Below are 115,047 nucleotides of genomic sequence, written 5' to 3'. Positions count from 1 at the left end.
GGAAGGTTTGCAGCGGATAGAAGCGCGCCAGCAACAGGGTATACAACGTCAGGGCGATACCCGACAGCACCACCGAGTAACGCCACGGCAAGGTCACCGCCGCAATGGTCAGCGGCACCAGGTAATACGAAACGAACGGATTGGTGGAACCACCGGAGAAGTACAGCAACACACTGTGGATAAACAGGTCGCAGGCCAATTGCAGCGCGTATTCCAGCTCGGTCACCGGCCAGGTGGTGCGCAGCCGAATGGCGGTGAACACACACAGCACGATGGAAAACCCGAGGGTCACGCCCAATTGCAGCCAGGGCAGCGGCAGCAGGTCGAACCAATAGGCGAGCCCAACGGAGCCAGCCTGTGCGGCCAGGACCAGGGTGCGGATAAACGTCAGGCGCCAGAGGTTCTGGCGGGTGGCGGAAGTCAGTTTTACGGCGGCGAGCATGAGCTCTCCCGATGAGCGCTGCAGGCGGATCGGCAGGAGTATAAACGATGCAAGCAGGCTGGCACGGCGTGTGTGGCTCTTTGCCGCAGGCCGGACGAATGACCGTTCGTCGGCACCGCCACAACTTGTAGGTAATGTGTAAACCCGAAGAACCCAATACCACCGTCTACAGTCTTACCGAACACGAACACCTTAAGGAGCTTACATGTCTCGTTTCACTCGCAGTGCAGCTGTTATCACCCTCGGCGTCGCCACCCTTGCCAGCCTCCCGGCCCTGGCTGCCGAAGGACTGAACTACAACCAGATTTCCCTGCGCGCCGAGGTCAGCCAGGAGGTGGCCCGCGACAAGATGATCGTGACCCTCTACACCGAATCGCAAAACAGCGACCCGGCCAAGCTCGCCGCCGAAATCACCACCACCATGAACAAAGCCCTCGGCCAGGCCCGCGAAGTCAAAGGCGTGACCCTGCGCCAGGGCAGCCGCAACAGCTACCCGATCTACGACAGCAAGAACCAGAAGATCACCGGCTGGCGTGAGCGCGCCGAGTTGCGCCTTGAAAGCGCGGACTTCCCGGCGCTGTCCAAGCTTACCGGTGAACTGCTGAACACCCTGAAAATGGAAAATATGGACTTCGCCATCGCCGACGCCACGCGCAAGGCCAGCGAAGACTCGCTCCTCAAGGACGCCGTCGCGGCCTTCAAGGCGCGCGCACAACTGGCCACCGACGCACTGGGTGGCAAGGGCTACAAGATCGTCAACCTGAACTTCAACACCAACGGTTACCCAATGCCCTACGCGCGTAATGGCGGGATGATGATGAAAGCCGCCATGGCCGATTCGGCGCCCACGCCGGAAGTGGAGGCTGGCACAAGCCAAGTGAACATGAGCGCCGATGGTGTAATCGAAGTATTGCAGTAGGTTTTTATACGGCAGAAGACGGCGCAGCCTTAAAAGGCTTGCGCCGTTTTTTTGTGTGCCGTTCTACGAACTGATCTGATTCAGCAGCATGTCCGGAACAATCCAAACATCCAGCGCTCATCACCCTTCAAAAGAACAAAGCGCGCATGCTATGCCTAAACTCTGTAGGCTTTTCTTCAAACTCTTTTCTTACCTGGCGCTAACCGACCTCAAAGTGGAACTGTCCCTCCCCACATGACCACAAATAATCGCAATTAAACTTTCTTGAACTGACAACTCATGCGCTTAACCTGCCCTGAGTGCTGCCTTTAATTCTTGAAACTTAATTACAACCAAAGCAACTGATTGAGGATGACCTCCCACACCTATAGTCCAGTGACGACTGGCACATAGTCAGACGTGGGCCAGCAGGACGCACAGGGAATGGCGCGACCACGTTATTCGCACATCTGATGCCACTGCCATTACGCGAATAGCGACTATGAAACCCATGAATTCAGTGAGTCGATTATGAGTATACATTCGTACATCCCGCCAAGCCATTTAGCGCCGAATTCCCCACTCGCACATGGTCATTACACTACGGCGACTAACGAGTCGCATCCCCCCCAACATACAACGTCGGGAGCAGCGGGTGCCCAAGAAAACAACGCATTCAGTCTTGGACAAAAAACGCCTTCTGCCACGTCACCTGATACTGTGGCGGATAGTTACAAAACAATAATTTTTGGGTCAAACACCGCCTCCGGCCCCACCTCGAGCTACACCAAAGAGGAGCGGGTGCAGCATGTCGATGACTACGCCAAACGCGTTAAATCTCAAATAGCAAATATAGAAAATGGTCGAGAAAGTGAACGGAATGTCAAGTTCCAAAGCGCTCGCCAATTCATGGAGCCCGCAGGGTATTTCAGTGGCGGGTTGCTGGCAGCAGGCTATGATCCACATGAAAAAGTCAAGGTTACATTCAACACCTACGTAGGCATGGGAGTCGGTAAAACGCTGACACGTTCCGACGTGCAAATTTACTACGCGTGGGAAATTGCAGCAGGAGCTTTGGCTCACGATAAAGTACCGCGAGGGGGGGTGGTCAACTTCCACTCGATGGTTATAGACAAAGAGTGCAAGGCATTGATCAACGCACTCGAACCCCTTGGTCAGAAACTTCAGAATCACTGGGAAAGAGAGATAGCCGCGCCAATGCGCGATGCCTCAGGAGAACTGGAGCGGCGCTCGGGGAAGGCAGACACCTACGTTATTCGTGGCACCTTGCAAAGCCTGGCCAGCAATAAGGATAGCTTTGAACAGTTAAGCCCGGACGCTAAAGAAGCCATCAATCGCACACTGAAACATAACGGCCAAGTTATCATCCCCAACGTCTATGGTTACCCATTATCCGGGTACACTTTCATTCCCTACACCCCGTATGATGGTAATTATGAAAATCGCCCCAACCAGGGATTGATGATCGACCTGAAACACGGAGCCGTCCATGAAATCAAAGGTGACAAGGCGTTCGCCGGCTGGGCAAAAAACAATCGAGAGAACCTGAAGGTCAGTTTCAACGCTGGTGATCGGCAAGGCGGAAAAGATGCACACTGGCCAAAGACTGGCGATGTTCTCGACACATTGATTAGAGGCAACAACGCGACTTATCCGGGTTATCAAAACCTCCTAAAAGATAAAGCAATACCGGTTCAGGAATTATTCAATTATACGCGCGCACGGGATGAAGACTATCAGTTGAAGTATGGCAGCTTGGATAACATTTCCTCGACGTACCAGGAGCAAAACGCAAAAAATTCAATATGGACCGACCAAACCGAAGTGTTCGGCTCTTCTCAAAAAAGTTGGAAGTCTGCCAAAGATTTTTGGGGTAATACGTTCGGTTATGTACCCATTGTGGGCAACGCCGGCAACATTGTCTTCGGCGTCCATGACGGTATCTATGGCAAGACAGCAGATGATCGCGTTGGCGGCAACGCAGGAGCCGTTATATCAGGCCTGCAACTGGCACATGAACTTGCCACCAGTGGGTTATCGGCGGGGCTGGAGGAGCCAACTGCCAATTTCAACTCAACCGCTACTGGAAACTACAGCTGGAGATACAACTCGCCAACCAACGAATTTGAGCTGGTACGTACACCAAAGGCTTCGAACGCCAGTGACTCAATCCCCGCTATCAAAGAGGGAACGGCTGAAATAACACCGACTACCGAGCAACACGTAGCCTTCCCTGGCATGCGAGAAATCGAATTCAAGGGTAGAAAATACTTCGTCGCCGATAAACCAGATACCGGGGACGGGCAACATTATCTGTTGCGTGTTAGACATCCGGAAGACCCCTCCAAGCTGGCAAGTGCCGGCATCATTGCCAAGCCTGACGACACGGGAGTTTGGCAAAGAAGGGGGGTAGAGGGCGGTGCGAAGTGGCCATGGCAACGCAACCCATCTCCCACGCCTAGCGACGACGCCAAGACCCCACCAAAAATCTCAGACGGTTTCGAAATCTTGGGTGACCCAAAAACCAGCGGCGCTGAAAGACTTGATGAGGTCTTGAATTACAACAGCAAGACGCACTACCAAGAGTCAGTGAGCAACTTCGAGGAAGGCGGTACCGCTAAGCAGAAGCTCACTGTCACCTGGAGCGTTGAAGAGAACAACTTCAATGTTTCCCCCACAGAGGCGGCGGGGCCCAATGAGTACGGGACAACCCCTTATTCGCAAAACTTCCTGAAGGACCTGAATCGTGACCGCTTTACCGTCGTTACAAAGGGAAATGCCGGCGATACCAGAGTCGAACTCGACGCCACGGGAACTGCTTCGGGTGAAACGCTACAAAAGCGGCTGCAACAATTTGAGAACGCCATCCCCAATTCAGCAATGCGTGCCCGTACTTCTGAAATCGCGCATCAAGGCAGTGTTGCGCCCGCTTCGGTCGAGCTGGCAATGAATCAATTGAAAGATCACGTCGGCTTCAGGGGCGCAGACACTCACTACACCATCATCTACGACCCCGCCAACAACACGGCTGAAGTCAGAGTCACCGCGCAAATTAAACTGCTCGACCTGGACAAAGATGCCGCTGTTATCCCCGATATGGAGGTCACGGCGCAGCGAACGTTGAAGATCCGTGAAAGCAACGAACTTGTCGATGACGGCAACCCCTATGTCGTCGAAAAAGAAGCACCGTTTACCTTGAGCGTATCCAGTATCTCCGATCTGGGATAACGCAGCGGCAAGCATTGGCCAACGCCGGTGCCAGCCCCCCCCCCTACCTAGCAAACCAGAACGGCGGTAACCTCGGTTCCGCCGTTTCGTTTGGGCGGCTTTTATATGCCTGCCACTTCAGGGGTCTCCATGGATAGAATCGCCTTCAAACCGCTCCTCCTGGCTGCAGGCCTGCTGGCTTTTATGCCGATGGCCCACGCGGCCACTACCCTGGTCTACTGCTCCGAAGCCAGCCCCGCCGGTTTCGACCCCAGCCAGTACACCAGTGGCACCGATTTCGATGCGTCCGCCGAAACCGTGTTCAACCGCCTGACCCAGTTCAAGCGCGGCGGCACCGAAGTCGAACCCGGCCTGGCGACAAGCTGGGACGTATCCAAAGACGGCCTGACCTACACTTTCCACCTGCGCGATGGCGTCAAGTTCCACACCACCGATTTCTTTACCCCTACCCGCGACTTCAACGCGGATGACGTGCTGTTCACCTTCAATCGCCTCCTGGATGCCGACAGTCCGTTCCGCAAGGCCTACCCTTCCGAGTCGCCGTACTTCACCGACATGGGCTTGAACACCACGATCAAGAGCGTCGACAAACTCGACGACCACACCGTGCAATTCAACCTCAATAACGTTGACGCCTCGTTCGTGCAGAACCTGGCCATGAGCTTTGCCTCGGTACAGTCCGCCGAGTACGCCGCTCAACTGTTGAAGCAGGGCAAGGCGGAAGACATCAACCAGAAGCCGGTAGGCACCGGGCCGTTTGTGTTCAAGCGTTACCAGAAGGATTCGCAGATTCGCTACGTGGCCAACAAGCAGTATTGGAAGCCCGAGGATGTGAAGCTCGACAACCTGGTGTTCGCGATCACCCCGGACGCGGCGTCGCGACTGCAGAAACTCAAGGCCGGCGAATGCCAGGTCAGCGGTTACCCACGCCCCGCCGATATCGAAGTGATGAAGCAGGATCCGAATCTGCGCGTGCTGCAACAGGCAGGTTTCAACCTGGGTTTCCTGGCCTACAACGTGACCCATCCTCCGCTGGACCAACTCAAGGTCCGCCAGGCCCTGGACATGGCCATCGACAAACCGGCGATTATCAAGGCGGTGTACCAGGGCGCCGGGCAATTGGCGCAGAACGCCTTGCCGCCAGCGCAGTGGTCTTATGACCCCAACATCAAGGATGCGCCCTACGATCCCACCAAGGCCAAGGCGCTACTAAAAGAAGCAGGCGTTGCACCAGGCACCACCATCAACCTGTGGGCAATGACCGTCCAGCGTGCATCCAATCCGAATGCGCGAATGTCGGCACAAATGATCCAGCAGGATTGGGAAAAAGTTGGCATCAAGGCCAACATCGTCAGCTATGAGTGGGGCGAATACATCAAGCGCGCCAAAAATGGCGAGCACGACGCGATGATTTACGGCTGGACCGGCGACAACGGCGACCCGGATAACTGGCTGGGTGTGCTCTACAGTTGTGCTGCAGTGAAGGGCAGCAACTACGCCAAATGGTGTAACCCGGGCTACGACAAACTGGTGCAGCAGGCCAAACTCAGCAGCGACCGTGAGCAGCGCATCAAGTGGTATCAACAGGCGCAAAAAATCCTTAAGGAACAGGTACCTATAACGCCTATTGCGAACTCGACGGTTTTCCAGCCGCTGCGCAAGGAAGTCAAAGATTTCAAGATCAGCCCGTTTGGGCTAACGCCCTTCTACGGCGTGAGTCTAGATAAGTAACAGCACCGCCCCAACCGGGTGCGCTAGACGCCTCGGTTGGTCTTTTTTGGTGCGCCACATGCACCGAAAAAACCCTCCAAATGTACGCAATTGTGTAGAAACTTTCATAATTGCGACATTCCTGTACGTTCGTACCACTGTTTCAGCCTCCTAACGGTTCTGCATCTTGCATTGGGTATGGCCCCTGCATAAGTATCCGCAGGCCGACTCACGAGGTCGCCCTCACCACCAAAAATGACAACAAATCATGAGGCCAACATGCTTAAACACGCAGTCATTCCGTTAATTGTTAGCGCTGGCCTTATGGCCGCAGCCCCTTTCGCCCAAGCGGCGACTAACCTGGTGTTCTGCTCCGAAGGGAGCCCGGCCGGTTTTGACCCAGGCCAGTACACCACCGGAACAGACTTCGATGCTTCGGCCGAAACCATGTTCAACCGTCTGACCCAGTTCGAGCGCGGCGGCACCGCTGTGATTCCTGGGCTGGCCACCAACTGGGACGTTTCCCCGGATGGCCTGACGTACACCTTTCATTTGCGCGACGGCGTGAAGTTCCACACCACCGCGTACTTCAAACCGACCCGTACCTTCAATGCCGATGACGTGCTGTTCACGTTCAATCGCATGATCAACAAGGACGATCCGTTCCGCAAAGCCTACCCCACCGAGTTCCCGTACTTCACGGACATGGGGATGGACACCAACATCAAGAACATCGAGAAAGTCGATGACCACACCGTCAAGTTCACCCTTGGCACCGTGGACGCGGCTTTCATCCAGAACCTGGCCATGAGCTTCGCCTCGATCCAGTCTGCCGAATACGCAGCCCAACTGTTGAAAGAAGGCAAGCCTGCGGACATCAACCAGAAGCCGATCGGCACTGGTCCGTTCGTGTTCAAGAGCTACCAGAAAGACTCGAACATTCGCTACACCGGCAACAAGGACTACTGGAAACCTGAAGACGTGAAGATCGACAACCTGATCTTCGCCATCACTACCGACCCGTCGGTACGCATCCAGAAGCTCAAGAAAAACGAATGCCAGGTCACCCTGTTCCCACGTCCGGCCGACCTCAAGGCACTGGGCGACGACAAAGACCTGAAACTGCCGCACCAGGCCGGTTTCAACCTGGGCTACATCGCCTACAACGTCATGCCGGTGCTCAAGGGCCAGACCGCGGCTAACCCGCTGTCCGACCTGCGTGTACGTGAAGCGCTGGACATGTCGGTGAACAAGCAGCAGATCATCGACTCCGTGTACCAAGGCGCCGGTCAACTGGCGGTCAACGCCATGCCGCCGACCCAATGGTCCTACGACACCACCATCAAGGATGCGCCGTACGACGTCACCAAAGCCAAGGCTTTGCTGAAGGAAGCAGGCGTCAAGGAAGGCACCGAGATCACCCTGTGGGCGATGCCGGTCCAGCGTCCGTACAACCCGAATGCCAAGCTGATGGCCGAGATGCTGCAGAACGACTGGAAACAGATCGGCCTGAAGGTCAACATCGTCAGCTACGAGTGGGGCGAGTACATCAAGCGTTCCAAAGGTGGCGAGAACCAGGCCATGATCATTGGTTGGAGCGGTGACAATGGTGACCCGGACAACTGGCTGAACGTGCTGTTCGGCTGCGACTCGCTGGCCGGTAACAACTTCTCCAAATGGTGCGACAAGAAATTCGACGGCATCGTAAAAGAAGCCAAGGCCACCTCGGATGTCGCCAAACGCACCGAGCTGTACAAGCAGGCGCAACATATCCTCAAAGATGCAGTCCCGATGACACCTATCGCGCACTCGACGGTGTATCAACCCATGCGCAACACCGTGCAGGACTTCAAGATCAGCCCGTTCGGCTTGAACTCCTTCTACGGCGTGAGCGTCAGCGGCAAGTAAGGATCATTGACGGCGACGTTTCATAACGTCGCCGTTATTGCATCCGCCCGGACCGTAGGACACAGACCACATTCGAAATCGTTGCTTCCTACAGCAATGAGCTGCGATGTGCGCCTCCGTTGCCTACAAGGTCAATCCGATTTTGCGCATTTACTGCGAAGCCCGCGGCCCATAACGTCGTAGGACTGCAGAGCCGCCAATCTAGGAAGGGCAGTTGCTGTATGTGGGATCAGTGATGTCTCCCTGTCCGAAAGACAGGGCGATTGCTCGCTGATGACAACTACAAACAAGGATCGGGATCGTCATGCGCCATACCACCGTTCTATCCGCTATTTTTGCCACCAGCCTGCTGGCTGTGGCTACGACGAGCCAAGCCGCCGACAAGAAGAGCCTGGTGTTCTGCTCTGAAGGCAGCCCGGCAGGCTTTGATACCGCGCAGTACACCACCGCCACCGACAACGATGCGGCTGAACCGCTGTACAACCGCCTGGTTGAGTTTGAAAAAGGCGAGACCAACGTGGTACCTGCACTGGCGACCAAGTGGGATATTTCGCCAGACGGCCTGACCTACACCTTTCACTTGCGTGAAGGGGTGAAATTCCACAGCAGCAAGGAGTTCAAGCCGACGCGGGACTTCAACGCCGACGACGTGCTGTTCACTTTCAACCGCATGCTTGACCCCGAGCACCCGTTTCGCAAGGCCTACCCCACCGAGTTTCCGTACTTCAACGGGATGAGCCTGAACAAGAATATCGCCAAGGTCGAGAAGACCGGCCCGCACACCGTGGTGATGACCCTGAACTCGGTCGACGCCGCGTTCGTGCAGAACATTGCCATGAGCTTCGCCGCGATCCTGTCGGCTGAATACGCTGAGCAGTTGCTCAAGACGGGCAAGCCCAGCGACATCAACCAGAAGCCGATCGGCACTGGCCCGTTCGTGTTCCAGCGGTACCAGAAGGACTCGCAGGTCCGCTACGTGGCCAACAAACAGTACTGGGACCCGAGCAAGGTCAAGCTGGACCAACTGATCTTCGCCATCAACACCGACGCATCGGTGCGGGTGCAGAAACTCAAGGCCGGCGAATGCCAGGTGACCCTGCATCCACGTCCGGCGGATGTCGATGCCCTCAAGGCCGACCCGAACCTGCAACTGCTGACCAAGCCAGGCTTCAACCTCGGCTACATCGCCTACAACGTGCGCCACAAGCCGTTCGACCAACTCGAAGTGCGCCAGGCGCTGGACATGGCGGTGAACAAGCAGAGCATCTTGAACGCCGTGTACCAGGGCGCCGGCCAACTGGCGGTCAACGCCATGCCGCCGACCCAATGGTCCTACGACGACACCATCAAGGACGCCGCCTACAACCCGGAAAAAGCCAAGGAATTGCTCAAGGCTGCCGGCGTGAAGGAAGGCACCGAGATCACCCTGTGGGCGATGCCGGTGCAACGGCCGTACAACCCCAACGCCAAGCTGATGGCCGAGATGCTGCAAAGCGACTGGGCCAAGATCGGCCTCAAGGTCAAGATCGTCAGTTACGAGTGGGGCGAATACATCAAGCGCACCAAGAACGGTGAGCACGATGTCAGCCTGATCGGCTGGACCGGTGACAACGGTGACCCGGACAACTGGCTGGGCACCCTGTACAGCTGCGATGCCATCGGCGGGAACAACTACTCCATGTGGTGTGACCCGGCGTACGACAAGCTGATCAAGCAAGCCAAGGTCGTCACCGACCACGAACAAAGGACTGTTCTGTACAAACAGGCGCAGCAACTGCTTAAAGCGCAGGTGCCGATCACGCCAGTCGCCCACTCGACGGTCAACCAGCCGTTAAGCGCCAAAGTCGAAGGTTTCAAAGTGAGCCCCTTCGGCCGCAACGTGTTCTCGGGCGTCAGTATCAACCCATAAAAAAATAACCGGATGACGCAGAGCGTGAACAACTCTGCGGCAAACGTGCGGCCTTCTATTAGGAATTTTCCTACGGCAAACGTTTGCAACAGCTTGAACGAGTTACACACCCAATAGCCGGCTCATCTAATAAGGCCGGCATAAAAAAGAGAACCAAAGGAGCTTCACCCATGAAACTGAGCAGCAAAGCGCTTCTGGCCCTGGCCATCAGCACCATCACGGCAACCGCCTACGCTGAAACCCAGAGCCAGGACTTCGTTCCAACCACATTGGCCGGCTCCAGCGCCCAAAGCGAGGCCAAAGGCTTTATCGAAGGGTCGAGCCTGGGCGGTACCACGCGTAACTGGTACTCCAACGAAATGAAGTTTCGTGGCGACCGTTTCGGCTACTACAAAAACGCCGCCGACAAGGCTGCCGACGTAAAAACCAACGTTTCCCGCCGCTATAACTGGGCCCAGGGCACCATCGTCAACTACTCCTCGGGCTTCACCCAAGGCACCGTTGGCGTAGCGACTGAAGTAGCAGCCTACAACGCGATCGCGCTGATCCGTGACCAGAAAGACATCGCCGGCGGCTCCAACCGCACCCTGGCCCACACCTACGGCGACGCCGTGGACCAGTGGAGCAAATTGGGCCTGGCCAACGTCAAGTTCCGTGTTTCGAACACCACCTTGACCGCCGGTCGCCAAAACTTCAGCAGCGGCATTATCGACACCATCGGTAACCGTGCACTGCCTTCGAGCTTCGAAGGTTTTGCCATCAACAGCGAAGAATTCAACAACCTGTCGTTCCAAGGCGCGTACTTCGATCGCGTATCGCCACGTACCGAACAGAGCCTGTCGAAATTCCGTACCGAATACGGCAATGGCGCAGAAACCGACCACGTCTACACCGCCGGTGTGAACTGGCAGCCGTTCAAGAGCCTGAAAACCAGCTTCTTCGGCGCACAGGTCAAGGACTTCTGGAACCAGTACTACTTCGGCGCTACCCATGAGCTGGGCGACAGCCAAGTACTGGCCCTGACCACTGGCCTGAACTACTACAAGACCGTCGACGAAGGCAAAAAGTTGATGGGCAAGATCGACAACGACACCTACTCGCTGTCGCTTGGCCTGACCCACCAGGCTCACAGCCTGACCTTCTCGTACCAGGAAGTGAACGGTAACGAGTACTTCGACTACCTGCACGAAACCAACGGCATCTACCTGGCCAACTCCCTGACTTCCGACTTCAACGGTCCGAACGAGAAGTCCTTCCAGGTTGCCTACGGTATCAACATGGCTGAATACGGCGTGCCAGGCCTGAAATTCAACATCTACTCGGCACGCGGCTGGGGTATCGACGGTACTCACTACCGTGGCGACAACGGCGTAAAAGACTTCGCCTACAACGGCATCCAGAAACAAAACGGCGAACACCACCAGGAATACGGTATCGGTACTTCCTATGCCATCCAGAGCGGCCCTCTGAAAGCCTCCACCGTTCGCGCCACCTACGTGACACACCGCGCCAGCGAGAACCAGGCTGACGGCAACCTGCGCGAATTCCGCCTGGTTACCACCATCCCGTTCAACATTCTTTAATTAGCACCAGGTAAACGGCGGGCTCAGGACGAGCCTGCCGTCTACGCTTGTCTGGTCCCACCGATTGCAGAGGGCTCCGAATGAAAATGCTCCCACTACAAGCCGCCATGGCAGCCGCGCTGTTGAGCGTGGCCGTCGGCATTTCGGCCAAACCGTTGGTAGTCTGCACCGAAGCCAGCCCGGAAGGCTTCGATCCTGTCCTGTACACCACGGCCGTCACCGCTGACGCCGCCGCGGAAACCATGTTCAACCGCCTGGTTGACTTCAAGCCAGGGACTACCGAAGTGGTTCCGGCATTGGCCAAGGCCCTGCCTGAAATCAGCGCCGACGGCCTGACCTACACCTTCCACCTGCGTGACGACATCAAGTTCCACACCACCGACTACTTCAAACCCACGCGCAACCTGAATGCCGACGACGTACTTTGGAGCTTCCAGCGCCAGCTGGACCCGAACCACCCGTGGCACAAGAAGTCCAGCGTGGGCTACCCGTACTTTGAGAGCATGGGCTTCAAGGAACTGCTCAAGAGCGTAGAGAAGACCGATGATCACACTGTCGTCTTTACCCTGACCCGTCCTGAAGCACCGTTCCTGGCCGACCTGGCCATGGCGTTCTCTTCGATTCATTCCGCCGAATACGCTGACCAGTTGCTCAAGTCCGGCAAGACCGACGACCTGAACGCCAAGCCCATCGGCACCGGGCCGTTTGTTTTCACCCGCTACCAGAAAGACGCCCAGGTTCGCTTCAAGGCCAACCCGGAGTATTTCCGTGGCAAGCCGCCAGCCGACCCGCTGATCCTGGCCATCACGGTGGACAACAACGTGCGCCTGCAGAAGCTCAAGGCCAACGAGTGCCAGGTCGCGCTGTATCCCAAGCCCGATGACATCCCGAGCATCAAGGCCGATCCAAACCTGAAAGTGGACGAACTGGCAGCGATGACTACTGCCTACACCGCCATGAACACCACCCACAAGTACATGAGCGACGCACGGGTGCGTCACGCGATCAACATCGCGTTCGACAAAAAAGGCTACAACGAGTCCCTGTATGGCAAAGGCAATGCAGTCGATGCCACCGGCCCGTACCCACCGACCTTGCTGGGTTTCAACGACAAGCTGAAAAACCCGTCGCGCGACCTCGACAAAGCCCGCGCCCTGCTCAAGGAAGCCGGCGTACCGGAAGGCACCGAGCTCACCCTGTTCACCCGAAATGGCGGTGGCCCGACCAACCCTAACCCGTTGCTCGGCGCCCAGCGCATGCAGGCGGATCTCGCCCAGATTGGCTTGAAGGTCAACATCAAAGTCATGGAATGGGGCGAGATGCTCAAGCGTGCTAAAAACGGCGAGCACGACATGGTTTCCGCCGGCTGGGCCGGTGATAACGGTGACCCGGATAACTTCCTCACCCCGAACCTGAGTTGCGATGCTGCAAAAAACGGCGAAAACTACGCGCGCTGGTGTAACAAAGAGTTTCAAGACTTGATCGACAAGGCACGCGCGGATGCTGAACCCACCCGACGCGCTGCACTCTATGAACAAGCACTGGACGTTTTCGACAAGGACCAACCGTGGATCCCCATGGCTTATCCGAAGATGTTCACCGCACTGCGCAAGAACGTCGAGGGTTATACCCAAAGCCCGCTGACGACCAATAACTTCGCCACAACCCAGGTGAAGTAAATAAGAGAAACGCTCGGCACCGCCCACCAGGGCGGTGCCGGACTTGCCTAACCGGCTGATTGAGGTACACAACAAGATGTTTAGTTTTATTGCCCGCCGATTGGGACTATTGATCCCGACGTTTTTCGGCATCACTTTGTTGACGTTTGCGTTAATTCGCATGATCCCTGGCGACCCCGTCGAAGTCATGATGGGCGAAAGGCGCGTCGACCCCGAGATGCACGCACAGGCAATGGAACGCCTTGGCCTTAACAAGCCGCTGTATGCGCAATACCTGGACTACGTCGGCAAGCTCGCCCAGGGCGACCTTGGCGAATCACTGCGTACCCGTACCAGCGTGTGGACCGAATTCACCGCCCTTTTCCCCGCGACCCTGGAACTGTCCATGGCCGCCCTGTTGTTCGCCGGTATCCTGGGCCTGTTGGCCGGGGTGATCGCTGCCTTGAAGCGAGGGTCCCTGTTCGACCATGGGGTGATGGGCATCTCCCTCGCGGGATACTCGATGCCGATCTTCTGGTGGGGCCTGATCCTGATCATGTTCTTCTCGGTAAGCCTGGGCTGGACCCCGGTTTCCGGGCGGATCGACCTGCTCTACGACATCGAGCCGCGCACCGGCTTCATGCTGATCGACACCCTGCTGGCTGACGAGCCGGATGCGTTCTTCGACGCCCTGCACCACCTGATCCTGCCGGCCATCGTGCTCGGCACCATTCCGCTGGCGGTGATCGCGCGGATGACCCGTTCGTCGATGCTCGAAGTGCTGCGCGAAGACTACATCCGCACCGCCAAGGCCAAAGGCCTGTCGCCAGCACGCGTGGTATTCGTCCACGGCCTGCGTAACGCGCTGATCCCGGTACTGACCGTGGTCGGCCTGCAAGTCGGCACCCTGCTGGCCGGTGCGGTCCTGACCGAAACCATCTTCTCGTGGCCCGGCATCGGCAAATGGCTGATCGAAGCCATTGGCGCGCGGGACTACCCGGTGGTGCAAAACGGCATTTTGCTGATCGCCTGCCTGGTGATCCTGGTGAACTTCGTGGTGGATATCCTCTACGGCTTCGCCAACCCACGCATCCGTCACCAGCGCTGAGATCAAGACCATGACCACACCTACTCAAGTGTCAGCAGTCGATCAAAGCCTGCTGTACCCGTCCCCGTACAAAGAATTCTGGCAAGCCTTCTCCAAGAACAAAGGCGCGGTTGCCGGCCTGGCGTTCATGTTGCTGATCGTGTTCTGCGCGCTCTTTGCCCCCTGGGTGGCACCGCATAACCCCAGCGAACAATACCGCGACTTCCTGCTGACCCCGCCAGCCTGGCTGGAAGGTGGGCAGATGCAGTTCCTGCTGGGCACCGACGAACTGGGCCGTGACTTGCTCTCGCGCCTGATCCAGGGCTCGCGCCTGTCGCTGCTGATCGGTTTGTCGTCGGTGGTGATGTCGCTGATTCCGGGCATCCTGTTGGGCCTGTTCGCCGGGTTTTTCCCGCGTATGCTCGGCCCGACCATCATGCGCTTGATGGACATCATGCTGGCCCTGCCGTCGCTGCTGCTGGCGGTTGCCATCGTCGCCATCCTCGGCCCTGGCCTGATCAACACCGTGATCGCCATCGCTATCGTTTCGCTGCCGTCCTACGTCCGTCTGACCCGCGCTGCGGTAATGGGCGAACTGAACCGCGACTACGTGACCGCCGCTCGCCTCGCCGGCGCCGGCCTGCCACGCCTGATGTTCATCACCGTGTTGCCTAACTGCATGGCGCCGCTGATCGTTCAGGCGACCTTGAGCTTCTCTTCGGCGATTCTCGATGCCGCGGCCCTGGGCTTCCTTGGCCTTGGCGTACAACCGCCAACCCCTGAGTGGGGCACCATGCTGGCTTCGGCCCGTGACTACATCGAACGCGCCTGGTGGGTGGTGAGCCTGCCCGGTTTGACCATTTTGCTCAGCGTGCTGGCAATCAACTTGATGGGCGACGGCCTGCGCGATGCGCTGGACCCGAAACTCAAGAACGCCGCCTGAGGAGATTCCCATGTCACTGTTAGAAATCAAGAATCTCAACGTCCGCTTCGGCGACAAGACCGCCGTGCCGGTGGTCGATGGCCTGGACCTGTCGGTCGACAAAGGCGAAGTACTTGCAATCGTTGGCGAGTCGGGCTCGGGTAAATCCGTGACCATGATGGCGCTGATGGGCCTGATCGAGCACCCCGGCATCGTCACCGCCGACTCGCTGACCTTCGACGGCAAGGACATGCTCAAGCTGAGCAACCGTCAACGCCGCCAGATCGTCGGCAAAGATCTGGCGATGGTGTTCCAAGACCCGATGACCGCGCTAAACCCCAGCTATACCGTGGGTTTCCAGATTGAAGAAGTGCTGCGCCTGCACCTGAAAATGTCCGGCAAACAAGCACGCAAGCGTGCCATCGAACTGTTGGAAAAAGTGGAAATCCCGGGCGCTGCCAGCCGTATGGATGCCTACCCGCACCAACTGTCCGGCGGTATGAGCCAGCGCGTGGCGATCGCGATGGCGATTGCTGGCGAGCCTAAACTGCTGATCGCGGACGAGCCAACCACGGCGCTGGACGTAACGATCCAGGCGCAAATCATGGAACTGCTGCTGGCCCTGCAAAAAGAGCAGAACATGGGCCTGGTGTTGATCACCCACGACTTGGCCGTGGTGGCCGAAACCGCCCAGCGCGTGTGCGTGATGTATGCCGGCCAAGCGGTGGAAGTTGGCCAAGTGCCGCAATTGTTTGATATTCCGGCGCACCCCTACAGCGAGGCGCTGCTCAAGGCGATTCCCGAGCACAGCCTGGGCGCCTCGCGCCTGGCCACGCTGCCGGGTATCGTTCCAGGCCGTTATGACCGGCCGCAAGGTTGCCTGCTGTCACCGCGCTGCCCGTACGTACAGGAAAGCTGCCGCGCCCAACGCCCAGGCCTTGATCCGAAAACCAACAGCCTTGCGCGCTGCTTCTACCCCTTGAACCAGGAGGTGGCGTAATGGCCGTCGTTCTTACCGCCCGCGACCTCACCCGTCACTACGAAGTGTCCCGTGGCCTGTTCAAAGGCCACGCGTTGGTACGTGCGCTTAATGGCGTGTCGTTCGAGTTGGAAGCCGGCAAGACCCTCGCCGTGGTGGGCGAATCGGGTTGCGGCAAGTCCACCCTGGCCCGTGCGCTCACGCTGATTGAAGAGCCGTCGTCGGGCTCTCTGAAAATCGCCGGCCAGGAAGTCGCCGGCGCCGACAAAGCCCAGCGCAAGCAACTGCGCAAAGACGTGCAGATGGTGTTCCAAAGCCCGTACGCATCGTTGAACCCACGACAGAAAGTTGGTGATCAACTCGGCGAGCCGCTGCTGATCAACACAGACCTGTCTGCCGCCGAACGCCGCGAGAAAGTGCAGGCAATGATGAAGCAGGTGGGCCTGCGCCCTGAGCATTATCAGCGCTACCCGCACATGTTCTCCGGTGGCCAGCGCCAGCGTATCGCGCTGGCACGCGCCATGATGCTGCAACCCAAAGTGCTGGTGGCGGACGAACCGACCTCAGCGCTGGACGTGTCGATCCAGGCCCAGGTGCTCAACCTGTTCATGGACCTGCAGCAGGAATTCAACACGGCCTACGTGTTCATTTCCCACAACCTGGCGGTGGTGCAACACGTTGCCGATGACGTGATGGTGATGTACCTCGGTCGCCCGGTGGAAGTGGGCCCCAAGGAAGACATTTACGCGCGTCCCTTGCACCCCTACACCCAGGCGCTGCTGTCGGCCACCCCGACCATTCACCCGGACCCGAACAAGCCGAAGATCAAGATCGTCGGCGAACTGCCCAACCCGCTGAACCCGCCGCCTGGCTGCGCGTTCCACAAGCGCTGCCCTTACGCGACAGCACGCTGCAGCACCGAGGAGCCGCAACTGCGGGCCTTGGATAACCGCCAAGTGGCCTGCCACTACGCGGAGCAGTTCGTGGCGTAACCCGCAACAAAAATGCCCTGGGTGATTAAGCCCAGGGCATTGCACGCGTTCTACCGCCCCATTCGTCGGATTGCGCATCAGTCCTGCAGATGGGGCGTTTTTTTACCGAAAATCAGGTATCGCTGTCGCCATCACTGTCATCGTCATCCGGTGGTGCCTGTTGGTCGTCATCATCCTTGGAGCCGCCCTGGTCTTCATCTCCGGGCTCTGACTCGCTCTTGGCCAACTGCAAACCGCCCACCTGCGCCGTCTTCGCCGCCACAAACCCCGGCGCCTGGCTCTGCACAGCGGTATTGGCCCATGCAGATGAAATTCCCAGCGATAACATCACCAGCACTTTTAGCATCAGCACCAAACGTTGAAAGATAGTCATGGTCGATTTCCGTCCAGTCAGTGGATCACATGCGCCGGCGTTCGACCGTCGCTGTCAATCAAGCTAGTTCCAATCCAGGGTTTGCGCCACTCGCCGATCAGGTATCGCCGTCGTCATAGGTTTCGCTGTCTTCGCCTTCGTTGTAGGGGTTTTCGGCGTCTTCCTTGGGCGCGGGCTGGGCCTGGGGCTTCCAACTGCCGGAGTTGACCTCGTTCTGCTTGCGCTTGGTGACGGGGCCGGTGTCTTTCCACTGGGGCGTCCCGGCGTCGGCCAGTACCGGTGTGGCGGACAGGGCCAGGCTGGCGAGCAGTATCAGGTGGATAAAGCGTTTAAGCACAACGGTCTCCTTCTCAGTCGTTGGGTAAAAACTAGACCCGACGCGCGCTTCTCGCCAATCCCAAGCCGAGTGGAGATCAAATTGTGGGAGCGGGCTTGCTCGCGAATGCGGTGGGTCAGTCACATCTGCATTGACTGGCACACGGTATTCGCGAGCAAGCCCGCTCCCACATTTAGTTTTGCTGCGCCCATGAAAAAGGGTGAAGCCATCACAGCTTCACCCTTCTCTTTACCGCTCAGACCTTAATGGTGCTCGCGGGTCGCGCGGAATTTCACATCCGGCCAACGCTCTTCCATCAGCGCCAGGTTCACCCGCGTCGGGGCCAGGTAGGTCAGGTGACCGCCGCCGTCCACCGCGAGGTTTTCCACGGCCTTGTTGGAGAACTCTTCCAGCTTCTTCTTATCGCTGCAATCGATCCAGCGCGCGGAGTACACGGTGATCGGCTCGTAGGAGCATTCAACCTTGTATTCCTCTTTCAAGCGGCTGGCCACCACATCGAACTGCAGCACACCCACGGCGCCGAGGATGATGTCGTTGCTGCGCTCCGGGAAGAACACCTGGGTGGCGCCCTCTTCCGCCAGTTGCTGCAAACCTTGGCGCAGTTGCTTGGATTTCAGCGGGTCGCGCAGGCGTACGCGGCGGAACAGTTCCGGGGCGAAGTGCGGGATGCCGGTAAAGCCCAGCGCTTCACCCTCGGTGAAGGTGTCACCGATCTGGATGGTGCCGTGGTTGTGCAGGCCGATGATGTCGCCGGCGTAGGCTTCTTCGAGCTGTTCACGCTCGGAGGAGAAGAACGTCAGGGCGTCGCCGATGCGCACGTCCTTGCCGGTGCGCACGTGGCGCATCTTCATGCCTTTTTCGTATTTGCCGGAGCAGATACGCATGAAGGCGATACGGTCGCGGTGTTTGGGGTCCATGTTCGCCTGGATCTTGAACACGAAGCCGGTGAACTTCTCTTCCACCGGTTCAACGGTACGTTCGTTGGCCACACGTGGCAGTGGGCGCGGGGCCCAATCAACGACGGCGTCCAACACGTGGTCCACGCCGAAGTTGCCCAGGGCCGTACCGAAGAACACCGGGGTCAGTTGACCGTCGAGGAATTCCTGCTGGTTGAACTCGTGGCAGGCGCCCTGCACCAGTTCCAACTGGTCGACAAAACGGTCGTACTCGTCACCCAGGTGGGCGCGGGCTTCGTCGGAGTCGAGTTTTTCGATGATCTTGGTTTCGGTGCGCTCGTGACCGTGGCCGGCGGTGTAGACAATGATGTAGTCGTCGGCCAGGTGGTACACGCCCTTGAAGTCGCGGTAGCAACCAATCGGCCAGGTGATCGGCGCGGCCTTGATCTTCAGGACGGCTTCGATTTCATCCAACAGTTCGATCGGGTCGCGGATGTCGCGGTCGAGTTTGTTGATGAAGCTGACAATCGGCGTATCACGCAGACGGCACACGTCCATCAGCGCGATGGTACGTGGCTCGACGCCCTTACCGCCGTCAAGGACCATCAGCGCCGAGTCCACTGCCGTCAGGGTGCGGTAGGTGTCTTCGGAGAAGTCTTCGTGGCCCGGAGTGTCGAGCAGGTTGACCATGTGGTCGCGATACGGGAACTGCATGACCGACGTGGTAATGGAAATACCCCGTTGTTTTTCCATTTCCATCCAGTCGGAGGTGGCATGGCGGTCGGATTTGCGGGATTTCACCGTGCCGGCCACCGCGATTGCCTTGCCCATCAGCAAGAGTTTCTCGGTGATGGTGGTTTTACCGGCATCGGGGTGGGAAATAATGGCGAAAGTGCGGCGTTTCGCGACTTCGGCGGCCTGGTGGGTCATGGGAAATCGCCTGGCAGGTGAGTCAAAAAAGGGCGGCGAGTATAGCGTAATCCCAGGCCCCCAGACCACCGTTCACCCGATTAGGGGTGGCTAAATGCTGCCAAGTATGGAACCTTTTAAAAGGTCGAGACGTCCACTCCCCTGCTATCGCACTCGGAACAGGGGCTGATAAATCAGCAAGTTAGCCTGACGAGGCTGCGCTCATGGCTCGGACTTTTACCGCGTTGCCGGTAGAGGCGAGCTGCTTTTCGCGAACACATTCAGAGACAGCCAGGAATGGCATGCCACGAAGGAATGTGCTCGCCGACAGAAGAAAAAAGGAGTCCGCCTGTGGCTATTCGCTATGGCAAAGGGCTGATAGGAGGCGCGGTTGTCGTCGCGCTCCTGGCCCTGCTGGTCCACTGGATCGGCATCAACACGATCGAACTGTACCGCGACGATTTGTTGTTTTACCTGCAAGCACATCTGATCCTCGTTCTAGTCTCCATGCTGGCGGCCCTCGTTGTGGGCATCCCCGCCGGTATCCTGCTCAGCCGACCGCACATGGTCGGGCGCGCAGAACGCTTCATGCAGATCTTCAACATCGGCAACACCGTCCCTCCCCTGGCCGTATTGGCCATCGCCCTTGGCGTCCTCGGCATCGGCAGTGGCCCGGCCATCTTCGCGCTGTTCCTCGCCTCCCTCCTGCCTATCGTGCGCAACACCTACGAAGGCCTTAAAAACGTTCAGGGCTCCCTGAAAGAAGCCGCCACCGGCATCGGCATGACGCCGCGCCAGGTGCTGTTTCGCGTGGAGTTGCCCAACGCCGTGCCGATCATCATCGGCGGTGTGCGTGTTGCCTTGGCGATCAACGTGGGTACCGCCCCGCTGGCGTTCCTGATTGGTGCCAACAGCCTGGGCAGCCTGATCTTCCCCGGCATCGCTCTGAACAACCAGCCGCAATTGCTGCTGGGCGCCGCGTGTACCGCGTTGCTGGCCTTGCTGCTTGACGGCCTGGTGACCATGGCCAGCCGCCTCTGGCTGGAACGCGGGTTGCGTCCGTCTTAAGGCTTGGCAAAGGAATCGACATGAAAAAGTTAAGCTTGATACTAGGCTGCGTCCTGCTGTTTGCAGGCATTGCGCAAGCCGCCGAAAAACCAGTGATCCGCATCGGCGCCCGGGTGTTTACCGAACAGACCCTGCTCGCCGAAATCACCTCCCAATACTTGCGCACCAAGGGCTATGACACCCGCGTAACCGGCGGCCTGGGCAGCAACCTGGCGCGCAGTGCCCAGGAAAGCGGGCAGCTGGATTTGATCTGGGAATACACCGGCGTGTCGCTGGTGGCCTACAACCACGTGGACGAGAAGCTCGACAGCGAACAGTCCTACGCCCGAGTGAAAGAGCTCGACGCGAAAAAAGGCCTGGTCTGGCTCTCGCCATCGCGCTTCAGCAACACCTATGCGCTGGCGCTGCCTGAGAAGGTCGCCCAGGAACATCCTGAGATCAATCGCATCAGCGACCTGACTCAAGCCGTCGCGTCCAAGGCCGACCCCCACCGCCTGGTGGCCCTGGACACCGAGTTCGCCAACCGGTCCGACGGTCTGGCCGGCATGGTCAAGCTGTACGACATGAACCTGACCCGCAAAAACACCCGGCAGATGGACGCCGGCCTGGTCTACACCGCCCTGCGTAACGGCCAAGTGTTTGCCGGTTTGGTCTACACCACTGACGGTCGTCTGAATGCCTTCAAGTTAAAGCTGCTGGAAGACGACAAGCACTACTTCCCGGACTACACCGCAGCGCCCGTAGTGCGTCAGGTTTATCTCGACGCCCACCCGCAATTGGCCGACGACCTCAAGCCGCTCGCCGCCCTGTTCGACGACGAAACCATGCGCCAGCTGAACGCGCGGGTCGACGTCGACCATGAAAGCCCTTCCGCTGTTGCCGCCGACTTCCTGCGCCAACATCCGATCAACCAATAAGAGGAGAAGACATGGAATTTTTGAACGCCTTTTCCCATCTTGATTGGGCCCAAGTCCTGCACCTGACCGGGCAGCACATCACCCTGGTCGGCATCGCCGTGATCCTTGCGATCCTGATTGGCGTGCCCCTGGGCATCCTGATGACCCGCTTCCCAACGTTGGCCGGCCCGCTACAAGCCAGCGCCACGGTGCTGCTGACCGTGCCGTCCATCGCCTTGTTCGGCCTGCTGCTGCCGTTCTACTCCAAATTCGGCCAGGGCCTAGGGCCAATGCCGGCGATTACCGCCGTGTTCCTCTACTCCCTCTTGCCGATCATGCGTAACACCTACCTGGCCCTGACCGGCGTAGAACCCGGTATTCGCGAGGCCGCACGCGGCATCGGCATGACCTTCGGCCAGCGCCTGCGCATGGTCGAGTTGCCCATCGCCGTGCCGGTGATCCTCGCCGGTGTACGCACCGCCGTGGTGATGAATATTGGTGTGATGACCATCGCCGCCACCATCGGCGCCGGTGGCCTGGGTGTACTTATTCTGGCTTCCATCAGCCGCAGCGACATGTCGATGCTGATCGTCGGCGCCGTGTTGGTCAGTCTCCTGGCCATCTTCGCCGACCTGCTTTTGCAATGGCTGCAACGCTCGCTGACTCCAAAAGGATTGCTCAAATGATCGAACTTCAAAACCTGTCCAAGACCTTCCAAAGCAACGGCAAGACTGTCACCGCCGTGAACGATGTAAGCCTGACCGTCAACGAAGGCGAAATTTGCGTATTCCTCGGCCCATCGGGTTGCGGCAAGAGCACCACGCTGAAAATGATCAACCGCCTGATCAAACCGACCTCGGGCAAGATTTTGATCAACGGCGAAGACACCACCGACCTGGATGAAGTGACCCTGCGTCGCAACATCGGCTATGTGATCCAGCAGATCGGCCTGTTCCCCAACATGACCATCGAGGAAAACATCGTGGTCGTGCCGAAACTGCTCGGCTGGGACAAACAGAAATGCCACGACCGCGCCCGCGAGTTGATGAGCATGATCAAGCTGGAACCCAAGCAGTACCTGCATCGCTACCCGCGTGAACTGTCGGGCGGCCAGCAACAGCGTATCGGTGTGATCCGTGCGTTGGCGGCCGACGCGCCGTTGCTGTTGATGGATGAGCCGTTCGGCGCGGTCGACCCGATCAACCGCGAAATGATCCAGAACGAGTTCTTCGAGATGCAACGCGCGCTGAACAAGACCGTGATCATGGTCAGCCACGACATCGACGAAGCCATCAAGTTGGGCGACAAGATCGCCATCTTCCGTGCTGGCAAGCTGCTGCAGATCGACCACCCAGACACGCTACTGGCGCACCCAGCCGACGAATTCGTCAGCAACTTCGTGGGCCAGGACAGCACCCTCAAGCGCCTGCTGCTGGTGAAGGCCGAGGATGCGGCGGACAACGCGCCGTCGGTGAGCCCGGAAACCCCGGTGGCCGATGCGCTGGAACTGATGGACGAACATGACCGCCGCTATGTGGTGGTGACCTGCGCCGAGAATAAGGCGCTGGGTTACGTACGACGTCGCGACTTGCACCGTCAGACCGGCACCTGCGGCCAGTACCTGCGTGAGTTCAACGCCACGGCGGCGTATGACGAGCATTTGCGCATCCTGCTGTCGCGCATGTACGAGTTCAACCGTTCGTGGTTGCCGGTGATGGACGCGGAGCGGGTGTTCCTCGGGGAAGTCACTCAGGAGTCGATTGCGGAGTATCTGAGTTCTGGCAAGTCTCGTGGAGGCAAGACCAGTATCGTGTCGCCAGCCGAGACGGCGTTGGCGTGAATCACGGGGCGTTCCAAGGCATTGTGCTGCGGGACGCTCACGCTCTATCGAAACGGCTTCATATAGCCATCGAATCTTGAAGACTGTTAACGTTCACAGGTTCCACGACCGTTCGAATGCCTTTAACTGACTGCGGTAGCTATTTACCTCACCCTCTTTAAAGGAGCATTCCATGAGCCTTCCCTATCCAGAACCTCCCCGCGAAAACGCACCGGACCTGGAGTCGACCGACCAAGCCGTGAAAATATGGATCAGTGCAATCACTAACCCGATCACGCCGGTTAGAGGTGCGACAGTCGAAAGATTTCCGATCGCAGATTTGCTGGATGCGCAAAACAATGTGGTTAAAAGCGGTGGTACCTTCACCCTCGTCAGCCCGCTGCCAAAACCGCCAAATGTCACCGTCCAGACTCAACCGGGAACGGCGATGAATGGGTACGTCAAAGTGGAAAATGTGCAGGCCAATATCACCGTCGTCTGCCGGTTTACGCCCCACTCTCCCTACTCCCACCTGACGGGAACCTACACGCTGAACATTCAGCCTCGTTGAGTACGCGTCATCTGTCGTGGTGACCTGCCTGGCCCCTCAATCGGACCTTCGAGTGGGCCAACTTTTCCAGCCAATTCTCCCCATCCGGGGAACATCAATCCGTCACACCTGTCGGTTACATAAGTAACTGCACGGGTCCTCGCGACGAACGCGTGCAAAAACGCGACATTTTTAGTTGATCTCAAGCCCCTCACGCCCTAAAGTTCGCGCCGAACGTCCATGCTGGAAACGATCCATCCGGCTCAAGTACTGACGACGAGACAGCAAGGCCAAGGGAAGCGGTAGATCCCATGGCCTTTTTGCTTTCGGCGACATGCCTTGGGAAGTAGGCGAACCAAAGTGGGGATACGGAGGACGTTCATTTGCACCCATTGACTAAAACAGTTTGCCCTTAGGAGTTCCCAGCATGTCGATCCAGGTCGAAGATTATTTCGCGCGCGCCACTTTTGACAAAATGAAGGCGTTCGCCGACAAGCAAGAAACCCCGTTCGTGGTGATCGACACCGCAATGATCAGCCAGGCCTACGATGACCTGCGCGCCGGTTTCGAATTCGCCAAGGTCTATTACGCGGTCAAGGCCAACCCGGCGGTCGAGATCATCGACCTGCTCAAAGAGAAAGGTTCGAGCTTCGACATCGCCTCGATCTACGAGCTGGACAAGGTGATGGACCGTGGTGTCAGCGCCGACCGCATCAGCTACGGCAACACCATCAAGAAATCCAAGGACATCCGTTACTTCTACGAGAAAGGCGTGCGCCTGTTCTCCACCGACTCCGAAGCCGACCTGCGCAACATCGCCAAGGCCGCGCCGGGTTCGAAAGTGTATGTACGTATCCTCACCGAAGGCTCGACCACGGCTGACTGGCCTCTGTCGCGCAAATTCGGCTGCCAGACCGACATGGCCATGGACCTGCTGATCCTGGCCCGTGACCTGGGCCTGGTGCCGTACGGCATCTCGTTCCACGTTGGCTCGCAACAGCGCGACATCAGCGTATGGGACGCAGCGATCGCCAAGGTCAAAGTGATCTTCGAGCGCTTGAAAGAAGAAGACGGCATCCACCTCAAGCTGATCAACATGGGCGGCGGCTTCCCGGCCAACTACATCACCCGTACCAACAGCCTGGAAACCTACGCCGAAGAAATCATCCGCTTCCTCAAGGAAGACTTCGGCGACGACCTGCCGGAAATCATCCTGGAACCGGGCCGTTCGCTGATCGCCAACGCCGGTATCCTGGTCAGCGAAGTGGTATTGGTAGCACGTAAATCCCGCACCGCCGTCGAGCGTTGGGTATACACGGATGTGGGCAAATTCTCCGGTCTGATCGAAACCATGGACGAAGCCATCAAGTTCCCGATCTGGACCGAGAAGAAAGGCGAGATGGAAGAAGTGGTTATCGCCGGTCCTACCTGCGACAGCGCCGACATCATGTACGAAAACTACAAGTACGGCCTGCCGCTGAACCTGGCGATCGGTGATCGTTTGTACTGGTTGTCGACGGGTGCGTACACCACCAGCTACAGCGCGGTTGAGTTCAATGGATTTCCGCCGTTGAAGTCGTTTTACGTGTAAGAGCAGCGGTTAGTTTTTAGCTGCAAGGTGCAAGAAGAAGCCCATGACGTGTCATGGGCTTCTTTGTTTTTGCATTACGCAGATAGCTCGCGCAATGCCGCAGTCGCCAAAAAGCCTGACCGCGATGTGTAGCGATGATCCTTTTGTACGCGCTCATCGATGCGCTGCAACAAGTGTTCCGGCAAAGAGGCGTTGAAGCGCACTGACTTACCTAAGTAGGGTGTGAGATCAAAGTCCACGATCGCCCATACCCCCCCCGAAAAATCAGGGTTATCCAGATGAGCATCGACTTCCTGCGCTTGGGGAAGCTGCTCCTGATCGGCAACCAATCCTTCCAGATGCAACGAAAGCGCCTCACGGATGTTGTCCAATGCCTCGGAAAAGGTCCCACCTGCCGAGAAGCAGCCCGGCACATCGGGGACAGTCACGCTGTAATCCGAGTCAGCGTCTTTGTGTACCACCACTGGAAATTTCATTGTTCCTCCTTTGGACGTGCCACTGGGACCCCATCCAATTCATCAAGCGGGGTCGTCACTTGATACCTGCTGATTTGAAAATGCTATGCAGCGTGCCCTTGGCGATCTCTGACTTTGGATGAGGAACGGTAACTCGCCCCTGCTTCACCGGATGCTTGAATTGATGATGACTGCCCTTCACCGCCACTTCAAACCACCCATCCGCTACCAACCGCTCTATCACCTCTCGACTTCTCATCGCTCCACCCTCTAGTGTGTATATTACACACCGCCGAATGGCAATGGTTTTTACACACAAGACACACCCATAAAAAAGCCCGCTTAACCTTCAAGCGGGCTTGTGTGGCGCGATAATGACTAAGCACGAATTGCTTTCGCCAGAGAACTAATGTCAGTTTTTGTGCCCAATCCTGTCAGAGGGTAATGGCTTCAGAAAGGCTTATGGCGCGCTGTTGATAGGCATCGGCCATCGCCCGAACCTGCGGATCATTCGCCGCGGCCAACGCCTTATACGCCGTACGCAGGAACTTCAAATTCCCTCCCACCAACGCCTTGCGCAACCACCCAAGCGCCACGTCGACCCGGCCTTTGTCCGCCAGTACTGCGGCATAGCTGAACTGCCCGCGAAAATCCCCGCCTTCGGCTGAACGTCGATACCAATCTACGGCCGCCTCCAAGTCCCGTTGGCAGAACCGGCCGTCTTCCAGATAACGCCCCACCAGGTTCATCGACTTGGCGTGGCCTTGTTCAGCGGCCAAGCGATAAAAGGTCAAGGCTTGCGGTTGGTCTTCTGCAACACCGCGCCCAGTGGCAAGCAGATTGGCGTAGTTGTACTGCGACCAATCCAACCCCGCCTCAGCCGCCACGCGGTATTCCCGTGCAGCCGCCGCCTCATCGGTGGCGCAACCCCAGCCATGCTCCAGGCACCGCCCCGCCATATTGCGTGCCATCAGGTGCCCGCTTTGAGCCGCGATCTGGAACCAGCGCAGTGCCAAGGCTTCATCCCGTGCAATGCCACGGCCTTCCAGCAGGATTTGCCCGAGCAGCGCCTGGGCGTCGACCACGCCCTCCTTCGCCGCCATCAAGATCGCCTGGGCAGCGCGCACCGGGGACTCATCCAGCATGCTTTGCAACTGCTCGACGTTGAGCACTTCTTCACGACGCAGCAAAAAGCCCATGTCAGACCTCAGCCCAGCGGCGCAGCAGGTTGTGGTAAGTGCCGGTGAGCTGGATCAACGCCGGGTGGTCGGGCACGTCGGCGGTCAATTGCTGGATCGCACCGTCCATTTCGAACAGCAGGGTACGCTGGCTGTCTTCGCGTACCAGGCTTTGGGTCCAGAAAAATGAGGCATAGCGTGCGCCACGGGTCACGGCGTTGACTTTGTGCAGGCTGGAGCCGGGGTACAGCACCATGTCGCCGGCGGGCAACTTGACCCGCTGCAGGCCGAAAGTGTCCTGGATCTCCAGTTCGCCGCCGTCGTATTCATCGGGGTCGCTGAAGAACAGGGTGGACGACAGGTCGGTACGCACCCGCTCAAAGCTGCCCCGTGCCTGGCGCACGGCGTTGTCGATGTGGAAATCGAAACTGCCACCGGCGGTGTAGCAATTGAACAGCGGCGGGAAGACCTTGTTCGGTAACGCCGCTGACATAAACAGCGGATTTTTCCACAACCGTTCGAGCATCGCTGCGCCGATTTCCTTGGCCAGTGGGTGGCCTTCGGGCAATTGCAGGTTGTGCTTGGCTTTCGCGGATTGGTGCCCGGCGGTGATTTTGCCGTCGGCCCATTCGGTGGTTTCCAGCGCTTGGCGAATGCGCTGCACTTCCTCACGAGAGAACAGGCCGGGAATATGCAGCAGCATGGGGCGATACCACCTGAATTCAGAGAGGTGCCAATGGTATTGATTCTTATCAAGCCTGTAAAACATCGTGGACGGATGAGATCGTAAAAACCGTAAGCTGAAAGTGTAAAGAATGTAAATTCAATGCAATTAGCAATGTATCGCAATTGATATGAATACTTGTTCACCCTATATTCCGCGGCCTCACATCCTTGGGGAAAGGACACGTCATGTCGCGCACTTCAATAAAAACACCTGCCAGTTCACCACGCATGCTGGCTTCGGCCATCGGCGTTGCTCTCACTGCAAGCTCTGCTGCCCAACTGGCGCAAGCGGCTGAAGACACCGAACAAAAAGGCGAGCGCAACAGCATTTCTCTGGGCGCCACCAGCATCACCGGCCAGGAACAGGACAACACGTCCTACCAGGTGGAAAAAGCCTCGTCGCAGAAGTACACCGCGCCGCTGGTCGACACGCCGCGCTCGGTCACTGTGGTGCCGCAGCAGGTTCTCAAGGACACCGCCGCCACCTCGTTGCAAGATGCCTTGCGCACCGTACCGGGGATCACGTTCGGCGCCGGCGAAGGCGGCAACCCACAGGGCGACCGTCCGTTCATCCGTGGTTTTGACGCTCAGGGCGACACGTACCTGGACGGCGTGCGCGACACCGGCGGCCAGAGCCGCGAGATCTTCGACATCGAGTCCATCGAAGTCAGCAAAGGCCCGAACTCTTCTTTCGGCGGCCGTGGTTCAGCCGGTGGCAGCATCAACCTGGTGAGCAAGACTCCACAAGCGCGGGACTTCACCAACGGCGGCTTTACCTATGGCTCCGACCAGACCCGCCGCTACGTGCTCGACGTGAACCGTCAGTTCCTCGACGACAGCGCTGCGTTCCGCTTGAACCTGATGAGCCACGAACAGAACGTCGCCGGCCGTGACGCAGTCAACTACGACCGTTGGGGCGTGGCCCCGTCGCTGACCTTTGGCCTGGGCACCCCGACCCGCGTCAACCTCAGCTACTACCACATGGAAAGTAACGATCTGCCGGATTCGGGGATTCCTTACGGCTATGGCTCGTCGACCGCGACTGCACACGTGCATGACAAACCCAACGATGGCGGTGACAGCAACAACTTCTACGGCCTCAAGAGCCGCGACTTCCGCAAGACCCGCGCCGACATCAGCACCCTTTCCGTCGAGCACGACTTGAACGACAACATGACGCTGAAAAACACCCTGCGTCATGGCAGCACCGGCCAGGACTACATCCTCACTCAGCCGGATGACAGCAAGCTCAACGTCAACAAATACGGCACGGTGTGGCGTCGTGCCAACTCCCGCGTATCGACCACCACCACGACCACCAACCAGACCGATCTGTTTGGCAGTTTCCAGGCGCTGGGTTTCAAGCACAGCTATTCCACTGGACTGGAATTTACCGGTGAAGAGACTCGCGCCAGCAGCTATAACGTCAGCCCGAATGCCAACCCAAACTGCACCGTGGTCAAAGGCAGCCTTGGCGGCCAGTGCACATCCCTGAGCAACCCGAACCCGGATGATGCCTGGACGGGCAGCATCGCCCGGAACTACTACGGCACCACCACCAAGGCCACCAGCCGCGGCGCGTATGTGTTCGACACCATTGAGCTGGACCCGAAATGGCTGCTCAACGTCGGCCTGCGCTATGACACCTTCGACACGGTTGCCAACACTGATTCCGCCACCAGCCGCACCAAAATCAAAGAGGACAGCCAGTTCTTCAACTGGCAGGCCGGCCTCGTCTGGAAACCGCTGGAAAACGGTAGCATCTACGCGTCCTACGCAACCTCCGCAACGCCACCCGGCGGCTTGGTCGGTGAAGGCTCGGACGGTAACCCACTGTCAGCGGGCTCGGCCACCAGCGACCTGCAGCCAGAAGAAACCGTCAACTACGAGCTCGGCACGAAGTGGGACCTGTTCCACGACCGCTTGTCCCTGACCGCTGCTGTGTTCCGTACCGAAAAGAAAAACACCCGCATCCTGGTAAGCGACATGACCTACCAAAACGCCGGTGAATCCCGAGTCGACGGAGTGGAGTTGTCCGCCAGCGGCAAGATCACCGATCAATGGCAGGTATTTGCGGGCTACAGCCACCTCAACAGTGAGCTCGTCAACGCGGGGCTCAATGGCCGTAACGGCAATGTCGGCGTGGGTTCAAGCAAGGGCAATCAGATGCCGAATACGCCGAAGAACACCTTCAGCCTGTGGACCACCTACGACATCACCTCCAAGCTCACCGTCGGTGGCGGCGCGTTCTACGTCGATGAAGTCTATGGTGATGCTGGCAATCTCGTGTATGTGCCGTCCTACACACGTTACGACGCCATGGCTAGCTACAAGTTGACCAAGAACGTCGACCTGCAATTGAACGTACAAAACCTGACTGACAAGGTTTATTACGACAAGGCCTTCTCGACGCACTTCGCCAACCAGGCGGCCGGTCGTACGGCCCTGCTGTCCACCAACTTCCACTTCTAAAAGCGGACAGCAAACAGCAAAAGCCCCACGCATCGGATGCGTGGGGCTTTTGCGTGTAAAACAGAATATTTCTCGATAACTCACGGCATAATGCGCGCCGTGGCATTCACATCCAGATAGACGAGGCGGTCAGACGTGTTGAAGAAAACCCTGTTCCAGTTGCACTGGTTCTTCGGCATTACCGCCGGGCTGGTGCTGGCCTTGATGGGGATCACCGGGGCTGCGGTCTCGTTTCAGGATGAGATTCTGCGGGCACTCAACCCCACGGTACTCAGCGTCGAAAAACGCGAAGCCGGCGTGCTGCCACCCGCCGAACTGGTGCGCAAACTGGAAGCCACCGAAGGCAAGACCGTGTCCATGCTCTGGGTAGAAAGCGAAAGCGGCAACGCCGCGCGCGTGTTCTTCACCCCGCCGCCCGGCGAGCGCCGTGGCCAGATGCGCTACTTCGACCCCTACACGGGCGACTACATGGGCGACGCCGTCGGCCAGGATGTGTTCGGTTTTATCCTGCAACTGCACCGCTTCCTCGCCATGGGCGAAACCGGGCGCAACATCACCGGCGCTTGCACGCTGATCCTGGTGTTCTTCTGCCTCTCCGGCTTGTACCTGCGCTGGCCGCGCCAGGTGGCGAGCTGGCGCGCCTGGTTGGCAGTGGACTGGCGCAAAAAGGGCCGCAGCTTCAACTGGGATTTGCACTCCGTATTCGGCACCTGGTGCTTGCTGGCCTACCTGTTGGCGGCGCTCACCGGCTTGACCTGGTCCTATGACTGGTACAGCCAGGGCGTGACCAAACTGCTCTCCGACGCCCCGCAAAATGAACGCATGCGCAAACGCGGCCCGCCACCGGCCGGTCCGGCGCCCGTGGCCAACTACGACGCTATGTGGAGCAGCATCTACAGCAACGCTGGCCCCGGCTTGAGCGCCTACAACATCCGCATGCCAGCCGTCGCCGGCCAACCGGCCACCGTCTATTACCTGTTGAAAGATTCGCCCCACGACCGTGCGCTGAACCAAATCAACCTGGACCCGGCCACCGGCGAGGTGAAATCCCACGCCCAGTACGCCAGCAAAAGCTTCAAGGCGCAGTTGCTGACCAGCATCTACGCACTGCACACCGGCAGTTATTTTGGTTTGGCGGGACGCATCATCCTCACCGTCAGCTCCCTGCTGATGCCACTGTTCTTCATCACCGGCTGGCTGCTGTACCTGGACCGACGCCGCAAAAAACGTCAGGTCCGCGATGCGCGTAAAGGTCTTGGCGCCAACCACAGCGATGCTCCGGCGTGGCTGATCGGTTTTGCCAGCCAGAGCGGTTTTGCCGAGCAACTGGCCTGGCAGACCGCCGGCCAATTACAGGCCGCCGGGTTGCCGGTGAAGGTGCAGGCACTGGGCAGCGTCAGCCAGGACGACCTGCGCCAATCGCACAATGCGCTGTTTGTGGTCAGCACCTTCGGCGACGGTGAAGCCCCCGACAGCGCACGTGGTTTCGAGCGCAGCGTGCTTGGCCAGGACCTGTCCCTCAAGGGTCTGAACTACTCGGTGCTGGCGTTGGGTGATCGTCAATACGAACACTTCTGCGGCTTTGCCCGCCGCCTGCATTTCTGGTTGACCAACCAGGGCGGCAACCCGCTGTTCGCCCCGATTGAAGTGGACAGCGGCGACAGCGCCGCCCTGCTGCACTGGCAACAACAACTCGGCCAGCTCACCGGTCACGCCCCTACGGCTGCATGGCCGACGGCCCAGTACGAAAACTGGACGCTGACCCAGCGTACCCTGCTCAACCGCGACAGCAGCGGCTCCGACGTCTACTTGCTGGGCCTGACAGCGACCTCGCCCCAGACCTGGCAAGCCGGCGACCTGGTGGAAGTGCTGCCACGCAATTGCCCCTGGGCCATCGAGCACTTCCTCGAAGGGTTGGGTTTGGCCAACAGCGAGGGTGTGCTGATCGACGGCATGGCGCACACCCTTGACCAGGCCCTGGCTACCCGCCAGTTGCCGACTCATCGTGCACACCTGGTCGGCCTGCATGCCCAGGCGCTGGTGGACGCACTCGTACCCTTGGGCATGCGCGAATACTCCATTGCCTCGATTGCCAGCGACGGCGTGCTGGAGTTGATCGTGCGCCAGGAACGCCACCCCGACGGCAGCCTGGGCTTGGGCTCAGGCTGGCTCACCGAATACGCCGCCATCGGCTCCGCTATCAGCCTGCGCTTGCGCCGCAACAGTGGTTTCCATCTGCCGGAGGCACCCGTGCCGCTGATCCTGCTGGGCAACGGCACGGGACTCGCCGGCCTGCGCAGCCTGCTCAAAGCCCGCGTCGCCGATGGCCAGCAACGCAACTGGCTGCTGTTCGGCGAGCGCAATATCGCCCACGACTTCCTCTGCCAGGACGAACTGCAAGGCTGGTTGGCCAGCGGGGATCTGGCACTGTTGGACCTGGCGTTCTCCCGCGACCAGGACGAAAAAATCTACGTGCAGGACCGCCTGCGCGAGTCGGCGGATGTGCTGCGTAAGTGGCTGGCTGACGGCGCTGCGATTTATGTGTGCGGCAGCTTGCAGGGGATGGCCGCTGGGGTGGACAAGGCGTTGGTGGATATTTTGGGCAGTGAGGCGGTGGAGCGACTTATCGAACAAGGCCGCTACCGCCGGGATGTGTACTGATCCTCCATAGCCAATGGATATCAAAATGTGGGAGCTGGCTTGCCAGCTCCCACAGGTTTTAACTGCATTCCAAATCAGGTGGGTTGGAGTTTTTGCTGGAACACTGACACCCCATCCAGGTCCCGCAGAATCACGGTCAACTCCGCCGTTTGCCCATCAATCTGCACCTCGCCAAAAAACTGAAAGCCGGCAAGCGGCGAGGTGTTTTGTGCAGGCGGAGCCTTCTCGAACACCACCTCTGGCCCAAACGTCTTATCCAGCGCATTCGGGCCAAAGCTCCCCGCGTTCAAAGGCCCGGCCACAAACTCCCAGAACGGCTCAAAGTCCTGAAACGCCGCCCGATCCGGGTGATAGTGATGCGCTGCGCAGTAATGCACATCCGCCGTCAGCCACACGTGGTTGCGTACCTTATGCGCTCGCAGGAAGCCCAACAGTTCGGCAACTTCCAACTCACGGCCTTGCGGTGCCCCCGGATCATTATTGGCGATGGCCTCCCAGCGCGGCACACCAGGGCTCACCTCGCCATCGGGCACGCCAAGGCCGATTGGCATATCAGCGGCAATCACTTTCCACTGTGCCTGGGAGCCCTTGAGTTCACGCTTGAGCCACTCCAGTTGCTCACGCCCGAGGAAGGGTTTTTCGCCGCCCAGGTTGTCATCGTTGGGCCCGCGATAGCTGCGCATATCCAGCACAAATACATCCAGCAGCGGGCCGTAGCTGAGTTTGCGGTAAATGCGTCCACCACCGTCGGCGGCCTGGCGACGCATCGGTGAATATTCCAGCCAGGCCTGACGTGCACGGCCCACCAAGGTGTTGATGTCCTTGGTCTGGTAACGCTCATCGAGCTGCTTGCTCGGCGACCAGTTATTCACCACTTCGTGGTCGTCCCACTGCCAGATCTGCGGCACCTCGGCATTGAAGCGGCGCACGTTTTCATCCAGCAAGTTGTAGCGGTAATTGCCGCGATATTCGTCGAGGGTTTCAGCGACTTTGCTCTTGGCTTCGGTGGTGATGTTGCGCCAGATGCGACCGTCCTCAACCGTGAGTTGCGCGGGCACCGGGCCGTCGGCGTAGATGGTGTCGCCGCTGTGGATAAAGAAGTCTGGCAAGCGCAGGCGCATGGCTTCGTAGATGCGCATGCCGCCGATGTCCGGGTTGATGCCGAAGCCTTGGCCGACGGTGTCGCCGCTCCACACAAAACGGATATCGCGACGCTGTTGCGGCACGCTGCGTAGGTGGCCAAACCAGGGCTCGCTGGCGACGCCGGTCTGCGCGTCTTCAAAATGCACGCGGTAGAAGATCGCCTGGTCGGCGGGCAAGCCGGTGAGTTCGACGCGGGCAGTGAAGTCGCTGCGGTTGTCGGCCAGAGGCGAGACGAATTTGCGCGGGTTACTGAACACGCTGCGGGTGTCCCACTCCACCACCATCCGTGCCGGGCGGTCGCTGCGGCTCCAGATCATGGCGCGGTCGCCGAGCAGGTCACCGGACTGCACACCGTCGGTGAGTTGCGGGCGGTCCTTGACCGAGGCGATGACCGCCGGGGCCAGGCCTGGCAGCAATAGCCCGGCGCCAACGGCTTGCATCACACGGCGACGGCCGAGATCGAAGTGGCTCATGCGGGTGCCCTCTTGAGAATCAAAAGGGAGACTTAAGCACGCGGGGATGAATCAGAGATGACACCGCCCCGCATCCAATGAAGTTCGAATGTGGGAGCTGGCTTGCCTGCGATAGCGGTGCATCAGTAACAAATATGCAAGCTGACAGCCCGCTATCGCAGGCAAGCCAGCTCCCACATTTTCAGACCGTGTCAGGCTTTGGCGGGTGCGACCGACAGCTCGACCACCTCAGGCCGCTTGATCAGCGCATACACCAACCCCGTCAACACACTCCCCGCCACAATCGCCAGCAAATACAACAGCGCATGGTTCATCGCATTCGGGATGACCAGCACAAACAACCCACCATGGGGCGCCGCCAGCACGCAGCCGAAATACATCGACAACGCACCGGTCAATGCGCCACCGGCGATGCTCGCCGGGATCACCCGCAGCGGGTCCTTGGCGGCAAACGGGATCGCGCCTTCGGAAATAAAGCACATGCCCAGGATCATCGCCGCCTTGCCCGCCTCACGCTCGGTTTGGGCAAACTTGCGGCGCGCCAGGAACGTGGCGATGCCCATGCCAATCGGCGGCACCATGCCGGCGGCCATGGTCGCGGCCATGGGTGCGCCGCTGTGGGCAGCCAGCAGGCCAACGGAAAACGCATACGCCGCCTTGTTGATCGGCCCGCCCAGGTCCACACACATCATGCCGCCCAGCAGGATGCCCAGCAGCACCGCGTTGGTAGTACCCATGGTGCTCAGGAAGTCGGTAAGGCCCACCAGCATGCGCGCCACCGGCGGGCCGACCAGATAGATCATCGCCAGGCCGGTGAACAAACTGGCCAACAACGGGATGATCAGGATCGGCTTGAGTGCCTCCAGGCTCTGGGGCAATTTCACCGCGCGGGTGATCAGCTTGACGCAGTAACCGGCCAGGAAACCGGCGAATATGCCGCCGATAAACCCCGCCCCCAAGGTGCCTGCCAACAAGCCGCCGATCATGCCCGGCGCAATGCCCGGACGGTCGGCAATCGAGTAGGCGATGTACCCCGCCAGCAGCGGCACCATCAACATGAAGGCGCGATCGCCGACGGTTTTCAGTGCGGCGGCCAGGGTGCCTTCCTGTTCGAATGCGTGGATACCGAACACAAAGGACAAGGCGATAAGCAAACCGCCCGCCACCACCATCGGCAACATGAACGACACACCGGTGAGCAGGTGTTTGTACACGCCGGTTTTTTCCGACTTGGTCACCGCACCGGTCGCAGCGCTTTCCACCGTGCCTTCGGCCAGGGCCTTGTTGAGGGTCGCTTCGGATTGCTTGAGGGCAATGCCGGTGCCGCAGCGATAAATCTTCTTGCCAGCGAAACGCTCGGTGGCGACCTCGATATCAGCGGCCAACAACACCACGTCGGCATCGGCAATCGCTTGCGGGCTCAACGGCGTGCGTGCACCCACTGAGCCCTGGGTCTCGACCTGCAAGTCGTAGCCCAGGCGCTTGGCGGTTTGCTGCAGGGCTTCGGCCGCCATGAAGGTATGGGCGACGCCCGTCGGGCAAGCGGTGACGGCGACGATACGCGGTGCGCTCTTGGCAGCACTCTCAGTGGCGGCATACTCCAGTGCTTCCTCGGCACCTCGACGCAACACCGCTTCCACATCCGCCAGCGCCTGGGCGGGCGTGCTCTGGAACACACGTTTGCCAACAAACCGCGTCATATCCACCGGCGTGCTGCTGACCAGTAATACCCATTCGGCGGCATCGATGGTGGTTTGGGACAACTGGCGTTCAGGGCGCTGCACATCCACCACTTCGACACTGGTGCTCCATCCCTGGCGCTGCGCAGCGGCGTCCAACAAGCGAGCGCACAGCACACTGGTGACCATGCCGTTCGGGCAGGCAGTAACAATGGCTAACTTCATCACAAACCCTCTTATTGTTCTGTCAGCGTGCGCACATCGACGCCGCTTTGCAGATGCGCCAACTGCGCATCGTCGCTGATGCCGAAACCGATTTGCGTCACCGCCATGGCGGCAATTGCCGTGGCCCGGCGCAAGGTTTGCTCCGGCGTATCGCCACTGAGCAACCCGTGGAGCATCCCGGCCAGCAATGAGTCGCCAGCACCTACCGTGCTTGCCACACTGACCTTAGGCGGCGTGGCGTGCAGCGCCCTACCCGGGCTGAACCAGCTCACACCTGCGGCGCCATCGGACACCACCACATGCTCCACACCCTGTTGATGCAATTGGCTGACAGCATCCGCGCTATGCCCCAGGGCTTCGGCCAGCTCTTCGGTGTTGGGTTTGACCAACCAAGGGCCGGCCTTCAACCCGGCACGCAGCGCTTCGCCGCTGGTGTCCAGGGCGACTTTCAAACCGAGGTTTTTCAACGTTTCCAACAACCCCTGAAACCACTGTGGGCTGACGCCGTTTGGCAGGCTGCCGGCGACCACCACCGCATCGAACTCAGGGCCGATTGCCTCAACGCTCTTGAGCAGTACTTTTTGCGCCTGCTCCCCCACCCAAGGCCCCGGCGCATTGATGTCGGTGACCCGGCCATCGTATTCGGCAATCTTGATATTGCTGCGGGTTTCGCCCGGAACGCGAACGAACGCATCGCCGAATCCACGGCTGGCAATCAGCGCCTCGAAGGCCTGCGGGTTGTCTTCACCCAGGAAGCCGCCCACGGTCACGTGATGGCCCAGGTCCGCCAACACCTGGGCCACATTCACGCCTTTGCCGGCGGCATGGGTGAGCATGGTTTCACTGCGATTGACTTCACCCGGTTCCAGGCGCGGCAGGCGCACCGTCAGGTCCAACGCCGGGTTCAGCGTCAGGGTCAGAATCCTTGCCATTTACACGGCCTCCACAAGGGCACGCACGTCGGCGGGCGAGCCCACTGCCAGTGCTTTTTGCGCCAGGCTCTGGGCCTCGCTCAAGCTGAATTCACGCACCCGCGCTTTCACTTCGGGGATGCTGCGGGCCGACACACTCAACTCATCCACACCCAGGCCGATCAACACCGGCACCGCCAGCGGGTCGGCGGCCAACTCGCCGCACACGCCAACCCACTTGCCATGGGCATGGGCGGCACGCACGGTGATGTCGATCAGTTGCAGCACCGCCGGGTGCAGGCCATCGGCCTGGGCCGACAGGGTTGGATGGCCACGGTCGATGGCCAGGGTGTATTGGGTCAGGTCGTTGGTGCCGACGCTGAAAAAGTCGACTTCCTTGGCCAGCACCGGCGCGAGCAAAGCCGCCGATGGGACTTCGATCATGATGCCCAGTTGCAGGTCGGCCACCGGGATTTCCTGGCGCAAGCGTTCAGTCATGTCACGGGCGGCACGCCATTCATCGACGCTGCCGACCATGGGAAACATGATGCGCAGCGGACGGTTGTCTGCCGAGCGCAGAAGCGCGCGCAGTTGCGCTTCCATGATCTGTGGGCGTTGCAGGGTCAGGCGAATGCCGCGCACGCCGAGGAAGGGGTTTTCTTCCTGAGCAATCGGCCAATACGGCAGCGGCTTGTCACCGCCCACATCCAGGGTGCGCACCACCAGCGGGCGACCGCCAAGGCCGTCGAGTACACGGCGGTATTCGGCTTCCTGGGTTGCTTCATCCGGGGCTTGCGGGTGAGCCATGAAGATCAGTTCGGTGCGCAACAAGCCGATGCCTTCGGCGCCCTGCTCTACTGCGCTGGCGACGCCGGCGCTTTCGCCGATGTTGGCGAACACTTCTACCGAGTGGCCGTCGCGGGTCAATGCCGGCTCATGACGCTGGGCCGAAGCGGCTTGCAGGCGCTGCTCGCGGGTGTCGCGCTCGACGGTGGCGCGGTGCAGGGTCGCGGCATCGGCGTCCACGTGCAGGCGGCCGCGCTGGCCATCGAGCAACAATGGCGTACCAGAGGCCAACAGCAACACACCAGGCCCCGCGCCGACCAACGCAGGAATGCCGAGGGCACGGGCGACGATGGCGCTGTGGGCCGTGGCGCCACCACGCGCCGTGAGAATGCCGGCGACACGCGCCGGGTCCAGGCGTGCGACGTCGGATGGACCGACTTCGTCCATCACCAGGATGTAGGGTTCACTGGGTTCCTGAGCCGTTTCGACACCGCACAGTTGCGCCAATACACGACGACCAATGTCACGCAGGTCGGCGGCGCGCTCGGCGAGCAAGGCGTCCTGCAACGACTCTTGCTGTTTGGCGGCGGCTTCGATCACGCTCATCCACGCGGCTTCGGCGCTTTCGCCTTGCTTGAGGCGGGTGTCGACTTCGTCGGTCAATTCCGGGTCGTCGAGCATTTCCTGGTGGGTGATGAAAATCTCGCGGATGGCCTTGGACGGATTGCGCTCGATCAAACCCTGAATGTCACCGCGCACGTCGGTCAAGGCGGTTTGCAGGCGTTGACGTTCGATCACGGCGGACTCGCCGCGCAGTGGGTATTCGAACACCTGTTGAACCTGGATATGCGCAGGGCCAATGGCAATGCCCGGCGCAGCGGCGATGGCCTGGATCTGGCTGCCGGCCAAGGGCGCGTTGATCACCGGCTCGATATCGAGGACTGCGGGCTGGGCACTCGCGGTCGGCAGCGGCTCGACTTCTTCGCCAAGGCCTTCTTCCACTGCGGCCAACAAGGCGGGCAGCGCGTCGCCGGCAATCGTCGGTTCGGCGACAAATTCCAACACCTGGCCGCGCCGTGCCCCCAGGCTCAGCAGCTTGCTCAGGCTTTTCACCGACACGGCGCCCACCGGGCCATCGACGATGCGCACGCGGAGGTCGCCATCAAAGTTCTTTGCCAATTGCGCAAGGATCTTTGCCGGGCGCGCGTGCAGGCCATGGGCGTTGGCCAGCGTGATGCGGGCGCTGGGCCAATCGGGCGGCAACTCGCCACCGAGTACTTCCAACACGGCACGGCTGCTCGTAGCGCGGCCCAGTTCCTGACCACGCCCTTCGATCAGCAAGGCGCACAGGCGCTCCAGCAGAGCTTGATGGGCTTCGCCGAGGCTGGCCAGGCAGAACAGACCGTTGAGCGGCTGGCCGAGATAACGCATGGGCTTGTCCGGCGTGACAAATGCCAGGCCCGGTCGCTTGACGGTCTGCTCACTGTGCAGCCACCACAGGCCATCGCCCAGGGGCAGCGCATCGACTTGTTGCAAGACGGCGGCAAAACCATTACTGACGCAATCGGCCTGACGTAGCAGGCGTGCACCGCGCCAGACCAGCTCTTCAAAGTCATCGGCAGACACGCCGAGGCTGATCATCTGCGCGTCCAGCGCCAGTTCCTGCGGCGCACCTTGCAGCAGTTTCAGCAACGCCTCTGCGGACCCGGCTCGGCGCAACGCCTGGCCCAGGTCGGTTTCGCCGAGGGCACGGGTGAGCAGTTGCAACAGGCGCAGGTGTTCATCGGATTTGGCGGCGATGCCGATGGCCAGGTAGACGATCTGGCCATCGCCCCAGTCCACCCCTTCGGGGAACTGCAGCAGACGCACGCCGGTGGAAAACACCTGGTCACGGGTTTCGGGGGTGCCGTGGGGGATGGCAATGCCCTGGCCAAGAAAGGTCGAGCCTTGGGCTTCACGGGCTTGCAAGCCGCTGAGGTAACCCTCGGCGACCAGGCCATCGGCCACCAGTTTTTCAGCGAGCAGGTGCAAGGCAGCAGATTTATCCACAGCCACCTGGCCCATGGAAATCTGCTCTACAGTGAGCTCAAGCATGCCGTTCTCCTAGTTAGTGCGGTGGGCGCACTAGGTATTGTTTTGAATTAACAGTGTATGGCGTTGCGAAATAACTGACTGAGTAGTCAATTGGCAGTAGCCACTCAGTAGCGAATATCGTAAAAATACGCTTGCTGAAACGTTTAATCTAGAATTTATGACAGATTACGCGTCAATTGCGCAACCTTGAAGAACCACTCGGCGTTTGAGCTTGGACCTTGGTCGTGTGCTGGAATCGGTTACGATTGGACAAAATGTCGGGGCAAGCTCAAAAAAACAAGGAAATCCCGGTTTGAAACTCAGTGATATCGCACGTCTCGCCGGTGTGTCCGTGACCACCGCCAGCTACGTCATCAATGGCAAGGCCGAACAACAACGGATCAGTAGCGCAACCGTCGAACGGGTGCGTGCCGTGGTTGAAGCCCATGGCTTTACCCCCAACCCCCAGGCCGCCGGGCTGCGCAGTCGGCACACGCGCACCTTGGGCTTTATCCTGCCCGACCTGGAAAACCCCAGTTACGCACGCATCGCCAAGCTCTTGGAGCAAGGTGCGCGGGCACGCGGCTATCAATTGCTGATCGCCAGTTCCGACGATGAAGCAGACAGCGAGCGCCAGTTGCTGCAACTGTTCCGCGCCCGGCGCTGTGATGCGTTGTTTGTGGCCAGTTGCCTGCCGCCCAGCGACGACAGTTACCGCGAGCTGCAAGCCAAGGGCCTGCCGGTGATTGCCATCGACCGGGAAATGGACCCGACGCAATTTTGCTCGGTGGTCAGCGATGACCGCCAGGCCAGCCAGCAATTGACCGCCAGCCTGCTGCAACTCAAACCCAAGCAAATCGTGCTGCTGGGCGCACGTGCCGAGTTGAGCATCAGCCAGGAGCGTACAAAGGGATTCTCGTTGGCCCTGCGCGACGCCGACGTGGAGAACAGCATCGAGCACGGCCTGGCCTTCAGCCGCGAGTGCGGCAAAAAGATGATGGAAGAACTCCTGCAACGCCTGGGGCATTTGCCTGATGCGCTGATCACTACGTCCTACGTGCTGCTGCAAGGCGTGTTTGACGCACTGCATGAGGTGCCGCTCAAGCAACGGCAAATGCATCTGGGTACCTTTGGTGACACCCAGTTGCTGGATTTCTTGCCACTCCCCGTCAATGCCATGGCCCAGCAGCATCAACTGATTGCCGATACCGCCCTGAAACTGGCGTTAGCGGCGATTGAAGAACAGCACTACCAGCCTGGCGTGCACGCCATCGGCCGCACGTTCAAGCAGCGTATCCACGAGGCCTGAGCGTGGAACTGATCGACACCCACACCCACCTCGACTTCCCCGACTTCGACAGCGATCGACGGGAAGTCCTCGCCCACAGCCGCGAACTCGGCGTGCGGCGCATGGTGCTGCTGGGGGTTTATCAACAGAATTGGCAGCGGCTGTGGGACCTGGTGCAAGCCGATGCAGGCTTGTTCGCCGCCTTTGGCCTGCACCCGGTGTATCTGGACGGCCACCGGCCCGCCGACCTGACGGAGCTGGGCGACTGGCTGACGCGCCTGCACGGCAATCGGCAACTCTGCGCGGTGGGTGAGATCGGCCTGGACTACTTTCTTGAAGATCTGGACCGCGAACGCCAACAACGCCTGTTTGAAGCCCAGCTCAAGCTGGCGGTGGACTTCCAACTGCCGGCGCTGCTGCACGTACGCCGCAGTCACGCGGCGGTGATCGCCACCCTCAAACGCATACGCGTGCCACGGGGCGGCATCATCCACGCCTTCGCCGGCAGCCGCGAAGAAGCCCGCGAGTACATCAAGCTCGGCTTCAAACTGGGACTGGGCGGCGCTGCCACCTGGCCTCAGGCCCTGCGCATGCACAAGGTGCTGGCACAGTTGCCGTTGGACGCCGTGGTGTTGGAAACCGACTCACCGGATATGGCACCCGCCATGTACCCCGGCCAGCGCAATAGCCCGCAACACTTGCCGGACATCTGCAACGCCCTTGCCGAACGCATGGGCATCAGCCCCCTATTGCTGGCCGAGGCGAGCACACGCAATGCGTGCGAGCTGTTCAATTGGTAATGTCGGCGTAGCCACTTGCAGGTCCAGCGTTATCCGCTGGCGGTAGCGGACATATCGCAGTACCAAAAAGTGCACCAGCAGCACGACCAGCGATACGTTGAACTGCCCGATCACACTGATCAACCCCACCCACTCCGCCACCAAGGCCACGAGGAGCACCACGCAGGTCAGCACCAGCATGCTGGGGCGTACCATCGCCCAATGATCCAGTGCCTTGAACTCGCGCAATTGCCGTGGGCAATTCAGTTGCAGGACCCGTTGGCAGTAAGGGCAATCGAACGGTTCCTCAATGGCGATAGCATTCAGTTGCCAAGGTTTGAGTTCGAAGGTGATATCGCAGTGGGCGCAGTGCCCTTTGATGCCGATTGCAGTGGTCATCGCTGTGCTCCCTTGGAAGTCGACTTGAGTGAAACAAATTCTGACTTATTCAGGTGAACAGAAAAGGTCCGTAGAGAAATCAGGACATACACCACATCCGCCACAGGCAATTCCTACACCCTTGACCTACACACGAAACGCGCCAATCAATTGCTTCAGCTCGATGACCTGCATCGACAGCTGTCGACTTGCTGCTTCGGTCTGATGAGCGCCGTCGGCTGCGTGCTCGCCTGCACGGTTGATTTCGACGATGTTCTGGTCGATATCGTGGGCGACCGCCGTCTGTTGTTCCACGGCTGCGGCGATCTGTTGGTTCTGATCGACGATCATGCCTACCGCTCCGAGGATATTTTCCAAGGCCTGCTGGACCTTTTCCGACTGCCCCACCGTGCCGTTGGCCATTTCATGGCTGGTGCCCATGGCCTTCACAGCGGCAGCTACGCCGCTGTGTAGCCGACTGATCATCTGATCGATTTCCTCGGTTGAGCGCTGGGTGCGCCGCGCCAGGGTGCGCACTTCATCGGCCACCACCGCAAAACCACGCCCTTGTTCACCGGCTCGGGCGGCTTCGATGGCGGCATTGAGCGCCAGCAGGTTGGTTTGTTCGGCAATGCTTTTGATCACTTCCAATACGCTGCTGATGGACTGGCTGTCGGTAGCCAACTGGTTGATCACGTGCACCGACTGCTCAATCTCCAGGGCCAGCCGGGCAATACTGCCCTGCTGGGATTGCACCAACCCACGACCGCTGACGGTTTCGTCGTTGACGCTGTGGGCGCTGCTGACCGCCGCCGCCGCGCTGCGCGCCACTTCCTGGGCGGTGGACGACATCTGGTTCATGGCGGTAGCCACTTGTTCGATCTGGGTGCGCTGGCCGGAAACGGCCTGATTACTGTGGGCCGACACCGTTTCCACTTGGCTGGCCTGCCATTCAACTTGGCCTACGGTATGACCGACGCGCTCGATCAAGTCATGGATCTTCGCCACGGTGCCGTTGAACACCTGGCCCAAATCGCCCAGCTCATCGCGGCTGTGGGAAACAAAGGTGACGGTCATATCCCCAGCCGCCACCTTGTCCATCATCAAGCCCAGGCGCCGCAACGTGGTTCGCGTGGAGGCGTAGAAGCCGCCATACAAATAAAAGATCAGCAAAAATACCGCCGTCAGGGCCGAGACCAACACCACCATGTGTGTACGGTTTTGCGCCAGGCGCTGCTCCAACTGTTGCCCGATGAACGCCAGGGTCGCCTCATTGAGCTGGTAGGTCTGGGCCATCAATTGGCTGACGTTGTCATAAAAACCCTGCCATGGGGTGTCGAGGGTTTCGGCCATCACCACCTGTTCTTCAAACAAATCGCTGCCTTTTTTGAGGCTGGCGTTGCTGGCCGTGGCCAGGCTGTCGAGCGCAGTGTGTGCGGCTTTGCTGGCGCCGAGGGCATCCTGCAGTTTCAAGCCATATTCGGCCTGGAGTTTTTCCAGCTGCTGCAGCAATTCGTCAAAGCGCGTGCTGGAAGACGAGTTGAGAAAGCCCTGGCCCAGGGAATAGGCTCCCATCGCCCGGCCTTCACCCAGGGTCTGGGTAATGTGCGGGGTGACGCTGGTGATCAGTTCACTGAGTTGGCGCAGGTCGCTTTGAGGATCGCGGCTCAGGCCGGATTGGCTGGCGATGATCTGGCTGAGCATTTGCGCCTTGTTCAGTAACTTGCCGATCAACGCGCTTTTGCTCAGTAGAGAGGTTTCCTGTTGCTGGGCTTTGAAGGCCGCGATCAACTCATCGCGCTTGCCGTCAAAAGCAGCAATCTGCTCAGGCTCGGTGGCCATGGCGGTGAGGCTTTGCAGGCGGCTCAGAACACTCTGTTCCAGGGCGCTGATCTTGTTCTCAAGGTCGCCAGCCTTGCCGGATTGGCCGAGGGTTGCGTTGATCTGCACCTGGTTGTTGAGGGTTTCCAGGTCGCGCCGCAGGGCCAGGCTGCTGCCGAGCAAATCGAGGCTTTGCAATTCGATACGGGTGCCCTGGAATTCGCGCCAGGAGTCGCGCACCAGGTAATAGTTGGTCGCCAGCATCGGCAGCAGGAACAGCACGCTGATCAGGCTGAACTTCATGCCGAAACTCAGACGGTTCATCAGCGCGACGGCGGGATAGAGCAAGCTCTTCACAGGTGAACTCCCTTTCTTTTATTTTTATTGAGGCGCAGGGCGGCAGTTAGCCATCACCTGTATAGCTCAATTTCAAAGGGAGTTTTGTAACTTAAGGTTAACAACACGTACGCGGCGAGGGGGCAAGCCCCCCACTGCATTGAGCTAAGGCAATACCGTCCAGATCGCAAACCCGGCATACCACAACACCGCCGCGCGCAGCAGCAGTTCCCACAAGCGGTCCAGGCTGTTGATGCCATCGGCGCCCACTACCGGCGGCGGGATTTCAGCGGCCACCAGGCCGACTTTTTCCACCAGTTGAGCGGCGCTGATGTCCCAGCTCAACAGCTCGTGAAGCATCACACGACTGACCGCGACGAAATTGCCCACCAGCGCAAAACTCGCCGCCAGCAAGCGTACTGGCAACCAGTCGAAAGCATGGCGCAGTTGCCCGGCGCGCTCGGCCACCAGCGGGTTCTGGCTGTGTTCACTGGCCAATGCCAGCAGGCGATAGGCAAGCGCTGCAACCGGCCCCAACAGGAAGTACCAGAAGATCACCGCGAAAAAGCTCTGGTATGCCTGCCACAGCAGATGAGCCTGGACACGTTCGAGCAGTTGCTCGCCGCTGTCGGCGCTCAGGCTCAGGTCACGTTCAGCCACATGCTCGGCGGCTTGCAGATCACCCCGCCGCCAGGCATCCCGAAAGGGGCCGAGCCCGGCCAACAGGTCGCCCCGGCCCAAGCTGTAGATCACCACCAGCAGGTGCACCGGCAGTGCCAGCAGGCCATAGGCCACGGGTTCCAGCACCAGCAGCAACAACGCCAGCAAGGCCACTGGCAACAACACCAACAGCGCCAAAATCAGCCAGGGTTGTTTGCCCGTACGTGGGCTCGACTCCAACTTCGCCAGCTCGCGCAACCATCCACCGTCACGTTGCAACCGCTGACGCAGGGCCGAGAACTTCTCGATCCACACGGCCAGCACCAACACCAAAAAACTCATCGTGCGTGTCCTCCATCCTGCAGGGCGCTGAGAAAGCGCGTCCAATCAAAAGCCGGGCCTGGATCGGTCTTGCGTCCCGGCGCGATATCACTGTGACCACAAATGCGCTGGGGGGTGATGCCTGGGTAGGCCGCCAGCAACTGACGAGTCAGGTCGGTCAACGACGCGTATTGGGCGTCAGTGAACGGCAGGTCATCGGTGCCCTCCAGTTCTATCCCCAAGGAAAAATCGTTGCAGGTTTCGCGACCTTCGAAACGCGAGACGCCGGCGTGCCAGGCTCGGTCGATACAGGAAACAAACTGCGTCACAATGCCGTCACGTTCAATCAGAAAATGCGCGGACACGCGTAGGTCAGCGATCCCTTCAAAGTAGGGATGCTCCGTGACATCCAGACGATTCTGGAAAAACTCCTGCACTTTACCGGTGGCGAACTGCGCCGGCGGCAAGCTGATGTTGTGCACCACCAACAGCGAGATCTCGCCTGCGGGGCGCTCGTTGAAGTTGGGAGAAGGGCAATGACGAATGCCCTGGCACCAACCGCTGGCGGGATCCAACTGCATACCGGTTCCTTGAACGAGACAAAGTGTTACCAGTATGCCGCGTTCGGCCCTGCGGTTGCGATCACTTGCCGCGATTGAGTTGACGCAGCCTGCCAACCACCGCCGCCAGCGCCCGCTCGAACAATGGCCCGTCGTCCAAGCTATGCAGCGCGCCTCGCTTGAACGCCAGCGCCAGTTGGCCGGCACTCCGTTCCAAGACCTTGAGCCCCATGCGGCTGACGAAAATATAAGTGTTGGCCGGTGTCATGATCGCGGTGAGCTTGCAGCGCTGGGTGCTGGCTTCGTGGTCGTCGAACTCCACCCAACCACCGAGCCGCAATTGATGAACCTTGAGCAGGTCCGGATCACTGTCTGGCAGGTCTACGGCGAGTTCGGGCGACATGGCGCTGAGCAAAAAAGGCTCGCGTATTTCGACCAACTCGTCGACACCCTCTGGCGCCTGGATGTGCAGGGCCTGCAAACGCAGAAAAAACTCACGGGTGCTGAAAGGGTCGAACGCGGCGCTGGTCAGGCCGTCACGCAGCGCCTTGAGTAACTTCGGTACCTGCGCAATCAGCTCGGTGTTGCCCTGCTGGCTGACACTCCAGACCAACTCATCCATGGTGCGCAACCCCGTTTGCCATTGCACCGACTGCTCACCGTACTTGAGGTTGGCGAGCAAGAGCACCTGGCTCCAGGCCTGCTGCAAGAACTGCAAGACCGAGCGCGGCAAGACCTTCCCCAACAAACGTCGATTGAGCACATCGGCTACTCGCTGGCGCACCGCCTCAGTACGCAAGCGCGCTTCCTCAGTGTCGCGGGTGTGCTGTTCAAGCAACTCGCTACGCCGCCACTCTTCAGCGGTGAACACGCGGAACTCCGCCAACAGTTGGGCAAATATCGCTGGATCGTCGACAAACTCGTTGAGCAAACGCTGGACTGCCTGCTCGATGCGCAGGTACAGGGTGTCGCGCTGATAGTCATCGCGCGGGCTCCACGTCATGGCGGCAGCCGCGACCTCGTTGAGCAGACGCCGCGCCGGGTGGCTGGCGCAGCTGAGAATACTCTTGTCCAACACCGCGACTTTCAACACCGGGATCTGCAGGCGGGCGATCAACGCCTTGAAGGCGTTCGGCACCGTGCGGTCGTTACGGATAAATTCGAACAGCATCGCGATCAGGTTGATCACGTCTTCGTCCGCAGCCTCTACAACCCGTGACTTACCGCTCTTGACGCTGACTCGGGTGAGCAACTGCTCAAGTTGGTTGCGCAGGTCAAAATCGTCTTCGGCGTCCGGCTCCGGCACATATTGCTGCAAATGCGAGAGCAGACGTAAAAGGTCGCGAGATGAAATCGGCAGGGTTTCGGCGCCAGGCTCAAGGGTCGGCGCAACACTACCGCGTACTGCAGTGAGCAACCCTTGCAGGGCAGCAAACGCTTGCTGGCCGCTCTCACCGACAGCCTGATCAGCGTTCGACGCTGCCTCTTCACGCGGAAGTTCACGGGCCGCACGCCCACCCGGGCGTCGCGACGGCACAGCCTTGAGCCCAGGCAACACGCCAGTCGCAACCAGCAATTGATTGGCTTCGCCGTACAGTTGGTCGGCGTCGCTGAGCACGTATCTCTCAAAGAGCTTGAGCATGATCAGCTTGACGCGGATTTCTACGCCTAGACTGCGCCCTGCCCGCAGGAAGCATTCGCACAGCAACGCGGGCCCAAGGGGATTCTCACGGTCATCCAGGCGATTACCTAGCAGGGTACTCAAGCGCGTGGTGAGTTGCCCCAGGGCCAGACCGTCGCGGTGGCGCACACGGCCCAGCATGGCCTCAAGGGCTACGGCTTTTTCCAACTCGTCCTTCGAGGTGCCCGGCGCCGTTTCGTACGACACCACCGGCACCAGTTGCCGCTCGCCACGCCCGGCCAGGCTAAGGCTGGCGAAGGCTTCGAAAAGCCGTTCCATGAACACGCGCTCGAAATTCTTGCGCTTGAGGCGCAAGTCACGCATGGCTTCGAAGAAAATATGATGGTCAACGTTGCTGCGGGCTTTATCCGCCATTTCGAACAACGTGTCGTCGGCGTTATCGAACAGCTCCTGCAAACCTTGCTGCAACTGTTGCGCCGCTTTGTCGCGAACCTGCAGCAACACCACCGGCAGTCGGGCGAGCGGCGATGGCGTGGCGTGTGCCTTGTTGATCGGCACCACCTTTCCGTCATTGTGCATCCTGGCCTCCTGAAACGGCGGTATTGGCGGACGTCAAAGCTATGACGCCAATTGCAAGGCGCGGGATTATCTTGCAAACGGGGGTCGTTACGCCAGTGCACTCTGCCATTTGGTCGTAAATGAGCAGGCCGCTGGGTTCAAACGCGCACTGCCCCTATAATCGGGGCACTTTGTTTGTGGAGCCTGTTATGCCGAATCTCCGTCTTGCCGACCTCACCGCCGAAATTGAAGCCAACGTGCGCCGTGCACTGCTGGAAGACATCGGCAGCGGCGACATCACCGCGCAATTGATCCCGGCCGAACGGCTGGCCACAGCCACGATCATCACCCGTGATGCGGCTGTTATCAGCGGTACGGCCTGGGTGGATGCCGTGTTCCGCCAACTGGACCCGCGGGTTGCCGTGCATTGGCAGGTGGCCGACGGCGAACGCGTCAGCCCCAACCAGGCGTTGTTCCAACTCGAAGGCCCGGCGCGATCGCTGCTGAGTGGCGAACGTTGCGCGCTGAATTTTCTGCAACTACTGTCCGGCGTTGCGACTCGCGCCCAGTACTTGGCGGATTTCGTCGGCAGCACTCAAGTCAAGCTGCTGGATACCCGCAAAACCCTGCCCGGCCTGCGCCTGGCGCAGAAGTACGCCGTAACCTGCGGCGGTTGCCACAACCATCGCATCGGGTTGTATGACGCGTTCCTGATCAAGGAAAACCATATTGCTGCTTGCGGTGGCATCGCCCAAGCCATCAGCGCCGCCCACAAGATCGCACCAGGCAAGCCGGTTGAAATTGAAGTGGAAAGCCTGGAAGAACTGCGCGAAGCACTGGCGGCGGGCGCCGACATCATCATGCTCGATGAGCTGAGCCTGGAAGACATGCGTGAAGCCGTGCGTCTGAACGGTGGCAAGGCCAAGCTGGAAGCCAGCGGCGGAATCAATGAAAGCACCCTGCTGCCCATTGCTGAAACCGGGGTGGACTACATCTCCATCGGTGCAATGACCAAGGACGTGAAGGCAGTGGATTTGTCGATGCGCCTAAGCATCTAAAGCCTTGTAGTGAGCGGGCTTGCCCCGCGCTGGGCAAACCCGCTCACTCATTCAGACGACGAGATCATTCATCTCGCAATACTCGTCCCATTCAACCCCCAGCACCTCCGCTGCCTCTTTGTGCAAGGCCAGCCGTGCCGCTTCGAACTCTTCCGGTGTCGAGGTGTACTTGAGGGTCAGTTCCCAAGGCTGATAGCCCTGGCTTTCGGCCTCGTCCTCGAATGCCCACTGGATCTGGTCACGCTGATCATCAGCGCTTAGATCCTTGATCTCTTCTTTAAGCTGCGGCGATTCCTCGAGGTATTTTTCGAGGGCTGCTTGATGCCGAACTTCCTGGGTCATTTCAGTCGTGGTCATGTTGTTCTCTTTGGATCGAGGAATGGGGATGCATCTGGGTCATCAAGGTTGCGCAGATACAAAAGAGCAGGCACGAATGCCGGCACGTCTGGCCTTCAGAACCATTCTGGGATCATCTGAAAACATTGCCTTTGGAACAGTGTTGCCTCTTTGCCCGAGACAGGAATCGAACCTGCGACCTTCGCGTTACGAGTGCGCTGCTCTACCGGCTGAGCTACACGGGCGGTGGGCTAAAGCTAGCACCGCATTGGGCGTCCGGCAACTTGCGGCCTTCAGCGGGCAATCACGCCCTGGGCCCAGAAACGCGGCTGCAGTAAGTTGTCATGGGTGTTGAGGTACTGCTGCTGGGCTTGATTGATCTGAGGCAGGTCGCGAACGACAATAAAGACCAGCAGACCAACGGACACTACCGTCAGCGCTTTCCACACGCCCCAAGCCAACGGCGACGCCGTCGGTGCCGGGGTTCGCCATACATGCAGCGCCATCAGCCAGCCCACCACCAACGCCAGCCATACCTGGGAATTGGGCATCACGATCACGCCATCGACCATCGACTGCACCAACGCCGCGATCAACGCGGCAAGCAGGCATAGCCGCAACAGGTCTGCACGCTCGGTAGACAACATCCGTTTACGCACCTGAGCCACCGTGCCCCAACCGCCCCGCCACGCCAAAACCGCAACGCACAACGCCGATGGCACACCCCATTCGCTGGCCCATTGCAGAATGGCCTGATGTGGATGAGCGGCAATCTTGTTGGCAATATCGGCAAAGTGCATCGGTCCGAAGCCCAGCCAAGGACGCTCCACGAGCATATGCCACGCCTGCCACCAGATCGGACCACGACCCGACAGCGAGGTGGTAAGGCGGTCACTGGCAGCGCTGGCGATCTCGACTCCCAAGTAGTCCGCCAGCACCGTGAATACCGCCGCGTACAACAACACCCCGCCGACCACCGCAGCCAGTTGCCACCCCAACCAGCGTCGCCCCCAAGGCCCCAGCGCCGCCAAGACCACACCCGCGACGACCATGCCAAGCCAGGTGCCACGCGTACCACCACTGATAGCGATCAACCACCAGACGCACAGCAACGCAAACACCGCGCCTCGCCAGGCGCGTGAGACATTGGGGATCAGCAAGGGCAGCGCCAGCAGTGGCAAGGTGAATGTCTGGAACTGGCCGTAGAAGCGCTTGTTGGAAAAGCCGGACAGCAGCGAGTCAGGGTCGAGCGTCGACGCGCCACTGGTGAATGCGAGCCCGCCTGCGTGCAGGTATTGAATCGACTTGATCAGGCACAACCCCGTTACCACCAGGATCAGGGTCCGGTCCAACGCTTCGCCGCCGTGGCGACGAAGCAGGGCAAACGCCACCGCGATCGCCCCACAACTGATTAACACCGCCACCTCGGTGAACGCCCAAAGGGGTTGGTGGGCCAGCACCGAGGACAGCAACCCCAGCACGATAATCAGCGCCAGGCCCAGGGCGGTCGGGCGGTCCACCAACCGCTCGCTGGGGGCGACCGACAGTCCATACAGCACTGCGCAAAACCCGATGGCAATCTGCATCACCCGCTGCAGGTCGTGCCCACTGAACGGAACACACACCCCAACGACTAACAGGCACACCGTTACTACCAGGAAAACTTTGCCACGTTGCTGTACGGATAACGCCATCGGCCACCTCTACGTCCATGCAGATGGTTTAGCAGTTATGCGCCGTTGGTGCCGCACCCCTTGGCCACATATTTTTCTTCAGCGGTCGTGGTGCAGGCCCAGCCGGTGGTGGCGCTGCGCGTGAGGGTGATGGTTTTGTTCAGCACCGGCGCCGGGGCGTCGATAATTTCGCAACTGATCGCGCCGGCGCCGGTGGCCACGTCGCCTGTCACGGCGATCTTGCAGTTGGCGGTGGTGTCGCTGGTGCCACCGATCAACGCCAGGGTCGGCACGGTGCCTTGATTGATAGTGGATTCGTACCCGGCTTTAAGCGCGGTAATTTCTGCCAGGCCGGCGGTGAACTTGGCCTTGGCCTGATGGGTGGTGTACATCGGCAGGCCAATGGTGGCCAAAATGCCGATGATTGCAACGACGATCAACAACTCGATCAGGGTAAAACCTTTTTGACGTATCACATTCACTCTCCAGGATAGATCTCATGACGAGGCGCGTCCTGCGCCCCGCGTTGTGCAGCGGCGCCAGTGTACTCATCCACAAGCGCCCCAGCGCCTGCAAGACGCACATTCTGACATTTTATCCTCCGTTACCGGCCAGCCCAAAGTCGTCACCTGACTAAGCTATAAATCTTCGACGACCTCTGTGCGGAACCATGAGATGGATAACGCTTCGACGCTGTACGCCTGGGAAGGCACCAACCGCAAAGGCCGCCGGGTATCCGGGCAAACCCGCGGGCACAACCCCGCCCTGATCAAGGCCCAACTGCGCCAACAAGGCATCAACCCCGGGCGTGTGCGCAGGCAGCTGGCGGCGCTACCGAGCCTTGCCCCAGCAATCAAAGCCGCGGACATTACCCTGCTCACTCGCCAATTGGCCACCTTGCTCCGGGCAGGGATCCCTCTGCTGCAAGCGTTCGACATCATCAGCGAAGGCTTCGACAACCGCCTCGTACGCGCACTGGTGCTGGGCCTGAAACAGGAAATCGCCAGCGGCAGCAGCCTTGCCGGCGCCTTACGTAAACAACCGCGCCATTTCGATCCGTTGTATTGCAACCTGGTGGCCGCTGGCGAACAGTCCGGAGCACTTGAAACGCTGTTGGAGCGTGTGGCGGTCCACCGGGAGAAGGGTGAGCAGCTCAGGGCCAAAATCAAAAAAGCCATGACCTACCCGGTGGCGGTACTGGTGGTTGCAAGCGTGGTTACTGGCGTGTTGTTGATCCATGTGGTGCCGCAGTTCCAGCATCTTTTCGCCGGGGTGGACAGCAAGTTGCCCAGTTTCACCTTGCAGGTCATCGCGCTCTCCGAGTTCATGCAGCACGCCTGGTGGATGATGGCGCTTGGGCTGGTCGGAGCGGGCATGGGGTTGCGCAAGACTTATCAAACCTGTCCAGATTTCCGCCACTGGACGGACGCCGGTTTGTTGAAAATGCCCCTGACAGGCAAACTGCTGAAAAATTCGGCCGTGGCCCGCTATGCCCGCACGCTGTCCACCACCTTTGCGGCTGGCGTGCCGCTGGTGCAGGCGCTGGATTCAGTGGCGGGGGCAGCGGGAAATGAGCCGTTCAAACAGGCAATCGAGCATATGCGTCACGATGTATCCACTGGCATGCAGTTAAATCAATCCATGGCCAGCAGCGGCCTGTTTCCCGGCATGGCGATCCAGATGACGGCAATCGGCGAAGAGTCAGGCACCCTGGACCACATGCTGGATAAAGTCGCCAGTCATTACGAGACTGAGGTAGACAATCAGGTCGACACCCTCACCAGCCTGATGGAGCCTCTGATCATGGTGGTATTGGGCGGGATTGTCGGGGCACTTGTCATCGCCATGTACCTGCCGGTGTTTCAGTTGGGGAGCGCATTTTGAGTGCGCTGCTGAGTGAACACCCGCTGGCCTTCGTGCTGCTCGCGTTGGCATTGGGATTGATCGTCGGCAGTTTTCTCAACGTGCTGGTGTGGCGCCTGCCAAAGATGCTTGAGCGCGAATGGCGCGCCCAGGCCCACGAAGTACTCGGCCTACCTGCAGAGCCTGCCGGGCCGACCTACAACCTCATGCATCCCAACTCTTGCTGCCCGCACTGCAATCACCCCATTCGACCCTGGGAAAACATCCCGCTGCTCAGTTATCTGATACTTCGGGGTCGTTGCGCCCATTGCCGGGCGGCGATCAGCCCGCGCTACCCACTCACGGAACTGGCGTGCGGGCTGATCTCGGCATTCGTGGCCTGGCATTTCGGCTTCGGCTGGCAGGCAGGTGCGGTCATGCTGCTGAGCTGGGGGTTGCTGGCGATGAGCCTGATCGATGCCGACCATCAATTGCTGCCCGATGTACTGGTGCTGCCGCTGCTGTGGCTGGGCCTGATCGTCAATGGGTTCGGCTTGCTGACCACGCTGCCCGACGCCTTGTGGGGCGCCGTGATCGGATACATGAGCCTGTGGAGCGTGTTCTGGCTATTCAAGCTGGCCACCGGCAAGGACGGCATGGGCCACGGTGACTTCAAGTTGATGGCGTTGCTGGGGGCCTGGGGCGGTTGGCAGATCCTCCCAATGACGCTGTTGATGTCGTCGTTGGTTGGGGTGTTTGTCGGGTTGATACTGATGCGGATACGCAAGACGCAGGCGTCGACTCCGATGCCATTTGGTCCGTATCTGGCGATTGCCGGCTGGATTGCATTGCTCTGGGGTGGTCAAATAACCGACTTCTATTTGCAGTCTGTCGGTTTCAGATGACCACTTCTGTTGCAACACCCTGGATTCTTGGCCTCACCGGCGGCATTGGCAGCGGTAAAAGCGCGGCGGCCCAGCACTTTATCGACCTGGGCATCGACCTGGTGGATGCCGACCATGCCGCCCGCTGGGTCGTCGAGCCTGGCCGCCCGGCGCTGGCCAACATTGCCGAACATTTTGGTGCCGGCGTGCTGCAGCCTGACGGCCAGTTGGACCGTGCTGCGCTGCGCAAACTGATCTTTGAAGTACCCGAAGAGCGCCGCTGGCTGGAAGCCCTGTTGCATCCGTTGATTGGCGAGGAGATTCGCAGCCACCTGGCGCGCGCTCGTTCGCCTTACGCCATCCTGGTGTCGCCATTGCTGGTCGAGTCCGGCCAGCACAGCATGACCCAGCGCATCCTGGTGATCGACGTGCCGCAATCACTGCAGATTCAGCGTACCCTGCAGCGCGACGGCATCAGCGAACAGCAGGTGCAGGCGATTCTCAAGGCCCAGTCCAGCCGCGAAGAACGCCTGAAACATGCCGATGATGTGCTGGTCAATGACCAGGACCTTGCCTGGCTGCACAGCGAGGTCGAACGACTGCACCACTTTTACCTTACTTTGCGTGGAGGCCGATCATGAGCCAACCCTTGACCGTCGAATGCCCAACCTGCGGTGCACCCGTGGAATGGAAAGCGACCAATCTCAACCGGCCGTTCTGCTCGGACCGTTGCAAACTCATCGACCTGGGCGCCTGGGCGGCTGAAGAACACAAGATTCCGGTGGCTCCCGATGCCGAAGACGAGCTGTTTTCCGAAGACCTGCCGCCACGCCACTAAGGGCGCATAAAGGCATATTCCTGCTGGTCGTCGAGGTTCTCTGCAAGGTATTGCAGCTCGTCGGCCAGGTCTTCGAAACTTCGCACACCCTTGCTCTGCTGCACCACCGCACTGAGCATCGCGCGCAGGGTCAAGCCTGGGTCAAAACCGATTTCCTGTGCTGCATCCTGGCTTCTGCGCAACTCCTGCCGTGCCCACTCGTACACACTCATGATCCGTGCTCCTGGAAGAATGTTGCAGAGCATGGGCTTGCCGGGGGGCGCGGGATTTGATCTGGATCAACGCTGCGATTCGTCATCCTTCCAGGTTGCCGAGAGGTAGCGAGTGCGGTTGAACGTCTCCAGCCATTCAGGGCAAAACACCACCAGGGCACTGATCACCATGCCGTTGATGAAGGCCTCTGGAAATATGATCAGCCACAGGTAGCCGACGAAATCTTCTAGCCACTCCGGCATCGCAAAAATACCGTCAAACCACAGCAACCCCAGCCCGGCCAATAGGCAGAGCAACGCCGACAGCGCAGCAGCAAAAAAGCCGGAGCAGAAGATATACACAAAGGGATTGCGCGGCTGTGCACGCTCTACCAACAGTGCGCAGCCTTCGGTAACCAGCACCGGCAGCCCGATCAGCAACAAGCCGTTGACGCCGAGCGCTGCCAGATCCTGGCGTCCCAGCAACATCAAGCCCAGTTGGGCAGCAAAGCCTCCAACAATCGCCAGGGGCCAATCAAGCAGCAGGGTGACGGCAGTCATGCCAATGAAGTGATAGGACACACCCGTATCGAAATCCCGTCGCACCAACCACAGCATGAACAACGCGAATACTGTGCCGAACAACAGGTGCTGGCGTCGGCGGTCGGCGAACAGCTCCACCCACGGCGAACGCAGAATCGCCCACACCAATACCGGCGCATACAACACCCAGCCGATGCCGAGGCTTTGCGGCGCCAGCACCGCGGCACTGATCACGGCTTCACCTGCTCCAGGGCTTGGCGCAGATCAGCGGCGGAGCTGTACTCACGTTGTGCAACCAGCTTGCCGTTATCCAATTGCAGCCATAGCACTTTATCCACAGGCCCCGGATAACGCGGTGCGATACGCGCGTCACGGTCCAGCATTACCCGATAGTTGTAGGACTGCATGGCAGGCACCGCGAACAGCTTGGCGATCAACCGGGGCATGCGCTGGATGTCGGCAACAAATACACCGTGCTTCGATTCCAGGTACCCCTTGGGTTGACCTTGCAAGGCAGCATCCACTTGTTTGGCCGCATCCATGCTGCGCGCAACCAACAGAACCCGAGCCTGATCATCCAGGGTGTAAGCCTGGTCGAATTGATCCAGCAAGGTCCAGGGCACAACCCGCTCACCTACCTCTATCGCCTGGGCCCACAAGGGCAAAAGGCTGAGCACTGCCACCGCTAGAAACTTCACTGCACACTCCTTAATGCCGGTTCGCTATCGAGTGGCCAGTCTACACCGCAGCTTTACCACAGGTAGCGATAACCCAGGTTCACGCCCCATGGCTGTTCGATGGAGTTGCCTTTCGCGTACTCGGCATCCAGGGATATCTTGCTCTTTTCGCTGACCTGCAACACACCGCCAAAGCCCAGCTCTACGCGATTACCCGGCAACTCTGCATCGAGCTTGTTGCCATTGACGCTGACCTTAGTGCTACCAGCATGCTCAGTGATGTAGGACGCTTTGACGTAGGGTTGGGCCTTCATGCCATTGCTCAACGCCAAGCTGCGGCCAAACAGCGAGCCCACACGACTTTGCAGTGAGTCCATATCGTCGGCGTTGACTTTCAGGCCGTTGCTTGCAGTGTAGTTGGCGCCTTGAGTACGGGTCGCCGTGAGTTCGAGTTGAGGCTCGACGAACCAGCCATCACCAAGCTTGATGTGTTTACCCACTTCGATATCTGCGCCCACACCGTTAGTTGTGTAGGAACCTTTTACCGACTGCCCCAGATTGGTCGGCATCTTGATGTCGTTGTCAAAGCGGCTGTACTTCAACACGCTGTCGACATAAATACCGTTGTCATTGAGGTAGGTGGCGTAGACGCCAAACATTTTGCTGTCAGTGGTGCCGGAGGCGCCTTCACCAAAATCCTGGTCCGACCGTGCCGCACCGACCATTGCACCGACGTATACCTTGCCAGCGTTCACAGCGAAGGCTTTATCGGCGCCGACCTCAACGCCGGAAATATCTTGGGTGTAAGCGCGGCTGGAGTGCTCACTCACGTCGAATCGCTTGCTGATGGCGCGGGTCCACACCCCGCCCTCATCCTTGCCCATGCGCAACTCGCCCAGGCGCTTGACCAGCGCATTCATCTGCGCACTCCACAGCGTCGCGCTGGCGGTCTGTGCCGCGATAGCCGCATTGGCCCCCGAAGAAAGACGCTCTGCCGCCGAGCTTTTGCCGGTACTTGCCAACACCCAATCGTCGCCTTCCTGCTGCAAGCCATAGCGAAATGCACCGGCATCCACATGCCCGCCATACAGGTCGAATTTTGCGCTGCCCCCGTTGGTGTCCACCAGCAGCAAGCGACCGTCCGCCGCGCTCGGCTCATGCCCGGAGTCCGCCACGATCAAGGTGTGATTACCGCTCGCCAACCCAGCCCCCTCCACCACCAACACGTCGTTTTGCGCGCTGGCGATATCGGTGTTCATCAGGATGCTACCGCTGCCGGACAGGGCGTTGACGGTGAACGTCTTGAAGCTGCCATCGGTGCTTGGCACAAAGGCTAGGCGGCCGCCGTTGAGCGTCAGGGAATCTACGGTTTTAACACCGTTTTCCATGATATTGACGGTACCGCCCGCGTCGGCGACCAAGCCATTGGCCTGGGCACCCTCGAAAAGATTGACCTGGCCACCGTTGCTAACCGTACTGTTGTTGGCAGTGCCGTAGCTGGAAACGTTTTGAACCCCACCGTCGATCCGCGTATTGGTCGCAACCACCCCGCCCAACGCATTGCGTTCGAGAGTCTGCACACCGCCGGCCAGGACCAGGGTATTCAGTGCCGACCCCATATTGTTCAAGCTTTGCGTTCCACCGCTATTGATGACGGTATCGACCGCCGCGCCGCCAAATGTGACGGTTTGCAGGCTGCCCGCATTGATCTCTGTACCAATCGCGCGGCTATTGGAGTTTTGCACGGTCTGTGTTCCGCCATTGAGGATGGTGCCGTTGGACGTGCCGACGGCGCTCACGACTTGTGAGCCGCCCGCGTTGACGACAGTGCGATTGGACACACCGCTTTGCACCAATTGGCTGCCATTGACCGTCGCATCATTTGAGATGCCATTCTGAAACACCACCTGGGTTCCCGTTTCCTCGATTAACGTAGTGTTGGCCGTACCGTTGGCCCTGATGGTTTGCTGTCCAGCCGTCACCGTCTCGCCATCCACCACTGCACCGGCGTTGACAATCGACGTAAACGCTTGCGCGTGCATGGGTTGCAACATGAGAACCGCCAGCGCCAGGGGCGACAGGGCAAATATCGACGCTCGTTTCGGGTGAAGGGTGTGCATGTTCTGTACCTCAGACTAACCGCCAACTCGGCGATGAAGATGCCAATGGCATCCTGGTCGAGCTGTGGCTGACCTCAGGTCAGTGGCTCGGTGAGGTCGTAAATCTAGGGATCTGGGAGGAACAAAAGAGTAGGAAATTTCCTTGTGCTTGTAGGAAATTTCCCAGGCGTTCATTCGATAGCGCACTCTTTAGAGGAGAAATGCGCCCGACTTTGTTTTTTTTCATCACATTTGAGCGCTAAGCTGCTAGCTATGGATGACTCAGATTACTTGCGCCTGCTCACCGTAGCGGCCGAACAAGCCAATGCATTCCTGTCCAATGCCCGCAAATGGGAGCGTGAGCGTTGGGTGTGCCAGCGCCTGCTACAAGGCTTGAATGTGCCTTACCGTGCCGAAGAGTTTCACGCCGCCGGGCAAGAGCCGCCGGACGTGTTGTTTCGCGATGCCAGCTTCGAGGTTTTTTTCGTCCTGGACGAAGGTCGGCGCCTGAACGACGAATGGCGCGACGAACTGCTGCGCCGGCGCAGCGCATTCTCTCTGAGCCAACTGGTGCGGCGCGAGGCCAAGCCCCGGCGCATTCCGGCCCATGAGTTCCTGCTGCGCCTGGCGCCAACACTGCGCAAAAAGGCGCACAACTATAAAGAGCGCGGGATGGACCTGGGAGAGTTGGATCTCATCGCCTTCACCAGCCTCAAGCGTGAAGTGCTCGACCTTAACAGCCATTTCCCGCCGCCAACCGAATACCTGCGCCAGGGCTGGCGCTCGCTGTCGCTGGTGGGGCCGACGTTTGCACGGGTGCTGTTCGCGCATCCGGATGCGCCGGATTTCTTGCGCAACAACCTGGGCCGCAGCATAGTATTCGACGTGGGCATCAGCCTCTGATCCCCCCGGACTGTAACGTGGCGCCCTTTTGCAACGTCTACCTGACGAGGCTTTATATGACCAGCCGCCTGAACCCCGATGACCAGCAGCATGTCGAAGAGTACCTGCAACTCTCCCAAAACCGAGTCGAGCGCAAGCCTTTCCGGCCCTGGCTGCTCCTCGGTGTGGTGCTGGTGGCAGTGGTCGGGCTCGGCTTGCTGAGCCGCCTTTTGAGTTACCTGACGCTATGAGCTGCCTGGCGCTCGCGGGGGTAACTGCTCCGATTTCTTTTAGCCTTGCGAGATATCCCCATGACCCATCGTATTATTATCGTCGGCGGCGGCGCCGGCGGCCTGGAGTTGGCTACCCGCCTGGGTAAGACTCTGGGCAAGCGCGGTACCGCCAGCATCACGCTGGTGGATGCCAACCTGACCCATATCTGGAAGCCCCTGCTGCACGAAGTGGCCGCCGGTTCGCTGAATTCTTCGGAAGACGAGCTCAATTACGTTGCCCAGGCCAAATGGAACCACTTCGAGTTCCAACTGGGGCGCATGAGCGGGCTCGACCGCGAACAGAAGAAAATCCAGTTGGCTGCCACCCTTGATGAAGAAGGCCGTGAGCTGGTGCCCGCACGCGTACTGGGCTACGACAGCCTGGTGATCGCAGTCGGCAGCACCACCAACGACTTCGGCACCGAAGGCGCGGCACAACACTGCTTGTTCCTCGACACCCGCAAACAGGCCGAGCGTTTCCACCAACAGTTGCTCAACCACTACCTGCGCGCGCATGCCGGTCAGACCGATGTGGAAGAGAAAATCAGCGTCGCTATCGTTGGTGCCGGTGCCACCGGTGTCGAACTGGCCGCCGAGTTGCACAACGCAGCCCATGAACTCGCAGCCTATGGCCTGGACCGCATCAAGCCGGAAAACATGCACATCACCCTGATCGAAGCCGGCCCACGGGTGCTCCCTGCCCTGCCAGAACGTATCGGCGGGCCTGTGCATAAAACCCTGGAGAAACTCGGGGTGACGGTATTGACCAACTCGGCAGTGAGCGAAGTGACGGCCGACGCGCTGATCACCAGCAGCGGCCAGGTAATCCCCGCCAGCCTCAAGGTTTGGGCAGCAGGGATTCGCGCACCGGGGTTCCTCAAGGACATCGATGGCCTGGAAACCAACCGCATCAACCAACTGCAAGTGCTGCCGACGCTGCAAACCACCCGCGATGAAAACATCTTCGCTTTTGGCGACTGCGCCGCCTGCCCGCAACCGGGCACTGACCGCAACGTACCGCCACGGGCTCAGGCGGCTCACCAGCAGGCTTCGTTGTTAGCCAAGTCGTTGAAGCTGCGCATCGAAGGCAAGGACCTGCCGAGCTACAAGTACACCGACTACGGTTCGCTGATCTCGCTGTCGCGTTTTTCCGCTGTGGGTAACTTGATGGGTAACCTCACTGGCAGCGTGATGCTGGAGGGTTGGCTGGCGCGGATGTTCTACGTGTCGCTGTACCGTATGCACCAGATGGCGCTGTATGGGTTCTTCCGTACGGCGATGCTGATGTTGGGTAGCAAGATCGGGCGCGGGACCGAGCCACGCCTCAAGCTGCACTAACAGCACAAAACCTTGTGGGAGCGGGCTTGCCCGCGATAGCGGTGGATCAGCAGCGAATAGGCTAGCTACCAGACCGCTATCGCAGGCAAGCCAGCTCCCACATTTTTTGCGTCATATTTGAGATCTTCACAGGCAAAAAAAAATCCCCGTATCTTTCGATACGAGGATTTTTAATATGGTCGGGGTAGGGGGATTCGAACTCCCGACATCCTGCTCCCAAAGCAGGCGCGCTACCGGACTGCGCTATACCCCGGTAATAAAAAGGCGACCTTTCAGTCGCCTTCTTCGATCAGCGCTTTTGGCCTCTGATCTTAAGATTCGATTCCAGCCTGAACTGGTCTCAAAAATGGTGGGTCGTGTGGGATTCGAACCTACGACCAATTGGTTAAAAGCCAACTGCTCTACCAACTGAGCTAACGACCCAAATATGGTCGGGGTAGGGGGATTCGAACTCCCGACATCCTGCTCCCAAAGCAGGCGCGCTACCGGACTGCGCTATACCCCGGTTTGAAATTGGCTCCGTGACCAGGACTCGAACCTGGGACCCAATGATTAACAGTCATTTGCTCTACCGACTGAGCTATCACGGAACTACATATTTCAAAGTACAACTTCTACTGCGGTGTAACCTTCTCTTCGAGTCTTCCGTATCGCTACGTTGTCATGTCTGAGGCGCGCTATTCTACAATCTTAAAAACCCCTGTCAACCCTTTAAATTGCTTTTAAGACAATGATTTGCGCTTGTTTCTGATTTCTTCTTGGGGAGAAGAAACCCGTGGGCTGACGTTGTTGCGGGGCGCACTTTACAAGCCTTTTCCTTACAGTTCAACGCCCTATCGAAAAAAAAAGGCCCCGCAGTGCGGGGCCTTCTTTTATTGCGCCAGTTTCAAGTCTCAGTGAAAGACGATTTCGTCGTTCTCCACGGTCGCCTCGACGCTGGTGCCAGGCATAAAGCTGCCCGACAGGATCAGCTGTGCCAGCGGGTTCTCGATCCAGCGCTGAATCGCACGTTTCAGAGGCCGTGCGCCATACACTGGGTCGTAACCGACCGCGATCAGCTTGTCCAACGCCTCGCTGCTCAACACCAGGTCCAGCTCACGCTCGGCCAGGCGACTACGCAGGCGACCCAACTGGATCTCGGTGATGCCCGCGATCTGATCCCGTGCCAGAGGCTCGAAGATCACCACTTCATCGACCCGGTTGATGAATTCCGGGCGGAAGTGACTGGTCAGCGCATCCATTACAGCAGCTCGCTGGCCTTCACGGTCCCCTACCAGTTCCTGGATCTGCGCCGAGCCCAGGTTGGAGGTCATCACGATCACCGTGTTACGGAAGTCCACCGTACGTCCGTGGCTGTCCGTCAGGCGGCCGTCTTCAAGCACTTGCAGCAGGATGTTGAACACATCCGGGTGCGCCTTCTCGACCTCATCCAACAGGATGACCGAGTAAGGCTTACGCCGCACGGCTTCGGTCAGGTAACCGCCCTCTTCGTAACCCACATAGCCTGGTGGTGCACCGATCAAGCGCGCCACCGAGTGTTTCTCCATGAACTCGGACATATCGATCCGCACCATGGCCTCTTCAGTATCAAAGAGGAACTCGGCCAAGGCCTTGCACAGCTCGGTCTTACCCACACCGGTCGGGCCGAGGAACATGAACGAGCCGCTCGGGCGATTCGGGTCGGACAAACCGGCCCGCGAACGCCGCACCGCGTTAGACACCGCCACCACGGCCTCTTCCTGACCGATCACACGTTCGTGCAACAGGCTTTCCATTTTCAACAGTTTGTCGCGCTCACCTTCGAGCATTTTCGACACCGGAATGCCGGTCCACTTCGAGACGACTTCGGCAATTTCTTCCTCGGTCACCTTGCTGCGCAGCAACTGGTTCTCAGGCTTGCCATGCTGATCGACCATCTGCAGGCTGCGCTCCAGGTCCGGGATCACCCCGTACTGCAACTCGGCCATGCGGTTCAGGTCGCCTTTACGGCGCGCTGCTTCCAGTTCCTGGCGGGACTGCTCGATTTTCTGCTGGATCTGGGCAGAGCCCTGCACTTCGGCTTTTTCCGAAGTCCAGATTTCTTCCAGGTCCGAATACTCGCGTTCCAGGCGGACGATTTCTTCCTGGAGTTTTTCCAGGCGTTTCTTCGCCGCGTCGTCTTCTTCTTTCTTCAGGGCCTGGGACTCAACTTTAAGCTGAATCAGGCGCCGATCCAGACGGTCGAGCACTTCCGGCTTGGAGTCGATCTCCATGCGAATGCGGCTGGCCGCTTCGTCGATCAGGTCGATGGCCTTGTCGGGCAACTGCCGGTCAGTGATGTAGCGATGGCTCAATTTGGCCGCCGCAATGATCGCACCGTCAGTAATCGCCACCTTATGGTGGACCTCATAACGCTCTTTCAGGCCACGCAGGATCGCGATGGTGTCCTCTTCGCTCGGTTCTTCCACCAGCACTTTCTGGAAGCGACGCTCAAGGGCCGCGTCCTTTTCAATGTACTGGCGATACTCATTGAGCGTAGTGGCACCGACGCAGTGCAACTCACCCCGCGCCAAGGCCGGCTTGAGCATATTGCCCGCATCCATCGAACCTTCGCCTTTACCGGCGCCGACCATGGTGTGCAGTTCATCGATAAACAGAATGATCTGCCCTTCCTGCTTCGACAGTTCATTAAGCAGGGATTTCAGGCGCTCTTCGAACTCACCACGGAATTTGGCACCCGCGATCAATGCCCCCATGTCCAGGGACAACAGACGCTTGCCTTTAAGGCCGTCCGGCACTTCACCATTGATGATGCGCTGGGCCAAACCTTCGGCAATCGCGGTTTTACCCACGCCCGGCTCACCGATCAGCACCGGGTTGTTCTTGGTGCGACGTTGCAGCACCTGGATGGTGCGACGAATTTCGTCGTCACGGCCGATCACCGGGTCGAGCTTGCCGTCTTCGGCGCGCTTGGTCAGGTCGACGGTGTATTTATCCAGGGCCTGGCGCGACTCCTCATGGTTGGGGTCGTTGACCGCGTCGCCGCCGCGCAGGTTGTTGATGGCATTTTCCAGGGCTTTCTTGCTCACGCCCTGGCCCAGCAACAATTTGCCGAGCTTGCTGTTTTCGTCCATGGCGGCGAGCAGTACCAGCTCGCTGGAGATGAACTGGTCACCTTTCTGCTGGGCCAGGCGATCCGCCTGGTTGAGCAGACGCGCCAAGTCCTGCGACATATTCACGTCGCCAGTTGGATTTTGGATTTTCGGCAGTTGGTCGAGCTCTTTGCTCAACTCCTTGCGCAGGCTGTTGACGTCGAAGCCCACCTGCATCAGCAAGGGTTTGATAGAACCACCTTGCTGTTCCAGGAGCGCCTGCATCAAGTGCGCAGGCTCGATGGCCGGGTGGTCGAGACCCACCGCCAAGGATTGAGAATCAGACAATGCCAACTGCAATTTGCTGGTTAAACGATCAATACGCATTAGTCACCTTCCTTTTGAGCAGGCCGGAGCTATAAAACATCCTGAATGAAGAAACCTGCCAGATACCCTTATAGATGGGGTGGATTCTGGGAGTTTCAAGCGTCGGACAGTTGACGCAAGTCAGAAGAGTCTAGCGTTCGAGCCAGATAAGGGAGGCAAACCGACCAGTGCGAGGGCTGCGACGGTAAGAAAAGAAGCGGGCATCGGTCACGGTGCAGAAACCGCCACCATAAACGGCGGTGACACCGCGTGCGGCGAGGCGCAAGCGGGCCAGCTTATAGATGTCAGCCATGAACTTGCCGGGATTGCGGCTGGGCACAAAGGCTTCGGCGGTGATCGGCAGTTGCTGCATGAAGGCTTCACGCACTTCCGGGCCGACTTCAAAGGCTTGTGGGCCAATGGCCGGACCCAGCCAGACCAGTACATCGGCAGGCTCGGCGTCCAGGCTTTCGTACGCAGCTTCCAGCACGCCAGCCGCCAGCCCCCGCCAACCGGCATGCGCCGCAGCCACACGAGTGCCGGCACGGTTACAAAACAATGCTGGCAGGCAATCGGCGGTCATTGACGTGCAGGCGACGCCAGGGGTACTTGTCCAACTGCCGTCGGCTTCAACCGTGCGGCCAGGGTCGGCCTCAACCACGGCCACGCCGTGGACCTGACGCAGCCAGGCAGGTTGAATATCGAAGGCATCGCGGAGACGGCGGCGATTTTCGAGAACGGCTTCCAGGCTGTCTTCGACATGATCGCCCAAATTGAGGCTGTCGAACGGCGCCAGACTGACGCCGCCCGCACGGGTGGTAACGCAGGCTTTCACCTGAGCCGGCGCAGGCCAGTCAGGAATCAGCCAGTCACTCATCCGACAAATGCCTCGCGATCCTGCTTGAGCAGCGTCAGCAACCAGACCAGATCGTCCGGCAACGGCGATTCCCAGCTCATCCGCTTACCGCTCGTCGGATGATCCAGTTCCAGGAAGCGCGCGTGCAGTGCCTGGCGCGGGAAGTTTTTCAGCGATTCAACCATGGTCTGGCTCGCCGCCGGTGGAATACGGAAGCGGCCGCCGTAGGCCGGATCGCCGACCAACGGGAAGTTGATGTGGGCCATGTGCACACGAATCTGGTGGGTACGGCCGGTTTCCAGCTTGACCCGCACATGGGTATGGGAGCGGAAACGCTCCAGTACACGGTAGTGGCTCACGGCCTGCTTGCCGCCTTCCATCACCGCCATACGCTGGCGCTGCTGGCCGTGACGACCGATCGGTGCGTTGATCTTGCCACCTGCCACCACCACGCCGATCACGATGCACTCGTAGATCCGGCTGACGCTGCGGCTCTGCAGCTGTGTGACCAACTGCGTCTGTGCCTGAATGGTCTTTGCCACCACCATCAAGCCGGTGGTGTCCTTGTCCAGACGGTGCACGATGCCGCAGCGCGGGACATTGATGATGTCCGGCACGTGGTGCAGCAAGGCATTGAGCAAGGTGCCATCAGCGTGCCCGGCAGCCGGGTGAACCACCAGGCCTGCGGGTTTGTTGATCACCAGGATGTCGTCATCTTCATAGACGATGTCCAGCTCGATGTCTTGGGCGACCCATTCTCCTTGGGCTTCCTGCTCGGCAGTCAGCTCAAGAATCGCACCGCCATGGACTATGTCTCGCGGGCGGATAACCGCTCCATCCACAGTCAGGCGGCCGTCTTTGATCCAGGCGGAAAGGCGCGAGCGCGAGTGCTCAGCGAATAATTGTGCGGCGACTTGATCGAGGCGTTGGCCGCCCAATTCGGACGGCACCTCTGCGCGAAGTTCAATTTTATCGGACATGCTCAGACTAGGCGTGGCACAGCCTTTGGTTTCGGCTGCGCGCTTGTGGTTAAATACGGCGTCTTTTGCCCCGAGGCTTTCAACGGGGCGCTCATCATAACAGGACGGCCCCGCCCAAGACAGCGGCCGTCATAGGGACGCAAGCCGCCATGCAAGTGAAACACCTGCTGCTGATCGCCATCCTCGCCATGACTGCTGCTTGCTCGTCAACAAAGGAAGTCGTCGACGAAAACCTGAGCGAAGTCGAGTTGTACCAACTGGCTCAGAAAGACTTGGACAACAATAGCTACACCAGCGCCACAGCGAAGCTGAAGGCCCTGGAGTCGCGCTACCCGTTCGGCCGTTACGCCGACCAGGCCCAGCTTGAGTTGATCTACGCCAACTACAAGAACGCCGAGCCGGAAGCCGCCAAGTCCGCCGCCGAGCGTTTTATCCGCTTGCACCCGCAGCACCCGAACGTGGACTACGCCTACTACATGAAGGGCCTGACGTCGTTCGACCGGGACGTTGGCCTGCTGGCCCGCTTCCTGCCGCTGGACATGACCAAGCGTGACCCGGGCGCTGCCCGCGACTCCTACAACGAGTTCGCCCAGCTGACCAGCCGCTACCCCAACAGCCGCTACGCGCCGGACGCCAAGCAGCGCATGATCTACCTGCGCAACCTGCTGGCCTCCTACGAGATCCACGTTGCCCACTACTACCTGACCCGTCAGGCCTATGTAGCTGCCGCCAACCGTGGCCGCTATGTAGTGGAAAACTTCCAGGAAACTCCTTCGGTGGGTGACGGCCTGGCCGTAATGACCGAGGCTTACCAGCGCCTGCACCTGGACGCCCTGGCGGCCACCAGCCTGGAAACCTTGAAGCTCAACTACCCGGATCACCCAAGCCTGAAAGACGGCCAGTTCGTACCGCAGGTCGCCGAGGCGGACAACCGCTCGTGGCTGAGCAAGTACACCCTGGGTCTGATCGAGTCCCGTCCACCGCTGCCGCCGGGCGAAACCCGCGCCAACCAGGACGTGATCAAGCAGTTCCAGGATGCGAAGGACGCCATTCCTTCGGACCTCAAGCCGCACGACGAGAACGGCGATGTGATCGAAGAAGAAGCACCGCAGGCCCTGGGCAACAACCAGGACCGTTCGTGGTTCAGCTACATGACCTTCGGTGTGTTCGACTGATAGCTGTCGACACAACGCAAAAAGGGAGCCCCTCGGGGCTCCCTTTTTTGTGGCCAAGCATTATTGCGCTGTGCGCCTGCAATGTCCTTGGCTAAACTGGCGCATTCCTTGTCGAGAAGCTCACCATCATGGTTCGTCTACTGTTCTGGATTGCCGTTATTGCCGCCGCGGTATGGTTCTGGCGCAAATTCAAAAGCCCGGCCGCCAAACAACAACGCGCCAGCGAACCCGACGCAGCCTTGATGGTGCGCTGCGCCCACTGCGGCGTGCACCTGCCGCAGGACCGCGCCTTGAGCTCGCGCCAGGAGTGGTACTGCACCCAGGCGCACCTGGAGCAGGGGCCGAAGTCTATCCAGCGGTGATCCGACCTTCCGGCGCATAAGGCGCAGGGTCAATTATCGGTGTACGTTCCAGCAACAAGTCAGCAAACAACTGACAGGATGCCGGCGCAAGCACCAGGCCATTGCGGTAATGCCCGCAGTTGAGCCACAGACCTTCAAAGCCCGGTACGGTGCCGATGTAGGGAATGCCCTCCGGCGAGCCGGGGCGCAAGCCGGCCCAATGCCCCACTACCTTGGCGTCTGCCAGGGCCGGGATCAGCTCTACCGCCGAGGCCTTGAGACTTTCCAGGGCCGACTCGGTTGGCGTCTTGTCGTAGCCCTCATGCTCCAGGGTGCTACCGATCAGGATGTGCCCATCACGTCGCGGGATCGCATAACGCCCCTTCGCCAGGACCATGCTCGACAAAAAGTCGGAGGCGCACTTGTATAGAATCATCTGGCCTTTGACCGGCTCCACCGGCAACGCCAGCCCTAGCGTGCCGAGCAAGTCACCACTCCATGCGCCTGCAGCCAGCACGACCTGATCGCCGAAGATCGGCCCCTCTGCGGTATTTACACCCACCACGCGAGCGCCATCCAGGGCGAACCCGGTTACCGCGCATTGCTCATGAATGGTCACGCCCGGCAATGCCAACAGCGCTGCCTTGAGGGATTTGACCAGGCGCGGGTTGCGTACATTGGCCACGTTGGCCATGTAGATCGCCTGGCTGTAGCCACCACCCAACACCGGCACCGCATCATGGGCGGCCGAGACATCCACTTTGCTCAGGGGCCGGCCTTCACGCGCGGCCCAGGCCAATGCATCTGCCTCATCGTCCAGATCGAGCCAGTACAACCCTGAGGTGTGAACCTCCGGGTCGACCCCCGTCGCGGCGAACAGACGCTCAGCCAGCTGTGGATAAAAATCCTGCGACCAATGGGCCAGCGCAGTCACTGCGGGGCTGTAGCGCCACGGGTACAACGGCGAAACAATGCCGCCACCGGCCCACGAAGACTCTTGCCCCAGCCCCGCACGCTCCAGCAGCACAACTGACTGCCCCTGGGTGGCGAGGTTGAACGCCGTCAACAAGCCGATGACTCCGCCACCGACAATCACTACCTGCTGCTTTGCCATCATTTGATCCAGCCGAAAAATAGGAACAGGCACTCTCGGCGCCCAGTCATCCAGCACCCTCATCATTGCCCCCAGCAAAGCTTGCGCGACATTTCTGGCGCCGCACCTGGGTTGCTCCGTGCGCCAACGCTGGTAAGGCTGAACTCACCGCAAGCATCGCCCGCCATCATCGACTCAGCGACCGGGGTGGCTACAAGATGGAAATCCTGAGGGTTCAATGCAGCGGTGATTCTATAGCGATCATTGCCCGCACTGACGCCGCTTGCATCAATAAAAGTACCGTTCCTCGTATAAAAGCGCTCCAAGTGCTGAGCCTGCTCGGTCAGCAGCGCGATAATTTCTGCGCGATACACCTTTTTCATGTGGCCCGCGTAACCGGGGTAAGCGATCCCGGCCAAAAGCCCGATGATCGCCACTGCGATCAGTAACTCGACAAGAGTAAAACCTTGGCTGTCCATGCTCATCCCACTGCTCCTTATTGAAGTTGCCGCCATGTCACTCGCACAAACCGCGCACCACCCTCCACCTCCACCCGCGCGTACATGCTTTCCAGCACCGTACGCGACTGACCACTAAGCCCAACCGCCGTCACTCGATAAAGCACGGCAGGGGTTTGTGCCGGTAAACGGGCCACCCCCAAGGTAGGCCCCAGAAATTGAATGCCATAGAGCCCTCCCTTAAGCGCAACCCAGTTAACTCTCGAAATAGGATTAATCCCGCTGCCGACCACCGCATACGCTTCATCAGGGGGCGCACAGGCGCGGGCCGATTGGCATAACGGCAATGCTGCTGGTGTTCGTCTAACACCCTCCTCTCCAAACCTCAGGCCACTTTCGGCACTTTGAAACGACTGGTTGCGATGCCAAATGCTGCCGGCGATCTTTTGTTGGGCGACAGCACCTTGCATCGACGACAGGCCAACCAATGACAACAACAGCAAGAACACCAGGCTGATCAGCAGAACCATGCCGCGCTGATGTGCATAACCGCCGACTAAAAGCATCATGTCCTCGTTACCCCAAACGATTTCGTAGCGCCGCTACGACGCTGTAGGTCTGATCCTTTACCCGACCTGAAGGGTCTCGCAGCGTCATCTGGATTCTCACGCTACGTATCAGCGATTCGTCGGAAGGGTTGGCGTCGTAGCGCACCACGGCGACCGATGCAGACTTGGCGGCCACACCAAAACTGATGTCGAACGCCTCAACGTTATCCACCAACACAGCCTTGGCTGGTGCTGTGGGCGTACTCAGCTTCAACTGGCCCGCTTCAAAGGTGTAAGTCAGCTGGCGTATGGCAAAACGCGTCTGCCCAGGCGCTGGCACTGGGGAGGTTCCTGCATAGGCCTGGGCCTCGCTCGAACAGTCGGACAACACCGTCCAGTCAGGCGTGCCACGTCCGCCGACATCGGCAGTCACCAATGTCAACGCCCTTGAGCTACTCCCCGCCCCCCAATAAACCGGCCGATCAAAGGCCAGCGGGGCATTGTCGATATAGGCCGTGGCCAGGCAACCAAACATCCCCGCCTGACGGATGTCCTGCATCAGCTTGCCAAGGACAAACCGAGCATCGTCCTGCAGCAGCATGGCGGCCTGCTGGCTGGCCTGGGTTGCTCGGGAACTAATGACCACCTGACTGACACCGAGTACCAGCAACAGGCCCAGGGCAAGGGCCAATAGCAATTCCACCAGGCTAAACCCCCGAGCACGGCGGTTCATTGCACGCCCTGCATACGGCTGGTCAGCGTGAAGGTTTCCCTGGCAGCCAACGTGCTGGAGCCCCGGTGGTCATCCCAACTCACACTGACAGTCACCTCTCCCCCACTGATTGCCACCGAACCTTCGGCACTCTCCCCTGCAAAACCGAGGATATTCGCTTCAAAATCATGCAAGTCCACATCACGCACGCTAGCGGTCGCGGTGCTGGCAGGAGCGCGCTCGGCTCGGCCCCACGAATAGTCTGCGTCAGGGTTGGCGCGAATTCGGTCGAGCATGTCGTAGGCGATGAAGCTGGCCTGGCTGGTCATCCTGGAACTGTCAGTGTGCTTGAGGGCATTCAGTTGGATTCCCGCAGCACCCAGCAAGCCGGTGGCCAGAATCAGCACCGTTACCAGTACCTCAATCAGCGTCATGCCAACTTGGTGCAGAGGTGAAAGGCGGGGAAAAGTCGTTTTCAGGCAAACAAGCATTACCGTCGTCATCCATGTCGAGGGCCGGAAAGGGCAGAAAGATCTGCTGTGCGGCCCAAGACTAGCGCCGGTTTTTCGTCCGTGCTGCTCCAGGAATAAAGGGAAATACTTTGGACACAAAGGCCATCATTCATCTCCGCAGGTAGAGCGCTATACCTAGGTCAGCGCCCTAATCCACGGACGGAGTTTCCATGAAACAGCACGGTTTCACCCTGATCGAACTTCTGCTCGGACTGATCATGAGCGGCATCCTGGCGCACCTGGCAGTGCCAAGCTTCAAGCGCTTGCTGGATTCACAGCAACAGCAAAGCGCAGCGCAAGCGCTGGCGCAGGGGCTGCGTTACGCGCGCACTGAGGCTGTTGCACGCAACCAGGCAGTGGTCATTCATGCGCTGGGCGACGACTGGGGCCAGGGCTGGCGAGTGATTTTGGATGTGAGTGGACGCGGCCGACCGGACGACGACAATCCGGTGCTACTGATGCGTCAGGACAGTGGGCGTGTTCCAGTCGTGGGCAACGGGTCGGTTAAGAGTGAGATCCGCTTCAGCGGGCTGGGCGATCCGGTATTTTCGGGAGGGGGATTTCGCGCAGGTACCGTGCACATTTGCGCCACGGGCGAGCCGCACAGCGTGTATCAAATAGTACTGGCACCCAGTGGGCGCATCAGCCTGCGCAGCGATAAAACCGAGCAGGCGTTGTGCCGGGGCTAACCGGCACTCTGGCATTCAGAGCAACGAGCGAACCCGCAATTCCTTGGGCATCGAGAAGGTGATGTTTTCTTCACGACCGGCCAGCTCGTCGGCGCCCGTTGCGCCCCAGGCGTGCAACTGCTGGATCACGCCGCGCACCAAGACTTCCGGGGCCGAAGCGCCGGCCGTGATGCCGATACGTTCGACGCCATCGAACCAGCTGCGCTGCAGGTCCTCGGCGCCATCGATCAGGTACGCCGGCGTCGCCATGCGCTCGGCCAACTCCCGCAGGCGGTTGGAGTTGGAGCTGTTAGGGCTGCCGACCACCAGGACCACATCGCATTCATCAGCCAATTGCTTGACCGCATCCTGGCGGTTTTGCGTGGCATAGCAGATGTCATCCTTGCGCGGACCGCCAATAGCCGGGAAGCGACTACGCAGCGCGTCGATAACACGGCTGGTGTCGTCCATGGACAAGGTGGTCTGGGTCACGAATGCCAGGCGCTCGGGGTTGTGCACCTGCAGGTTGGCGACGTCTTTTTCGTCTTCCACCAGGTAGATGGCGCCGCCATTGCTGGCGTCGTACTGACCCATGGTGCCTTCTACTTCGGGGTGGCCGGCGTGACCGATCAGGATGCACTCACGGCCATCGCGACTGTAGCGCGCGACTTCGATATGCACCTTAGTCACCAACGGGCAGGTGGCATCGAAGACTTTCAGGCCACGGCCTGCCGCTTCCGTACGCACTGCCTGGGAAACACCGTGCGCACTGAAGATAACGATAACGTCGTCCGGCACCTGGTCCAGTTCTTCAACGAAAATGGCGCCGCGTGCACGCAGGTCCTCGACCACGAATTTGTTGTGGACGACTTCATGGCGCACGTAAATCGGCGGCCCGAAGACTTCCAGGGCGCGGTTGACGATTTCGATCGCCCGGTCCACGCCGGCGCAGAAGCCACGGGGGTTGGCGAGTTTGATTTGCATGCTGTGCCTCGTGTCTTGCTGGGCAAGAAATTGGATCAACTCAGCTCTATAAGAGTAAGCCTCTGTGGGAGCCGGGCTTGCCCGCGATGCAGACGACTGGGTGTATCAGGTACACCGAGGTGATGCAATCGCAGGCAAGCAAGCTCCCACACAAGCCAACACCCGCATGAACCGGTTTCGTCAGTTAAAGCGCTTTAACGTCGATGATTTCAACGTCAAAGGTCAAGGTTTTACCGGCCAACGGGTGGTTGAAGTCGATGGTTACTTGCGCGTCATCGAAGGTTTTCACCACGCCAGGCAATTCGGTGTTCGCCGCATCATTGAAGATCACCAGCAAGCCTTCCGACAGGTCCATGCCTTCGAACTGCGAACGCGGGATGATCTGCACGTTTTGCGGGTTAGGCTGGCCAAAAGCGTTTTCCGGCAGGATCTGCAGGGTGCGCTTGTCGCCGGCCTTGAAACCGAACAGGGCCGCTTCGAAACCCGGCAGCAAGTTGCCGTCGCCGACCTTGAAGGTGGCCGGGGCTTTGTCGAACGTGCTGTCGACCGTGTCGCCGTTTTCCAGGCGCAGTGCGAAATGCAAGGTGACTTCCGTGTTCTGGCCGATGCGTTGCTCAGCCAATACCTGATCAGTCATTGACGGTCTCTCCGGTTTTCTTACTTTTGAACATATCCAACGCCAGCATGATTGCACCGACGGTGATGGCGCTGTCGGCAAAGTTGAACGCCGGGAAGTACCAGCGGTTCTGCCAATGCACCAGAATAAAGTCGATCACATGGCCCAATGCAATGCGGTCGTAGAGGTTGCCCAGCGCGCCACCCAGCACCAAGGCCAAGGCAATCGCCAGCCAGGTGTCATCGCGGCCCAGGCGTTTAAGCCACACCACCAATACCGCACTGACCACCACGGCGATCAGGGCGAACAACCAACGCTGCCAGCCGGAGCTATCAGCCAGGAAGCTGAACGCAGCGCCGGTGTTATAGGCCAAGGTCCAGCTGAAGTAGTCGGGAATGACCACGATCTGCTGGTACATCTGCAAGGCGCCCTCGAAATGAACCTTGCTGACCTGGTCGATGACCAGGACCAGCACGCTCAGTACGAGCCAGCCCAGACGTCCGAAACGACTGGCTTTAGGCATAGTGGCGAACCTCGCCAGCACCGCTGATGTTGTCGACGCAACGACCGCAGATTTCTGGATGCTCAGGGTTCACGCCGACATCTTCACGGCAGTGCCAGCAACGGGCGCACTTGGCAAAGGCCGACTTGACCACTTTGAGCTTGAGGCCCGGTACTTCGGTAGCCACGGCGTCTGCCGGTGCCTGGGCAAAAGGAGCCAGGCTGGCGGTTGAAGTGATCAACACGAAGCGCAGTTCGTTGCTCAGTTTGGCCAGGTCGGCGGTTAGGCCTTCCTCGGCAAACAGGGTGACTTCGGCTTGCAGGTTGCCACCGACGGCCTTGGCCGCACGCTGAACTTCCAGCTCCTTGTTCACCGCAACCTTGACGGCCATCACGCCTTCCCAGTACTCGCGGCCCAGTTCGAAGTCGGCCGGCAGTTCGGTCAAGCCTTCGTACCAAGTGTTGAGCATCACGGACTCGTTGCGCTCACCCGGCAGGTATTCCCACAGTTCGTCGGCGGTGAAGGCCAGGATCGGGGCGATCCAGCGTACCAGCGCTTCAGAGATGTGGTACAGCGCGGTCTGCGCCGAACGGCGTGCCTTGCTGTTGGCGCCGGTGGTGTACTGGCGGTCCTTGATGATGTCGAGGTAGAAGCCGCCCAACTCCTGCACGCAGAAGTTGTGGATCTTCGAGTAGACGTTCCAGAAGCGGTATTCGCCGTAGTTTTCCTGCAACTCGCGTTGCAGCAACAGGGTACGGTCCACGGCCCAACGGTCCAGGGCGAGCATGTCCTCGGCCGGCAGGATGTCGGTGGCCGGGTTGAAACCGGTGAGGTTCGACAGCAGGAAGCGTGCAGTATTGCGGATGCGGCGATAGGCATCGGCGCTACGGGCCAGGATCTGGTCGGAAACTGCGATTTCGCCCGAATAGTCAGTCGACGCTACCCACAGACGCATGATGTCGGCGCCCAAGGTGTCGTTGATCTTTTTCGGCTCAATCACGTTTTTCAGCGACTTGGACATCTTGCGGCCCGTCTCGTCTACGGTGAAGCCGTGGGTCAGCAGTTCGCGGTACGGCGCGTGGTTGTCGATAGCGCAACCGGTCAGAAGCGACGAGTGGAACCAGCCACGGTGTTGGTCCGAGCCTTCCAGGTACAGGTCGGCACGCGGGCCGGTCTCGTGGCCCATCGGGTGCGAGCCACGCAGGACGTGCCAGTGGGTGGTACCCGAATCGAACCATACGTCGAGGGTGTCGCTGATCTTGTCGTACTGCGGTGCTTCATCGCCCAGCAGTTCGGCAGCGTCCATCTTGAACCAGGCTTCGATGCCTTCCTGCTCGACGCGCTGGGCCACTTCTTCCATCAGTTCGACGGTACGTGGGTGCAACTCGCCGCTTTCCTTGTTCAGGAAGAACGGGATCGGCACGCCCCAGTTACGCTGACGGGAGATGCACCAGTCTGGACGATTGGCGATCATCGAGTGCAGGCGCGCCTGGCCCCAGGCCGGGACGAACTTGGTGTCTTCGATGGCTTTGAGCGAACGCACGCGCAGCGTGTCGCCGCTGGTTGGCTCTTTGTCCATGCCGATGAACCACTGCGCAGTGGCGCGGTAGATCAGCGGGGTCTTGTGGCGCCAGCAGTGCATGTAGCTGTGTTGGATGGTGGCGGTTTGCATCAGCGCACCGACTTCGCGCAGTTTTTCGATGATCGGCTGGTCGGCCTTGAAGACGAACTGGCCGCCGAAAAACTCCAGCGAAGAGGCATAAACGCCGTTGCTTTGCACCGGGTTGATGATGTCGTCGTTGACCAGGCCGTACTTCTTGCAGATCACAAAGTCGTCTACGCCGTAGGCAGGCGAGCAGTGAACGATACCGGTACCTGAACCCAGCTCAACGTAGTCAGCCAGATACACCGGCGACAGGCGGTCATAGAACGGGTGACGGAAGTTGATCAGCTCCAGCGCGGTACCGGTGGTGGTAGCGATGACCGAACCTTGCAGCTCGTAACGCGCCAGGCAAGCCTCGACCATTTCCTCGGCCAGCACCAGCAGGCGATCACCGACGTCCACCAGGGCGTAGGTGAACTCCGGGTGCACGTTCAGCGCCTGGTTGGCGGGGATGGTCCACGGGGTGGTGGTCCAGATCACGATGGCAGCGGGTTTGGCCAGCGACGCCAGGCCAAAAGCCTCGGCCAGCTTGGCGTCGTCGGCGATCGGGAAAGCCACGTCGATGGTCGACGATTCTTTGTTTTCGTACTCGACTTCCGCTTCGGCCAGGGCCGAACCGCAGTTGAAGCACCAGTTCACGGGCTTGAGGCCCTTGAACACAAAACCGCCCTTGACGATTTCGGCCAAGGCACGGATTTCACCGGCCTCGTTCGTGAAGTTCATGGTCTTGTACGGGTTGTCCCATTCGCCCAACACGCCCAGGCGGATGAATTCGGACTTCTGGCCTTCGATCTGCTCGGTGGCGTAGGCACGGCACAGTTCGCGGGTTTTATCCGCGTCCAGGTTCTTGCCGTAGGTCACTTCGACTTTATGTTCGATCGGCAAGCCGTGGCAGTCCCAACCCGGGACATACGGCGCGTCGAAACCCGACAGGGTTTTCGAGCGCAGGATCATGTCCTTGAGAATCTTGTTCAGCGCATGACCGATGTGAATCGTGCCGTTGGCATAAGGAGGGCCGTCGTGCAGGACGAATTTCGGACGATCCTTGCCAATTTCGCGCAACTTTCCGTACAGGCCAATACTGTCCCAGCGCTGCAAGATCTGCGGTTCGCGCTGTGGCAGGCCGGCCTTCATTGGGAAGGCGGTGTCCGGAAGGTTTAGCGTGGCTTTATAGTCGGTCATTTAAGGCTCTTCGGTTAGCGATGGGCGCTAGGTGCGGCTAGTGCACGGGCGGCGGCGACATCCGCATTGATCGCCGTTTTCAACGCCTCAAGGGAGGCGAAACGCTGCTCTTCACGCAGCTTCTGGTGGAAAACCACCGTCAAACGCCGGTCATACAGATCACCGGCAAAATCCAAAAGGTGAACTTCCAGGTGGGCCTTGCCATCACCTGCAACCGTGGGCCTGACGCCTATGTTGGCGACTCCCGGCCACGGTTGGCCGTCGATATCGACGCTGACCAGGTAAACCCCAGTCAGCGGCACACGACGGCGCTTGAGTTGCACGTTGGCGGTTGGCGTGCCCAATTGGCGCGCCAGCTTCTGCCCGTGCAGTACCCGACCGGCGATGCGGAACGGGCGACCGAGCAAGCGCTCGGCCAAGGCGAAGTCGGCAGCGGCCAGGGCGTTACGCACCTGGGTACTGCTCACACGCAGGCCGTCCAGTTCGACGGTTTGCGCGGCTTCGACGGTAAAACCCTGGCTGACGCCGGCGTGTTGCAGGAAATCGAAATCCCCAACGCGGTCGCAACCAAACCGGAAGTCGTCGCCGACTTCCAAATGCTGCACGCCCAGGCCATCCACCAGGATACGGTCGACGAACTCGGCAGCGCTGAGGCTTTGCAGGCGCTGGTTGAAGGCCAGACAGAGGACGCGGTCCACGCCTTCTTCGGCCAACAGTTGCAGTTTGTCCCGCAGGCGGGCCAGGCGCGCCGGCGCCGTCTCGGGGGTAAAGTATTCCCGCGGCTGTGGCTCAAAAATCACCACGCAGCTGGGCACGCCCAACTCGACCGCGCGCTCGCGCAGCCGGGCCAGGATAGCCTGGTGGCCACGGTGAACACCGTCAAAGTTGCCAATAGTGGCGACGCAGCCCCGATGCTGGGGGCGCAGGTTGTGGAGACCTCGAACCAGCTGCATAACGCGCTTCTTGCTCATAAAGTGGTCGATTATAACCACACCCGGCCCCGGGCGACAGGCAACAGGACGGGCCAAATGGATCGAATCGATAAAACAACGGTTTTATCGCGGCAAACGCTCTAGCTGATCGACTTGCGATTGAAATCCCGCAGGCGGAAACCCTGCAACAGCAACATCCCGAAGTACACCACCACGCCTGCCACGACCAATACCCCCAAACGCATGAAGCGCTCCAGCATATGGCCTTGGTCCCAGGCCGGCATAAAGTGCATCAGCCCCAGCAATACCGCCGACATTGCCGCCACCGCCACCAGCAACTTGAGCGCAAACATGCCCCAGCCCGGTTGCGGCTGGAACATCTGCTGCTTGCGTAGCTGATAAAACAGCAGGCCCGCGTTGATGCACGCACCCGCACTGATCGCCAGCGCCAGGCCGGCATGGGCCAACGGGCCGATAAACACCAGGTTGAGCAGTTGCGTGACCACCAGCGTGAAGATCGCAATCTTCACTGGCGTACGAATGTTCTGCTGCGCATAGAAGCCCGGGGCCAGCACCTTGATCACGATGATACCGAGCAGGCCAACCGAGTAGGCGACCAACGCATGCTGGGTCATCAGCGCGTCATGCGCGTCAAACTGGCCGTATTGGAACAGTGAAACCGTTAGCGGCTCGGCCAGGATCCCCAGAGCCAGAGAGCACGGCAGCACCAGCACAAAGCACAGGCGCAGGCCCCAGTCGAGAATTCGCGAGTATTCCTGGCGGTCCTTGCTGGCGTAGGTACGCGCCAGAGTCGGTAGCAAGATCGTGCCCAACGCCACGCCCAGCACGCCGGACGGCAACTCCATCAGGCGGTCGGCGTAGTACATCCACGACACGGAGCCCGAGACCAGCAGCGAAGCAAACGCCGTGTTGATGATCAGGGAGATCTGACTGACCGACACGCCGAGGATCGCCGGCAACATGTTGCGCATCACGCGCCATACGCCGGTGTCCTTGAGGTTAAGACGCGGCAACACGAGCATGCCGATTTTTTTCAGGTGCGGCAGCTGGTAGAGCAGTTGCGCCAAGCCACCGGCCAGCACGGCCCAGCCAAGCGCCATCACCGGCGGATCGAAATAAGGTGTCAGGAACAGCGCGAAGATGATCATGCTGACGTTAAGAAGGGTCGGCACAAAGGCGGGCACCGAGAAACGGTTCCACGTATTGAGGATCGCCCCGGCCAAGGATGACAGCGAGATCAGCAATATATAAGGAAAGGTCACGCGCAGCAGGTCGGTGGTCAGCGCGAATTTTTCCGGGGTGTTGGCAAAACCGGGGGCCGTGGCCCAGATCACCCAGGGGGCGGCGAGCATGCCGAGAATGGTCACCAGCATCAGCACCAGGGTCAGCAGGCCCGAGACATAGGCAATAAAGGTGCGCGTCGCCTCCTCGCCCTGCTGGGTCTTGTATTCAGCCAGAATCGGTACGAAGGCCTGGGAAAATGCGCCCTCGGCGAAGATCCGCCGCAGCAGGTTGGGCAGTTTAAAGGCAATAAAGAACGCATCCGTGGCCATGCTTGCGCCAAAAATGCGTGCCAGCAGGGTGTCACGCACAAACCCCAAAACGCGGGAGATCATCGTGATAGAGCTGACGGCGGCCAACGATTTGAGGAGGTTCATTGAAAGAGTTTGCGCCTATTAGATAAACAGCAGGCGAACAACGCGCCTACTTATGCGATACTGCGCGCCTGCAACAGCACAGAGCCAAAGCTCGCGAGTTTACAGGTCAAGCGCCGGAAATAAATCACCCGCCTCTTCAGATCGACCACTCAGCAGTTCGCATCAGCCGCTCTTGACAACCCATCAAGTCATCGGCATGATTCGCGGCCTATTTTGTTTGCTATTTCCTAAAAAGTCTTTCGAGGAGCTCGACGGTGGCCAACACACCTTCCGCCAAAAAACGTGCAAAACAGGCTGAGAAGCGTCGCAGCCACAACGCCAGCCTGCGTTCCATGGTTCGTACCTACATCAAGAATGTAGTTAAAGCCATCGACACCAAAGACGCTGAAAAAGCTCAAGCTGCTTACGTTCTGGCTGTGCCTGTTATCGACCGTATGGCCGATAAAGGCATCATCCACAAGAACAAGGCTGCTCGTCATAAGAGCCGTCTGAATGGCCACATCAAGGCTCTGAGCGTCGCTGCTGCAGCCTAAGTGGTAACAACTGAATCGCAACCCAGGTTGCGTAACAGTTAAAAAATGCCCCGTACCGAAAGGTCCGGGGCATTTTTGTTTGTGCGCGAACATGCAGACAAAAAAACGCCCCGAACCAGTCGGGGCGTTTTTGCTACCAGCTGATCAACGCATCAATCAGTGGTGGTGACCGCCTTCACCGTGGACGTGGCCGTGAGCCACTTCTTCCTGGGAAGCATCGCGGATCGCAACGATCTTCACTTGGAAGTTCAGGCGCTGGCCTGCCAGAGGGTGGTTGCCGTCAACGGTAACGTCGTCGCCGTCCAGGTCACGGATGGTCACGATCTGCATTTGGCCGTCCGGTGCGGAAGCATGGAACTGCATGCCCACTTCCAGCTCGTCGACGCCTTCGAACATGCTGCGGCTCAGGGTGCTGACCAGCTCAGCCGAGTATTCGCCGTAGGCATCTTCAGGTTCTACGGCAACAGTCAGTTCATCACCGACGTTCTTGCCTTCCAGAGCCTTCTCCAGGCCTGGGATGATGTTACCTGCGCCTTGCAGGTAGACCAGCGGCGCGCCGCCGGCGGAGCTGTCGATGACCTCACCAGCGTCGTTGGTCAGGGTATAGTCGATGGAGACAGCCTTGTTAGCGGCGATCGTCATGGGGCGAGACCTTTTGCATAAGAATGAAGAACGGACAAGTCTAAACAAGGATTTGCCCGAAAGCGAACAGAACCCGGACGGACGGGACCGATCAACGGCATCCTTCATCATTGGGTTCCACCAGGACGACGAACAGCACTGGGTTGCCGAGCTGTCTTGCGGCCACACCCAGCACCTGCGCCACCAGCCGCCATGGCAATCCCGCGCCTGGGTGCTCGACCCCGCGCAGCGCCTGGAAAAAATAGGCCAGCCCTTTACCTGCGGCTGGTGTGCGCAAGCACTCGAATAACGATAACCTTGGCGCCTGATTCCCGGTAGACGCTCAGCCATAGAGCGCCACCGAAGCCATGCACCTCCAGAGAATTCGCATGCAGACTTTTTTTATCGCACCCACCGATTTTGGTGTGGGTCTGACCTCCATCAGCCTTGGGCTGGTGCGCACCCTTGAACGCGCCGGGCTGAAAGTCGGCTTCTTCAAACCGATTGCCCAACCGCACCCCGGCGACACCGGCCCCGAGCGCTCCACCGAACTGGTGGCGCGCACTCACGGACTCAAGCCGCCACAGCCGCTAGGCCTGGCCCACGTAGAGCGCATGCTCGGCGACGGCCAACTCGATGAGTTGCTGGAAGAAATCATCACGCTGTATCAACAGGCAGCTGTAGGCAAGGACGTGCTGATCGTTGAAGGCATGGTGCCGACTCGCAATGCCAGCTATGCCGCACGGGTCAACCTGCACCTGGCCAAGAGCCTGGATGCGGAAGTGATCCTGGTCTCGGCCCCGGAAAACGAAGTGCTCACTGAGCTTTCCGGTCGCGTGGAATTGCAGGCCCAGCTGTTTGGCGGCCCGAAAGACCCAAAAGTGCTGGGCGTAATCCTCAACAAGGTGCGCACCGAAGAAAGCATGGAAGCCTTTTCCGCGCGCCTGAAAGAACATTCGCCATTGCTGCGCAGTGGCGACTTCCGCCTGCTCGGCTGCATTCCCTACCAGCCGGAACTCAACGCCCCGCGCACCCGTGACGTCGCCGACCTGATGGGCGCGCAGATCCTCAACGCCGGCGACTACGAAACCCGGCGCATGACCAAGATCATCATCTGCGCCCGTACCATGCGTAACACCGTGGAGCTGCTAAAGCCCGGCGTGCTGGTGGTAACCCCAGGCGATCGTGACGACATTATCCTCGCCGTCAGCCTGGCCGCGATCAACGGCGTGCCACTGGCCGGCCTGTTGCTGACCAGCGACACCCTGCCCGATCCACGCATCATGGATTTGTGCCGTGGCGCGTTCCAAGCGGGGCTGCCTGTGTTGTCGGTGAGCACCGGCTCCTACGACACGGCCAACCAACTCAACAGCCTGAACAAAGAAATCCCCATCGATGACCGCGAGCGCGCAGAGATCATCACCGACTTCGTCGCCAGCCACCTCGATGCGCGCTGGCTGCACCAACGCTGCGGCACGCCGCGAGAGATGCGTCTGTCGCCGGCGGTGTTCCGCTACCAATTGATCCAGCGCGCCCAGGCCGCCAACAAACGCATCGTGCTGCCGGAAGGCAGCGAACCGCTGACCGTGCAAGCCGCCGCCATCTGCCAGGCACGCGGGATTGCCCGCTGCGTATTGCTGGCCAAGCCGGCGGATGTGGAAGCCGTCGCGCGTGCCCAAGGCATCGAATTACCCGACGGCCTGGAGATTCTCGACCCAGACCTGATTCGCCAGCGCTATGTCGAACCAATGGTCGCCTTGCGCAAGAGCAAGAGCCTCAACGCGCCAATGGCCGAGCAGCAACTGGAAGACACCGTGGTGATCGCCACCATGATGCTCGCCCTGGATGAAGTGGACGGGCTGGTGTCCGGTGTCATCCACTCCACTGCCAACACCATCCGCCCTGCCCTGCAGCTTATTAAAACGGCGCCGGGCTGCACGCTGGTGTCGTCGGTGTTCTTCATGCTGTTCCCCGAGCAGGTGCTGGTGTACGGCGACTGCGTGATGAACCCGCACCCAAGTGCGGCAGAACTGGCGGAGATTGCCCTGCAAAGCGCCGACTCGGCGGCAGCGTTCGGTATTACGCCGCGCGTGGCGATGATCAGCTACTCCAGCGGCGACTCGGCCAGCGGCGAAGAGGTGGAGAAGGTTCGCGAAGCCACCTTGCTCGCCCACGAGCAGCAAAGCTCACTGCTGATTGACGGCCCGCTGCAATACGACGCTGCCGCCAACGAAACCGTGGCCCGCCAACTGGCGCCCAACAGCCAGGTCGCTGGCAAGGCTACCGTGTTCGTGTTCCCGGACCTGAATACTGGCAATACCACGCACAAGGCCGTGCAGCGCAGCGCCGACTGCGTCAGCCTGGGGCCAATGCTCCAGGGCCTGCGCAAACCGGTCAACGACCTGCCGCGCGGCGCCCAGGTAGACGACATCGTGTACACCATCGCGCTCACAGCGATCCAAGCCGCCAACCGACCTATGGATATCTAAATGCTGGATTTTCTACCTGCCCCCGTGCGTGGGGTGATCGCGTCGTTGCTGCTGGCGCTGAACACGATCCTGCTGTGCTCGTTCCTGTTTATCGTGGCGCTGTTCAAGGCGCTGCCGTTTGCCAAGCGCTTCAGCGAATGGCTGATGAACCACACGCATGAAGCGTGGGTCACCAACAACAAAGGCTGGATGAACCTGGTGCGTCGCACGCGCTGGCACATCACTGGCCTGGAAGGGTTGGATTATCAGCACTCGTACCTGGTGACCAGCAACCACCAGAGTTGGGTCGACATCATGGTGCTGCAATATGTGCTCAACCGCCGCATTCGCCCGCTCAAGTTCTTCCTCAAGCAGGAGCTGATCTGGGTGCCGGTGATCGGCCTGGCGTGGTGGGCTTTGGGCTTTCCGTTCATGAAGCGCTACACCAAGGCTTATCTGGAAAAACACCCGGAGAAGAAAGGCAAAGACCTGGAAACCACTCGCAAGACCTGTGCGAAGTTTCGCGACAACCCGGTGGGCATTTTCAACTTTGCCGAGGGCACGCGGTTTACCCCAGGCAAACATGCGCAGCAGAAGTCGCCATTTCGCTACCTGCTCAAGCCTAAGGCGGGCGGGATTGCGTTTGTGCTGGATGCCATGGGTGAGCAGTTGAAGTCATTGGTCAATGTGACCATTCACTACCCTGCAGGACGCCCTGGGTATTGGGATTTGTTGTGCGGGAATGTGAAGGACGTTGTTGTGCAGTTTGAAGAGGTGCAAATCCCGGCCGAGTTCATTGGCAAGAATTATGAGCAGGATGGGGAGTACCGGACGGCGTTCCAGGGTTGGATCAACAAGTTGTGGGAAGACAAGGATGCGCTGCTAGGCACGCTGCACACACAGTTTCCAGGCAAACAGTGATCAAAATGTGGGAGCGGGCTTGCTCGCGAAAGCGGTGGTTCAGCCAACACATTCGGCGACTGACACGCCGCCTTCGCGAGCAAGCCCGCTCCCACATTTGACCGAGCTGTCTTCAATACTGCATAAAAAAGCCCGGCACCGAGTGATCGGTGCCGGGCTTTTTATGATCGCGAGGTTTAGATCGCGCCGCGCTGACGCAACAGCTCCAGCACTTGCTTGACGCTCTCTTCCAACGACAACGCCTGGGTGTCGATCACCAGGTCGGCATTCAACGGCACGTCGTACGGGAACGACTCGCCAGGGATGTTATCCCCACCCGCCGCGTACAAACCTTGCGGATCACGCTCGGCGCACACCAACGGCGACGCTTGCACGTAGACGGTCAACAGGCGGTCGCCACCGATCAGCGCCTTGGCCTGTTCACGGCCTTCGGCATCCGGTGCGACGAACGCCGCCAAGGTCAGCAGGCCCGCTTCGTTGAATTGGCGCGCCACGTGAGCGGCACGACGCCAGTTCTCGGTGCGGCCGGCACGATCCTGCGGCAAGCCTTTGTTCAGGTCGTGACGCAAGTTCTGGCCATCCAGTACGAACACCGCACGGCCCATGTCGAACAGCTTGCGCTCAACCGCGTAGGCCAAGGTGCTCTTGCCCGCGCCCGACAGGCCGCTGAACAACACGGTGGCCGGCTGCTGGCCGAAGCGCTGGGCACGTTCTTCGGTGGCCACGTGGGCCAACTTGCCGTGCTGCGCCGAGCTGCCGTGGGTAACCGGCGGCGCGATGATCATGCCCGCTGCCACGGTGCCGTTGGTCAAACGGTCGATAACAATGAACGCGCCAGTGGTGCGGTTGCTGTCGTAACCGTCCAGGGCAATAGCGGCATCAAGGCTGACCTTGACCCGGCCAATCTCGTTCAACTGCAAGGAGCTCGCCGGGCCTTCGGCCAGGGTGTTCACGTCCACACGGTGCACGATGCTGGTGATGGAACCGGGCACATAGCTGGTGGCGCGCTTGATGTCGTATTTCTTGCCCGGCAGCATCGGCTCTTCGGCCATCCACACCAGCATGGCGTCGAAGGCGTCAGTCACTTGCGGCACGTTGTCGGCGTGGACCAGCAGGTCGCCACGGGAGATGTCGATCTCGTCTTCCATGGTCAGGGTCACGGCCTGGCCTGGGCCTGCGTGCTCCAGTTCACCTTCGAAGGTGACGATGGATTTGACGCGACTGCTCTTGCCCGACGGCAGCACCACGACTTCGTCGCCCTTGTGCACGATGCCGCTGGCCAGGGTACCGGCGAAACCACGGAAGTTCAGGTTTGGACGGTTGACGTACTGCACCGGGAAACGCAGGTCGGTGTAGTTGCGGTCGTTGGCGATCTCGACGGTTTCGAGGATCTCCATCAGCGACTGGCCGGTGTACCAAGGCGAACGCTCGCTCTTGTTCACCACGTTGTCGCCCTTGAGCGCCGACATCGGCACAAAGGCCATGGTGCTCGGCTTGAACGCGATGCCTTCGGCAAACTTCAGGTAATCGGCCTTGATCGACTCGAAGACGCTTTGGTCAAAGCCATTGATGTCCATCTTGTTGACGGCAATCACGATGTGCTTGATGCCCAGCAACGAGGCGATGTAGCTGTGACGACGGGTCTGGGTCTGCACGCCGTAGCGGGCGTCGATCAGGATGATCGCCAGGTCACAGGTGGACGCACCGGTGGCCATGTTGCGGGTGTACTGCTCATGGCCGGGGGTGTCGGCGATGATGAATTTGCGCTTGGCGGTGGAGAAGTAACGGTAGGCAACATCAATGGTGATGCCCTGCTCACGCTCGGCCTGCAGGCCGTCGACCAGCAAGGCCAGGTCGATGTCGTCACCGGTGGTGCCGACTTTCTTCGAATCGCGGGTGATGGCTTCCAGGTGATCTTCGTAGATCATCTTGGAGTCGTGCAGCAGGCGCCCGATCAGGGTGCTCTTGCCGTCGTCGACGTTGCCACAGGTCAGGAAGCGCAACATTTCCTTGCGCTCATGCTGGCCCAGGTAGGCGAGGATGTCCTCGCTGATCAAATCAGATACGTGCGACATGACAACCCCTTAGAAATAACCCTGACGTTTTTTGTCTTCCATCGAGCCTGCACCATCGTGGTCGATGACACGGCCCTGGCGCTCGGAAGTTCGCGTGAGGAGCATTTCCTGAATGATGTCCGTGAGCGTCTCGGCTTCGGACTCCACCGCACCCGTCAACGGGTAGCAGCCAAGGGTACGGAAACGTACTTTCTTTTTGACGATTCGAGCTTTGTCTTCGTCGGACAAGTGCTCAAGAATGCGGTCGTCGTCGATCATGATCAACGTGCCGTTCTTCTCGATCACTTCACGTTCGGCGGCGAAGTACAGCGGAACGATCGGGATGCCTTCCAGGTAGATGTACTGCCAGATGTCCAGCTCGGTCCAGTTGGACAGCGGGAACACGCGGATCGACTCACCCTTGTTGACGTTGCCGTTGTAGACGTTCCACAGCTCCGGGCGCTGGTTCTTCGGGTCCCAGCGGTGCTTGCTGTCGCGGAACGAGTACACGCGCTCTTTGGCGCGGGATTTCTCTTCATCGCGACGGGCACCGCCGAACGCTGCGTCGAAACCATGCTTGTCCAGGGCCTGCTTGAGGCCTTCGGTCTTCATGATGTCGGTGTGCTTGGCGCTACCGTGGGTGAACGGGTTGATGCCCTGCGCCACGCCGTCCGGGTTGACGTGGGTAATCAAGTCCAGGCCAAGCTCTTCGACCATCTTGTCGCGGAACTTGTACATCTCCTGGAATTTCCACTGGGTGTCGACATGCATCACCGGGAACGGCAGCTTGCCCGGGAAGAAGGCCTTGCGTGCCAGGTGCAGCATCACGGCGGAGTCTTTACCGATCGAGTAGAGCATCACCGGGTTGTCGAACTCGGCGGCGACCTCGCGGATGATGTGGATGCTTTCCGCCTCCAGCTGTTTCAGATGCGTCAGTTTGTCGACCATGGTTACTCACGGAAAAACGATCTTATGGACGGCCTGCGGGCCGTGTTCGAGCGGGGCATGCTAGCACAGCACCTTCTTCTATTCAGGGAGCGGACTAGATCGAAACGGTATATGAATATGCCCCCAAGTTTGGGCTTCCTGTGGGAGCTGGCTTGCCTGCGATGCAGACACCTCGGTGTATCAGTTACACCCCAGTGATGCTATCGCAGGCAAGCCAGCTCCCACATTTGTTCGGCGGTGTTTGTCAGATGGGGTTGGGGCAGTCGATGAACAGGTGTTCCAGGGCAAAGCGCCGCGCCAGGTAATCACCCAAGGCCTGCACACCGTAGCGTTCGGTGGCGTGATGGCCGGCGGCAATAAAGCTGATGTCGTTTTCGCGGGCGCTGTGGAAGGTCTGCTCGGAGGCTTCGCCGCTCAGGAACAGGTCGACGCCGGCCGCGATCCCGTGGTCGATGTAGCCCTGGCCACCGCCGGTGCACCAGCCGACGCGACGGATCATTTCACTGCCTTCGATCAGCAGCGGCTCGCGGCCCATGACCTCCTGAACGCGGCGGGCAAAGTCACGCGGCGACAACGGTTCGGCGAGTGAGCCGATCAGGCCGACGATCTTGGGGTTGCTCGGGTCCAACGGGCCTTCGACGGTAATGTCCAACTGACGTGCGAGCTGCACGTTGTTGCCGACCTCGGGGTGCAGGTCCAGCGGCAGGTGGTAGGCTAGCAGGCTGATGTCGTGCTTGAGCAGCGTCTTGAGACGACGCTGCTTCATGCCGGTGATACAAGGGTTTTCGCCTTTCCAGAAATAGCCGTGGTGCACCAGCACCAGGTCGGCCTGGGCTTCGACCGCCGCATCCAGCAGGGCTTGGCTGGCGGTCACGCCGCTGACGATGCGCATCACCTGCGGACGGCCCTCCACTTGCAGGCCGTTGGGGCAGTAGTCGGCTATTTTGGCGCTGCCGAGGTAGCGGTCCGCTTCCTCGACGAGGGTGGTAAGGGCAACGGCCATAAAAGACTCCTAAATATCCCGTTCGAAGGCGCTCGCAGCCTCGTATAATGCGCGACATTATGGGCGCTCTCCCGCCCCCTGCAACCTGTCAGGACTTACTTGATGCTCAAGGCGCTGCGTTTTTTTGGATGGCCATTGTTGGCTGGCGTGCTGATCGCGATGTTGATCATTCAGCGATACCCTGAGCTGGTGGGTCTACCCAGCCTGGATGTGAACCTGCAACAGGCCCCGCAAACCAACTCGGTGGTGCAAGGTCCAGTCACCTATGCCGACGCGGTAGTCATCGCCGCCCCTGCTGTGGTCAATCTGTACACCACCAAGGTCATCAACAAACCCGCGCATCCGCTGTTTGAAGACCCGCAGTTTCGCCGCTATTTCGGTGACAACGGGCCCAAGCAGCGCCGCATGGAATCCAGCCTGGGTTCCGGGGTGATCATGAGCCCCGAGGGTTATATCCTCACCAACAACCACGTGACCACCGGCGCCGACCAGATTGTGGTGGCCCTGCGTGACGGTCGCGAAACCCTGGCGCGTGTAGTCGGCAGCGATCCGGAAACCGACCTCGCGGTGCTCAAGATCGATTTGAAAAGCCTGCCGTCGATCACCATCGGCCGCTCCGAAGGGCTGCGCGTGGGTGATGTGGCACTGGCCATCGGCAACCCGTTCGGCGTAGGCCAAACAGTCACCATGGGCATCATCAGCGCCACCGGGCGTAACCAGCTCGGTCTGAACAGCTACGAAGACTTCATCCAGACTGACGCGGCGATCAACCCGGGCAACTCCGGCGGGGCGTTGGTGGATGCCAATGGCAACCTGACCGGGATCAACACCGCCATTTTCTCCAAGTCCGGCGGCTCCCAGGGCATTGGCTTTGCGATCCCGGTGAAGCTGGCGATGGAAGTGATGAAGTCCATCATCGAGCACGGCCAGGTCATTCGTGGCTGGCTGGGGATTGAAGTGCAGCCGCTGACCAAGGATCTGGCGGAATCGTTCGGCCTGACCGGACGCCCAGGCATCGTGGTGGCCGGGATCTTCCGTGATGGCCCGGCGCAGAAAGCCGGCCTGCAGCTGGGCGACGTAATCCTGAGCATCGACGGTGAGCCGGCCGGCGATGGCCGCAAGTCGATGAACCAGGTGGCGCGGATCAAGCCCACCGACAAGGTGGCGATCCAGGTAATGCGCAATGGCAAAGAGATCAAGCTGATGGCGGAGATCGGCCTGCGTCCACCGCCTGCCCCGGTAAAAGAAGAGGAATAAGCGCCTCGTTCAGGTACCCGTTCGCGGGTACCTGTAAGGTAATATTTCAAAGCGATTCATTCTCATTGGTCATGTTATATTGTTTCAATATCGCTATTGGAACGCTCTATCATGCCGTCTCGAAAAATCGCCCCCTTGGCTGGCCTGGCCTTGGGCTTGTTGCTCGACCCTGCCTTCGCCGAAGAAAACACCCTAGAGCTAGACACCATCAGCGTCACCACCGACGCTTACGAATCCGCCACCGGACCGGTCAAGGGCTACCGCGCCACCCGTTCCGCCAGCGCGACCAAGACTGACACCGCCCTGCGCGACATCCCACAATCCATCAGCGTAATTCCCGCCACTGTCCTCACGGACCTGGGCAGCACCAATGTGGAACGCGCCCTGGAATTTGCCGGCGGCGTGTCCAAGCAAAACAATTTCGGCGGCCTGACCTTGTACGAATACAGCGTGCGGGGCTTCACAACGTCGGAGTTCTACCAGGACGGCTTTAGCGCCAATCGCGGTTACCCGAGCACTCCGGACGCCGCCAATATCGAGCGCATCGAAGTGCTCAAGGGCCCCGCCGCGAGCCTGTATGGCCGTGGTGACCCTGGCGGCACCGTAAACATCGTCACCAAAAAGCCCCAGCCGGAGGCTTTCACCACCTTGCAAACCAGCGCCGGCAGTTGGGATCGTTACCGCACCGCGCTGGATATCAACACCCCGCTGGACAGTGAGGGTACCGTGCTCTCGCGGGTCAACCTGGCGGTGGAAGACAACCACAGCTTCCGCGACCACGTGCAGAGCAAGCGGGTGTTTGTCGCGCCTTCGTTCAGTTGGCAATTGGACCCGGACACCAGCCTGCTGGTGGAGAGCGAATTCGTGCGCCACCGCTCAACCTTTGACCGTGGCATCGTCGACGCCTCCGGCGTATCGCGCTCAACCTTCCTCGGCGAGCCCAACGATGGCGACATCAGCAACCACAACAACCGCATCCAGGCCGCGCTTGAGCACCACCTTAATGACGCCTGGAAACTGCGCCTCGCCAGCCATTACAAACAAGGCAGCCTGTGGGGCGACGCCTCGGAAAACCGTGCGTTGAATGCCGATGGGCATACCCTCAACCGACGCTATCGCGAACGCTCCACCGGTTGGCATGACAGCATTACCCAGCTTGAGCTGCGGGGAATGTTCGACATCGGCAGCTGGCAGCATGAACTGCTGATCGGCACCGAATACGAGGACTACCGCAAGAAGGAACGTGTGACCGCTATCGCTGGCAGTCCCTACGCTATCGATATCTACAACCCGGTCTACGGTCAGCCCAAACCCAACGGCACGCGCTCCGGCACCAACTTCTTCGAACAGACCAAAAGCCACGCCCTGAACCTGCAAGACCAGATCATCTTCACCGACCGCCTGCGCGGCATGCTCGGCGCACGCTTTGAGCATTTCGACCAAAGCATCGAAGACTTCAACGGCGCGCCCAAGAGCCATCAGACCCACGACGCCCTCACCCATCGCGCCGGCCTGCTGTATCAACTGACGCCGCAAGTGGGGGTATTCGCCAACGCGTCCACCTCGTTCAAGCCCAATAGCGGCCTGGATGCCAACAGCAAATCCTTCAAGCCGGAAGAAGGCGTGGGTTATGAAGTGGGGCTCAAGACCGAGCTGTTCGACGACCGCCTCAGCGCCACCGTCGCCGCGTTCCATATCGAAAAGGAAAATGTGCTCACCCTGGACCCGGCCACCAACCTCAACCGCGCCATGGGCAAGGCGCGTAGCCAGGGTGTTGACCTGCAACTGACCGGGCAAGTGACCGATGCCGTACGGGTGATCGGCGCCTTTGCCTACATCGACGCCGAGGTCACCAAAGGCGACAAAGCCATTCCCGCCGGCAGCCGGATTCTCGGCGTGGCCAAGCGCAGCGGCAGTCTGTTGGGGGTGTATGAATTCCAGGATGGCGCGTTGCGCGGATCTGACCTGGGGGCGGCGTTTACGTATGTGGGGGATCGCTCGGGTGAAGCGGGCACGCGCTTCGAATTGCCGGCCTATCACACGGTGGATTTGTTGGCGCATTACAAGGCCACGGAAAATGTCACGGTAGGCCTGAACCTCAACAACCTGTTCGATGAAAAGTATTACGAGCGGTCCTACAGCAGTTATTGGATAAACCCCGGCGAACCGAGAAACCTCACCGTCAGCCTTACGTTAAACCTGTAACACGACCAAAAAAATGTGGGAGCGGGCTTGCCCGCGAATGCGGTATATCAGCCAACCAATCTATCGACTGACACACCCTCATCGCGGGCAAGCCCGCTCCCACAGTTTGATTTCTATCCGGCAGCTTTTTCGCACAAGGTATTCAGCGCCGCCGCCCACTGCGGATCATCATTCAGGCACGGCACCAGCACCAACTCCTCGCCTCCCGCCTCGCGGAACTGCTCCAGCCCGCGATCCCCGATCTCTTCCAGTGTCTCGATGCAATCGGCTACAAACGCCGGGCACATCACTAGCAGCTTTTTCACACCTTGCTGGGCCAGGCTTTCCAAGCGGGCCTCAGTATACGGTTCGATCCACTTTGCCCGGCCCAAGCGTGATTGGAACGCCACCGACCACTTGTCCTCCGGCAGACCCATGCGCGCCGCAAAGTCCCGCGCCACGCTGAAGCACTGCCCGCGGTAACAGGTGGCGCGCACCTCAGGCGATGCGTTCACGCAGCAATCGGTCGCACCGTCGAAGGTATGCCCCGGGTTGAGCTTTTGCAGGTGCCGTTCCGGCAACCCGTGGAAGCTGAACAGCAGGTGATCATAGTCCTGCTGCAGGTGCGGCTTGGCACTGGCCACCAGGGCGTCGAGGTACTCGGGTTGATCGTAGAACGGTTGCAGAATGGCAAATTGCAGATCGAGTTTTTTGTCGCGCACCACACGTCGTGCTTCTTCGACCACGGTGGTCACGGTGCTGTCGGCAAACTGCGGATACAACGGCGCCAGGGTGACCTTGCGAATGCCTTGGGCAACGAGGCGGGTCAGCACGCTTTCAATGGACGGCTCGCCATAACGCATCGCCAACTCCACCGGGCCGTGGGTCCACTGCGCGGTCATCTGCTGTTGCAGTCGACGGCTGAGCACCACCAGCGGCGAACCTTCGTCCCACCAGATCGACGCATAGGCGTGGGCTGACTGCTCGGGGCGCTTGATCAGGATCAGCGACACCAACAAGCGTCGCACTGGCCAAGGCAGGTCGATCACGTAAGGGTCCATCAAAAACTGATTGAGGTAGCTGCGCACATCGGCCACCGAAGTGGACTTGGGCGAGCCCAGGTTGACCAGTAACAACGCGTGATCCGTCATGCAACATCCTATCTCTAGAGGCGGCTGGACAAGTCGTCCAAAGCCGCACGCAACTCAGTGAACTGGAAAGTGAAACCCGCCGCCAACAACCGCTCGGGCAGCGCCTTCTGCCCGCCCAGCAACAAACCGGACAACTCACCCAGGCCCACCTTCAACGCAAAGGCCGGCATCGGCATGAACGCCGGGCGGTGCAGCACTTGGCCCAGGGTCTTGGCGAACTCGCGATTACGTACCGGGTGTGGCGCGCAGGCATTATAAGGACCGTTGGCATCAGGCTTGTGCAGAAGAAAATCAATCAGGGCGATTTGGTCCTTGATATGCACCCAAGGCATCCATTGCCGACCATCGCCGATCGGCCCGCCCAGCGCCAGCTTGAACGGCAATAGCAGCCGCGACAAAAAGCCACCCTCGGCTGCCAGCACCAGGCCCGTGCGCACCAGCACCACACGCATACCCAAGGCTTCGGCGCGCTGGGCGGTTTCTTCCCAGGCAACACACAGTTGGCTCGGGAAGTCATCCCGTACGGGGCCACTGGCTTCGGTCAACTCGCGCTCGCCACCGTCGCCGTACCAGCCCACGGCCGAACCGGAAATCAGCACCGCCGGTTTCTGCTCAAGCCCTTCAAGCCACGCCAGCAGGGTTTCGGTAAGGCTGATGCGACTGCTCCACAACAACGCCTTGCGCTTGTGTGTCCAAGGCCGATCCGCGATGGGCGCACCGGCGAGGTTAATGACCGCGTCCACCGGGCCGACAACCTGTTGTAGGCGGTCAACTCCCGACACCTGAGCGCCGCATACCTTGGCGACGTGTTCCGGGTGGCGGCTCCATACGGTCAGGCGATGGCCCTGCGCAAGCCAGTGTTGGCAAAGTTGGCGGCCGATCAGGCCAGTACCGCCGGTCAGCAAAATATGCATGGGACGCTCCTCATGTAACGTTCGCCGCCGATCACTGGTCTATTTTATATGCAGGGATCATTTGTAACCGGGCGTGGCATTTGTTTAAGCATCTGGCTTAAGCCTCAGCTTTAACCATAGGTCACGCCGTAAGAACTGGTACGCCAAAACTTATACCAAAAAACAATATTGTACAGCTATTGGTGTCGGCGTAGTCTGTGCACAACGGTAAAACGAGGCCTCCCATGACTGTTCCCATCGCGATCATCGGCACCGGCATCGCCGGTCTCTCCGCCGCCCGAGCGTTACGAGACGCGGGGCACGTTGTACAACTCTTCGATAAAAGCCGTGGCAGTGGCGGCCGCATGTCCAGCAAGCGCAGCGATGCCGGCTCACTGGACATGGGCGCACAATACTTCACCGCCCGCGACCGACGCTTCGTCAATGAAGTGCAGCGCTGGCAAAGCAACGGCTGGGCCGAGCAGTGGAAACCCCAGCTGTACAACTTCAAGTCCGGCCAACTCACGCCCTCCCCCGATGAGCAGATCCGCTGGGTCGGCACGCCGCGCATGAGTGCAATCACCCGCGCCCTGCTTGATGACCTGCCGGTGGAGTTCGGTTGCCGCATCACCGAAGTATTCCAGGGCACCCAGCATTGGAACCTGCTGGACGCCGACGGCGGCAACCACGGCCCGTTCAGCCACGTGATCATTGCCACCCCAGCGCCCCAAGCCACTGCCCTGCTCGCCGCCGCGCCGAAGCTGGCGAGCGCCGCCGCTGGCGTGAAGATGGACCCCACCTGGGCCATCGCCCTGGCCTTCGACACCCCGCTGGACACCCCCATGGAAGGCTGCTTCGTGCAGGACAGCCCCCTCGACTGGCTGGCGCGCAACCGCAGCAAACCGGGACGCGACACGGCCCTCGACACTTGGGTGCTGCATGCCACCAGCGCCTGGAGCAGGGCCCACCTGGACCTGCCCAAGGAAGCAGTGATCGAACACCTGCACGGCGCATTTGCCGAACTGCTGCACAGCGCCATGCCTGCGCCGTCGTTCAGCCTGGCGCACCGCTGGCTCTACGCGCGCCCCTCCAGCAGCCATGAATTCGGTGTGCTGGCCGACGCCGACCTGGGCCTGTACGTGTGTGGCGATTGGTGCCTGTCAGGCCGAGTCGAGGGTGCGTGGCTCAGCGGCCAGGAAGCCGCGCGACGCTTGATCGAACACCTGCAATGAACCGCATCAATCCCGCCAAATTGCTGCTGTCGAAGTGGACAGCAGCACGCCCCCAGAACAAGGAAAAACATTTCCTGGTCACAGAACTGTTCCGTGACGAAGAAGGCACCGTGCTGGAAATCGAACTGCAGGCCGTCATGACCCGACGCGTCGAACGCCTCGCCTGGCAAACCCTGCAAAATGCCGAAGACTGGAAAATCGGCTGGCAGTAGCCCCCTCGCAAAACTTGTACAAATAATTTGACTTGTACAGGATCAAACCTATGATGAGATTTAGTTGTACAAGCTTTCGATCTTGTACAGGAATCTTGCAGAGGTTCGAACATGTCCAGCACCCACAAACCGAAGATCGCGATCAGCGCCTGCCTGCTGGGCGAGAACGTGCGCTTCAACGGCGGACATAAACAATCCCTGCTGTGCAGCCAGACCCTCACCGACTACTTCGACTTTGTGCCGCTGTGCCCAGAAGTCGCCATTGGCCTGGGCATTCCCCGTGAGCCGATACGCCTGGTGGGCGATCCGGCGCATCCGCAAGCCGTGGGTACTGTGCACCGCGAACTGAACGTGACCCAGCCACTGGATGATTACGGCCAGCAGATGGCCTCGGAACACACCGACCTGTGCGGCTATATCTTCATGCAGAAATCGCCGTCCTGCGGCCTGGAACGGGTCAAGGTCTACCGCGACAACGGCACCCCGGTGGACGGCGGCGGGCGCGGCATCTACGCCCAGGCCTTTTGCACACGCCACCCCAACCTGCCCGTCGAAGAAGACGGCAGGCTGAATGACCCGGTGCTGCGCGAAAATTTCCTGACCCGCGTTTTTGTCTACGCCAGTTGGCAACAGTTGCTCGCCGAAGGCCTGACCCGCCACCGACTGCTGGCCTTTCACTCGCGCTACAAATACCTGCTGATGGCCCACAGCCCGGCGCATTACAAAAGCCTCGGCCACTTGTTGGGCAGCATGGGCAAGGATGCCAACCTCGATGAGCTGGCCGCCTGTTATTTCAGCGAGCTGATGACCGGCCTCAGCAAGTGCGCCACCCGTGGCACCCACACCAACGTGCTGCAACACATCAGCGGCTACCTCAAGCAGGTCATCAGCGCCGACGACAAACAGGAAATGCAGACCGTCATCGGCCAGTACCGCCACGGCATCGTGCCGCTGGTGGTGCCGTTGACCTTGCTTAAACACCACTTCCGCCAACACCCGGACCGCTACATCGCGCAGCAGGCCTACCTGCAACCGCACCCGGAAAATCTCAGCCTGCGTAACGCGATCTAACCCATGAAAGCAGCCCTGCAAGAAGACCTCACCCAAGCCATCGAAGACGGCTGGCTGCCGATTCGCGAAGTGGCGCGCCAGACCGGCGTCAACGCCGTGACCCTGCGCGCCTGGGAGCGCCGCTATGGCCTGATCGTGCCCCAGCGCACGCCCAAGGGCCATCGACTGTTCAGCGATGAACATGTGCAACGCATCCACACCATCCTCACCTGGCTCAATCGCGGCGTGCCGGTCAGCCAAGTCAAAGGCTTGATCGATTCCGCCCAGCCGATTCCCGATGCGGTAGAGAACGAATGGCACACCTTGCGCCAAAACCTGGTGCAAGCCATCAGCGAACTGGCCGAACGCCGGGTCGACGATGCCTTCAACCAGGCCATGGCGCTCTATCCGCCACGCACCCTGTGCGAGCAACTGCTGATGCCGTTGCTGCATGAACTGGAACAACGCTGGCAGGGCCAGTTTGGCGCGCAGATGGAACGGGTATTTTTCCTGTCTTGGCTGCGCAGCAAGTTTGGGGCGCGCATCTATCACAACAACCGCCAATTGCAGGGGCCGGCGTTGCTGCTGGTCAACCAGTCCGATCTCCCCCTGGAACCGCATTTGTGGCTGAGCGCATGGCTGGCCAGCAGCGCCAACTGCCCGGTGGAAGTGTTCGACTGGCCGCTGCCCGCCGGCGAGCTGGGCCTGGCAGTGGAACACCTGCAACCGCGCGCCGTGCTGATGTATTCAAGCAAGGCGCTCCACCTGTCGGCATTCGCAAAATTTCTGGGCGGCGTCAGTTGCCCAAAGTTGATCGTCGGACCAACGGTATGCATCCACCAGGCCGAGTTGGCCGTATTAACCCGTGACACCCCTGAATTGTTCGTGGCCGAAGACCCACTGTCGGCCCACCAGATACTGATCCAGCGTGGACTTCTTTAAATGCATTTGATCTGGCTGCGCACCGACCTGCGCCTACACGACAACACCGCCCTGGCCGCCGCGAGCCAGCGAGGCCCGATCGCGGCCGTTTACCTGATCACGCCTGAGCAGTGGCGAGCCCACGATGATGCGCCGTGCAAAGTGGATTTCTGGCTGCGTAATGTGCAGCACCTGAGCCAAGCGCTGGCTGAACTGAATATTCCATTGCTGATTCGCAATGCCGCGACCTGGGACCAGGCGCCAGCCGTGTTGAGCCAGTTGTGCCGCGAGCTGTCGGTGGAGTCGGTACACGTCAACGAGGAATACGGCATCCACGAAAGCCGTCGTGATGTAGCCGTGTCCAAGGCACTGGAAGCTGACGGTGTGAGCTTCCACAGCTACCTGGACCAGTTGTTTTTCCAACCCGGCAGCGTGCTGACCAAGACCGGCACGTACTTCCAGGTGTTCAGCCAGTTCCGCAAGGTTTGCTACACCCGCCTGCACAGCAGCTTGCCGCGTCTGGTGGCTACGCCGAAGGCCCAGGCAAAACTCGCGATAAAGGGCGACACCGTACCGCAAACCGTCGAGGGCTTCGAACCGCCCAGCGACACCCTGCGCGCCCTCTGGCCAGCCGGTGAGGACGAAGCCCGCCGCCGTCTCGAGGCCTTCGCCGACCAGCAGATCAGCTATTACAAGGACGAACGCGACTTCCCCGCCAAGCCCGGCACCAGCCAGCTCTCGGCGTACCTTGCCGCCGGCGTCGTTTCACCGCGCCAGTGCCTGCATGCCGCCCTGCAAACCAATCAGGGTGAATTCGAAAGCGGTGACATGGGCGCCATCACCTGGATCAACGAGCTGCTGTGGCGCGAGTTCTACAAACATATCTTGGTGGGCTACCCACGGGTCTCTCGCCACCGCGCATTCCGCCCCGAAACCGAAGCGGTCGCCTGGCGCGATGCCCCTAAGGATCTCGCCGCCTGGCAGGAGGCCCGCACCGGCTTGCCGATCATTGACGCGGCCATGCGCCAATTGCTCGAAACCGGCTGGATGCACAACCGCCTGCGCATGGTGGTGGCGATGTTCCTCACCAAGAATTTGCTGATCGACTGGCGCGAAGGCGAGCGCTTCTTCATGCGTCACCTGATCGACGGCGACCTGGCCGCCAACAACGGCGGTTGGCAGTGGAGCTCATCCACCGGCACCGACTCGGCACCGTATTTCCGGATTTTCAGCCCGCTGAGCCAATCGGAAAAATTCGACAGCGAAGGCGTCTTCATCAAGCACTGGCTGCCGGAACTGGCCGCGCTGAATAAAAAGGACGTGCACAACCCCGAAGCGGTCGGCGGATTGTTTGGCGTGGCCGATTACCCACGTGCCATCGTCGACCTGAAAAAATCCCGCGAACGCGCCTTGGCCGCCTTCCGCAGCCTGCCGTCGCGCGAAGCCGCCGGAGGCATTCATGAGTGACTTCCTGCGCCGGTTCGCCCAGACCTTCGCCACGCTGGACAAGCACAACCTGCACCTGCTCGACAGCTTGTACAGTCAGGACATCGCCTTTGCCGACCCGCTGCATGAAGTGCATGGCCTGCCTGCCATGCACCGCTACTTCGCCGAGCTGTACAGCAATGTCAGCCAGCTACGCTTCGACTTCTACGGTTTTGACCAGGTGGCCGAAGGCGAAGGTTACCTACGTTGGAAGATGAGTTTTTGCCACCCGCGCCTGGCCAACGGCAAGGTGATCCGGGTGGAAGGTTGTTCTCACTTGATGTGGCGCGACAAGGTCTACCGCCACCGCGACTATTTCGATGCCGGCGCCATGTTGTACGAACACTTGCCCGTGCTGGGCAATGTCGTCGGCTGGCTGAAAAGGAGAATGGCATGAACGCACCGACGCCCCGTCGTTATTGGCTGACCGGCGCCAGCAGTGGTATCGGTGCCGCGCTGGCCATCGAGCTGCTCAACAGCGGCGCTCATGTTGCCGTGAGTTCACGCTCCAAAGGCCCTTTGGACACGCTGGCCGCACACTATCCGGGCCAGGTGCTGGTGGTGGCCGGCGACCTGACCAACAGCCAGACCGTGCGTGAAATCGGCGAACAGATCGAGGCAGCCTGGGGCGCGCTGGACACCGTGATCCTGAACGCCGGCACCTGTGAATATGTCGACGCCAAGCAATTTGATTCATCGATCATCGAGCACGTGGTGCGTACCAACCTGCTGGCCAGCAGTTACTGCATCGAGGCCGCCTTGCCGTTGCTGCGCGCAGGTCGCACGCCTCATCTGGTAGGCGTCGCAAGTGCGGTGACCTACCTGCCGATGCCGCGCGCCGAAGCCTACGGCGCATCGAAGGCAGGCCTGCGCTACCTGTTCGAATCCCTGCGTATCAGCCTGTCACCGGAAAACATCGACGTGACGGTGATCAGCCCGGGGTTTGTCGACACGCCGCTGACCGAACGCAACGACTTCCCGATGCCCTTGAGTTGGCCGGCGGACAAGGCTGCGCGGCATATCTTCGCCAAGCTGGAAAAGCGTCCGCTGGAAATCGCCTTTCCCGCGCTGTTCATCGCCACCCTGTGGCCGCTGTCGAAGTTGCCCAACCGCGCCCAGTTGATCATCGGCAAACGCATGCTGCGTAGCCCGCCACCGAAAAAGGACGACCTGTGAAGATCGCCATTATCGGCAGCGGTATCGCCGGACTGACCAGCGCCTACCTGCTCAGCCGCCAGCATGAGATCACGCTGTTCGAGGCGGGCGACCGTATCGGCGGGCATACCCACACGGTCAATGTCACGGTCGAGGGTAAACGCTATGCGGTGGACACCGGTTTTATCGTGTTCAACGACTGGACCTACCCCAACTTCATCCGTCTGCTGGGGCAGATCGGGGTCAAGTTCAAACCCACCGAAATGAGCTTTTCGGTGTGCGACGAACAGACCGGGCTTGAGTACAACGGCAACAACCTCAACAGCCTGTTTGCCCAGCGTCGCAATATCCTGTCGCCGGGGTTTTGGGGCATGCTGCGCGACATCCTGCGCTTCAACCGCCAGGCGCCGCAGGACCTGCAAGAGCAGCGCATCAGCGCCGAGATGACCCTGGGCGATTACCTCAACGCGGGCGGCTACGGCGAACGGTTTATCCGGCATTACATCGTGCCGATGGGCGCGGCGATCTGGTCGATGTCCCTGGCGGACATGCTCGGCTTTCCATTGCAGTTCTTTGTGCGTTTCTTCAAGAACCATGGCTTGCTCTCGGTGAGCAATCGCCCGCAGTGGTGTGTGATCGAGGGCGGATCCAGCAGCTATATCGAGCCGCTGACCCGCCGCTTTCGCGAACAGATCCGCCTCAACTGCCCTGTGGATAAAGTTGAGCGTACCGGCGACGGCGTGGTTATCCACAGCCCAGCTGGCAGCGAGGCCTTTGACCGCGTGGTGCTTGCCTGCCACAGCGACCAGGCACTGGCGTTGCTCGCCGACCCCAGCCAGGCCGAGCAAGAGATCCTCGGCGCCCTCCCCTATGCCGACAACGACGTGGTGCTGCACACCGACACCCGCCTGCTGCCCGACCGCAAACTGGCCTGGGCCAGCTGGAATTACCGGCTGAGCGGCAACGCCCAAACCCAGGCTGCGGTCACCTATGACATGAACATCCTGCAAGGCATCGACAGCGACACTACCTTTTGCGTCAGCCTCAACCAGACGCCGGCGATCAACCCGCTGAAAGTGCTGGCTCGCTACACCTACGCCCACCCGCAATACAGCCTTGCGGCGGTGGCGGCCCAAGCACGTTGGGAAGAATTGTTCGGCACCCGCAACACCTTTTACTGCGGCGCTTACTGGGCTAACGGCTTTCACGAAGACGGCGTGGTCAGCGCCCTGCGCGTGGCCCAAGCGTTCGGGGAAAGCCTGTGAACAGCGCCCTGTACAGCGGCTGGATTGCCCATCGCCGGTTTGCGCCCAAGGCTCATGCCTTTCGCTACCGCATCGGCCTGCTGTATTTGGATTTGAGCGAGGAACATGAGGTACTTGGGCTATCGCCCCTGGCCGGACCCAGCCGCTTTGCGCCGTTCGGTTTTCGCCAGCAGGACTACCTGCGTGAATTGACGCGTACCGGCATGAGCTTGAGCGATGCCGTGCGCCAAGAAGTCGGCAAGGCCCTGGGGCGTACGCCCCAGGGCGTTATCTGCCTACTGACCCAGGCCCGCAGTTGGGGCCTGGCCTTTAACCCCGTGAGTTTCTTCTACTGCTTCGAGGCCGACGGGCAACTGGCCGCGATCCTGTGTGAAGTGACCAACACCCCATGGCGCGAGCGCTATCACTACGTGCTGCCGGCCATGGCACTGGGCGCCGATGAGCACCAGCATTTCGCCGTGGCCAAGGCCTTTCATGTGTCGCCGTTCCTGCCGCGTGACCTAGAATACCGCATGAGCTTCAGCCCGCCCGCCGCCAGGCTTGGCGTGCATATGGCCGACTGGCAGGGCGCGCAAAAAGTCTTCGATGCCACCTTGAGCCTGCAAAAGGAAGCCCTCAACCGCGCCAGCTTGCATCGCTACCTGTGGCGCTTTCCGTGGATGACCGCCAAGACCTGCCTCGCTATCTACTGGCAGGCTCTGCGCCTGTTGCTCAAACGCACACCGATTTTCCCCCACCGGGCCGCCGATGGCGACGCTCGTATTGCAGTCGGGTATCCCAAGGATCGCCGCCATGAAAACCCCTAGCTTATCGGTCAAGGCCAACCGCCTGAACGTCAACGGCATGACCAGCGCACTGCTGCGCAAGGCCGTACTGCGTCAACTCAGCCAACTGCGCCACGGCCAGTTGGTGGTGATTGAGGAGGGCGAACGCCAAGTGTTCGGCGCGCGCGAGGCGCACCTGTTGGGGGAAATCCAGATCCTCGATCCGGCGGTGTGGGGCCTGGTGGCGGCCAACGGCTCCATCGGCGCCGGCGAGGCGTTTATCCATGGTTACTGGAGCAGCCCGGACCTGACCGCGGTGGTGCGCGTGATGGTCAGCAACCTGGACGTGCTCGACGCGATGGAAGGCGGCCTGGCGCGCCTGGCTCGGCCACTCACCCAGGGTTTGCACTGGCTCAACCGCAATACGCGCAAAGGCTCGCAAAAAAACATCGCCGCCCACTACGACCTGGGCAACGACCTGTTCGAGGAATTCCTCGACCCGACCATGATGTACTCGGCGGCGCAGTTCCTGACACCCGACGACACCCTGGAACAGGCGCAGTTGAACAAACTGGAACGTATCTGCCAGAAGCTCGCGCTCAAGCCCGACGACCATCTGCTGGAAATCGGCACCGGCTGGGGCAGCATGGCGTTGTATGCCGCGCAGCACTACGGCTGCAAGGTCACCACCACGACCTTGTCCAAGGAACAGTTCGCCTATACCGAAAAACGTATCGAGGCCCTGGGGCTGCAAGGCCAGGTCACCCTGCTGTTGCAGGACTACCGCGACCTCACTGGCCAGTACGACAAATTGGTGTCCATCGAAATGATCGAAGCGGTGGGCCATCGCTTCCTGCCGACCTACTTCAAACAGTGCGCGCACCTGCTCAAGGACAATGGCCTGATGTTGCTGCAAGCCATCACCATCCGCGACCAACGCTACGAACAAGCCAAGAGCAACGTCGACTTTATCCAGCGTTACATCTTCCCCGGCGGCGCCCTGCCCTGTGTGCAAAAGATGCTTGAGATCGTCAGCCGCGACACCGACATGAACCTGATGCACATGGAGGATTTCGGCCTGCACTACGCGCGAACCCTGCGCCTGTGGCATGAGAACTTTCGCCGCGCCCATGGCCGTCTGGCAGAGTTGGGCTACGATGAGTACTTCCTGCGCTTGTGGGAGTTCTACTTGTGCTACTGCGAGGGTGGGTTTATGGAACGCACGATTGGTACCGCACAATTACTGTTGGCCAAGCCGGCCGCGCTCAACCCGCCATTGCTCGGGCGTTTCAGTGCTTAAACCGTTGGCGAATGCCGTACTGTTCCAGTGTGGCTGGTTTGCCTGTGTACTCGGCGGGAATAGTCGATGGTTGCTGGTGGGGCTGGCGGTTCTGGCCATCCACCTGCTGTGGATAAGCGCCTGGTCCAAGGACGGCCAAGTGATCCTCGCCGTGACCTTGCTGGGAACAGTGATAGACACCTCGCTGCGCACCTTCGGCGTGTTTCATTTCAGCCTGCCTGGGCCGTTGATTCCGTTTTGGTTGATCCTGTTGTGGGCATTGTTGGCGACCACGTTGCGCCATTGCCTGGCCTGGAGTGCACAGCCCTGGTGGCGATCCAGCCTGTTGGGCGCGGTGGGTGGACCGCTGTCGTATTACGCGGGCAGCCAATTGGCCGGGGTCAGTTTCGGCTATGGCACCGCCACCACGCTGATCGGCCTGGCCCTGCTTTGGGCGCTGCTGTTTCCCGTGCTGCATTGGGTTGCGGACCAACTCGGACACTGACGCCCGTCAGAGCATTCATACGCACGACACCGGCTTGCCTTACACTGCGCGCCTATGACCAACATCCCCCACACCCAAATCACCGAACCCGCCGTCACCTGCTCGACGTGCGCAGCCTGCTGCTGCCAATTGGAAGTGATGCTGATCACCGACACGGGCGTGCCGGAGCGCTATATCGATACCGACGATTGGGGCGGCGAAGTGATGCTGCGCCTGGACGACGGCTGGTGCGCCGCGCTAGACCGCGACACCATGATGTGCACGATCTATGAACGACGGCCGTTGATTTGCCGGGAGTTCGAGATGGGTGCGCCGGAGTGCCTGGAAGAGCGGCAGGGGATTGCGACGGCGTATCGCTGACTTTCAGATAAGAACAGAACCAAATGTGGGAGCGGGCTTGCTCGCTCCCACATTGGTTATGCGGTGTTTTGAAGGGTTACAGCGGCAAGGTGTAGTGCAGCGAGTAGCTTTCTACCCCATCGTTGTTGCTGCTGATGCCCGCGTTGGAATAGTGCGTGGCACGAATCCCCACTTCATGCCCACCGGCAAAGCGCAGGCCGAAACCCAAACGGTCTTCGAACTGAAAGGCCTGGCCGATATTGTTGTCCTCGACCTGCGTGCGCGAGAACACCGCCACGCCAATCCCCGCCTCGATGTAGGGCTTGACCTTTTCCCCGGCAAATTCGTACACAAACACCGGCGAGAACGACAGGCTGCTCACGCTCGCGCGCTTGTCACCGTCCCAGTAGGTGTAGGCGCCACTCCAATAGCCGGTAAGACGACCTGTTTCGCTCTGCCACCAGCTTTTGTCCCAGTCCGACGTCAGCCCCAGCCGATAGGTCATGGTCGAATCACTGGTACTCCCCACCCCCAATTCCAGGCCAGCGGCCTGGGCTGAAACCGAGTGTCCTACAACAACGGCCGCAATCGCAGCCAAACAGAACAAGCGCTTCATAAGAAACATCCCTTCCGAACAAAGTTTATGGTTTTTGTACAGACTAACTGGCTATAGAAGCTGGCGCGTAGACAGAAGTTCCAGCTTATTCCCCCGATATTTCACGAATTTTTCACGCATCGAAGCTTCGCACAACGCCTGGGTATTTCCATAGTGTTGGTAGGATATTTCTTAGGTGATACACGTCGCCGCTGGTCCAGAACTGTGCCGGTTCAGGATTGCCGTCGGCCAACAGGTCACGCTCGCCCAGCAAACGCTTGAGCTGACGCGCCACGGCCGCGCCGGTGTCGATGAGGATGATGCTGGGTGGCAGCATCTGCGCCAAAAGCGGCTTGAGGAAGGGATAGTGGGTGCAGCCGAGGATGATGGTGTCGCAGCCGGCGCTGAGCAACGGCGCCAGATAGCCCTGCAGCATGTGGCGCAAAGCCGGGCTGTTCAGGTCGCCGGTTTCGATCAACTCCACAAGACCCGGGCAGGGCTGGGTGATGACCCGCACATCAGTGGCAAACCGGTCGAGCAAGGCGGCAAATTTTGCGCTTTGCAGCGTGCCGGTGGTAGCGAGTACACCGACCACGCCACTGCGGGTGGCGGCAGCCGCCGGTTTGACGGCAGGCTCCATGCCCACCAGTGGCCAGTCCGGGTAGTCCTGCCTCAGGTCCGCAACCGCCGCGACCGTCGCGGTGTTACACGCAATTACAAATGCCTTGGCGCCTTTTTCGCGAAAAAATTCAGCAACCCTTCGCGAGCGCTCAAGAATGAATGCAGGGCTTTTTTCGCCGTAAGGGATATGCCCGCAATCGGCCACATACAGCAGCGATTCGTGGGGCAGCAGTTGCTGGATTTCATCCAGCACCGACAACCCGCCGACGCCGGAATCGAACACACCGATGGGCGCGTCCTTAACCATGTTGCGTCCCGCACACGCTGCAACCGGGATCACGCTTGACGCGTAGCTCGCGAAAACGTGTGGTCAAGGCATCGATCAGCAGCAAGCGCCCCACCAGCGGCTCGCCGAAACCGGCCAGCAACTTCAAGGCTTCCAAAGCTTGCAGGCTACCGACCAGGCCCACCAGCGGCCCCACCACACCGGCTTCGCTGCAGGTGAGTTCGGTGTCGCTGCCGTGCCCGTAGATACAGTGGTAGCAGGGGCTTTCGGGGCGGCGCGGATCAAACACCGACAACTGCCCTTCCAGGCGAATCGCGGCGCCGCTGATCAGGGGCTTGGCGGCGGCCACACAGGCGGCGTTGACCGCTTCGCGGGTAGAAAAGTTGTCACTGCAATCAAGCACCACGTCTACCGCTTCGACCGCCGCCGCCAGTGAATCGGCATCCAGCGCGCTGCGATGGGTAACCAGCGTGATCTCGGGATTGATCGCAGTCAGCCGGCGCAGGGCCGAATCGACTTTGGTCTGCCCGACGCTGTCGGTGTCGTGAATGATCTGGCGTTGCAGGTTGGTCAGGTCGACGGTATCAAAATCGGCAAGATGCAGTTCACCCACCCCCGCCGCTGCCAGATACAGTGCTACCGGTGCACCCAACCCGCCGAGGCCGATGATCAGGGCGCGGCCGTTTTTCAAGCGCAATTGCCCATCGATGTCGACCTGCTGCAACAGGATCTGCCGGCTATAGCGCAACAGCTCCTGGTCGGTCAGCACGGGCGGCGTCCCAACGTGATGCGTTCGTGACCGCCGAGGTCGATACGGCTGTGCACGTCTTCAAAACCCTGGCTTTGCAACAGGTCGCGCACAGCGGGGGCCTGGTCGTAGCCATGTTCAAGCAACAGCCACCCACCGGCATTCAAATGCGCGGGGGCTTCCTTGATGATCTGGCGCAAGTCGTCCAGGCCGTCATGGCCCGCCACCAGCGCACTGGCCGGTTCAAAACGCACGTCACCGGCCACCAAGTGTGGGTCGTTGGCGGCGATATACGGCGGGTTGCTGATGATCAGGTCGAAGCTGTGGCCTTGCAGGGCGCTGAACCAATGACTGTTCAACACTGTGGCGTTCTTGAGGTGCAGGCGCTGGCGGTTGCGTTCGGCCAGGGCCACGGCTTCCAACACGCGGTCGACGGCGGTAACGTGCCAGGCCGGGCGTTCGCTGGCCAGGGCCAAGGCGATGGCGCCGCTGCCGGTGCCCAAGTCCAGGACCTGGGTGGGCGTAGCCGGCAACAACTCCAAGGCGGCTTCCACCAGCAATTCAGTGTCTGGGCGCGGGATCAGTGTGTGGGGCGCTACTTCCAGGTCGAGCTTCCAGAAGCCCTGCTGGCCGAGGATGTACGCGACCGGCTCACCGCCGCGACGGCGTTGCAGGTAGCCCGCAAAGGTCAATGCGTCTTCGCTGCTGACAATTTTTTCCGGCCAGGTGTGCAAGTAACTCCGGGACTTGCCCAAGGACGCGGCCAGCAACAATTCGGCATCCAGGCGCGCGGTAGGCGAGTCGGGCAGGTCGGCGGCGCGTAGCAAGCTGGCAATGATGGTCATTTATTCACCTATCGCTGCCAGTTGGTCAGCCTGGTATTCGGCGAGCAAAGGCTCGATCACCGCGTCAACGCCACCGGCAAGAATCTCGTCGAGGGAATAGAGGGTGAGGTTGACCCGGTGGTCGGTGACCCGGCCCTGGGCAAAGTTGTAGGTACGGATGCGCTCGGAACGGTCGCCCGAGCCCACCAGCAACTTACGCTCGCTGGCAATCGCGTTGGCAGCGGCACTGGTTTGCTGGTCGTTGAGCTTGGCCGACAGCCAGGACATCGCCCGCGCCCGGTTCTTGTGCTGGGAACGTTCTTCCTGGCACTCCACCACGATGCCCGACGGCAAGTGAGTAATGCGGATTGCCGAGTCGGTCTTGTTGACGTGCTGGCCGCCGGCGCCCGACGAACGGTACGTGTCGACTCGCAGGTCTGCCGGGTTGATCTCGATGGCTTCCTGCTCGTCCGGCTCGGGCAACACGGCCACGGTGCAGGCGGAGGTGTGGATACGCCCCTGCGATTCAGTCGCCGGAACACGCTGCACGCGATGGGCACCGGACTCGAACTTGAGCTTGCCGTAAACGTTGTCGCCTTCAACCCGCGCGATGACTTCTTTATAGCCGCCGTGCTCGCCCTCGTTCTCCGAGAGGATTTCCACGCGCCAGCCACGACGCTCGGCATAGCGCGAATACATGCGGAACAGGTCGCCGGAGAAGATCGCCGCTTCGTCACCGCCGGTGCCCGCACGGATTTCGAGGAACACGTTACGGCCGTCATTCGGGTCTTTAGGCAGCAGCATGCGTTGCAGGTCGCTTTCCAGCTCCGCGAGCTTTTCCTTGGCTTCGCGGACTTCTTCCACGGCCATTTCACGCATGTCCGGGTCGCTGTCCTTGAGTAGCGCCTGGGCGCCTTCAAGGTCGGCCTGTACTTTCAGCAGGTTTTTATAGGTGGCCACCACGGGTTCAACTTCGGCGTATTCCTTGGAATAGGCACGAAACTTGGTCTGATCGGCAATGACTTCGCCATCGCCAAGCAAGGCGGTCAGTTCTTCGAAACGGTCCTGGAGCACGTCCAGTTTATTGAGCAGTGACGCTTTCATTGCGGTTTTTTATCCGAAGAGCTATCTGACGCGCCCTCACCGAGGGCAAAAAGTTCTTGGGCCATGGCCAGCGCATCGAGGCGGCCTTCGGCAGTCAATTTTTTAAGCTGTACGCTAGGCGCGTGGAGCAATTTGTTGGTGAGGCCTCGGGCCAGTTGCATCAGCACTTCTTCAGCGCTGCTGCCATTGGCCAGCAAGCGCTGGGCCTTGCTCAGTTCCTCGTCGCGCAGGCGTTCGCCTTGCTGACGATACGCCTTGAGCACATCCACCGCCGCCAGTTCGCGCAGGCGCACCATGAAGTCTTCGGCGCCGGTGCTGACCATTTCTTCGGCGGCCTGGGCAGCACCCTGGCGGCTCTTGAGGTTTTCGGCGACCACTTCATGCAGATCGTCGACGCTATAGAGGTAAACGTCGTCCAACTCGCCGACTTCGGGCTCGATATCCCGTGGGACGGCGATATCCACCATGAAGATCGGCTTGTGCTTGCGCAGCTTCAACGCGCTCTCCACCGCGCCTTTGCCCAGGATCGGCAATTGACTGGCGGTGGAGCTGATGACGATGTCGCTGCGCACCAATTCAGCCGGAATATCCGAGAGCAGCACGGCATGGGCGCCGAACTGTTCGGCGAGGATGCTGGCGCGCTCAAGCGTGCGATTGGCCACCACAATGCGTTTCACACCCAGGTCATGCAGATGACGGGCGACCAGGGTAATGGTCTCGCCGGCGCCGATCAGCAGGGCCTGGCTGCGCTGCAAGTCACTGAAAATCTGTTTGGCCAAGCTGACGGCGGCAAATGCCACGGACACCGGGTTTTCACCGATGGCGGTGTCGGTGCGCACCTGCTTGGCGGAATTGAACGTGGCCTGGAACAAACGGCCCAGCAGTGGGCCGACGGTACCGGCCTCACGCGCCACAGCGTAGGCGGATTTCATCTGGCCCAGGATCTGCGGCTCGCCCAATACCAGCGAGTCGAGACCGGCGGCCACACGCATCATGTGACGAACTGCCGCATCCTCTTCGTGCACATATGCGCTTGCGCGCAGGTCGTCGAGGCTCAAATGGTGGTAATCAGCCAGCCAGCGCAGCACCACATCCGCTGAAAGATGTTCCTGCTCTATATAAAGCTCGCTGCGATTGCAGGTTGAAAGGATCGCAGCTTCGCGGCTGTCGGTGAGCCGGCAGAGCTGCTGCAAGGCCTCAACCAACTGCTCCGGCGTAAACGCCACGCGCTCGCGCACGTCCACGGTGGCAGTTTTATGGTTAATACCGAGTGCGAGGAAGGCCATTCAATATCGCTGATGATGTCGAGAAGCCGACAATTGTCCTACTTCGAATGATTCAGAACAACCACCGTAGGCTATTGTCCTAATGCCTTGTGTCTATAAAGGCACCAACTGAGACTCGGTTATGTTTGGCCGAAGGCTTGTGTCATGATGATCCGACCGCAGGTTAGTCGTCCTCTTCCTATATGAATAGATCTTCCGCGTTGCTCCTTGCTTTTGTCTTCCTTAGCGGCTGCCAGGCCATGGCCCCCGTGTCGCCGGACGGTACGCCGCCGGTGGAAGACAGCACCCCCGCCCCTGAAAAGCCCAAGGTTTATTCTTCGTTCAGTGAAGAAACGATCTACAGCCTATTGTCGGCAGAACTCGCCGGCCAGCGTAATCGTTTCGATATTGCCCTGGATAACTACGTGACCCAGGCCATCAACACTCAGGATCCAGGGATCTCGGAGCGGGCATTCCGCATTGCCGAATACCTGGGGGCCGACCAGGCAGCATTGGACACGTCGCTGATCTGGGCGAAAAACGCGCCGGACGACCTGGAAGCGCAGCGGGCTGCGGCCATTCAATTGGCGCGCGCCGGGCGCTATGACGACTCCATGGTTTATATGGAGAAGGTCCTGCAGGGCAAGGGTGACACGCATTTCGACTTCCTTGCATTGTCGGCCGCCGACACCGACCAGGACACTCGCAATGGCCTGATGAAGAGCTTCGACCGCCTGCTGCAAAAGCACCCCAAGAACAGCCAGCTGATTTTCGGCAAGGCCTTGCTGCTGCAACAGGACGATGAGACCGACGCCGCGCTCAAGTTGCTGGAGCAGAATCCGCCGGAAGAAGGCGAAATCGCCCCGATCCTGCTGCGTGCGCGCCTGCTGCAAAACCTCAATCGCGGCAAGGAAGCGATTCCGCTGCTGGAAAAAAGCATCAAGAAGTACCCGGACGACAAACGCCTGCGCCTGACTTACGCGCGCATGCTGGTAGAGCAGGACCGTATGGAGGACGCCAAAGTGCAGTTCGCCAACCTGGTCCAGCAGTACCCGGATGACGACGAACTGCGTTACTCCCTGGCGCTGGTGTGCCTGGAAGCCAAGGCCTGGGACGAGGCCAAGGGGTACCTTGAAGAACTGATCCAGCGCGAAAGCCATGTGGATTCAGCGCACCTGAACCTCGGCCGCATTGCCGAAGAGCGCAATGACCCACAAGCAGCCTTGCTTGAATACGCTCAGGTCGGCCCCGGCAATGACTATCTGCCAGCCCAACTTCGCCAAGCCGATATCCTGATGAGCAACGGCCGCACCGACGAGGCAGAAAAACGCCTGGCAGCGGCACGGGATGCCGAACCGGACTACGCGATCCAGCTCTATTTGATCCAGGCCGAAACATTGTCGGCCAATAATCAAGGCGAGCGTGCCTGGAAACTGCTGCAACAAGCCTTGCTGCAGTACCCCGACGACCTCAACTTGCTGTACACCCGCGCCATGCAGGCGGAAAAACGCAATGACCTGGCGCAGATGGAAAAAGACCTGCGCCTGATCATCAAGCGCGACCCGGACAACGCCATGGCGCTCAATGCCTTGGGCTATACCCTGTCGGACCGCACTACGCGCTACGCCGAAGCCAAGGTGCTGATCGAACAAGCCCACAAGCTCAACCCGGAAGACCCGGCCGTGCTCGACAGTCTGGGCTGGGTGAATTACCGCCTGGGCAACCTGGACGAGGCCGAACGTTTGCTGCGCCAAGCGCTGGAGCGCTTCCCCGACCAGGAAGTCGCCGCCCACCTGGGCGAAGTGCTATGGGCCAATGGCAAGCAGCGCGAAGCGCGACAAATCTGGGAAAAATTCCTCAAGGAACAACCCGAAAGCCCCATCCTGCGCGGCACCATCAAGCGCCTGACCGGATCCGAGACCCTTTAATCTTATGTTCTTGCGCCACGTTGTAGTGTTCAGTCTCATCGCCCTGCTCGCCGGTTGCGCGGGCATAGGCAGCCGTGAATCCGTCGAAGGCCAGGGCAACCCGGCGCAATGGAAACAGCACAAAGACCAGCTCAGCAGCATCGACGGCTGGCAGATCGAAGGCAAAGTCGGCGTTCGCGCACCAAAGGATTCGGGCAGCGGAACGCTGTTCTGGCTGCAACGCCAAGACTATTACGACATTCGCTTGTCTGGGCCGCTGGGCCGTGGTGCAGCACGCCTGACGGGCCGACCGGGGCAAGTCAGCCTCGAAGTCGCCAACCAGGGACGCTATGAAGCGACCTCTCCGGAAGCGCTACTGGAAGAACAGATTGGCTGGAAATTGCCGGTATCTCACTTGGTCTGGTGGGTGCGCGGGTTACCTGCGCCTGACAGCAAGAGCCGCTTGAGCCTAAACGGCGATAGCCGCCTGGCCACCCTGGAGCAGGATGGCTGGCAAGTCGAATACCTGAGCTACGTAGAACAAGGCGGTTACTGGTTGCCCGAGCGCATCAAACTGCACGGTACCGACCTTGACGTCACGCTAGTGATCAAGGACTGGCAACCGCGCAAGCTGGGGCAATAACGTGACCGTAGAACGCCTGACCCTGCCCTCCCCCGCAAAACTCAATCTGATGCTGCATATTCTGGGTCGCCGTGAAGACGGCTACCACGAGTTGCAGACGCTGTTTCAATTTCTCGACTACGGCGATGAACTGACCTTCGCCGTTCGCGACGATGGTGTGATCAAGCTGCACACAGAATTCGAAGGCGTACCCCACGACAGTAATTTGATCGTGAAGGCGGCGAAAAAACTTCAGGAGCAATCCGGCAGTTCGCTCGGCATCGACATCTGGATCGAAAAAATCTTGCCTATGGGCGGCGGCATCGGTGGTGGCAGTTCGAATGCGGCGACCACGTTGCTGGGCCTGAATCACTTGTGGAAGCTGGGCTGGGACCACGATCGCCTCGCGGCGCTGGGCCTTTCACTGGGGGCTGACGTCCCGGTTTTCGTGCGTGGACACGCCGCATTTGCTGAGGGCGTCGGCGAGAAACTGACCCCTGTAGAGCCCGAAGAGCCTTGGTATCTCGTGCTTGTGCCGCAAGTATCTGTAAGTACAGCAGAAATTTTTTCAGATCCGTTGTTGACACGTAACTCTTCTCCCATTAAAGTGCGCCCCGTTCCCAAGGGAAACAGTCGAAATGACTGCTTACCGGTTGTAGCAAGGCGTTATCCAGAGGTACGTAACGCTTTGAATTTGTTAGGTAAATTTACCGAAGCAAAATTAACCGGAACTGGAAGTTGTGTGTTTGGGGGCTTCCCAAGCAAAGCTGAAGCTGATAAAGTCTCGGCCCTTCTTACAGAGACCCTTACAGGGTTTGTAGCAAAGGGAAGCAACGTTTCGATGTTGCATCGCAAGCTGCAAAGTCTGCTCTAAAAGGAACCGAGTGTTAGGCACTCGTTGCAACAGATACAGGGGCGTCGCCAAGCGGTAAGGCAGCAGGTTTTGATCCTGCCATGCGTTGGTTCGAATCCAGCCGCCCCTGCCATTTTCTAATACTCATCCAGGTTACCCTCAGCCTCTAGGTACTGCGCGTGTCCAAGATGATGGTCTTTACGGGGAATGCTAACCCCGATCTGGCTCGACGTGTCGTACGTCAGCTGCATATCCCTCTCGGTGACATCTCTGTCGGTAAGTTCTCCGACGGCGAAATTACAGCCGAGATCAATGAAAACGTCCGCGGTAAAGACGTCTTCATTATTCAGCCGACTTGCGCTCCGACCAACGATAACCTGATGGAACTCGTCGTGATGGCTGATGCCTTCCGCCGCTCCTCAGCGACTCGAATCACAGCTGTAATCCCTTACTTTGGTTATGCCCGTCAGGACCGCCGTCCGCGTTCCGCACGTGTAGCTATCAGCGCGAAAGTCGTTGCTGACATGCTGACCGTGGTAGGTATCGACCGTGTTCTCACGGTTGACCTGCACGCTGACCAAATCCAGGGGTTCTTCGATATTCCGGTAGATAACATCTACGGCTCCCCCGTATTGGTGGATGACATCGAAGACCAGCGCTTTGAAAACCTGATGATCGTGTCCCCGGACATTGGTGGCGTCGTGCGTGCACGGGCTGTTGCCAAATCCTTGGGCGTGGACCTCGGGATCATCGACAAACGCCGTGAAAAAGCTAATCACTCTGAAGTGATGCATATCATCGGTGATGTCGAAGGGCGTACCTGTATTCTGGTTGATGACATGGTCGACACCGCCGGCACCCTGTGCCACGCGGCGAAAGCCTTGAAAGAGCACGGTGCAGCAAAAGTCTTCGCCTACTGCACACACCCTGTGCTGTCGGGCCGAGCGATCGAGAACATCGAGAACTCCATGCTGGACGAACTGGTGGTGACCAACACCATCCCGTTGTCCGCTGCAGCTCAAGCCTGTTCGCGTATCCGTCAACTGGATATCGCACCGGTAGTTGCCGAGGCGGTTCGCCGCATCAGCAATGAAGAATCGATCAGTGCGATGTTCCGTTAAGGGTCAAACCTTCGGATTATCCCACTGACGAAAAGCGCCCCGCCCCGACATTTTGTTGGGGCGGGGCTTTTTTGCCCATATCGAGCCAGGCGCTGGTCGCAAACGCCACTCGATGATGGCTATTTTGGAGATACAAAATGACTGACTTTACTCTGAACGCTCAAGCGCGTACTGACCTGGGGAAAGGTGCGAGCCGCCGCCTGCGTCACGCCGCCAACATCCCTGCTGTTGTTTACGGTGGCAACAAGCCTGCTGAATCCGTAACCATCCTGGCCAAAGAAATCGCCAAACTGTTCGAAAACGAAGCTGCCTACAGCCACGTTATCGAGCTGAATGTCGATGGTGCCAAGCAGAACGTCATCGTTAAAGCGATGCAGCGTCACCCGTCCAAGCAGTTCATCATGCACGCTGACTTCATTCGCGTTGTAGCTGGCCAGAAACTGACCGCTACCGTGCCTGTGCACTTCATCGGTGAAGAAGCACCGATCAAGAAAGGCGGCGAGATTTCTCACGTTGTGAACGAAATCGAAGTGACCTGCCTGCCAAAAGATCTGCCTGAGTTCATCGAAGTCGACCTGTCGGCCGCTGAAGTTGGCGCCATCATCCACCTGTCCGACCTCAAAGCCCCTAAAGGCGTTGAGTTTGTCGCACTGGCTCACGGTGATGACAAAGCTGTTGCCAACGTTCACGCTCCACGCGTTGCTCCAGAAGCTGAAGAAGGCGCTGCAGAGTAATTCACTCTGTAATGTCGGAGCTTGAGGAAACATCGCGGACCGAAACGTAGCGAGAAAGCGGGCGATAACGCGGCGTTTACTCTTGAGTAAATGAGCTACTGTTGTCCACTTTCGCCGCAGCTAGGTCGGGCGATGTTATCCACAACTCCAAAGGAAGGGCCCCTGTCGTGACTGCCATTAAACTGATCGTTGGCCTGGGAAATCCAGGCGCCGAATACGAACAGACCCGGCATAACGCGGGGGCCCTTTTTGTTG

104 protein-coding genes, 6 tRNA genes and 3 pseudogenes (1 of these 113 only partly in view) are annotated in these 115,047 nt (G+C 59.7%); 57 read left to right on the top strand and 56 right to left on the bottom strand.

Annotated features, from left to right (window positions below; genetic code table 11):
• Positions 1–442 carry the 5' end (the start) of an ATP-binding protein gene (locus CFE47_RS19955; RefSeq protein ID WP_185708337.1) on the bottom strand. Its footprint begins 821 nt before the window's first position, so only the first 442 of its 1,263 coding nucleotides appear in the window; it begins with the start codon at positions 440–442; its stop codon lies off the left edge, out of view.
• 205 nt (positions 443–647) lie between these two features.
• On the opposite strand from CFE47_RS19955, the gene CFE47_RS19950 reads away from it, so the two are divergent.
• The 11 genes from CFE47_RS19950 (at position 648) to CFE47_RS19900 (ending at position 17,337) form a co-directional block, all read left to right on the top strand.
• Positions 648–1,361, top strand: a complete 714-nt coding sequence (locus CFE47_RS19950) for an SIMPL domain-containing protein (protein WP_286839716.1) — start codon at positions 648–650, stop codon at positions 1,359–1,361.
• Between the two features lie 780 nt (positions 1,362–2,141).
• Positions 2,142–4,589, top strand: coding sequence for a hypothetical protein (locus CFE47_RS19945; protein ID WP_286839715.1), 2,448 nt, complete (start codon positions 2,142–2,144; stop codon positions 4,587–4,589).
• A 129-nt stretch (positions 4,590–4,718) separates the two neighbouring features.
• Complete coding sequence (locus CFE47_RS19940) at positions 4,719–6,320, top strand: ABC transporter substrate-binding protein (protein ID WP_286839713.1); 1,602 nt, start codon at positions 4,719–4,721, stop codon at positions 6,318–6,320.
• Positions 6,321–6,578: 258 nt separating this feature from the next.
• Positions 6,579–8,207, top strand: a complete 1,629-nt coding sequence (locus CFE47_RS19935) for an ABC transporter substrate-binding protein (RefSeq protein WP_286839710.1) — start codon at positions 6,579–6,581, stop codon at positions 8,205–8,207.
• A gap of 304 nt (positions 8,208–8,511) precedes the next feature.
• Positions 8,512–10,116, top strand: a complete 1,605-nt coding sequence (locus tag CFE47_RS19930; RefSeq protein ID WP_286839708.1) for an ABC transporter substrate-binding protein — start codon at positions 8,512–8,514, stop codon at positions 10,114–10,116.
• Between the two features lie 170 nt (positions 10,117–10,286).
• On the top strand, positions 10,287–11,699 hold the full coding sequence (locus CFE47_RS19925) for an OprD family outer membrane porin (RefSeq protein WP_286839706.1): 1,413 nt from the start codon (positions 10,287–10,289) through the stop codon (positions 11,697–11,699).
• A gap of 80 nt (positions 11,700–11,779) precedes the next feature.
• A complete protein-coding gene (locus tag CFE47_RS19920; RefSeq protein WP_286839704.1) occupies positions 11,780–13,378 on the top strand; it encodes an ABC transporter substrate-binding protein in 1,599 nt (532 codons plus the stop codon).
• A gap of 76 nt (positions 13,379–13,454) precedes the next feature.
• On the top strand, positions 13,455–14,465 hold the full coding sequence (locus tag CFE47_RS19915; RefSeq protein ID WP_017739471.1) for an ABC transporter permease subunit: 1,011 nt from the start codon (positions 13,455–13,457) through the stop codon (positions 14,463–14,465).
• Positions 14,466–14,475: 10 nt separating this feature from the next.
• On the top strand, positions 14,476–15,387 hold the full coding sequence (locus tag CFE47_RS19910) for an ABC transporter permease subunit (RefSeq protein WP_286839700.1): 912 nt from the start codon (positions 14,476–14,478) through the stop codon (positions 15,385–15,387).
• Between the two features lie 10 nt (positions 15,388–15,397).
• The gene (locus CFE47_RS19905) at positions 15,398–16,366 is read left to right on the top strand and encodes an ABC transporter ATP-binding protein (RefSeq protein ID WP_185708328.1); all 969 of its coding nucleotides are present in this window, start codon (positions 15,398–15,400) and stop codon (positions 16,364–16,366) included.
• A complete protein-coding gene (locus CFE47_RS19900; RefSeq protein WP_185708327.1) occupies positions 16,366–17,337 on the top strand; it encodes a peptide ABC transporter ATP-binding protein in 972 nt (323 codons plus the stop codon). Before CFE47_RS19905 ends, CFE47_RS19900 begins: the two co-directional genes overlap by 1 nt.
• A gap of 112 nt (positions 17,338–17,449) precedes the next feature.
• Here the strand turns inward: CFE47_RS19900 and CFE47_RS19895 are convergent, their stop codons facing one another.
• The 3 genes from CFE47_RS19895 to CFE47_RS19885 form a co-directional block, all read right to left on the bottom strand.
• Complete coding sequence (locus CFE47_RS19895; RefSeq protein ID WP_286839696.1) at positions 17,450–17,710, bottom strand: hypothetical protein; 261 nt, start codon at positions 17,708–17,710, stop codon at positions 17,450–17,452.
• Between the two features lie 97 nt (positions 17,711–17,807).
• A complete protein-coding gene (locus CFE47_RS19890) occupies positions 17,808–18,047 on the bottom strand; it encodes a hypothetical protein (RefSeq protein WP_286839694.1) in 240 nt (79 codons plus the stop codon).
• 242 nt (positions 18,048–18,289) lie between these two features.
• Positions 18,290–19,873, bottom strand: a complete 1,584-nt coding sequence (locus CFE47_RS19885; RefSeq protein WP_185708324.1) for a peptide chain release factor 3 — start codon at positions 19,871–19,873, stop codon at positions 18,290–18,292.
• Between the two features lie 294 nt (positions 19,874–20,167).
• Here CFE47_RS19885 and CFE47_RS19880 point away from each other — a divergent pair, with 294 nt between their 5' ends.
• The 6 genes from CFE47_RS19880 (at position 20,168) to CFE47_RS19855 (ending at position 25,776) form a co-directional block, all read left to right on the top strand.
• Positions 20,168–20,920, top strand: coding sequence for an ABC transporter permease (locus CFE47_RS19880; RefSeq protein ID WP_376750095.1), 753 nt, complete (start codon positions 20,168–20,170; stop codon positions 20,918–20,920).
• 20 nt (positions 20,921–20,940) lie between these two features.
• Complete coding sequence (locus tag CFE47_RS19875; RefSeq protein WP_286839691.1) at positions 20,941–21,837, top strand: glycine betaine ABC transporter substrate-binding protein; 897 nt, start codon at positions 20,941–20,943, stop codon at positions 21,835–21,837.
• A gap of 11 nt (positions 21,838–21,848) precedes the next feature.
• Positions 21,849–22,502, top strand: a complete 654-nt coding sequence (locus CFE47_RS19870; RefSeq protein WP_016971596.1) for an ABC transporter permease — start codon at positions 21,849–21,851, stop codon at positions 22,500–22,502.
• Positions 22,499–23,656: an osmoprotectant ABC transporter ATP-binding protein OsmV gene (locus CFE47_RS19865; protein WP_003171711.1), complete on the top strand. Its 1,158-nt coding sequence runs from the start codon at positions 22,499–22,501 to the stop codon at positions 23,654–23,656. Before CFE47_RS19870 ends, CFE47_RS19865 begins: the two co-directional genes overlap by 4 nt.
• A gap of 172 nt (positions 23,657–23,828) precedes the next feature.
• A complete protein-coding gene (locus CFE47_RS19860) occupies positions 23,829–24,206 on the top strand; it encodes a hypothetical protein (RefSeq protein ID WP_286839688.1) in 378 nt (125 codons plus the stop codon).
• A gap of 406 nt (positions 24,207–24,612) precedes the next feature.
• Entirely contained in the window at positions 24,613–25,776 is a 1,164-nt protein-coding gene (locus CFE47_RS19855; protein ID WP_016986476.1) for a type III PLP-dependent enzyme, read from the top strand.
• A 74-nt stretch (positions 25,777–25,850) separates the two neighbouring features.
• Here the strand turns inward: CFE47_RS19855 and CFE47_RS19850 are convergent, their stop codons facing one another.
• From CFE47_RS19850 to CFE47_RS19835, 4 genes are all read right to left on the bottom strand, one after another.
• Positions 25,851–26,252, bottom strand: coding sequence for a type II toxin-antitoxin system HicB family antitoxin (locus CFE47_RS19850; protein ID WP_286839685.1), 402 nt, complete (start codon positions 26,250–26,252; stop codon positions 25,851–25,853).
• A 55-nt stretch (positions 26,253–26,307) separates the two neighbouring features.
• Positions 26,308–26,490, bottom strand: coding sequence for a type II toxin-antitoxin system HicA family toxin (locus CFE47_RS19845; protein WP_286839683.1), 183 nt, complete (start codon positions 26,488–26,490; stop codon positions 26,308–26,310).
• 175 nt (positions 26,491–26,665) lie between these two features.
• Entirely contained in the window at positions 26,666–27,430 is a 765-nt protein-coding gene (locus tag CFE47_RS19840; protein WP_286839681.1) for a tetratricopeptide repeat protein, read from the bottom strand.
• A gap of 1 nt (position 27,431) precedes the next feature.
• Positions 27,432–28,112, bottom strand: a complete 681-nt coding sequence (locus CFE47_RS19835) for a Fe2+-dependent dioxygenase (RefSeq protein WP_286839679.1) — start codon at positions 28,110–28,112, stop codon at positions 27,432–27,434.
• A 209-nt stretch (positions 28,113–28,321) separates the two neighbouring features.
• Between CFE47_RS19835 and CFE47_RS19830 the strand changes: the two genes are divergently transcribed.
• Together CFE47_RS19830 and CFE47_RS19825 are read left to right on the top strand one after the other, a co-directional pair.
• On the top strand, positions 28,322–30,607 hold the full coding sequence (locus CFE47_RS19830) for a TonB-dependent receptor (protein ID WP_286839677.1): 2,286 nt from the start codon (positions 28,322–28,324) through the stop codon (positions 30,605–30,607).
• A 135-nt stretch (positions 30,608–30,742) separates the two neighbouring features.
• Positions 30,743–33,268 (top strand): PepSY domain-containing protein, encoded by a 2,526-nt coding sequence (locus CFE47_RS19825; protein ID WP_286839674.1) that lies wholly within the window; start codon positions 30,743–30,745, stop codon positions 33,266–33,268.
• A 74-nt stretch (positions 33,269–33,342) separates the two neighbouring features.
• Here the strand turns inward: CFE47_RS19825 and CFE47_RS19820 are convergent, their stop codons facing one another.
• The 4 genes from CFE47_RS19820 to ptsP form a co-directional block, all read right to left on the bottom strand.
• Positions 33,343–34,884 carry an alkaline phosphatase D family protein gene (locus tag CFE47_RS19820; protein ID WP_286839671.1) on the bottom strand — a complete coding sequence of 514 codons (1,542 nt, stop codon included), beginning with the start codon at positions 34,882–34,884 and terminating at the stop codon, positions 33,343–33,345.
• A gap of 191 nt (positions 34,885–35,075) precedes the next feature.
• Positions 35,076–36,788: a PTS fructose-like transporter subunit IIB gene (locus tag CFE47_RS19815; RefSeq protein ID WP_286839669.1), complete on the bottom strand. Its 1,713-nt coding sequence runs from the start codon at positions 36,786–36,788 to the stop codon at positions 35,076–35,078.
• An 11-nt stretch (positions 36,789–36,799) separates the two neighbouring features.
• The gene (gene pfkB / locus CFE47_RS19810) at positions 36,800–37,720 is read right to left on the bottom strand and encodes a 1-phosphofructokinase (protein WP_286839667.1); all 921 of its coding nucleotides are present in this window, start codon (positions 37,718–37,720) and stop codon (positions 36,800–36,802) included.
• Complete coding sequence (gene ptsP, locus CFE47_RS19805; RefSeq protein WP_286839665.1) at positions 37,721–40,579, bottom strand: phosphoenolpyruvate--protein phosphotransferase; 2,859 nt, start codon at positions 40,577–40,579, stop codon at positions 37,721–37,723. It abuts the gene before it with no gap.
• A 292-nt stretch (positions 40,580–40,871) separates the two neighbouring features.
• Here ptsP and cra point away from each other — a divergent pair, with 292 nt between their 5' ends.
• Positions 40,872–41,867, top strand: a complete 996-nt coding sequence (gene cra / locus CFE47_RS19800; RefSeq protein ID WP_286839663.1) for a catabolite repressor/activator — start codon at positions 40,872–40,874, stop codon at positions 41,865–41,867.
• 2 nt (positions 41,868–41,869) lie between these two features.
• The gene (locus CFE47_RS19795) at positions 41,870–42,646 is read left to right on the top strand and encodes a TatD family hydrolase (RefSeq protein WP_286839660.1); all 777 of its coding nucleotides are present in this window, start codon (positions 41,870–41,872) and stop codon (positions 42,644–42,646) included.
• On the opposite strand, the gene CFE47_RS19790 is transcribed toward CFE47_RS19795, so the two are convergent.
• From CFE47_RS19790 to CFE47_RS19770, 6 genes and pseudogenes are all read right to left on the bottom strand, one after another.
• Positions 42,593–43,024: a hypothetical protein gene (locus tag CFE47_RS19790; RefSeq protein ID WP_286839658.1), complete on the bottom strand. Its 432-nt coding sequence runs from the start codon at positions 43,022–43,024 to the stop codon at positions 42,593–42,595. The genes CFE47_RS19795 and CFE47_RS19790 overlap by 54 nt on opposite strands.
• 126 nt (positions 43,025–43,150) lie before the next feature.
• On the bottom strand, positions 43,151–43,855 hold the full coding sequence (locus CFE47_RS31825; protein ID WP_376750114.1) for a methyl-accepting chemotaxis protein: 705 nt from the start codon (positions 43,853–43,855) through the stop codon (positions 43,151–43,153).
• 153 nt (positions 43,856–44,008) lie between these two features.
• Positions 44,009–44,212, bottom strand: a pseudogene (locus tag CFE47_RS31820) (HAMP domain-containing protein); the annotation flags it as partial.
• A gap of 1,113 nt (positions 44,213–45,325) precedes the next feature.
• The gene (gene ampE / locus CFE47_RS19780; RefSeq protein WP_286839653.1) at positions 45,326–46,162 is read right to left on the bottom strand and encodes a regulatory signaling modulator protein AmpE; all 837 of its coding nucleotides are present in this window, start codon (positions 46,160–46,162) and stop codon (positions 45,326–45,328) included.
• Complete coding sequence (gene ampD / locus CFE47_RS19775; RefSeq protein WP_286839651.1) at positions 46,159–46,722, bottom strand: 1,6-anhydro-N-acetylmuramyl-L-alanine amidase AmpD; 564 nt, start codon at positions 46,720–46,722, stop codon at positions 46,159–46,161. The genes ampE and ampD overlap by 4 nt, the downstream gene beginning before the upstream one ends.
• A gap of 61 nt (positions 46,723–46,783) precedes the next feature.
• Positions 46,784–48,922 carry a DUF1631 domain-containing protein gene (locus CFE47_RS19770; protein ID WP_286839649.1) on the bottom strand — a complete coding sequence of 713 codons (2,139 nt, stop codon included), beginning with the start codon at positions 48,920–48,922 and terminating at the stop codon, positions 46,784–46,786.
• A 188-nt stretch (positions 48,923–49,110) separates the two neighbouring features.
• Between CFE47_RS19770 and nadC the strand changes: the two genes are divergently transcribed.
• Entirely contained in the window at positions 49,111–49,959 is an 849-nt protein-coding gene (gene nadC / locus CFE47_RS19765; RefSeq protein WP_286839647.1) for a carboxylating nicotinate-nucleotide diphosphorylase, read from the top strand.
• A 51-nt stretch (positions 49,960–50,010) separates the two neighbouring features.
• Here nadC and CFE47_RS19760 read toward each other — a convergent pair whose 3' ends face one another.
• From CFE47_RS19760 to CFE47_RS19745, 4 genes are all read right to left on the bottom strand, one after another.
• The gene (locus CFE47_RS19760; protein ID WP_185708305.1) at positions 50,011–50,316 is read right to left on the bottom strand and encodes a DUF6388 family protein; all 306 of its coding nucleotides are present in this window, start codon (positions 50,314–50,316) and stop codon (positions 50,011–50,013) included.
• A 151-nt stretch (positions 50,317–50,467) separates the two neighbouring features.
• Positions 50,468–50,540: transfer RNA gene (locus CFE47_RS19755), tRNA-Thr, on the bottom strand.
• Between the two features lie 48 nt (positions 50,541–50,588).
• Positions 50,589–51,989 carry an O-antigen ligase family protein gene (locus CFE47_RS19750; RefSeq protein WP_286839644.1) on the bottom strand — a complete coding sequence of 467 codons (1,401 nt, stop codon included), beginning with the start codon at positions 51,987–51,989 and terminating at the stop codon, positions 50,589–50,591.
• A gap of 35 nt (positions 51,990–52,024) precedes the next feature.
• The gene (locus CFE47_RS19745) at positions 52,025–52,441 is read right to left on the bottom strand and encodes a pilin (protein ID WP_286839739.1); all 417 of its coding nucleotides are present in this window, start codon (positions 52,439–52,441) and stop codon (positions 52,025–52,027) included.
• Positions 52,442–52,643: 202 nt separating this feature from the next.
• On the opposite strand from CFE47_RS19745, the gene CFE47_RS19740 reads away from it, so the two are divergent.
• From CFE47_RS19740 to yacG, 4 genes are read left to right on the top strand one after another with little or no spacing between them, the layout of a single operon-like run.
• Complete coding sequence (locus tag CFE47_RS19740; RefSeq protein ID WP_286839642.1) at positions 52,644–53,852, top strand: type II secretion system F family protein; 1,209 nt, start codon at positions 52,644–52,646, stop codon at positions 53,850–53,852.
• A complete protein-coding gene (locus tag CFE47_RS19735; RefSeq protein WP_286839640.1) occupies positions 53,849–54,715 on the top strand; it encodes a prepilin peptidase in 867 nt (288 codons plus the stop codon). Before CFE47_RS19740 ends, CFE47_RS19735 begins: the two co-directional genes overlap by 4 nt.
• Positions 54,712–55,335 (top strand): dephospho-CoA kinase, encoded by a 624-nt coding sequence (gene coaE, locus CFE47_RS19730; protein WP_286839638.1) that lies wholly within the window; start codon positions 54,712–54,714, stop codon positions 55,333–55,335. Before CFE47_RS19735 ends, coaE begins: the two co-directional genes overlap by 4 nt.
• On the top strand, positions 55,332–55,532 hold the full coding sequence (gene yacG, locus CFE47_RS19725) for a DNA gyrase inhibitor YacG (protein WP_017845472.1): 201 nt from the start codon (positions 55,332–55,334) through the stop codon (positions 55,530–55,532). Before coaE ends, yacG begins: the two co-directional genes overlap by 4 nt.
• Here the strand turns inward: yacG and CFE47_RS19720 are convergent.
• The 4 genes from CFE47_RS19720 to CFE47_RS19705 all read right to left on the bottom strand — a co-directional run bounded on the left by CFE47_RS19720 (position 55,529) and on the right by CFE47_RS19705 (position 59,063).
• On the bottom strand, positions 55,529–55,744 hold the full coding sequence (locus CFE47_RS19720) for a hypothetical protein (protein WP_003171680.1): 216 nt from the start codon (positions 55,742–55,744) through the stop codon (positions 55,529–55,531). The genes yacG and CFE47_RS19720 overlap by 4 nt on opposite strands.
• 66 nt (positions 55,745–55,810) lie before the next feature.
• Positions 55,811–56,500 (bottom strand): energy-coupling factor ABC transporter permease, encoded by a 690-nt coding sequence (locus tag CFE47_RS19715; protein WP_286839633.1) that lies wholly within the window; start codon positions 56,498–56,500, stop codon positions 55,811–55,813.
• A complete protein-coding gene (locus CFE47_RS19710) occupies positions 56,497–56,964 on the bottom strand; it encodes an FAD/FMN-containing dehydrogenase (RefSeq protein ID WP_286839631.1) in 468 nt (155 codons plus the stop codon). Before CFE47_RS19710 ends, CFE47_RS19715 begins: the two co-directional genes overlap by 4 nt.
• A gap of 53 nt (positions 56,965–57,017) precedes the next feature.
• Positions 57,018–59,063, bottom strand: a complete 2,046-nt coding sequence (locus tag CFE47_RS19705; RefSeq protein ID WP_286839630.1) for an autotransporter outer membrane beta-barrel domain-containing protein — start codon at positions 59,061–59,063, stop codon at positions 57,018–57,020.
• 252 nt (positions 59,064–59,315) lie between these two features.
• Between CFE47_RS19705 and CFE47_RS19700 the strand changes: the two genes are divergently transcribed.
• Genes CFE47_RS19700 through CFE47_RS19690 form a run of 3 tightly spaced genes read left to right on the top strand, consistent with a single transcriptional unit; the run spans position 59,316 to position 61,534 of the window.
• Entirely contained in the window at positions 59,316–59,945 is a 630-nt protein-coding gene (locus CFE47_RS19700) for a DUF1780 domain-containing protein (protein ID WP_083360208.1), read from the top strand.
• A 56-nt stretch (positions 59,946–60,001) separates the two neighbouring features.
• The gene (locus tag CFE47_RS19695; protein WP_185708298.1) at positions 60,002–60,175 is read left to right on the top strand and encodes a DUF3094 family protein; all 174 of its coding nucleotides are present in this window, start codon (positions 60,002–60,004) and stop codon (positions 60,173–60,175) included.
• Positions 60,176–60,235: 60 nt separating this feature from the next.
• Positions 60,236–61,534 carry an NAD(P)/FAD-dependent oxidoreductase gene (locus tag CFE47_RS19690; protein ID WP_135307559.1) on the top strand — a complete coding sequence of 433 codons (1,299 nt, stop codon included), beginning with the start codon at positions 60,236–60,238 and terminating at the stop codon, positions 61,532–61,534.
• 176 nt (positions 61,535–61,710) lie between these two features.
• Here the strand turns inward: CFE47_RS19690 and CFE47_RS19685 are convergent.
• The 7 genes from CFE47_RS19685 to rluD form a co-directional block, all read right to left on the bottom strand.
• Positions 61,711–61,787: transfer RNA gene (locus CFE47_RS19685), tRNA-Pro, on the bottom strand.
• 94 nt (positions 61,788–61,881) lie between these two features.
• Positions 61,882–61,957 (bottom strand) — tRNA-Lys (locus CFE47_RS19680).
• Positions 61,958–61,962: 5 nt separating this feature from the next.
• Positions 61,963–62,039: transfer RNA gene (locus CFE47_RS19675), tRNA-Pro, on the bottom strand.
• 9 nt (positions 62,040–62,048) lie between these two features.
• Positions 62,049–62,124 (bottom strand) — tRNA-Asn (locus CFE47_RS19670).
• Positions 62,125–62,427: 303 nt separating this feature from the next.
• Entirely contained in the window at positions 62,428–64,992 is a 2,565-nt protein-coding gene (gene clpB, locus CFE47_RS19665; RefSeq protein WP_185708296.1) for an ATP-dependent chaperone ClpB, read from the bottom strand.
• Positions 64,993–65,122: 130 nt separating this feature from the next.
• The gene (gene pgeF / locus CFE47_RS19660) at positions 65,123–65,848 is read right to left on the bottom strand and encodes a peptidoglycan editing factor PgeF (RefSeq protein ID WP_286839620.1); all 726 of its coding nucleotides are present in this window, start codon (positions 65,846–65,848) and stop codon (positions 65,123–65,125) included.
• Positions 65,845–66,807 carry a 23S rRNA pseudouridine(1911/1915/1917) synthase RluD gene (gene rluD / locus CFE47_RS19655; protein WP_058423068.1) on the bottom strand — a complete coding sequence of 321 codons (963 nt, stop codon included), beginning with the start codon at positions 66,805–66,807 and terminating at the stop codon, positions 65,845–65,847. Before rluD ends, pgeF begins: the two co-directional genes overlap by 4 nt.
• 149 nt (positions 66,808–66,956) lie before the next feature.
• Here rluD and CFE47_RS19650 point away from each other — a divergent pair, with 149 nt between their 5' ends.
• Entirely contained in the window at positions 66,957–67,982 is a 1,026-nt protein-coding gene (locus CFE47_RS19650; protein ID WP_185708294.1) for an outer membrane protein assembly factor BamD, read from the top strand.
• A 128-nt stretch (positions 67,983–68,110) separates the two neighbouring features.
• Positions 68,111–68,344: a PP0621 family protein gene (locus CFE47_RS19645; protein ID WP_178919156.1), complete on the top strand. Its 234-nt coding sequence runs from the start codon at positions 68,111–68,113 to the stop codon at positions 68,342–68,344.
• On the opposite strand, the gene thiO is transcribed toward CFE47_RS19645, so the two are convergent.
• From thiO to pilV, 5 genes are read right to left on the bottom strand one after another with little or no spacing between them, the layout of a single operon-like run.
• The gene (gene thiO / locus CFE47_RS19640) at positions 68,331–69,440 is read right to left on the bottom strand and encodes a glycine oxidase ThiO (RefSeq protein WP_286839612.1); all 1,110 of its coding nucleotides are present in this window, start codon (positions 69,438–69,440) and stop codon (positions 68,331–68,333) included. The two genes, CFE47_RS19645 and thiO, sit on opposite strands and share 14 nt — an antisense overlap.
• Before the next feature lie 59 nt (positions 69,441–69,499).
• The gene (locus tag CFE47_RS19635; RefSeq protein WP_286839609.1) at positions 69,500–69,901 is read right to left on the bottom strand and encodes a type IV pilin protein; all 402 of its coding nucleotides are present in this window, start codon (positions 69,899–69,901) and stop codon (positions 69,500–69,502) included.
• A gap of 11 nt (positions 69,902–69,912) precedes the next feature.
• Positions 69,913–70,440, bottom strand: a complete 528-nt coding sequence (locus CFE47_RS19630) for a pilus assembly PilX family protein (protein WP_286839737.1) — start codon at positions 70,438–70,440, stop codon at positions 69,913–69,915.
• 10 nt (positions 70,441–70,450) lie between these two features.
• Positions 70,451–71,155 carry a prepilin-type N-terminal cleavage/methylation domain-containing protein gene (locus CFE47_RS19625; protein ID WP_286839606.1) on the bottom strand — a complete coding sequence of 235 codons (705 nt, stop codon included), beginning with the start codon at positions 71,153–71,155 and terminating at the stop codon, positions 70,451–70,453.
• Positions 71,152–71,625: a type IV pilus modification protein PilV gene (gene pilV, locus CFE47_RS19620; RefSeq protein ID WP_502695494.1), complete on the bottom strand. Its 474-nt coding sequence runs from the start codon at positions 71,623–71,625 to the stop codon at positions 71,152–71,154. Before pilV ends, CFE47_RS19625 begins: the two co-directional genes overlap by 4 nt.
• Positions 71,626–71,816: 191 nt before the next feature.
• Between pilV and CFE47_RS19615 the strand changes: the two are divergent.
• A pseudogene (locus CFE47_RS19615) lies at positions 71,817–72,397 on the top strand (GspH/FimT family pseudopilin).
• Here CFE47_RS19615 and ispH read toward each other — a convergent pair.
• The 6 genes from ispH to murJ form a co-directional block, all read right to left on the bottom strand.
• Positions 72,351–73,298, bottom strand: a complete 948-nt coding sequence (ispH, locus tag CFE47_RS19610) for a 4-hydroxy-3-methylbut-2-enyl diphosphate reductase (protein WP_185708289.1) — start codon at positions 73,296–73,298, stop codon at positions 72,351–72,353. The pseudogene CFE47_RS19615 and the gene ispH sit on opposite strands and share 47 nt — an antisense overlap.
• 184 nt (positions 73,299–73,482) lie before the next feature.
• On the bottom strand, positions 73,483–73,920 hold the full coding sequence (locus tag CFE47_RS19605) for an FKBP-type peptidyl-prolyl cis-trans isomerase (protein ID WP_185708448.1): 438 nt from the start codon (positions 73,918–73,920) through the stop codon (positions 73,483–73,485).
• A gap of 7 nt (positions 73,921–73,927) precedes the next feature.
• Positions 73,928–74,437 (bottom strand): signal peptidase II, encoded by a 510-nt coding sequence (gene lspA / locus CFE47_RS19600; protein WP_105697447.1) that lies wholly within the window; start codon positions 74,435–74,437, stop codon positions 73,928–73,930.
• The gene (ileS, locus tag CFE47_RS19595; RefSeq protein ID WP_286839598.1) at positions 74,430–77,261 is read right to left on the bottom strand and encodes an isoleucine--tRNA ligase; all 2,832 of its coding nucleotides are present in this window, start codon (positions 77,259–77,261) and stop codon (positions 74,430–74,432) included. Before ileS ends, lspA begins: the two co-directional genes overlap by 8 nt.
• Before the next feature lie 14 nt (positions 77,262–77,275).
• Positions 77,276–78,214: a bifunctional riboflavin kinase/FAD synthetase gene (gene ribF, locus CFE47_RS19590; RefSeq protein WP_286839595.1), complete on the bottom strand. Its 939-nt coding sequence runs from the start codon at positions 78,212–78,214 to the stop codon at positions 77,276–77,278.
• Between the two features lie 119 nt (positions 78,215–78,333).
• A complete protein-coding gene (gene murJ, locus CFE47_RS19585; RefSeq protein WP_286839592.1) occupies positions 78,334–79,872 on the bottom strand; it encodes a murein biosynthesis integral membrane protein MurJ in 1,539 nt (512 codons plus the stop codon).
• Positions 79,873–80,126: 254 nt separating this feature from the next.
• Here murJ and rpsT point away from each other — a divergent pair, with 254 nt between their 5' ends.
• On the top strand, positions 80,127–80,405 hold the full coding sequence (rpsT, locus tag CFE47_RS19580) for a 30S ribosomal protein S20 (RefSeq protein WP_016976313.1): 279 nt from the start codon (positions 80,127–80,129) through the stop codon (positions 80,403–80,405).
• Between the two features lie 156 nt (positions 80,406–80,561).
• Here rpsT and CFE47_RS19575 read toward each other — a convergent pair whose 3' ends face one another.
• Entirely contained in the window at positions 80,562–81,047 is a 486-nt protein-coding gene (locus tag CFE47_RS19575; protein WP_003188398.1) for an FKBP-type peptidyl-prolyl cis-trans isomerase, read from the bottom strand.
• Here CFE47_RS19575 and CFE47_RS19570 point away from each other — a divergent pair.
• The 3 genes from CFE47_RS19570 to yihG all read left to right on the top strand — a co-directional run bounded on the left by CFE47_RS19570 (position 81,046) and on the right by yihG (position 84,415).
• Entirely contained in the window at positions 81,046–81,336 is a 291-nt protein-coding gene (locus CFE47_RS19570) for a DUF3565 domain-containing protein (RefSeq protein ID WP_353744901.1), read from the top strand. The genes CFE47_RS19575 and CFE47_RS19570 overlap by 2 nt on opposite strands.
• A gap of 79 nt (positions 81,337–81,415) precedes the next feature.
• Entirely contained in the window at positions 81,416–83,515 is a 2,100-nt protein-coding gene (gene pta / locus CFE47_RS19565) for a phosphate acetyltransferase (RefSeq protein ID WP_185708284.1), read from the top strand.
• The gene (gene yihG, locus CFE47_RS19560) at positions 83,516–84,415 is read left to right on the top strand and encodes a 1-acylglycerol-3-phosphate O-acyltransferase, YihG family (protein WP_286839584.1); all 900 of its coding nucleotides are present in this window, start codon (positions 83,516–83,518) and stop codon (positions 84,413–84,415) included. It begins immediately after the preceding gene.
• A gap of 176 nt (positions 84,416–84,591) precedes the next feature.
• Here yihG and cysN read toward each other — a convergent pair whose 3' ends face one another.
• The 3 genes from cysN to CFE47_RS19545 all read right to left on the bottom strand — a co-directional run bounded on the left by cysN (position 84,592) and on the right by CFE47_RS19545 (position 88,420).
• Positions 84,592–86,490 (bottom strand): sulfate adenylyltransferase subunit CysN, encoded by a 1,899-nt coding sequence (gene cysN / locus CFE47_RS19555; RefSeq protein WP_017735180.1) that lies wholly within the window; start codon positions 86,488–86,490, stop codon positions 84,592–84,594.
• A 9-nt stretch (positions 86,491–86,499) separates the two neighbouring features.
• Complete coding sequence (gene cysD, locus CFE47_RS19550) at positions 86,500–87,417, bottom strand: sulfate adenylyltransferase subunit CysD (protein ID WP_124529841.1); 918 nt, start codon at positions 87,415–87,417, stop codon at positions 86,500–86,502.
• A 244-nt stretch (positions 87,418–87,661) separates the two neighbouring features.
• On the bottom strand, positions 87,662–88,420 hold the full coding sequence (locus CFE47_RS19545; RefSeq protein WP_185708281.1) for a Nif3-like dinuclear metal center hexameric protein: 759 nt from the start codon (positions 88,418–88,420) through the stop codon (positions 87,662–87,664).
• Between the two features lie 102 nt (positions 88,421–88,522).
• Between CFE47_RS19545 and algW the strand changes: the two genes are divergently transcribed.
• Together algW and CFE47_RS19535 are read left to right on the top strand one after the other, a co-directional pair.
• On the top strand, positions 88,523–89,677 hold the full coding sequence (gene algW, locus CFE47_RS19540; RefSeq protein WP_185708280.1) for a Do family serine endopeptidase AlgW: 1,155 nt from the start codon (positions 88,523–88,525) through the stop codon (positions 89,675–89,677).
• 111 nt (positions 89,678–89,788) lie between these two features.
• A complete protein-coding gene (locus tag CFE47_RS19535) occupies positions 89,789–91,882 on the top strand; it encodes a TonB-dependent siderophore receptor (RefSeq protein ID WP_286839577.1) in 2,094 nt (697 codons plus the stop codon).
• Between the two features lie 113 nt (positions 91,883–91,995).
• On the opposite strand, the gene hemH is transcribed toward CFE47_RS19535, so the two are convergent.
• A complete protein-coding gene (hemH, locus tag CFE47_RS19530) occupies positions 91,996–93,012 on the bottom strand; it encodes a ferrochelatase (RefSeq protein WP_286839574.1) in 1,017 nt (338 codons plus the stop codon).
• Positions 93,013–93,026: 14 nt separating this feature from the next.
• Positions 93,027–93,926 (bottom strand): TIGR01777 family oxidoreductase, encoded by a 900-nt coding sequence (locus CFE47_RS19525; RefSeq protein ID WP_286839571.1) that lies wholly within the window; start codon positions 93,924–93,926, stop codon positions 93,027–93,029.
• Positions 93,927–94,150: 224 nt separating this feature from the next.
• On the opposite strand from CFE47_RS19525, the gene CFE47_RS19520 reads away from it, so the two are divergent.
• The 12 genes from CFE47_RS19520 (at position 94,151) to CFE47_RS19465 (ending at position 104,133) form a co-directional block, all read left to right on the top strand.
• Entirely contained in the window at positions 94,151–95,137 is a 987-nt protein-coding gene (locus tag CFE47_RS19520) for an NAD(P)/FAD-dependent oxidoreductase (RefSeq protein WP_185708276.1), read from the top strand.
• Positions 95,134–95,349 carry a TIGR02450 family Trp-rich protein gene (locus CFE47_RS19515; RefSeq protein ID WP_185708275.1) on the top strand — a complete coding sequence of 72 codons (216 nt, stop codon included), beginning with the start codon at positions 95,134–95,136 and terminating at the stop codon, positions 95,347–95,349. Before CFE47_RS19520 ends, CFE47_RS19515 begins: the two co-directional genes overlap by 4 nt.
• Positions 95,350–95,460: 111 nt before the next feature.
• The gene (locus tag CFE47_RS19510) at positions 95,461–96,420 is read left to right on the top strand and encodes a YbgA family protein (RefSeq protein WP_286839567.1); all 960 of its coding nucleotides are present in this window, start codon (positions 95,461–95,463) and stop codon (positions 96,418–96,420) included.
• A 3-nt stretch (positions 96,421–96,423) separates the two neighbouring features.
• The gene (locus tag CFE47_RS19505) at positions 96,424–97,341 is read left to right on the top strand and encodes a MerR family transcriptional regulator (RefSeq protein ID WP_286839565.1); all 918 of its coding nucleotides are present in this window, start codon (positions 96,424–96,426) and stop codon (positions 97,339–97,341) included.
• Positions 97,342–98,787, top strand: a complete 1,446-nt coding sequence (gene phrB, locus CFE47_RS19500; RefSeq protein ID WP_286839564.1) for a deoxyribodipyrimidine photo-lyase — start codon at positions 97,342–97,344, stop codon at positions 98,785–98,787. It abuts the gene before it with no gap.
• Positions 98,780–99,202, top strand: a complete 423-nt coding sequence (locus CFE47_RS19495) for a nuclear transport factor 2 family protein (RefSeq protein WP_286839562.1) — start codon at positions 98,780–98,782, stop codon at positions 99,200–99,202. The genes phrB and CFE47_RS19495 overlap by 8 nt, the downstream gene beginning before the upstream one ends.
• Complete coding sequence (locus CFE47_RS19490; RefSeq protein ID WP_286839560.1) at positions 99,199–99,981, top strand: SDR family NAD(P)-dependent oxidoreductase; 783 nt, start codon at positions 99,199–99,201, stop codon at positions 99,979–99,981. The genes CFE47_RS19495 and CFE47_RS19490 overlap by 4 nt, the downstream gene beginning before the upstream one ends.
• Positions 99,978–101,225: an NAD(P)/FAD-dependent oxidoreductase gene (locus CFE47_RS19485; RefSeq protein WP_286839559.1), complete on the top strand. Its 1,248-nt coding sequence runs from the start codon at positions 99,978–99,980 to the stop codon at positions 101,223–101,225. The genes CFE47_RS19490 and CFE47_RS19485 overlap by 4 nt, the downstream gene beginning before the upstream one ends.
• On the top strand, positions 101,222–102,031 hold the full coding sequence (locus CFE47_RS19480) for a DUF1365 domain-containing protein (protein WP_286839557.1): 810 nt from the start codon (positions 101,222–101,224) through the stop codon (positions 102,029–102,031). The genes CFE47_RS19485 and CFE47_RS19480 overlap by 4 nt, the downstream gene beginning before the upstream one ends.
• Positions 102,018–103,289, top strand: a complete 1,272-nt coding sequence (locus CFE47_RS19475; protein ID WP_286839556.1) for an SAM-dependent methyltransferase — start codon at positions 102,018–102,020, stop codon at positions 103,287–103,289. Before CFE47_RS19480 ends, CFE47_RS19475 begins: the two co-directional genes overlap by 14 nt.
• The gene (locus CFE47_RS19470) at positions 103,282–103,773 is read left to right on the top strand and encodes a DUF2878 domain-containing protein (protein WP_286839555.1); all 492 of its coding nucleotides are present in this window, start codon (positions 103,282–103,284) and stop codon (positions 103,771–103,773) included. Before CFE47_RS19475 ends, CFE47_RS19470 begins: the two co-directional genes overlap by 8 nt.
• A gap of 54 nt (positions 103,774–103,827) precedes the next feature.
• Positions 103,828–104,133 carry a YkgJ family cysteine cluster protein gene (locus tag CFE47_RS19465; RefSeq protein WP_056859129.1) on the top strand — a complete coding sequence of 102 codons (306 nt, stop codon included), beginning with the start codon at positions 103,828–103,830 and terminating at the stop codon, positions 104,131–104,133.
• A gap of 76 nt (positions 104,134–104,209) precedes the next feature.
• Here CFE47_RS19465 and CFE47_RS19460 read toward each other — a convergent pair whose 3' ends face one another.
• The 6 genes from CFE47_RS19460 to hemA all read right to left on the bottom strand — a co-directional run bounded on the left by CFE47_RS19460 (position 104,210) and on the right by hemA (position 109,576).
• Positions 104,210–104,728, bottom strand: a complete 519-nt coding sequence (locus CFE47_RS19460; RefSeq protein WP_286839553.1) for an acyloxyacyl hydrolase — start codon at positions 104,726–104,728, stop codon at positions 104,210–104,212.
• Between the two features lie 112 nt (positions 104,729–104,840).
• Positions 104,841–105,635, bottom strand: a complete 795-nt coding sequence (gene murI / locus CFE47_RS19455) for a glutamate racemase (protein ID WP_286839551.1) — start codon at positions 105,633–105,635, stop codon at positions 104,841–104,843.
• The gene (locus CFE47_RS19450) at positions 105,628–106,383 is read right to left on the bottom strand and encodes a molybdopterin-synthase adenylyltransferase MoeB (RefSeq protein ID WP_286839549.1); all 756 of its coding nucleotides are present in this window, start codon (positions 106,381–106,383) and stop codon (positions 105,628–105,630) included. The genes murI and CFE47_RS19450 overlap by 8 nt, the downstream gene beginning before the upstream one ends.
• On the bottom strand, positions 106,377–107,207 hold the full coding sequence (gene prmC / locus CFE47_RS19445) for a peptide chain release factor N(5)-glutamine methyltransferase (protein WP_286839547.1): 831 nt from the start codon (positions 107,205–107,207) through the stop codon (positions 106,377–106,379). Before prmC ends, CFE47_RS19450 begins: the two co-directional genes overlap by 7 nt.
• Positions 107,208–108,290 (bottom strand): peptide chain release factor 1, encoded by a 1,083-nt coding sequence (gene prfA / locus CFE47_RS19440; RefSeq protein WP_286839545.1) that lies wholly within the window; start codon positions 108,288–108,290, stop codon positions 107,208–107,210.
• Positions 108,287–109,576, bottom strand: coding sequence for a glutamyl-tRNA reductase (gene hemA / locus CFE47_RS19435; RefSeq protein ID WP_185708260.1), 1,290 nt, complete (start codon positions 109,574–109,576; stop codon positions 108,287–108,289). The genes prfA and hemA overlap by 4 nt, the downstream gene beginning before the upstream one ends.
• Before the next feature lie 182 nt (positions 109,577–109,758).
• Between hemA and CFE47_RS19430 the strand changes: the two genes are divergently transcribed.
• The 7 genes and pseudogenes from CFE47_RS19430 to CFE47_RS19400 form a co-directional block, all read left to right on the top strand.
• The gene (locus CFE47_RS19430) at positions 109,759–111,483 is read left to right on the top strand and encodes a tetratricopeptide repeat protein (RefSeq protein ID WP_286839544.1); all 1,725 of its coding nucleotides are present in this window, start codon (positions 109,759–109,761) and stop codon (positions 111,481–111,483) included.
• A gap of 4 nt (positions 111,484–111,487) precedes the next feature.
• Positions 111,488–112,105, top strand: coding sequence for a lipoprotein insertase outer membrane protein LolB (gene lolB, locus CFE47_RS19425; RefSeq protein ID WP_286839543.1), 618 nt, complete (start codon positions 111,488–111,490; stop codon positions 112,103–112,105).
• A gap of 49 nt (positions 112,106–112,154) precedes the next feature.
• The gene (gene ispE / locus CFE47_RS19420) at positions 112,155–112,958 is read left to right on the top strand and encodes a 4-(cytidine 5'-diphospho)-2-C-methyl-D-erythritol kinase (RefSeq protein ID WP_198913632.1); all 804 of its coding nucleotides are present in this window, start codon (positions 112,155–112,157) and stop codon (positions 112,956–112,958) included.
• A 37-nt stretch (positions 112,959–112,995) separates the two neighbouring features.
• Positions 112,996–113,070: transfer RNA gene (locus CFE47_RS19415), tRNA-Gln, on the top strand.
• A 46-nt stretch (positions 113,071–113,116) separates the two neighbouring features.
• Complete coding sequence (locus CFE47_RS19410; RefSeq protein WP_003208392.1) at positions 113,117–114,058, top strand: ribose-phosphate pyrophosphokinase; 942 nt, start codon at positions 113,117–113,119, stop codon at positions 114,056–114,058.
• Positions 114,059–114,195: 137 nt separating this feature from the next.
• Positions 114,196–114,792, top strand: a complete 597-nt coding sequence (locus CFE47_RS19405) for a 50S ribosomal protein L25/general stress protein Ctc (RefSeq protein ID WP_185708256.1) — start codon at positions 114,196–114,198, stop codon at positions 114,790–114,792.
• Positions 114,793–114,959: 167 nt separating this feature from the next.
• Positions 114,960–115,047 (top strand): annotated as a pseudogene (locus CFE47_RS19400) (aminoacyl-tRNA hydrolase); the annotation flags it as partial.

The organism is Pseudomonas sp. PGPPP1 (assembly GCF_002255865.1).
GTDB classification, from domain to species: Bacteria; Pseudomonadota; Gammaproteobacteria; order Pseudomonadales; family Pseudomonadaceae; genus Aquipseudomonas; species Aquipseudomonas cremoris.
This window is presented reverse-complemented; position numbering and strand designations above follow the sequence as displayed.

Bases quoted from the DNA above. Each gene is read 5' to 3' on its own strand.
- CFE47_RS19705 (WP_286839630.1), bottom strand. From the start codon at position 59,063: ATGCACACCCTTCACCCGAAACGAGCGTCGATATTTGCCCTGTCGCCC.
- CFE47_RS19495 (WP_286839562.1), top strand. From the start codon at position 98,780: ATGAGTGACTTCCTGCGCCGGTTCGCCCAGACCTTCGCCACGCTGGAC.
- pta (WP_185708284.1), top strand. From the start codon at position 81,416: ATGCAGACTTTTTTTATCGCACCCACCGATTTTGGTGTGGGTCTGACC.
- hemA (WP_185708260.1), bottom strand. From the start codon at position 109,576: ATGGCCTTCCTCGCACTCGGTATTAACCATAAAACTGCCACCGTGGAC.
- CFE47_RS19545 (WP_185708281.1), bottom strand. From the start codon at position 88,420: ATGGCCGTTGCCCTTACCACCCTCGTCGAGGAAGCGGACCGCTACCTC.
- CFE47_RS19820 (WP_286839671.1), bottom strand. From the start codon at position 34,884: ATGAGCCACTTCGATCTCGGCCGTCGCCGTGTGATGCAAGCCGTTGGC.
- CFE47_RS19870 (WP_016971596.1), top strand. From the start codon at position 21,849: ATGGAATTTTTGAACGCCTTTTCCCATCTTGATTGGGCCCAAGTCCTG.
- CFE47_RS19720 (WP_003171680.1), bottom strand. From the start codon at position 55,744: ATGAGTGTGTACGAGTGGGCACGGCAGGAGTTGCGCAGAAGCCAGGAT.
- CFE47_RS19430 (WP_286839544.1), top strand. From the start codon at position 109,759: ATGAATAGATCTTCCGCGTTGCTCCTTGCTTTTGTCTTCCTTAGCGGC.
- CFE47_RS19740 (WP_286839642.1), top strand. From the start codon at position 52,644: ATGGATAACGCTTCGACGCTGTACGCCTGGGAAGGCACCAACCGCAAA.
- CFE47_RS19405 (WP_185708256.1), top strand. From the start codon at position 114,196: ATGACTGACTTTACTCTGAACGCTCAAGCGCGTACTGACCTGGGGAAA.
- CFE47_RS19845 (WP_286839683.1), bottom strand. From the start codon at position 26,490: ATGAGAAGTCGAGAGGTGATAGAGCGGTTGGTAGCGGATGGGTGGTTT.
- CFE47_RS19905 (WP_185708328.1), top strand. From the start codon at position 15,398: ATGTCACTGTTAGAAATCAAGAATCTCAACGTCCGCTTCGGCGACAAG.
- CFE47_RS19790 (WP_286839658.1), bottom strand. From the start codon at position 43,024: ATGACCACTGCAATCGGCATCAAAGGGCACTGCGCCCACTGCGATATC.
- prfA (WP_286839545.1), bottom strand. From the start codon at position 108,290: ATGAAAGCGTCACTGCTCAATAAACTGGACGTGCTCCAGGACCGTTTC.
- CFE47_RS19815 (WP_286839669.1), bottom strand. From the start codon at position 36,788: ATGAAGTTAGCCATTGTTACTGCCTGCCCGAACGGCATGGTCACCAGT.
- CFE47_RS19925 (WP_286839706.1), top strand. From the start codon at position 10,287: ATGAAACTGAGCAGCAAAGCGCTTCTGGCCCTGGCCATCAGCACCATC.
- CFE47_RS19515 (WP_185708275.1), top strand. From the start codon at position 95,134: ATGAACCGCATCAATCCCGCCAAATTGCTGCTGTCGAAGTGGACAGCA.
- phrB (WP_286839564.1), top strand. From the start codon at position 97,342: ATGCATTTGATCTGGCTGCGCACCGACCTGCGCCTACACGACAACACC.
- ptsP (WP_286839665.1), bottom strand. From the start codon at position 40,579: ATGCTTGAGCTCACTGTAGAGCAGATTTCCATGGGCCAGGTGGCTGTG.
- CFE47_RS19915 (WP_017739471.1), top strand. From the start codon at position 13,455: ATGTTTAGTTTTATTGCCCGCCGATTGGGACTATTGATCCCGACGTTT.
- CFE47_RS19950 (WP_286839716.1), top strand. From the start codon at position 648: ATGTCTCGTTTCACTCGCAGTGCAGCTGTTATCACCCTCGGCGTCGCC.
- pgeF (WP_286839620.1), bottom strand. From the start codon at position 65,848: ATGAGTGACTGGCTGATTCCTGACTGGCCTGCGCCGGCTCAGGTGAAA.
- yihG (WP_286839584.1), top strand. From the start codon at position 83,516: ATGCTGGATTTTCTACCTGCCCCCGTGCGTGGGGTGATCGCGTCGTTG.
- CFE47_RS19490 (WP_286839560.1), top strand. From the start codon at position 99,199: ATGAACGCACCGACGCCCCGTCGTTATTGGCTGACCGGCGCCAGCAGT.
- yacG (WP_017845472.1), top strand. From the start codon at position 55,332: ATGAGCCAACCCTTGACCGTCGAATGCCCAACCTGCGGTGCACCCGTG.
- lspA (WP_105697447.1), bottom strand. From the start codon at position 74,437: ATGCCTAAAGCCAGTCGTTTCGGACGTCTGGGCTGGCTCGTACTGAGC.
- ispE (WP_198913632.1), top strand. From the start codon at position 112,155: ATGCTGCATATTCTGGGTCGCCGTGAAGACGGCTACCACGAGTTGCAG.
- ileS (WP_286839598.1), bottom strand. From the start codon at position 77,261: ATGACCGACTATAAAGCCACGCTAAACCTTCCGGACACCGCCTTCCCA.
- CFE47_RS19760 (WP_185708305.1), bottom strand. From the start codon at position 50,316: ATGACCACGACTGAAATGACCCAGGAAGTTCGGCATCAAGCAGCCCTC.
- lolB (WP_286839543.1), top strand. From the start codon at position 111,488: ATGTTCTTGCGCCACGTTGTAGTGTTCAGTCTCATCGCCCTGCTCGCC.
- CFE47_RS19570 (WP_353744901.1), top strand. From the start codon at position 81,046: ATGGGGCGAGACCTTTTGCATAAGAATGAAGAACGGACAAGTCTAAAC.
- murJ (WP_286839592.1), bottom strand. From the start codon at position 79,872: ATGAACCTCCTCAAATCGTTGGCCGCCGTCAGCTCTATCACGATGATC.
- ampD (WP_286839651.1), bottom strand. From the start codon at position 46,722: ATGCAGTTGGATCCCGCCAGCGGTTGGTGCCAGGGCATTCGTCATTGC.
- CFE47_RS19700 (WP_083360208.1), top strand. From the start codon at position 59,316: ATGGATGACTCAGATTACTTGCGCCTGCTCACCGTAGCGGCCGAACAA.
- CFE47_RS19850 (WP_286839685.1), bottom strand. From the start codon at position 26,252: ATGAAATTTCCAGTGGTGGTACACAAAGACGCTGACTCGGATTACAGC.
- CFE47_RS19895 (WP_286839696.1), bottom strand. From the start codon at position 17,710: ATGACTATCTTTCAACGTTTGGTGCTGATGCTAAAAGTGCTGGTGATG.
- CFE47_RS19940 (WP_286839713.1), top strand. From the start codon at position 4,719: ATGGATAGAATCGCCTTCAAACCGCTCCTCCTGGCTGCAGGCCTGCTG.
- CFE47_RS19885 (WP_185708324.1), bottom strand. From the start codon at position 19,873: ATGACCCACCAGGCCGCCGAAGTCGCGAAACGCCGCACTTTCGCCATT.
- CFE47_RS19770 (WP_286839649.1), bottom strand. From the start codon at position 48,922: ATGCACAATGACGGAAAGGTGGTGCCGATCAACAAGGCACACGCCACG.
- CFE47_RS19865 (WP_003171711.1), top strand. From the start codon at position 22,499: ATGATCGAACTTCAAAACCTGTCCAAGACCTTCCAAAGCAACGGCAAG.
- CFE47_RS19830 (WP_286839677.1), top strand. From the start codon at position 28,322: ATGTCGCGCACTTCAATAAAAACACCTGCCAGTTCACCACGCATGCTG.
- CFE47_RS19525 (WP_286839571.1), bottom strand. From the start codon at position 93,926: ATGCATATTTTGCTGACCGGCGGTACTGGCCTGATCGGCCGCCAACTT.
- CFE47_RS19910 (WP_286839700.1), top strand. From the start codon at position 14,476: ATGACCACACCTACTCAAGTGTCAGCAGTCGATCAAAGCCTGCTGTAC.
- CFE47_RS19535 (WP_286839577.1), top strand. From the start codon at position 89,789: ATGCCGTCTCGAAAAATCGCCCCCTTGGCTGGCCTGGCCTTGGGCTTG.
- CFE47_RS31825 (WP_376750114.1), bottom strand. From the start codon at position 43,855: ATGTCGTCCACCGCCCAGGAAGTGGCGCGCAGCGCGGCGGCGGCGGTC.
- cysD (WP_124529841.1), bottom strand. From the start codon at position 87,417: ATGGTCGACAAACTGACGCATCTGAAACAGCTGGAGGCGGAAAGCATC.
- CFE47_RS19510 (WP_286839567.1), top strand. From the start codon at position 95,461: ATGTCCAGCACCCACAAACCGAAGATCGCGATCAGCGCCTGCCTGCTG.
- CFE47_RS19880 (WP_376750095.1), top strand. From the start codon at position 20,168: ATGTGCTCGCCGACAGAAGAAAAAAGGAGTCCGCCTGTGGCTATTCGC.
- CFE47_RS19465 (WP_056859129.1), top strand. From the start codon at position 103,828: ATGACCAACATCCCCCACACCCAAATCACCGAACCCGCCGTCACCTGC.
- CFE47_RS19900 (WP_185708327.1), top strand. From the start codon at position 16,366: ATGGCCGTCGTTCTTACCGCCCGCGACCTCACCCGTCACTACGAAGTG.
- CFE47_RS19875 (WP_286839691.1), top strand. From the start codon at position 20,941: ATGAAAAAGTTAAGCTTGATACTAGGCTGCGTCCTGCTGTTTGCAGGC.
- CFE47_RS19475 (WP_286839556.1), top strand. From the start codon at position 102,018: ATGAAAACCCCTAGCTTATCGGTCAAGGCCAACCGCCTGAACGTCAAC.
- CFE47_RS19630 (WP_286839737.1), bottom strand. From the start codon at position 70,440: ATGCTTTTAGTCGGCGGTTATGCACATCAGCGCGGCATGGTTCTGCTG.
- CFE47_RS19935 (WP_286839710.1), top strand. From the start codon at position 6,579: ATGCTTAAACACGCAGTCATTCCGTTAATTGTTAGCGCTGGCCTTATG.
- CFE47_RS19575 (WP_003188398.1), bottom strand. From the start codon at position 81,047: ATGACGATCGCCGCTAACAAGGCTGTCTCCATCGACTATACCCTGACC.
- CFE47_RS19835 (WP_286839679.1), bottom strand. From the start codon at position 28,112: ATGCTGCTGCATATTCCCGGCCTGTTCTCTCGTGAGGAAGTGCAGCGC.
- CFE47_RS19840 (WP_286839681.1), bottom strand. From the start codon at position 27,430: ATGGGCTTTTTGCTGCGTCGTGAAGAAGTGCTCAACGTCGAGCAGTTG.
- CFE47_RS19920 (WP_286839704.1), top strand. From the start codon at position 11,780: ATGAAAATGCTCCCACTACAAGCCGCCATGGCAGCCGCGCTGTTGAGC.
- pilV (WP_502695494.1), bottom strand. From the start codon at position 71,625: ATGCTTGTTTGCCTGAAAACGACTTTTCCCCGCCTTTCACCTCTGCAC.
- CFE47_RS19860 (WP_286839688.1), top strand. From the start codon at position 23,829: ATGAGCCTTCCCTATCCAGAACCTCCCCGCGAAAACGCACCGGACCTG.
- algW (WP_185708280.1), top strand. From the start codon at position 88,523: ATGCTCAAGGCGCTGCGTTTTTTTGGATGGCCATTGTTGGCTGGCGTG.
- CFE47_RS19635 (WP_286839609.1), bottom strand. From the start codon at position 69,901: ATGAGCATGGACAGCCAAGGTTTTACTCTTGTCGAGTTACTGATCGCA.
- CFE47_RS19645 (WP_178919156.1), top strand. From the start codon at position 68,111: ATGGTTCGTCTACTGTTCTGGATTGCCGTTATTGCCGCCGCGGTATGG.
- nadC (WP_286839647.1), top strand. From the start codon at position 49,111: ATGCCGAATCTCCGTCTTGCCGACCTCACCGCCGAAATTGAAGCCAAC.
- hemH (WP_286839574.1), bottom strand. From the start codon at position 93,012: ATGACGGATCACGCGTTGTTACTGGTCAACCTGGGCTCGCCCAAGTCC.
- ribF (WP_286839595.1), bottom strand. From the start codon at position 78,214: ATGCAGCTGGTTCGAGGTCTCCACAACCTGCGCCCCCAGCATCGGGGC.
- ampE (WP_286839653.1), bottom strand. From the start codon at position 46,162: ATGAGTTTTTTGGTGTTGGTGCTGGCCGTGTGGATCGAGAAGTTCTCG.
- CFE47_RS19460 (WP_286839553.1), bottom strand. From the start codon at position 104,728: ATGAAGCGCTTGTTCTGTTTGGCTGCGATTGCGGCCGTTGTTGTAGGA.
- pfkB (WP_286839667.1), bottom strand. From the start codon at position 37,720: ATGGCAAGGATTCTGACCCTGACGCTGAACCCGGCGTTGGACCTGACG.
- coaE (WP_286839638.1), top strand. From the start codon at position 54,712: ATGACCACTTCTGTTGCAACACCCTGGATTCTTGGCCTCACCGGCGGC.
- CFE47_RS19625 (WP_286839606.1), bottom strand. From the start codon at position 71,155: ATGAACCGCCGTGCTCGGGGGTTTAGCCTGGTGGAATTGCTATTGGCC.
- thiO (WP_286839612.1), bottom strand. From the start codon at position 69,440: ATGATGGCAAAGCAGCAGGTAGTGATTGTCGGTGGCGGAGTCATCGGC.
- prmC (WP_286839547.1), bottom strand. From the start codon at position 107,207: ATGACCATCATTGCCAGCTTGCTACGCGCCGCCGACCTGCCCGACTCG.
- clpB (WP_185708296.1), bottom strand. From the start codon at position 64,992: ATGCGTATTGATCGTTTAACCAGCAAATTGCAGTTGGCATTGTCTGAT.
- CFE47_RS19520 (WP_185708276.1), top strand. From the start codon at position 94,151: ATGACTGTTCCCATCGCGATCATCGGCACCGGCATCGCCGGTCTCTCC.
- rluD (WP_058423068.1), bottom strand. From the start codon at position 66,807: ATGTCCGATAAAATTGAACTTCGCGCAGAGGTGCCGTCCGAATTGGGC.
- ispH (WP_185708289.1), bottom strand. From the start codon at position 73,298: ATGCAAATCAAACTCGCCAACCCCCGTGGCTTCTGCGCCGGCGTGGAC.
- murI (WP_286839551.1), bottom strand. From the start codon at position 105,635: ATGGTTAAGGACGCGCCCATCGGTGTGTTCGATTCCGGCGTCGGCGGG.
- CFE47_RS19750 (WP_286839644.1), bottom strand. From the start codon at position 51,989: ATGGCGTTATCCGTACAGCAACGTGGCAAAGTTTTCCTGGTAGTAACG.
- CFE47_RS19855 (WP_016986476.1), top strand. From the start codon at position 24,613: ATGTCGATCCAGGTCGAAGATTATTTCGCGCGCGCCACTTTTGACAAA.
- CFE47_RS19930 (WP_286839708.1), top strand. From the start codon at position 8,512: ATGCGCCATACCACCGTTCTATCCGCTATTTTTGCCACCAGCCTGCTG.
- cysN (WP_017735180.1), bottom strand. From the start codon at position 86,490: ATGTCGCACGTATCTGATTTGATCAGCGAGGACATCCTCGCCTACCTG.
- CFE47_RS19695 (WP_185708298.1), top strand. From the start codon at position 60,002: ATGACCAGCCGCCTGAACCCCGATGACCAGCAGCATGTCGAAGAGTAC.
- CFE47_RS19650 (WP_185708294.1), top strand. From the start codon at position 66,957: ATGCAAGTGAAACACCTGCTGCTGATCGCCATCCTCGCCATGACTGCT.
- CFE47_RS19690 (WP_135307559.1), top strand. From the start codon at position 60,236: ATGACCCATCGTATTATTATCGTCGGCGGCGGCGCCGGCGGCCTGGAG.
- CFE47_RS19505 (WP_286839565.1), top strand. From the start codon at position 96,424: ATGAAAGCAGCCCTGCAAGAAGACCTCACCCAAGCCATCGAAGACGGC.